General features: G+C 72.4%; 97 protein-coding genes, 1 pseudogene and 1 riboswitch (2 of these 99 cut by a window edge). Of the genes and pseudogenes, 40 read left to right on the top strand and 58 right to left on the bottom strand.

The genetic code is table 11. From position 1 onward, the window contains the following. On the top strand, positions 1 to 499 hold the 3' portion of the coding sequence (locus OG552_RS22705; protein WP_329135759.1) for an alpha/beta hydrolase. Its footprint begins 302 nt before the window's first position; only the last 499 of its 801 coding nucleotides appear in the window; its start codon lies off the left edge, out of view; the stop codon is at positions 497 to 499. A 77-nt stretch (positions 500 to 576) separates the two neighbouring features. Here the strand turns inward: OG552_RS22705 and OG552_RS22700 are convergent, their stop codons facing one another. The 13 genes from OG552_RS22700 to OG552_RS22640 all read right to left on the bottom strand — a co-directional run bounded on the left by OG552_RS22700 (position 577) and on the right by OG552_RS22640 (position 16862). Beyond that, entirely contained in the window at positions 577 to 1296 is a 720-nt protein-coding gene (locus OG552_RS22700) for a DUF4232 domain-containing protein (protein WP_329135757.1), read from the bottom strand. A 41-nt stretch (positions 1297 to 1337) separates the two neighbouring features. Then, positions 1338 to 2612, bottom strand: coding sequence for a thymidine phosphorylase (locus OG552_RS22695; RefSeq protein ID WP_329135755.1), 1275 nt, complete (start codon positions 2610 to 2612; stop codon positions 1338 to 1340). A 134-nt stretch (positions 2613 to 2746) separates the two neighbouring features. After that, positions 2747 to 3163 carry a cytidine deaminase gene (locus OG552_RS22690; protein WP_329135753.1) on the bottom strand — a complete coding sequence of 139 codons (417 nt, stop codon included), beginning with the start codon at positions 3161 to 3163 and terminating at the stop codon, positions 2747 to 2749. Then, positions 3160 to 4446: an ABC transporter permease gene (locus OG552_RS22685; RefSeq protein ID WP_329135750.1), complete on the bottom strand. Its 1287-nt coding sequence runs from the start codon at positions 4444 to 4446 to the stop codon at positions 3160 to 3162. The genes OG552_RS22690 and OG552_RS22685 overlap by 4 nt, the downstream gene beginning before the upstream one ends. Beyond that, positions 4443 to 5555: an ABC transporter permease gene (locus tag OG552_RS22680; protein WP_329135748.1), complete on the bottom strand. Its 1113-nt coding sequence runs from the start codon at positions 5553 to 5555 to the stop codon at positions 4443 to 4445. Before OG552_RS22680 ends, OG552_RS22685 begins: the two co-directional genes overlap by 4 nt. Further along, positions 5552 to 7201, bottom strand: coding sequence for an ABC transporter ATP-binding protein (locus tag OG552_RS22675; RefSeq protein ID WP_329141012.1), 1650 nt, complete (start codon positions 7199 to 7201; stop codon positions 5552 to 5554). Before OG552_RS22675 ends, OG552_RS22680 begins: the two co-directional genes overlap by 4 nt. 226 nt (positions 7202 to 7427) lie before the next feature. Beyond that, positions 7428 to 8456 (bottom strand): BMP family lipoprotein, encoded by a 1029-nt coding sequence (locus OG552_RS22670; protein WP_329135746.1) that lies wholly within the window; start codon positions 8454 to 8456, stop codon positions 7428 to 7430. Between the two features lie 210 nt (positions 8457 to 8666). Beyond that, the gene (locus OG552_RS22665) at positions 8667 to 9854 is read right to left on the bottom strand and encodes an amidohydrolase (RefSeq protein WP_329141010.1); all 1188 of its coding nucleotides are present in this window, start codon (positions 9852 to 9854) and stop codon (positions 8667 to 8669) included. 349 nt (positions 9855 to 10203) lie between these two features. Next, positions 10204 to 11676 (bottom strand): glycosyltransferase, encoded by a 1473-nt coding sequence (locus OG552_RS22660; RefSeq protein ID WP_329135744.1) that lies wholly within the window; start codon positions 11674 to 11676, stop codon positions 10204 to 10206. Positions 11677 to 11783: 107 nt separating this feature from the next. Further along, on the bottom strand, positions 11784 to 13004 hold the full coding sequence (locus tag OG552_RS22655) for a hypothetical protein (protein ID WP_329135742.1): 1221 nt from the start codon (positions 13002 to 13004) through the stop codon (positions 11784 to 11786). A gap of 146 nt (positions 13005 to 13150) precedes the next feature. Then, positions 13151 to 14113, bottom strand: coding sequence for an N-acetylneuraminate synthase family protein (locus OG552_RS22650; RefSeq protein ID WP_443071001.1), 963 nt, complete (start codon positions 14111 to 14113; stop codon positions 13151 to 13153). 63 nt (positions 14114 to 14176) lie between these two features. Continuing rightward, complete coding sequence (locus OG552_RS22645) at positions 14177 to 15445, bottom strand: acylneuraminate cytidylyltransferase (RefSeq protein ID WP_329135741.1); 1269 nt, start codon at positions 15443 to 15445, stop codon at positions 14177 to 14179. Between the two features lie 142 nt (positions 15446 to 15587). Further along, complete coding sequence (locus tag OG552_RS22640) at positions 15588 to 16862, bottom strand: DUF6716 putative glycosyltransferase (protein WP_329135738.1); 1275 nt, start codon at positions 16860 to 16862, stop codon at positions 15588 to 15590. Between the two features lie 237 nt (positions 16863 to 17099). Here OG552_RS22640 and OG552_RS22635 point away from each other — a divergent pair, with 237 nt between their 5' ends. The 4 genes from OG552_RS22635 to OG552_RS22620 all read left to right on the top strand — a co-directional run bounded on the left by OG552_RS22635 (position 17100) and on the right by OG552_RS22620 (position 21538). After that, complete coding sequence (locus tag OG552_RS22635) at positions 17100 to 18185, top strand: glycosyltransferase family 2 protein (RefSeq protein WP_329135736.1); 1086 nt, start codon at positions 17100 to 17102, stop codon at positions 18183 to 18185. Then, positions 18185 to 19549: a polysialyltransferase family glycosyltransferase gene (locus tag OG552_RS22630; protein ID WP_329135734.1), complete on the top strand. Its 1365-nt coding sequence runs from the start codon at positions 18185 to 18187 to the stop codon at positions 19547 to 19549. The genes OG552_RS22635 and OG552_RS22630 overlap by 1 nt, the downstream gene beginning before the upstream one ends. Further along, positions 19546 to 20757 carry an acyltransferase family protein gene (locus OG552_RS22625; protein WP_329135732.1) on the top strand — a complete coding sequence of 404 codons (1212 nt, stop codon included), beginning with the start codon at positions 19546 to 19548 and terminating at the stop codon, positions 20755 to 20757. Before OG552_RS22630 ends, OG552_RS22625 begins: the two co-directional genes overlap by 4 nt. Positions 20758 to 20839: 82 nt before the next feature. Further along, positions 20840 to 21538, top strand: a complete 699-nt coding sequence (locus OG552_RS22620; RefSeq protein WP_329135730.1) for a TetR/AcrR family transcriptional regulator — start codon at positions 20840 to 20842, stop codon at positions 21536 to 21538. Between the two features lie 150 nt (positions 21539 to 21688). Here the strand turns inward: OG552_RS22620 and OG552_RS22615 are convergent, their stop codons facing one another. The 3 genes from OG552_RS22615 to OG552_RS22605 all read right to left on the bottom strand — a co-directional run bounded on the left by OG552_RS22615 (position 21689) and on the right by OG552_RS22605 (position 25044). After that, positions 21689 to 23269 (bottom strand): acyl-CoA mutase large subunit family protein, encoded by a 1581-nt coding sequence (locus tag OG552_RS22615; protein ID WP_329135728.1) that lies wholly within the window; start codon positions 23267 to 23269, stop codon positions 21689 to 21691. 370 nt (positions 23270 to 23639) lie between these two features. Beyond that, positions 23640 to 24395 (bottom strand): hypothetical protein, encoded by a 756-nt coding sequence (locus OG552_RS22610; RefSeq protein ID WP_329135726.1) that lies wholly within the window; start codon positions 24393 to 24395, stop codon positions 23640 to 23642. Positions 24396 to 24426: 31 nt separating this feature from the next. Next, positions 24427 to 25044 (bottom strand): RNA polymerase sigma factor, encoded by a 618-nt coding sequence (locus OG552_RS22605; RefSeq protein ID WP_329135724.1) that lies wholly within the window; start codon positions 25042 to 25044, stop codon positions 24427 to 24429. 484 nt (positions 25045 to 25528) lie between these two features. Here OG552_RS22605 and OG552_RS22600 point away from each other — a divergent pair, with 484 nt between their 5' ends. From OG552_RS22600 to OG552_RS22580, 5 genes are read left to right on the top strand one after another with little or no spacing between them, the layout of a single operon-like run. Further along, entirely contained in the window at positions 25529 to 26098 is a 570-nt protein-coding gene (locus OG552_RS22600) for a 2-oxo-4-hydroxy-4-carboxy-5-ureidoimidazoline decarboxylase (RefSeq protein WP_329135721.1), read from the top strand. Positions 26099 to 26147: 49 nt separating this feature from the next. Continuing rightward, on the top strand, positions 26148 to 26528 hold the full coding sequence (sdhC, locus tag OG552_RS22595) for a succinate dehydrogenase, cytochrome b556 subunit (protein WP_329135719.1): 381 nt from the start codon (positions 26148 to 26150) through the stop codon (positions 26526 to 26528). Between the two features lie 7 nt (positions 26529 to 26535). After that, positions 26536 to 27018 carry a succinate dehydrogenase hydrophobic membrane anchor subunit gene (locus OG552_RS22590; protein WP_329135718.1) on the top strand — a complete coding sequence of 161 codons (483 nt, stop codon included), beginning with the start codon at positions 26536 to 26538 and terminating at the stop codon, positions 27016 to 27018. A gap of 33 nt (positions 27019 to 27051) precedes the next feature. Continuing rightward, a complete protein-coding gene (gene sdhA / locus OG552_RS22585) occupies positions 27052 to 28806 on the top strand; it encodes a succinate dehydrogenase flavoprotein subunit (RefSeq protein ID WP_329135716.1) in 1755 nt (584 codons plus the stop codon). Beyond that, entirely contained in the window at positions 28806 to 29582 is a 777-nt protein-coding gene (locus tag OG552_RS22580; protein ID WP_329135714.1) for a succinate dehydrogenase iron-sulfur subunit, read from the top strand. Before sdhA ends, OG552_RS22580 begins: the two co-directional genes overlap by 1 nt. Positions 29583 to 29675: 93 nt before the next feature. Here OG552_RS22580 and OG552_RS22575 read toward each other — a convergent pair whose 3' ends face one another. Both OG552_RS22575 and OG552_RS22570 read right to left on the bottom strand, forming a co-directional pair. Continuing rightward, a complete protein-coding gene (locus tag OG552_RS22575) occupies positions 29676 to 31160 on the bottom strand; it encodes a sensor histidine kinase (protein WP_329135712.1) in 1485 nt (494 codons plus the stop codon). Continuing rightward, on the bottom strand, positions 31157 to 31939 hold the full coding sequence (locus OG552_RS22570; protein WP_329135710.1) for a response regulator transcription factor: 783 nt from the start codon (positions 31937 to 31939) through the stop codon (positions 31157 to 31159). Before OG552_RS22570 ends, OG552_RS22575 begins: the two co-directional genes overlap by 4 nt. A gap of 163 nt (positions 31940 to 32102) precedes the next feature. Between OG552_RS22570 and OG552_RS22565 the strand changes: the two genes are divergently transcribed. The 3 genes from OG552_RS22565 to OG552_RS22555 all read left to right on the top strand — a co-directional run bounded on the left by OG552_RS22565 (position 32103) and on the right by OG552_RS22555 (position 36560). Then, complete coding sequence (locus OG552_RS22565; RefSeq protein ID WP_329141005.1) at positions 32103 to 34751, top strand: MMPL family transporter; 2649 nt, start codon at positions 32103 to 32105, stop codon at positions 34749 to 34751. A 397-nt stretch (positions 34752 to 35148) separates the two neighbouring features. Next, entirely contained in the window at positions 35149 to 35934 is a 786-nt protein-coding gene (locus tag OG552_RS22560; RefSeq protein WP_329135708.1) for a TetR/AcrR family transcriptional regulator, read from the top strand. Positions 35935 to 36194: 260 nt separating this feature from the next. Beyond that, positions 36195 to 36560 carry a hypothetical protein gene (locus OG552_RS22555; RefSeq protein ID WP_329135706.1) on the top strand — a complete coding sequence of 122 codons (366 nt, stop codon included), beginning with the start codon at positions 36195 to 36197 and terminating at the stop codon, positions 36558 to 36560. Here OG552_RS22555 and OG552_RS22550 read toward each other — a convergent pair. Further along, positions 36543 to 36854 carry an SCO4848 family membrane protein gene (locus OG552_RS22550; RefSeq protein WP_329135704.1) on the bottom strand — a complete coding sequence of 104 codons (312 nt, stop codon included), beginning with the start codon at positions 36852 to 36854 and terminating at the stop codon, positions 36543 to 36545. The genes OG552_RS22555 and OG552_RS22550 overlap by 18 nt on opposite strands. Before the next feature lie 204 nt (positions 36855 to 37058). Between OG552_RS22550 and OG552_RS22545 the strand changes: the two genes are divergently transcribed. Then, complete coding sequence (locus OG552_RS22545) at positions 37059 to 38423, top strand: D-alanyl-D-alanine carboxypeptidase family protein (RefSeq protein ID WP_443071000.1); 1365 nt, start codon at positions 37059 to 37061, stop codon at positions 38421 to 38423. Between the two features lie 262 nt (positions 38424 to 38685). Here the strand turns inward: OG552_RS22545 and OG552_RS22540 are convergent. From OG552_RS22540 to OG552_RS22525, 4 genes and pseudogenes are all read right to left on the bottom strand, one after another. Further along, a pseudogene (locus tag OG552_RS22540) lies at positions 38686 to 39342 on the bottom strand (YihY/virulence factor BrkB family protein); the annotation flags it as partial. Positions 39343 to 39449: 107 nt separating this feature from the next. After that, complete coding sequence (locus tag OG552_RS22535; RefSeq protein ID WP_329135702.1) at positions 39450 to 39968, bottom strand: GtrA family protein; 519 nt, start codon at positions 39966 to 39968, stop codon at positions 39450 to 39452. Further along, positions 39929 to 40891 (bottom strand): decaprenyl-phosphate phosphoribosyltransferase, encoded by a 963-nt coding sequence (locus OG552_RS22530; RefSeq protein ID WP_329135700.1) that lies wholly within the window; start codon positions 40889 to 40891, stop codon positions 39929 to 39931. The genes OG552_RS22535 and OG552_RS22530 overlap by 40 nt, the downstream gene beginning before the upstream one ends. Then, a complete protein-coding gene (locus tag OG552_RS22525) occupies positions 40884 to 41411 on the bottom strand; it encodes a phosphatase PAP2 family protein (protein ID WP_329135699.1) in 528 nt (175 codons plus the stop codon). The genes OG552_RS22530 and OG552_RS22525 overlap by 8 nt, the downstream gene beginning before the upstream one ends. A 218-nt stretch (positions 41412 to 41629) precedes the next feature. Between OG552_RS22525 and OG552_RS22520 the strand changes: the two genes are divergently transcribed. Together OG552_RS22520 and OG552_RS22515 are read left to right on the top strand one after the other, a co-directional pair. After that, positions 41630 to 43015, top strand: a complete 1386-nt coding sequence (locus tag OG552_RS22520) for an FAD-binding oxidoreductase (protein ID WP_329135697.1) — start codon at positions 41630 to 41632, stop codon at positions 43013 to 43015. Positions 43016 to 43133: 118 nt separating this feature from the next. Then, positions 43134 to 43889: a decaprenylphospho-beta-D-erythro-pentofuranosid-2-ulose 2-reductase gene (locus OG552_RS22515; RefSeq protein WP_329135695.1), complete on the top strand. Its 756-nt coding sequence runs from the start codon at positions 43134 to 43136 to the stop codon at positions 43887 to 43889. 84 nt (positions 43890 to 43973) lie between these two features. Here OG552_RS22515 and OG552_RS22510 read toward each other — a convergent pair whose 3' ends face one another. Continuing rightward, the gene (locus OG552_RS22510; protein WP_329135693.1) at positions 43974 to 44540 is read right to left on the bottom strand and encodes a 2'-5' RNA ligase family protein; all 567 of its coding nucleotides are present in this window, start codon (positions 44538 to 44540) and stop codon (positions 43974 to 43976) included. Positions 44541 to 44749: 209 nt separating this feature from the next. Then, complete coding sequence (gene trpS, locus OG552_RS22505; protein ID WP_329135690.1) at positions 44750 to 45775, bottom strand: tryptophan--tRNA ligase; 1026 nt, start codon at positions 45773 to 45775, stop codon at positions 44750 to 44752. A gap of 198 nt (positions 45776 to 45973) precedes the next feature. On the opposite strand from trpS, the gene rocD reads away from it, so the two are divergent. Continuing rightward, positions 45974 to 47215 carry an ornithine--oxo-acid transaminase gene (gene rocD, locus OG552_RS22500; protein ID WP_329135688.1) on the top strand — a complete coding sequence of 414 codons (1242 nt, stop codon included), beginning with the start codon at positions 45974 to 45976 and terminating at the stop codon, positions 47213 to 47215. A 109-nt stretch (positions 47216 to 47324) separates the two neighbouring features. Further along, complete coding sequence (locus OG552_RS22495; protein WP_329141001.1) at positions 47325 to 48182, top strand: hypothetical protein; 858 nt, start codon at positions 47325 to 47327, stop codon at positions 48180 to 48182. Here the strand turns inward: OG552_RS22495 and OG552_RS22490 are convergent. Beyond that, positions 48148 to 48702, bottom strand: coding sequence for a carboxymuconolactone decarboxylase family protein (locus tag OG552_RS22490; RefSeq protein ID WP_329135686.1), 555 nt, complete (start codon positions 48700 to 48702; stop codon positions 48148 to 48150). The genes OG552_RS22495 and OG552_RS22490 overlap by 35 nt on opposite strands. 49 nt (positions 48703 to 48751) lie before the next feature. On the opposite strand from OG552_RS22490, the gene pdxR reads away from it, so the two are divergent. Then, positions 48752 to 50206: a MocR-like pyridoxine biosynthesis transcription factor PdxR gene (gene pdxR, locus OG552_RS22485; RefSeq protein WP_329135684.1), complete on the top strand. Its 1455-nt coding sequence runs from the start codon at positions 48752 to 48754 to the stop codon at positions 50204 to 50206. A gap of 66 nt (positions 50207 to 50272) precedes the next feature. Here the strand turns inward: pdxR and OG552_RS22480 are convergent, their stop codons facing one another. Next, positions 50273 to 50707, bottom strand: coding sequence for an ATP-binding protein (locus tag OG552_RS22480; RefSeq protein ID WP_329135682.1), 435 nt, complete (start codon positions 50705 to 50707; stop codon positions 50273 to 50275). Positions 50708 to 50930: 223 nt separating this feature from the next. Here OG552_RS22480 and OG552_RS22475 point away from each other — a divergent pair, with 223 nt between their 5' ends. The 3 genes from OG552_RS22475 to OG552_RS22465 are packed head-to-tail and all read left to right on the top strand — an operon-like array spanning position 50931 to position 52207. Beyond that, positions 50931 to 51770, top strand: coding sequence for a helix-turn-helix domain-containing protein (locus tag OG552_RS22475; RefSeq protein ID WP_329135680.1), 840 nt, complete (start codon positions 50931 to 50933; stop codon positions 51768 to 51770). Next, complete coding sequence (locus tag OG552_RS22470) at positions 51746 to 51967, top strand: DUF397 domain-containing protein (RefSeq protein ID WP_329135678.1); 222 nt, start codon at positions 51746 to 51748, stop codon at positions 51965 to 51967. Before OG552_RS22475 ends, OG552_RS22470 begins: the two co-directional genes overlap by 25 nt. Before the next feature lie 18 nt (positions 51968 to 51985). Beyond that, positions 51986 to 52207 carry a DUF397 domain-containing protein gene (locus tag OG552_RS22465; RefSeq protein ID WP_329135676.1) on the top strand — a complete coding sequence of 74 codons (222 nt, stop codon included), beginning with the start codon at positions 51986 to 51988 and terminating at the stop codon, positions 52205 to 52207. 156 nt (positions 52208 to 52363) lie between these two features. Here OG552_RS22465 and OG552_RS22460 read toward each other — a convergent pair whose 3' ends face one another. The 7 genes from OG552_RS22460 to OG552_RS22430 all read right to left on the bottom strand — a co-directional run bounded on the left by OG552_RS22460 (position 52364) and on the right by OG552_RS22430 (position 58281). Continuing rightward, complete coding sequence (locus OG552_RS22460) at positions 52364 to 52876, bottom strand: DUF6879 family protein (protein WP_329135674.1); 513 nt, start codon at positions 52874 to 52876, stop codon at positions 52364 to 52366. Continuing rightward, positions 52854 to 53060, bottom strand: a complete 207-nt coding sequence (locus OG552_RS22455) for a hypothetical protein (protein ID WP_329141000.1) — start codon at positions 53058 to 53060, stop codon at positions 52854 to 52856. Before OG552_RS22455 ends, OG552_RS22460 begins: the two co-directional genes overlap by 23 nt. A 16-nt stretch (positions 53061 to 53076) precedes the next feature. Then, complete coding sequence (locus OG552_RS22450; RefSeq protein WP_329132414.1) at positions 53077 to 54153, bottom strand: IS630 family transposase; 1077 nt, start codon at positions 54151 to 54153, stop codon at positions 53077 to 53079. A 350-nt stretch (positions 54154 to 54503) separates the two neighbouring features. Further along, the gene (locus OG552_RS22445) at positions 54504 to 55493 is read right to left on the bottom strand and encodes a malate dehydrogenase (protein WP_329135672.1); all 990 of its coding nucleotides are present in this window, start codon (positions 55491 to 55493) and stop codon (positions 54504 to 54506) included. A gap of 426 nt (positions 55494 to 55919) precedes the next feature. Then, positions 55920 to 56777 carry a helix-turn-helix domain-containing protein gene (locus OG552_RS22440; protein WP_329135670.1) on the bottom strand — a complete coding sequence of 286 codons (858 nt, stop codon included), beginning with the start codon at positions 56775 to 56777 and terminating at the stop codon, positions 55920 to 55922. Between the two features lie 150 nt (positions 56778 to 56927). Then, positions 56928 to 57416, bottom strand: a complete 489-nt coding sequence (locus OG552_RS22435; protein WP_329135668.1) for a DUF3017 domain-containing protein — start codon at positions 57414 to 57416, stop codon at positions 56928 to 56930. Further along, a complete protein-coding gene (locus OG552_RS22430; RefSeq protein ID WP_329135664.1) occupies positions 57406 to 58281 on the bottom strand; it encodes a bifunctional methylenetetrahydrofolate dehydrogenase/methenyltetrahydrofolate cyclohydrolase in 876 nt (291 codons plus the stop codon). The genes OG552_RS22435 and OG552_RS22430 overlap by 11 nt, the downstream gene beginning before the upstream one ends. Positions 58282 to 58556: 275 nt before the next feature. Here OG552_RS22430 and OG552_RS22425 point away from each other — a divergent pair, with 275 nt between their 5' ends. Continuing rightward, complete coding sequence (locus tag OG552_RS22425) at positions 58557 to 59282, top strand: RDD family protein (protein WP_329135662.1); 726 nt, start codon at positions 58557 to 58559, stop codon at positions 59280 to 59282. A 117-nt stretch (positions 59283 to 59399) separates the two neighbouring features. Here OG552_RS22425 and purH read toward each other — a convergent pair whose 3' ends face one another. Together purH and purN are read right to left on the bottom strand one after the other, a co-directional pair. Further along, positions 59400 to 60971, bottom strand: coding sequence for a bifunctional phosphoribosylaminoimidazolecarboxamide formyltransferase/IMP cyclohydrolase (purH, locus tag OG552_RS22420; RefSeq protein WP_329135660.1), 1572 nt, complete (start codon positions 60969 to 60971; stop codon positions 59400 to 59402). After that, positions 60968 to 61600: a phosphoribosylglycinamide formyltransferase gene (purN, locus tag OG552_RS22415; RefSeq protein ID WP_329140998.1), complete on the bottom strand. Its 633-nt coding sequence runs from the start codon at positions 61598 to 61600 to the stop codon at positions 60968 to 60970. Before purN ends, purH begins: the two co-directional genes overlap by 4 nt. 379 nt (positions 61601 to 61979) lie before the next feature. Between purN and OG552_RS22410 the strand changes: the two genes are divergently transcribed. Next, positions 61980 to 62918, top strand: a complete 939-nt coding sequence (locus OG552_RS22410) for a hypothetical protein (protein ID WP_329135657.1) — start codon at positions 61980 to 61982, stop codon at positions 62916 to 62918. A gap of 101 nt (positions 62919 to 63019) precedes the next feature. Beyond that, complete coding sequence (locus tag OG552_RS22405; RefSeq protein WP_329135655.1) at positions 63020 to 63808, top strand: ferritin-like domain-containing protein; 789 nt, start codon at positions 63020 to 63022, stop codon at positions 63806 to 63808. A gap of 249 nt (positions 63809 to 64057) precedes the next feature. Here OG552_RS22405 and OG552_RS22400 read toward each other — a convergent pair whose 3' ends face one another. Further along, positions 64058 to 65644: a cell division protein PerM gene (locus OG552_RS22400; protein WP_329135653.1), complete on the bottom strand. Its 1587-nt coding sequence runs from the start codon at positions 65642 to 65644 to the stop codon at positions 64058 to 64060. A 134-nt stretch (positions 65645 to 65778) separates the two neighbouring features. Between OG552_RS22400 and OG552_RS22395 the strand changes: the two genes are divergently transcribed. Continuing rightward, on the top strand, positions 65779 to 66603 hold the full coding sequence (locus tag OG552_RS22395; RefSeq protein ID WP_329135651.1) for a hypothetical protein: 825 nt from the start codon (positions 65779 to 65781) through the stop codon (positions 66601 to 66603). Between the two features lie 168 nt (positions 66604 to 66771). On the opposite strand, the gene sucD is transcribed toward OG552_RS22395, so the two are convergent. The 5 genes from sucD to OG552_RS22370 form a co-directional block, all read right to left on the bottom strand. Continuing rightward, positions 66772 to 67656 carry a succinate--CoA ligase subunit alpha gene (gene sucD, locus OG552_RS22390; protein ID WP_329135649.1) on the bottom strand — a complete coding sequence of 295 codons (885 nt, stop codon included), beginning with the start codon at positions 67654 to 67656 and terminating at the stop codon, positions 66772 to 66774. A 21-nt stretch (positions 67657 to 67677) separates the two neighbouring features. Continuing rightward, a complete protein-coding gene (gene sucC, locus OG552_RS22385; protein ID WP_329135647.1) occupies positions 67678 to 68850 on the bottom strand; it encodes an ADP-forming succinate--CoA ligase subunit beta in 1173 nt (390 codons plus the stop codon). A gap of 273 nt (positions 68851 to 69123) precedes the next feature. After that, positions 69124 to 70332, bottom strand: coding sequence for a VWA domain-containing protein (locus tag OG552_RS22380; protein WP_329135645.1), 1209 nt, complete (start codon positions 70330 to 70332; stop codon positions 69124 to 69126). Continuing rightward, the gene (locus tag OG552_RS22375) at positions 70325 to 73135 is read right to left on the bottom strand and encodes a DUF5682 family protein (protein ID WP_329135644.1); all 2811 of its coding nucleotides are present in this window, start codon (positions 73133 to 73135) and stop codon (positions 70325 to 70327) included. The genes OG552_RS22380 and OG552_RS22375 overlap by 8 nt, the downstream gene beginning before the upstream one ends. Beyond that, the gene (locus tag OG552_RS22370; RefSeq protein WP_329135642.1) at positions 73132 to 74238 is read right to left on the bottom strand and encodes an ATP-binding protein; all 1107 of its coding nucleotides are present in this window, start codon (positions 74236 to 74238) and stop codon (positions 73132 to 73134) included. The genes OG552_RS22375 and OG552_RS22370 overlap by 4 nt, the downstream gene beginning before the upstream one ends. 140 nt (positions 74239 to 74378) lie before the next feature. Between OG552_RS22370 and OG552_RS22365 the strand changes: the two genes are divergently transcribed. Continuing rightward, entirely contained in the window at positions 74379 to 75710 is a 1332-nt protein-coding gene (locus OG552_RS22365) for an SWIM zinc finger family protein (protein WP_329135640.1), read from the top strand. A gap of 102 nt (positions 75711 to 75812) precedes the next feature. Further along, positions 75813 to 77435, top strand: a complete 1623-nt coding sequence (locus tag OG552_RS22360) for a DUF5691 domain-containing protein (protein WP_329135638.1) — start codon at positions 75813 to 75815, stop codon at positions 77433 to 77435. 316 nt (positions 77436 to 77751) lie between these two features. Here the strand turns inward: OG552_RS22360 and OG552_RS22355 are convergent, their stop codons facing one another. Then, entirely contained in the window at positions 77752 to 78162 is a 411-nt protein-coding gene (locus OG552_RS22355) for a cobalamin B12-binding domain-containing protein (RefSeq protein ID WP_329135636.1), read from the bottom strand. A 340-nt stretch (positions 78163 to 78502) separates the two neighbouring features. On the opposite strand from OG552_RS22355, the gene OG552_RS22350 reads away from it, so the two are divergent. Beyond that, positions 78503 to 79432: a lipase family alpha/beta hydrolase gene (locus OG552_RS22350; RefSeq protein ID WP_329135634.1), complete on the top strand. Its 930-nt coding sequence runs from the start codon at positions 78503 to 78505 to the stop codon at positions 79430 to 79432. A gap of 139 nt (positions 79433 to 79571) precedes the next feature. Next, a complete protein-coding gene (locus tag OG552_RS22345; RefSeq protein WP_329135632.1) occupies positions 79572 to 81077 on the top strand; it encodes a M23 family metallopeptidase in 1506 nt (501 codons plus the stop codon). A 253-nt stretch (positions 81078 to 81330) separates the two neighbouring features. Here the strand turns inward: OG552_RS22345 and pcrA are convergent, their stop codons facing one another. Then, on the bottom strand, positions 81331 to 83802 hold the full coding sequence (gene pcrA / locus OG552_RS22340) for a DNA helicase PcrA (protein ID WP_329135631.1): 2472 nt from the start codon (positions 83800 to 83802) through the stop codon (positions 81331 to 81333). A 313-nt stretch (positions 83803 to 84115) separates the two neighbouring features. Here pcrA and OG552_RS22335 point away from each other — a divergent pair, with 313 nt between their 5' ends. The 4 genes from OG552_RS22335 to OG552_RS22320 all read left to right on the top strand — a co-directional run bounded on the left by OG552_RS22335 (position 84116) and on the right by OG552_RS22320 (position 88475). After that, positions 84116 to 85255, top strand: coding sequence for a C40 family peptidase (locus OG552_RS22335; RefSeq protein WP_329135629.1), 1140 nt, complete (start codon positions 84116 to 84118; stop codon positions 85253 to 85255). 161 nt (positions 85256 to 85416) lie between these two features. After that, positions 85417 to 85570, top strand: a riboswitch (cyclic di-AMP (ydaO/yuaA leader). A 7-nt stretch (positions 85571 to 85577) separates the two neighbouring features. Continuing rightward, the gene (locus OG552_RS22330) at positions 85578 to 86642 is read left to right on the top strand and encodes a C40 family peptidase (protein ID WP_329135627.1); all 1065 of its coding nucleotides are present in this window, start codon (positions 85578 to 85580) and stop codon (positions 86640 to 86642) included. Between the two features lie 460 nt (positions 86643 to 87102). Continuing rightward, positions 87103 to 88170, top strand: coding sequence for a C40 family peptidase (locus tag OG552_RS22325; RefSeq protein WP_329135625.1), 1068 nt, complete (start codon positions 87103 to 87105; stop codon positions 88168 to 88170). A 122-nt stretch (positions 88171 to 88292) separates the two neighbouring features. Further along, positions 88293 to 88475 carry a hypothetical protein gene (locus OG552_RS22320; RefSeq protein ID WP_329135623.1) on the top strand — a complete coding sequence of 61 codons (183 nt, stop codon included), beginning with the start codon at positions 88293 to 88295 and terminating at the stop codon, positions 88473 to 88475. A gap of 27 nt (positions 88476 to 88502) precedes the next feature. On the opposite strand, the gene OG552_RS22315 is transcribed toward OG552_RS22320, so the two are convergent. Continuing rightward, positions 88503 to 89417: a transglutaminase-like domain-containing protein gene (locus OG552_RS22315; RefSeq protein WP_329135622.1), complete on the bottom strand. Its 915-nt coding sequence runs from the start codon at positions 89415 to 89417 to the stop codon at positions 88503 to 88505. A 346-nt stretch (positions 89418 to 89763) separates the two neighbouring features. Here OG552_RS22315 and OG552_RS22310 point away from each other — a divergent pair, with 346 nt between their 5' ends. Then, positions 89764 to 90075: a hypothetical protein gene (locus OG552_RS22310; protein WP_329135620.1), complete on the top strand. Its 312-nt coding sequence runs from the start codon at positions 89764 to 89766 to the stop codon at positions 90073 to 90075. Positions 90076 to 90096: 21 nt separating this feature from the next. On the opposite strand, the gene OG552_RS22305 is transcribed toward OG552_RS22310, so the two are convergent. Next, positions 90097 to 90828, bottom strand: a complete 732-nt coding sequence (locus OG552_RS22305; RefSeq protein ID WP_329135618.1) for a response regulator transcription factor — start codon at positions 90826 to 90828, stop codon at positions 90097 to 90099. Further along, complete coding sequence (locus OG552_RS22300; protein WP_329135616.1) at positions 90825 to 92135, bottom strand: ATP-binding protein; 1311 nt, start codon at positions 92133 to 92135, stop codon at positions 90825 to 90827. Before OG552_RS22300 ends, OG552_RS22305 begins: the two co-directional genes overlap by 4 nt. A gap of 164 nt (positions 92136 to 92299) precedes the next feature. Here OG552_RS22300 and OG552_RS22295 point away from each other — a divergent pair, with 164 nt between their 5' ends. Beyond that, positions 92300 to 93613 (top strand): PspC domain-containing protein, encoded by a 1314-nt coding sequence (locus OG552_RS22295; protein WP_329135614.1) that lies wholly within the window; start codon positions 92300 to 92302, stop codon positions 93611 to 93613. Then, positions 93610 to 93831: a hypothetical protein gene (locus OG552_RS22290; protein WP_329135612.1), complete on the top strand. Its 222-nt coding sequence runs from the start codon at positions 93610 to 93612 to the stop codon at positions 93829 to 93831. Before OG552_RS22295 ends, OG552_RS22290 begins: the two co-directional genes overlap by 4 nt. Here OG552_RS22290 and OG552_RS22285 read toward each other — a convergent pair. Continuing rightward, positions 93779 to 94342, bottom strand: a complete 564-nt coding sequence (locus OG552_RS22285; RefSeq protein WP_329135610.1) for a DoxX family protein — start codon at positions 94340 to 94342, stop codon at positions 93779 to 93781. The genes OG552_RS22290 and OG552_RS22285 overlap by 53 nt on opposite strands. Before the next feature lie 116 nt (positions 94343 to 94458). Next, positions 94459 to 96051 carry a glutamine-hydrolyzing GMP synthase gene (guaA, locus tag OG552_RS22280; protein ID WP_329135608.1) on the bottom strand — a complete coding sequence of 531 codons (1593 nt, stop codon included), beginning with the start codon at positions 96049 to 96051 and terminating at the stop codon, positions 94459 to 94461. A 271-nt stretch (positions 96052 to 96322) separates the two neighbouring features. Here guaA and OG552_RS22275 point away from each other — a divergent pair, with 271 nt between their 5' ends. Further along, positions 96323 to 96637 (top strand): chorismate mutase, encoded by a 315-nt coding sequence (locus OG552_RS22275; protein WP_443070998.1) that lies wholly within the window; start codon positions 96323 to 96325, stop codon positions 96635 to 96637. A 324-nt stretch (positions 96638 to 96961) separates the two neighbouring features. Here OG552_RS22275 and OG552_RS22270 read toward each other — a convergent pair whose 3' ends face one another. The 7 genes from OG552_RS22270 to OG552_RS22240 all read right to left on the bottom strand — a co-directional run bounded on the left by OG552_RS22270 (position 96962) and on the right by OG552_RS22240 (position 110299). After that, positions 96962 to 98842, bottom strand: a complete 1881-nt coding sequence (locus OG552_RS22270; protein WP_329135606.1) for a GMC family oxidoreductase — start codon at positions 98840 to 98842, stop codon at positions 96962 to 96964. A 27-nt stretch (positions 98843 to 98869) separates the two neighbouring features. After that, complete coding sequence (locus tag OG552_RS22265) at positions 98870 to 100474, bottom strand: succinic semialdehyde dehydrogenase (protein WP_329135604.1); 1605 nt, start codon at positions 100472 to 100474, stop codon at positions 98870 to 98872. Positions 100475 to 100618: 144 nt separating this feature from the next. Further along, positions 100619 to 102241 (bottom strand): serine/threonine-protein kinase, encoded by a 1623-nt coding sequence (locus OG552_RS22260; RefSeq protein ID WP_329135602.1) that lies wholly within the window; start codon positions 102239 to 102241, stop codon positions 100619 to 100621. A gap of 161 nt (positions 102242 to 102402) precedes the next feature. Beyond that, positions 102403 to 104385 (bottom strand): protein tyrosine kinase, encoded by a 1983-nt coding sequence (locus OG552_RS22255; RefSeq protein ID WP_329135600.1) that lies wholly within the window; start codon positions 104383 to 104385, stop codon positions 102403 to 102405. A 307-nt stretch (positions 104386 to 104692) separates the two neighbouring features. Beyond that, on the bottom strand, positions 104693 to 106555 hold the full coding sequence (locus OG552_RS22250) for a serine/threonine-protein kinase (protein ID WP_329135597.1): 1863 nt from the start codon (positions 106553 to 106555) through the stop codon (positions 104693 to 104695). A 166-nt stretch (positions 106556 to 106721) separates the two neighbouring features. Continuing rightward, positions 106722 to 108530, bottom strand: coding sequence for a serine/threonine-protein kinase (locus OG552_RS22245; protein WP_329135595.1), 1809 nt, complete (start codon positions 108528 to 108530; stop codon positions 106722 to 106724). 62 nt (positions 108531 to 108592) lie between these two features. After that, positions 108593 to 110299: a glycerol-3-phosphate dehydrogenase/oxidase gene (locus tag OG552_RS22240; protein WP_329135593.1), complete on the bottom strand. Its 1707-nt coding sequence runs from the start codon at positions 110297 to 110299 to the stop codon at positions 108593 to 108595. A 245-nt stretch (positions 110300 to 110544) separates the two neighbouring features. Between OG552_RS22240 and OG552_RS22235 the strand changes: the two genes are divergently transcribed. After that, entirely contained in the window at positions 110545 to 111822 is a 1278-nt protein-coding gene (locus tag OG552_RS22235; protein WP_329135591.1) for a nucleotide sugar dehydrogenase, read from the top strand. A gap of 172 nt (positions 111823 to 111994) precedes the next feature. After that, a complete protein-coding gene (locus OG552_RS22230; RefSeq protein ID WP_329135589.1) occupies positions 111995 to 112648 on the top strand; it encodes a hypothetical protein in 654 nt (217 codons plus the stop codon). Between the two features lie 93 nt (positions 112649 to 112741). On the opposite strand, the gene OG552_RS22225 is transcribed toward OG552_RS22230, so the two are convergent. Further along, the gene (locus OG552_RS22225) at positions 112742 to 113863 is read right to left on the bottom strand and encodes a GuaB3 family IMP dehydrogenase-related protein (RefSeq protein ID WP_329135587.1); all 1122 of its coding nucleotides are present in this window, start codon (positions 113861 to 113863) and stop codon (positions 112742 to 112744) included. 288 nt (positions 113864 to 114151) lie between these two features. Continuing rightward, positions 114152 to 115343, bottom strand: partial view of an IMP dehydrogenase gene (gene guaB / locus OG552_RS22220; protein WP_329135584.1) — the 3' portion only. Its footprint extends 308 nt past the window's final position; only the last 1192 of its 1500 coding nucleotides appear in the window; the start codon falls outside the window, past its right edge; its stop codon occupies positions 114152 to 114154.

Here is a 115343-nt window from a genome sequence, read left to right as displayed (position 1 = left end):
TCCGGCGGAGGACGCCGAGTGGGCGGTGGGTGAGGCGGTACGGCGCTACGGCGATGTGCCGGTCTGCCTGGTCGGCATGGACATGGGCGGCCGGGCGGCGCTCCAGGCCGCCGGGCACCCCGCGGTCACCTCCGTGGTGGCCCTCTCCCCGTGGCTGCCGGCCGACGGCGAACCCGAGCCGGTGAAACAGCTCATCGGCCGCCATGTGCTCATCGCGCACGGCACCGACGACGAGTCCACCGACCCCGAACTCTCCTACCGGCTGGCCGAACGCGCGAAGAAGGTCAACCGCGAGGTCTGCCGTTTCGAGGTCCACTCGGCCGGCCACACCCTCCACCAGCACCGCGCCGAAGTCTTCGCCCTCACCACGGACTTCGTCCTCGGCTCGCTCCTGGACCGCCCCTACGCCCGGCCCGTCGCCGACGCCCTGGCGGCGCCCCCGCCACTGGGGCTGCGTATGCCCCTGGCCGCGGGCTTCGGCCGCTCCCTGCGGTCGTAAGGGCGGTCGTAAGGCCGCGGCGGGCGTGCCGGGAGGCCGTACGGGCGTGCCGGGCCTACGGGCCGGCCTGCGGGCGGCTACCGGCCCGGGCGTCCGTCCTGGCCGGGTGCGGCGGTGGGGCGTTGCCAGGCTGTCACGTCGAGGACGCCGGTATTGCCGAGGTCGAGGTGGAGGGGGACGGTCTGCGGGGGCCGGCCGGCCGCCGGGGTCACCTCCACCGCCGCCCCGTTCTGGTTCGGGTCGTCCGACAGGGTCAGGGTGTTCCGCCAGATGAGAACGGCCGTGGCCCGCTGACCGGCCGTGAGGGTGATCCGGTGGGGTCCCGGGTCGGGCACCGCGCTGCTGCCCGGCACCGAGGGCCCGTGGTGCACCGTGACGTCGTACGGGGCGCCCTGCGCGTCCAGCACCCGCAGGAGCGGGTAGCCGTCGAGTGCGACGGACGCGGCGGCGCAGTTCGCCGCGGTGACCGTCACCGCCCGCAGTCCCATGGCGCCGTCCACCCCGCTCGCGGTGACCCGCAACCCGCCCTCGGGGCACGGCTCTTCAGGGCTGCCGGGGCGCCCGGACGCCCCAGGCGCGGGGGTCACGGAGAGCCCCGACAGCCCGGGCGCCGGTGTCACGGGGAGCTTCCCTGTGGGCAGACCGCCGTCCGGCGGCAGCGTGTCGGCGTGCACCCGGAAGTCCGGCGTGGTCCGTACCGGTGACGGTCCCGCCCCCGCGTCCGCCGCGGACTGGGTCCCGCAGCCCGCCACCAGCAGCGCAAGTCCCAGGGCCGGCAGCCCTTTCCCCGTTCTCATCCGGCGATCATCACACAGCCGGACCGGGCCCGGCGGCCGGCTCAGGCGATCCGGTCCAGCACGATCGGCCGTGAAATGGCCCCGCCCTCCGGGGAGATGACGGCCGCGCCGGCCAACGCCTCCTGCGCGTAGGCGAACTTCTCCGGGGTGTCGGTGTGCAGGGTGAGCAGGGGCTGCCCGGCGGTCACCGGGTCACCGGGCTTCGCGTGCAGTTCGACGCCCGCGCCGGCCTGGACGGCGTCCTCCTTGCGGGCCCGGCCGGCGCCGAGCCGCCAGGCGGCGACCCCGACCGCGTAGGCGTCCAGTCCGGTGAGCACCCCTGAGGAGGCCGCGGTGACGACCTGTGTCTCCCGGGCCCGTGGCAGTTCCGCGTCCGGGTCGCCGCCCTGGGCCGCGATCATCCGCCGCCACACGTCCATCGCCGAGCCGTCGGCGAGCGCCTTGGCGGGGTCGGCGTCCGGCAGGCCGGCCGCGTCCAGCATCTCGCGGGCCAGCGCCAGGGTGAGTTCGACCACGTCGGCGGGTCCGCCGCCGGCCAGCACCTCGACGGATTCCCGCACTTCGAGCGCGTTGCCCGCGGTGCGGCCGAGCGGCACCGACATGTCGGTGAGCAGGGCCACCGTCCGCACCCCGTGGTCGGTGCCGAGCCCGACCATGGTGGACGCCAACTCCCGTGCGTCGGCGAGGGACTTCATAAAGGCGCCGGAGCCCACCTTCACGTCGAGCACCAGCGAGCCGGTGCCCTCGGCGATCTTCTTGGACATAATGGAGGAGGCGATCAGCGGGATCGCCTCCACCGTCCCGGTGACATCCCGCAGCGCGTACAGCTTCTTGTCGGCGGGCGCGAGCCCGTCCCCGGCGGCGCAGATCACCGCGCCCACGTCGCCGAGCACCGCGAGCAGTTCCTCGTTGGAGAGCGAGGCCCGCCAGCCGGGGATGGACTCCAGCTTGTCGAGGGTGCCGCCGGTGTGGCCGAGGCCGCGGCCGGACAGCTGCGGCACGGCCGCACCGCAGGCGGCGACCAGCGGCGCCAGCGGCAGGGTGATCTTGTCGCCGACGCCGCCGGTCGAGTGCTTGTCGGCGGTGGGCCGGGCCAGCCCGGAGAAGTCCATCCGCTCCCCCGAGGCGATCATCGCCGCCGTCCAGCGGGCGATCTCCGCGCGGTCCATCCCGTTGAGCAGGATCGCCATCGCGAGCGCCGACATCTGCTCGTCCGCGACGGTCCCCCGGGTGTACGCGTCGATCACCCAGTCGATCTGCTCGTCGCTGAGCCGACCGCGGTCACGCTTGGTACGGATGACGGAAATGACGTCCACGACAACAACTTCCCAGCGAGTAGAACGAATGGAGTTACGCGCGCCCGGGACCAGGCCCGGCGGCCCGACCCCGGCCCCGGCCCCCGGCCCCGCCGGCCCGGACCTGGTGGGCCCGGGCCGGCGGGGCGGGCGAGCTAGCGGGTCAGGTCGGAGGGGCCGAAGGCGTCCGGGAGGACCTCGCTCATCGGGCGCACCCCCCGGACCGTGTCGACCAGCAGGGCGGGGCCGCCGTGCTCCCACAGCAGCTGGCGGCACCGCCCGCAGGGCATCAGGACGTTGCCCCGCAGGTCCGAGCAGGTGAAGGCGACCAGCCGGCCGCCCCCGGAGGCGTGCAGCGCCGAGACCAGGCCGCACTCGGCACAGAGCGACACCCCGTACGAGGCGTTCTCCACGTTGCAGCCGATGACGGTCCGGCCGTCGTCGGTGATCGCCGCCGCACCGACCGGGAACTTGGAGTACGGCACATAGGCCCGCTCCATGGCCTCCCGGGCGGCCCGGCGCAGCGCCTCCCAGTCGATGGCGGTGCCGGTTCCGGCGTCGGTGCCGGTCATCCGCCCTGCCCCTTCCGGTACGGCAGTCCGTCCGCCTTCGGCATGCGCAGCCGCTGCGCGGACAGGCCCATCACCAGCAGCGTCGCGACGTACGGCGTGGCCTGCACGACCTCGTCCGGCACCGAGTCGGTGAGCATGTACCACACGGACAGGAGCACCGCGAAGCCCAGCGCGATGACCGAGCTGATCTTCGCCCCGCGGTAGAACTTCCAGACCGCCATGGCCAGCAGCAGCAGCGCCAGCAGGAGCAGCAGGGCGTGCACCGAGGGGCCGCCGTTGCGCAGCTGCAGGCTGTCCGCGTAGCCGAAGAGCCCGGCGCCCGCGGCGAGTCCGCCGGGCCGCCAGTTGCCGAAGATCATCGCGGCCAGACCAATGTAACCCCGGCCGCCGGTCTGTCCTTCGAGATAGAAGTGGGTGCCGATCGCCAGGAACACGCCGCCGAGGCCGGCCAGCGCGCCCGAGATGATCACCGCGACGTACTTGTAGGTGTACACATTGACGCCCAACGACTCGGCCGCCACGGGGTTCTCACCGCAGGACCGCAGCCGCAGCCCGAACGGCGTACGCCACAGGATGAAGAAGGTGGCGACGAAGAGCACCAGTGCTATCAGCGTCAGCGACGAGATGTTGGTGACGAGGCCGCCGATGATCCCGGCCAGGTCGGAGACGAGGAACCAGTGGTGGCCCTCCAGCGTGGCCAGCCAGTGCGAGAGGCCGGGCACGGTGAAGTGCTTGATGTCCTTGATCGGTGGCGACTGCTTGGGCGTACCGCCCTTCTGCGCCGCCTCGCCGACGTTGAAGAGCCGCTTGGCGAGGTACGCGGCGACCCCGGTGGCGAGGATGTTCATGGCCACACCGGCGATGATGTGGTCCACGCCGAAGGTGACGGTGACGATCGCGTGCACCAGCCCGCCGAGCGCGCCGCCGATGACCCCGGCCAGCACGCCGAGCCACGGGTTGGTCTGCCAGCCCGCCCACGCGCCGAAGAAGGTACCGAGGATCATCATGCCTTCGAGGCCGATGTTGACCACGCCGGCCCGTTCCGACCAGAGGCCGGCCAGTCCGGCCAGGCCGATCGGCACCGCGCCGGAGAGCGCGCCCGCCACCTGTCCTGCGGAGGTGACGTCGTCGGCGCCGGTGATGGCCCGGACCGCCGAGACCAGGATCAGCGCGGCGGCGATGATCAGCAGGACCACCGGGTAGGTGAGCTTGAACCGGCCGCCCCGGCCACCGCTGAGGCGGGGCGCCGCGGGCGGCGGGGTCTGGGTCGCGGTGGCAGTCACGCCGTCACCTCCTGCTTGTCGTCGGAGCCGCTGGCCGCGGCGAGTTCGGCACCCACTTGACGTTGCTGCCGGGTCAGGCCGTAGCGGCGGACCAGTTCGTACGCGATGACGACCGCGAGCACGATGACGCCCTGGATGACGCCGACGATCTCCTTGTCGTACCCCTCGAACTCCAGCCCGTTGGCGGCGCGTTCCAGGAACGCCCAGAGCAGGGCGCCGACCCCGATGCCGATCGGGTTGTTCCGGCCGAGCAGGGCGACCGCGATACCGGTGAAGCCGATGCCGGTGGGGAAGTCGGTGCCGTAGTCGTGCGACTGGTTGAGCAGGGTGGGCATGCCGACCAGGCCGGCCATGGCGCCGGAGATGAGCATGCTGGTGATCACCATCCGCTTGACGTTCACCCCGCTGGCCTGGGCGGCCGGCTCGGAGCGGCCGACGGCCCGCAGGTCGAAGCCGAAGCGGGTCCGGGACAGGCCGAACCAGTACAGGAGGCCGGCCAGCACCGCGAAGACGATGAAGCCGTAGACCGGGCCGGTGGCGGTGGAGAAGTTGAAGAGGTGGCTGGAGGACGGCAGCGGCTTGGTGGACACCATGTTGGCGTCCTTGTCGAGCACGCCGAGTCTGCCGCCCTGCAGGAAGTACCCGATCACGATGCCCGCGATCGAGTTGAGCATGATCGTGGAGATGACCTCGCTGACGCCCCGGGTGACTTTGAGGACGCCGGCGATGGCGGCCCAGAGCGCGCCGACCACCATCGCGGTGACGATGATCAGGATGATCTGGATCGGGCCGGGGATCGACAGCGCGCCGCCGACGGCGGCGGCGAAGAAGGCGGCGAGGCGGTACTGGCCGTCGACGCCGATGTTGAACAGGTTCATCCGGAAGCCGACGGCGACCGCGAGGCCGGCGAGGTAGTACGTGGTGGCTTTGTTGAGGATGTAGACCTGGCTGTCGGACTTGCTGCCGTAGTCCACCATCACGTTGAAGGCGTGGAAGGGTTCCTTGCCGGTGGCCAGCAGGACGAGCGCGGTGACGATCAGCGCGCCGATGACGGCCAGCACGGGTGCGGCGATCCCGAGGATCAGCCGGTCCTTGTCGAACTTCTTCATCGGTCCTCTCCCCCGGATCCCTCGGACCCTTCCGGTGCCTCAGGTGCCTCAGGTGGCGCTCCGGCGGCTTCTGCGCCGGCCTGCCCGGTGGCGCTCTCGTCGGCCTCCAGGTGTCCGGAGGCGGCGCCGGTCATGGCCGAGCCCAGCTCCTCCGGGGTGATCGTCGCCGGGTCGGCGTCCGCGACCAGCTTGCCGCGGTACATCACCCGCAGCGTGTCCGAGAGGCCGATCAGCTCGTCCAGGTCGGCGGAGATCAGCAGCACCGCGAGACCTTCGCGCCGCGCCTCACGGATCTGGTCCCAGATCTGCGCCTGGGCGCCGACATCCACGCCCCGGGTGGGGTGCGCGGCTATCAGGAGCTTGGGCAGGTGGCTCATCTCCCGGCCGACGATCAGCTTCTGCTGGTTGCCGCCGGAGAGCGAGGCCGCGGTGACCTCGATGCCGGGGGTACGGACGTCGTACTCGGTCACGATCCGCTCGGTGTCACGGCGGGCCGCACCCGGCTCGATCAGGAAGCCGCGGCTGTTGGGGCGTTCGGTGACATGGCCGAGGATGCGGTTCTCCCACAGCGGCGCCTCCAGCAGCAGGCCGTGCCGGTGGCGGTCCTCGGGGATGTACCCGATGCCGTCCTCGCGCCGCTTGCGGGTGGGCGCGTGCGTGATGTCGCGGCCGTCGAGCGTCACCGCGCCGGCGTCCGGCACCCGCATGCCCATGATGGCCTCGACGAGTTCGGCCTGGCCGTTGCCCTCGACGCCTGCGACGCCGAGCACCTCACCCTTGTGAATGGTGAAGCCGATCTCGTCCAGCACGATCCGCTCGATGCCGTCCGGGTCGACCGCGGCCAGCCGCAGCCCCTCCACGGTCAGCATCGGCTCGGTGGTGACCGTGGACTCCCGGGTCTCCGGCGAGGGGAGTTCACTGCCGACCATCAGCTCGGCGAGCTGCTTGGTGGTGGTGTTCGCCGGGTCCACCTCGCCGACCGTCGTACCGCGCCGGATGACGGTGATCTCGTCGGCGACCGACAGCACCTCGCCGAGCTTGTGCGAGATGAAGATGACGGTCAGGCCCTCGGACTTCAGTCCGCGCAGGTTGTCGAAGAGCGCGTCGACCTCCTGCGGCACCAGGACCGCGGTGGGCTCGTCCAGGATCAGGATCCGGGCGCCGCGGTAGAGCACCTTGAGGATCTCCACCCGCTGCCGGTCGGCGACGCCGAGATCCTCGACCAGCGCGTCCGGCTTCACCCCGAGCCCGTACGCGTCGGAGATCTCGCGGATCTTGTTCCGCGCCCGGCCGCCGATCCCGAACAGCTTCTCGCTGCCGAGGACGACGTTCTCCAGCACGGTGAGGTTGTCGGCGAGCATGAAGTGCTGGTGCACCATGCCGATCCCGCGGGCGATCGCGTCGCCGGGGTCGCCGAAGCTGACCTGCTCGCCGTTGATGGCGATGGTGCCCTCGTCCGGCTTCTGCATGCCGTAGAGGATCTTCATCAGCGTGGACTTGCCGGCGCCGTTCTCGCCCACGAGGGCGTGCACGGTGCCGGCTCGCACGGTGATGTCGATGTCGTGGTTGGCGACGACGCCGGGGAAGCGCTTGGTGATCCCGCGCAGTTCGACGGACGGCGTGGGTGGACTCTTGGACGCGTTGATGGCGCACTCTCCTCGCGGGAAAGGCTCGGGCAGGCGGTGGGGGCGAACGTATCGCGTGAAGATGAAGCTACGCGCGTAGCTTGATCTTCCGGCTGGGGGTCCGGTGGGGGCACGCGGCGATCCGGTTCCGGCGTTCACAGCTGCCGGACAGGGAACGAGGCCCGGCGGGGGCGCTTCCGCAACCCCCGCCGAGCCTCATGGTCACGTATCTCTCAGACGATCGAGGTCACGGAGTGGAGCTGACCGTGATCGACTTGGAGATGATCTTCTGCTTGGCCGCGTCCAGCTGCGACTGGATATCGGTGATGAATCCGCCCGAGGTCGCCAGCGAAACACCGCCGTTGGCCAGGTCGTAGGAGTTGGTGCCGGTCTTCGGCTTGCCGTCGTGCACGGAACTGATCAGGTCGTACACCGCCACGTCGACGTTCTTGATCGCCGAGGTGAGGATGCTGTTCTTGTACTTGGCCAGTGCCGTGTCCTGGTACTGGTCGGAGTCGACACCGATCGCCCAGGCGCCGGGCTTGCCCGCCACCGCCTGGATCGAACCGTCACCGGACAGGCCGGCTGCGGTGTAGATGACGTCGATGCCGCTGTCGAGCATGCCCTGGGCCTTGCCCTGGGCCGACGTCGGGTCGGCGAAGCCCTTGGTGTCGGTCTCGTAGAGGTACTGCCGGGTGACCGTGACCGACGGCTTGGTGTCCTTGACGCCCTGCGCGAAGCCGGCGTCGAAGGTGCCGATCAGGGTGTTGTGCACACCGCCGATGAAGCCGACCTTGTCGGTCTTGGTCTTCAGGGCCGCGGCGACACCGGCGAGGTACGAGCTCTGCTCGGTGGCGAACACCATGCTGTCGACGTTCGGGGCGTCCACCACGGAGTCGACCAGACCGAAGGTGGTCTTGGGGTACTTCTTGGCGATGGCGGTGACCGCCTCGCCGTAGGTGAAGCCCACCGCGACGACGGGGTTGTAGCCGGCCGCGGCCAGCGAGTCGAGCCGCTGCTCGCGGTCGGACTCCGTCTCGCCGTTGCTGGCGGTCAGCTCCTTGGTGCCGAGCTTGAACTCTTTGTCGGCCTTGTCCATACCGCGGGCGGCGGAGTCGTTGAAGGAGTGGTCGCCACGACCGCCGACGTCGTAGGCCATCCCGACGCCCTTGTTCTTGCCACTGTCCGAGGTGGAACTGCTGCCACACGCGGTCGCGGTCAGCGCGAGGGCCGCGGAAACCACACCCGCGGCAGCGATCTTGGATACCCGGCGCAAGAGGGTCCCCTTCAGTTAAAAGCGCCCCGTCCGGCGCTGGCTAAGCCGGAGCTTAACGCGCGTAGATGTCAGGTAAAGACCGAATGAAGACCCGTTATCGGATCGACGCATTTCCGCCAGGTGAAGCCCCCGTAATGGATACTTCACCCGTTGTCAGGAGCGCAGTTCGCGGCCCGTTCCGGGCGGCCGGAACCGCGCTCCCGGCGGTCCTCAGGACAGGAGCGCCACCGCGGTGAAGAGCTCGACGCCCACCGCGATGGCACCCTCGTCCACGTCGAAGTCCCCTTGGTGCAGATCGTGCGGCGCGGTGTCGCCGACCGCCCGCACCCCGAGCCGGGCCAGGGCGCCGGGGACCTGCTCCAGGTACCAGGAGAAGTCCTCACCGCCCAGGCTCTGCTCGGTGTCCTCGATGGCCTGCGCGCCGAACCGCGCGGTCATCGCCTCCCGCAGCAGCTCCACCGAGGCCGCCTCGTTGTCCACCGGCGGCACCCCTCGCTGGTAGGTGATCTCGCACTTGGCCCGGTAGATCGCCGCGATCTGGTCGATCACCTCGTGGACCAGGTCGGGGGCGTCGCGCCAGGCGGTGGTGTCGAGGCAGCGGACGGTGCCCTCGATCTCGGCGTGCTGCGGGATAACGTTGGCGGCGTGGCCGGCCTCGATACGGCCCCACACGATGCTCAGGCCGGCGCGCGGGTCGACCCGGCGGTTGAGGGCGGCGGGCAGCTCGGTGGCGAGCTTGGCGGCGGCCATCACCAGGTCGGTGGTCAGGTGCGGGCGGGCGCTGTGGCCGCCGGGGCCGTCCAGGACGAGCTTGAGCCGGTCGGCGGCTGAGGTGATGGGGCCCTGCCGCAGGCCGATCCGGCCGACGGTCACCTTGGGGTCGCAGTGCACGGCGAAGATACGCTCCACCCCGTTGAGGACCCCGGCCTTGATGGCGTCGAGCGCGCCGCCCGGCATGATCTCCTCCGCGGCCTGGAAGACCAGGCGGACCGGACGTGTCAGCCGGCCCTGCTCGTTCAGGCCGGCCAGCACCAGGCCGGCGCCGAGCAGGATGCTGGTGTGCACGTCGTGGCCGCAGGCGTGGGAGCGGCCGTCCACGGTGGAGCGGTACGGGGCGTCCTTCTTCATGTCCGGCACCGGCAGCGCGTCCAGGTCGGCGCGGAGCGCCAGCCGCTTGCGGGCCGGGTCGTCCGGGCCGATGTCGCAGACCACGCCGGTGCCGTTCGGCAGCACCTTCGGGGCGAGGCCGGCCTGCTCCAGCCGGGCCCGTACCTTCTCGGTGGTCCTGACCTCCTGCCGCGCCAGCTCGGGGTGGCGGTGCAGGTCACGCCGGAAGGCGATCAGCTCGGCGCGCAGATCCTGCGAGAGCACGCCGGCCCGCGCGGCGGGGGCGTCCATGGGTGAGTCGTCGTTCACCTCAGTCAGCGTATGCCTCACGACCGGGCTCCTCTTCCATGCTCGGGAAAAATGTGGTGCTGCACGAGGAGAAGAAGCCGCCTGTTCGGCGCATACCGGATCATCCTCAGGGGCATGCCCACCCTTTTGGGGCCCGGGCCCACTACCCGATGTCACCCCCAACGACGCACCGCCCTGCCAGGCAACGCCGCCGGGGACGCCCACCTTAGGACCCCTGTGTTACACCTGTCCGCTTCCCCGCCGGGAACGCCGGCGCCACTTCCGGACGACGTCCTGCCGCCGGTCGGCTACCTGTGGCGGGCCGGTCCCGGGGCGCGGGCGGCGCCACCGGCTACCGGCGCGGTCCCAGCAGCCGCGCGTACAGGTCCAGCAGGGGCGTGGACTCCGTCTCCCAGGACCACTGGCGCAGCACATCGACGCGGTCGTACGCCTTGCGGTAGCGCCGCGGGTTGGTGAGGACCGCGCCCACCGCGCGGACGAAGTCGGCGGTGTCACGGGCCCGGAAGACTTCGCCGTTGCCGAGTTCGAGGGTGGCCGCGGCCATCGCGCGCACGTCGCTGACCACCACCGGCAGCCGGGCGTGCGCGTATTCGAGGTAGCGGGACGCCAGCACGGCCTGGTGGTGCGGGAGTTGGTGGACCGGCAGGACCCCGATGTCGGCCGAGGCCAGGAAGGACGGGATCTCCTCGACCGGTACGTACGGCAGGACGTGCAGCCGTGCGTGCACGCCCAGTTGGGCGGCGCGCTCGCGCAGGGCGGTCAGCTCCTCGGCGTCCGGGTCGGGGACGACGAAGGCGGCGTGCAGGTCGTAGAGCTTGGGGAGCGCCTCGATGACGGTGGCCGGGCCGCGGTCCGGGGTGACCGGCCCGGTGTGGACCAGGAGCGGGATCTCGGCGCCGAGCCGGCAGCGGTCGCGGACGCCGTGCGGGTGGTCCCGGCCGGCCGGGACCAGCGGCGGGGCGTTGCGGACCACCGCGGGGGTGGTCGACAGGCCGTGGTGCAGGGTGAGTTCGCCGGCGAGGCGGTGGCCGACGGTGACCACGCCGTCGGCCTCGCGGGCGAAGGTCCGCAGCAGCGCGTCGGCGGCGACCGTGTCCCTGCGGGTCTGCCCGGGGACCCGGGGCGGCGCGTCCCAGACCACTTCGATCCGGTGCCCGGCCGCCTCGGCCCGCAGCGCGGCCCGGACGGCCGGTGCCAGCGCGCGGTGGCCGAGCGCGTGGATGAGGTGCGGGCGGACCGCGTCGAGCACCGGCCCGTACGCGATCTCCTCGTCCAGCAGGCCCGGGTCGAGCCGCCGCCAGGCCCGGCGGCCCAGCAGCAGCCGGGCCACCTCGGTGGTGAGGTTGTCCAACCGCCCGTCCGGGCGCCTGCGGCGGCGTACCGCGGCCCGGTACTGGGCCGCCCGGGTCCTGGTCCAGCCGAACCGGATGCCGTGCCGCAGCCAGGCCAGCGCGTGTCCGGCGCGGGCGGCCACGAGCAGCGGCAAGGGCCGGTGGACGACGGCCAGTTCGGCACTGCGGGTGGTCAGCAGCGCGCGCCGGGCCGCCAGTTGGGTGGTGCGGTGGTCGTAGGCGGCCGAACTCCGGTACGCCAGCGGCCACCGCAGCCCGGGCCGCGGCCGCACCTCCCGGTGGGTGCGCAGCACATCGCGGACGGTCACCTGCCGCACCTCGACGCCCGGCAGGGCGACCGTGGCGGGCGCCCGGCCGATCAGCGTCACCCGGTAGCCGGCCGCCGTCGCGGCGCGGGCCACCCTGAGCGCACGTGAGTCGCCGTCCAGACCACCGCCCGAAACGACTGCCACGCGCACCGATCCGCGTAAACTCCCCGCCATCCCCGCACCCAACCCCATACACATGATCCAGGGATGAAGTCCGCCTTGCCTGCGGGCGAACGAGATTCGTGGGGCCCCTACGCCGGACTCGGTGAATCCGCCGCGGGCAGCCCGTGCAGATCCCGTGCGGTGTGCGTGATCCCGCTCAGGAAGGACTGCGCCCGCGGTGACGCCTGCGCGGTCAGCCACTCCTGGTCGATGTCCACCACCACCAGCCGCACTTCGGTCCCGGCCAGCGCCAGCGGCAGCGTGTGCACCACCGTGGACGGGAAGGACAGGACGGTCCGGCCGATCGGCCCGCGCCGGGCCACCAGCTCCAGCGGCAGGTCCGGACGGACGATCTCCAGACCCGTCTCGGTGGCGAGCAGGTGCAGCTTGTCCACGGCCTCCCGGCGGTGCGCGAAGTACCGCTTGGCACCGTGCTGTTCGGCCAGCGAGCGGACCACGGCCAGGTACTGCGCGGGGTCCACCACCCCGGTCTCGACCAGCGAGGTGCCGATCAGGTCGGTGCCGTCCAGGACGTGCGGCGGCCCGAACCGGCTGCGGGTCCAGGCGAAGCGGTTGGTGCGCAGTGCCATCCCGGGCGGCGGGCTGGCCGGCATCGCGCTGAAGAGCTCGATGCTGCGCCGCTTGCCGGGGGTGAGCCGGCGCCGCGCCGCCGAGGCGAACAGGCCGAACGCGGCGTCCGCCGGCGACCTGCGGTGCCCGCTGCGGTGCCAGCGCACCAGCCGGCCGCCACGGGCCAGGATTTCGGTGAACTCCATGGTGGCGGTGCCGTCGTCCACCACGGTCAGCTCCTTGGCGCGGCACAGCGGCAGCAGCACCTGCACCAGCCGGGAGAACGGGTCGCCGATCACCAGCCGGCGCACCCGCAGCAGCAGCGGCGCCAGGGTGACGGCGGTGTGCAGCAGGCCGTTGCGGCGGCCCTCACCGCCGCGGGCCTCGTACCAGCGGACGATCACGCCCTCGTCGCGGGCGAGTTCGGCCATCCGGCGCAGCTGGCCACGGCTTATCGGGTCGGCCGGGGAGAGCACCACCACGGTGAGCGGCTGCGCCGCCCGGGCGGCGTCCTTGGCGTCCTTGGCGTCCTTGGCGCTTTTGGCATCCTTGACGGCCTTGGTGGCCTTGGCGTCCTCGGTACGGCCCTCACGGGCGGCGGGGATCGGGGGTATCACCGGCGGGCGCACATGCGCCCACTCCAGGACGTTCAGCAGCTGTACGGGGGATTCGACCAGGGCGACCGGGCCGGAGCCCGCCGCCGATGACCGACCCTTGCCGAGCGCGAGTCTTGCTTTCATTGCCTCGTCCTCGTCCCTTGTGCTTGTGCCGTCCGGAGTTCCGTCCGGAATCCGGCGACGTCCTGCGGTGGTCCGGCCCGGTGACCGGAAGGACCCGGCCCGTCATCCGGAGCACCGGTCCCGCGATCCCCACCGCCCATGGCGGATCAGACCGACGCGCCCTCGGCGTTGGCGTTGGCGGCGGCCGCGGCCTCCGCGTCGGCGACCACACCGCTGACGCGGCGCAGCTTCTTCATCGGGCCCAGCTCGCCCTCGTAGACCTTCTTGACGCCGTCACCGAGCGCCGCCTCGATGATGCGGATGTCGCGGACCAGCCGGTCAAGGCCCTGCGACTCGACGGACGCGGCCTGGTCGGAGCCCCACATCGCGCGGTCGAGGGTGATGTGGCGCTCCACGAAGACCGCGCCGAGCGCGACCGCGGCGAGCGTGGTCTGCAGGCCGACCTCGTGACCGGAGTAGCCGACCGGCACGTTCGGGTACTCGGACTGCAGGGTGTTGATCATCCGCAGGTTGAGCTCTTCGTTCTTCGCCGGGTAGGTCGACGTGGCGTGGCAGAGCACGATGTTGTCGCTGCCGAGCACCTCGACCGCGTGCCGGATCTGCTTCGGCGTCGACATGCCGGTGGAGAGGATGACGGTACGGCCGGTGGCGCGCATGGCACGCAGCAGGTCGTCGTCGGTGAGGCAGGCGGAGGCGACCTTGTGCGCCGGGATGTCGAACTTCTCCAGGAACTCGACCGACGGGACGTCCCACGGGGAGGCGAACCAGTCGATGCCGCGCTTGCGGCAGTACTCGTCGATGGCGCGGTAGCCGTCCTCGTCGAACTCCACGCGGTGGCGGTAGTCGATGTACGTCATCCGGCCCCAGGGGGTGTCGCGCTCGATCTCCCACTGGTCGCGGGGGGTGCAGATCTCCGGGGTGCGCTTCTGGAACTTGACCGCGTCGCAGCCCGCGGCCACGGCCGCGTCGATCAGGGCGAACGCGTTCTCCAGGTCGCCGTTGTGGTTGATGCCGATCTCGCCGGTCACGTAGACAGGCTGACCGTTGCCGATGTGGCGGGAGCCGACGGCGCGGAGGTTGGCGGGGAGAGTTGCCGGGATAGAGGCCACGGGGGTGTTCCTTAGGTATTCAGGGGGTTCTGGACTTCGTGAAACGCCGTCAGCGTTCAGCGATCAGCGAGCGAGAGTGGGACCGAGCAGCCATGCGGCGATCTCACGGATCGCCCCATAACCGCCGTGGGCGGTGGTGACAGCACGGGCGGCGGCCCGTACCACGTCGTGCGCTCCGGCGACGGCGACGGGCCAGCCGACCAGGCCGAAGCAGCCCAGGTCGTTGACGTCGTTGCCGGCGTAGAGCACCCGCTCCGGCGCGATGCCGTTCTCCTCGCACCACTGCTTGAGCGCGAGGTCCTTGCGGTCGATGCCGTGCAGTACCGGGACCTGGAGCTTGCGGGCCCGGGCGGCGACGACCGGATTGGTCTCGGTGGACAGGATCAGTACGGGCAGGCCCGCACGGCGCAGGGCCGCGATCCCGAGTCCGTCGCCGCGGTGCACGGAGACGGTCTCGTTGCCCTCCGCATCGATCAGCACCCGGTCGTCGGTCTGGGTGCCGTCGAAGTCGATGACGACCGCGTCGATGTCGTCGCGGGTCGGGGTGGCCGCGCGCGGGTCGAGCAGCGGGGCCAGTGCGCGGGCGCGTTCGAGATCGGCGGGTTCGTCGATCTCCAGCACCCGGGCGGGGTCGGTACGGACGAGGGCGGTACGGCCGAAGAAGCGGTGGCCGGCGGTCCGGAAGCCGGCGGCGCGCATCGCGTACGCGGCTCCGGTCTCCAGCAGATCCTGGGGGCGGTCCTGGCGGCGGGGCCGGGTGGCCTTGTCGTGGTTGACGCCGAAGGCACCGCCGTCGGTTGCGGCTTCGGTGGACGTCCCGGCCGGCGCCTCGCCGGACCCGGTGATCGTACCGCCGCTCACCGCGTCGGACTCACGCCACACGAAGCCGTGGAAGGGCGCGACGGTGTGCGCGGTGTCGGCGCCGCCGTCGGTGACCGCGGCCACCACGCCGTCGATCTCCTCGCTGGTGATGAACGGGCTGGTGCACTGCACCAGGATCACCACGTCGGTGGCGGCGCCGGCCTTCTCCTCGTACGCGTCCATGGCGTGCAGCACCGCGGCCTCGCTGGTCGCGGTGTCGCCGGCGATGGCGACCGGCCGCAGCACCACCTGGGCGCCGGCGGTCCGGGCGACCTCGGCTATCGACGGGTCGTCGGTGGAGACCACCACGTCGCTGACCCGGCGGGAACAGGTGCAGGCGAGCACCGCCCGGGCCACCAGCGGAATACCGCCGACGGCCGCGAGGTTCTTGCCGGGGACGCCCTTGGACCCGCCGCGGGCGGGGATGACGGCCAGTACGCGCGGGGCGGGCGCGGCCGGTTCGCTGGTCATGGGGTGACTCCTGTCATAACGGGCACCGGCGGCTCCGGCGGTGCCTGGTCTTCGGCAGTGCAAGGGACGCCGGCAAACGCGTCGACCGCGTCCGCTGAGCGTGCCGCAGCCATCCGCCCGGCGCCCGAAGACGTGTCGTTTCTCACAGCTGTCCCCAGCGGCGGATCACCGGCGCGACCCGCTGGACGCCCTGCCGGTACGCAGTCCTCGCGGAGTTGCGCACCATGTCGTGGACGGCCTTGCGGACCGGGCCCGGCTCGCGCGGTGCGAAGCCGCCGATCGGCTCGCCCTTGGGGTCCAGGCCGTGCCGGGCAAGGACACCGGGAAGATACCCGGGAGCGGTGCGCAATGTGTAGTAGGGGGAAAGACGGGGCAGTTCCGGAGCTTCGAGCAGCGCGCCCACCCGGGCCCGCAGCGCGGCGTACGGATCGCCGCCGCCGACGCCGTGCGCGGCGGTCCACGCCCGGTCGGCCTCCGGCAGGTGGCCGTCGTCGAGTTCGTCCCACGACGCGAAGCAGCCCGAGCCGAGGAAGTGGTGGTTGCCCAGCGACTCGCGGATGCCCATGTCGGTGAGGATCGCGGTGGGGATCCGCCGGTGCAGCGACTCCAGTGCCGCGGTGGAGCTGACCGTCACCAACAGGTCGGTGCGGTCCAGCACTTCACCCATGTTCCCGTAGACCAGCTGCAGGTTCTGCGGCGGATCCAGGGAGGCAACCAGCTTCTGGTAGGGCTGCTCCTCGATGTGCGTGGTGTGCTCGCCCGGCTTGCTCCTGAGCTTGACCAGGACGTCGCGCTCGGGGTGCCGGCGGGCGTGCTCCACGGTCCGGCGCAGCACGTGCAGACGGTCCTTGCGGCTCTCGGGGACCGACGGCTGCACGGCGAAGGTGACCGTGAACCGGCGGGTGCCGTCCGGCCGGTAGGGCTCGCCGCCGAGGAACGGCAGCGCCGTCTCCACGATGGCGTCTGTGGGATGTCCCACACCCTCGTACACCTCGCGGAAGCGGCGGGCGTCGTCCGCGCTGTTCGCCAGCACCACGTCGGCGCCGGCCCGCAGCAGCAGTCCGTCGGCCAGTTTTTCGTAGACAACGCCGACGTAGCCGGTGACCACGACCGGGCGTGAGGCGTGCCCCTCCCAGGCCCGGTTGAGGCCGTGCAGCAGTGCCTGCACGGTGCCGCCGACACAGGAGATGACCACCACGTCGCAGCTGTCGGCATTGGTGCCCGCCAGGATCTCGGCGGCGGTCGCCTCGACCATCGAGTCGGCGGGGATGCCCAGTTCGGAGAGCTGGCGGGGGGTGGGGGTGGCCCGGCCGCGCAGCAGGCGAGCGTCGAGCCGGGCATCGGGGTCGATGCGGCGCGCGGTCAGCGCGCCCCACTTCCACCGGGTGTCCGAGTCGGCGATCACGGTGACCCTCATGGGGCCGGAGTTACTTCGGGGCACACCACGAGCGTAGGAAGCAGTTGGGTTCGGCGTACTAATAATCGGCCAACGCGAGGTAAACAGGGGGCCGCGACTTTGGGGGTCGTTGGACGGATCCTGACCGTTGGGCAGGTCGTCGCGACCATGCTCCGTTATAATCCCGACACCTTCCGTTCACCTAGAAGTTTCATCGGTGCCGACTCAGAGGGCATCCGGACGGTCTAATGTACGGGAGTGGTCAAGCTCTCCGTCGTCGTGCCCTTTTACAACGTCCAGCAGTACGCATCGGACACTCTGCGCAGCCTCCGGGCGAACGCCGATCCCGATTACGAGTTCGTACTCGTGGACGATGCCTCGACCGACCGTACTCCGGTGATCCTGGAGCAGGCGCTGGACTCCCTGCCGGGCGCCAGACTCGTCCGGCACGAGAAGAACGGGGGCCTGGCCACCGCGCGCAACACCGGAATCGACGCGGCACGCGGCGAGTACCTCACCTTCCTCGACGGCGACGACTGGTACGGCCCCGGCTATCTGCCGAAGCTGCTCGCCTCGATCGAGGCACTGGACACCGACTTCGTACGGGTCGACCACGTCCAGTGCACCGGCTCGGTGCGCAACATCATCCGGGTGCCGCACGGCCGCCGCGGGGTCGCTCTCAAGGCACGTGACGCGATCCTGCCCGCGGACCGCTCCACCTCGGTCGACTACCCCTACGCCTGGGCCGGCATCTACCACCGCCGCCTGGTGGACCGGGGGTTGCTGCACTTCCCGCACGGGCTGCGCACCGCCGAGGACCGGCCGTGGATCTGGCGGCTGCACCGCGAGGCGGACTCCTTCGCGGTGGCCGCCGGGCTGATGGGGATCTTCTACCGCCGCGGGGTGGCCACTTCACTCACCCAGATCGGTGACGTGCGTCAACTCGACTTCATCCGCAGCTTCGACCAGGTCATCGCCGAGACGGCCAAGGACCGCGACGCGGACCTCTTCCTGCCCAAGGCGGTCCGCACCTACTGCGCGATCATCGCCCACCACCTCAACAACATCGAGCGGTTCGAGCCGGCGGTGGCCCGGCGGCTGAAGTCGATGAGCGCCACCGCGCTGCGCCAGCTGCCGCAGGACGTGCTCACCGAAGCGCTGGACTCCATGGACCTGGAGCGCAGTTCGAAGCTGCGGCGGCTGCGCCGGCGGCCGTCCCGCGCCGAGGACCCGAACGCCGCGCCCGTCCCGCACCAGCCCTCGACGGCGCCCGCGGCGAACCGGCCGCCCGCCGAGGCCAAGGACGATCTCGACGCCCGCGACAACGAAGGGGAGGTCGCCTGATGGCCCGCACCCAGCTCTTCCTGGCCTCCACTCTCTACGGCGCCGCCACACTGGCCGCCGCTCTGGACGCCGGCTCCTTCGCCGCCGCCGACCGCCGGCTGCTGGTGGTCTGCAACAACGCGGCCATCCCGGAGATCACCCCGCCGCTCGACCAGGCCCCCGGCTTCGCCGCGCTGCGCTCCCGGTTCGACGGCCTGGTCTCCTGGAACGAGGCCATCCACCCGCTGCACCCCGGCGGCTGGGCCCCGCGCGCCGACGACACCCCCATCTGGGAGCGGTACGTCCGGATGCTGTGGGACCTCGGCGACGACGCGGTCGAACTGATCGTGGAGTCCATCCAGGTCGAGCCGGCGCTGGCGGTGGCCGCGGTCTTCCAGGGCGCGCCCATCACCGTCTACGCCGACGGCCTGATGTCGTACGGTCCGACCCGGAACAAGCTGGGCGCGCTGGTGGACACCCGGATCGACCGGCTGCTCCACCTCGACCTGGTGCCGGGGCTGCGCCCGATGCTGCTCAGCGAGCACGGCGTGGAGTCCGAGGTGGTGCCCTCCGCGGAGTTCACCAAGGTGCTCGCCGAGGTCGCCGAGGCGTCGATGGACGCCGGCCGGGACGACCTGAACGGTGTCCCCGAGGGCGCCGCGCTGCTGCTCGGGCAGTACCTGTCGGCGCTGGGTCTGATCAGCGCCGCCGAGGAGGAGAAGCTCCACCTGTCGATGGTGCGGGGCGCCGCCGCGCTCGGCCACCGGCAGATCGTCTTCAAGCCGCACCCGACGGCCCCGGCCGAGTGGACGGAACCGCTCAAGGCCGAGGCCGAGCGGCTCGGTGCCACCTTCACGGTGCTCAACTCCCCGGTGCTCGCCGAGGTCGTCTACCAAAAGGCCCGTCCCGCGCTGGTCGTCGGCTGCTTCTCCACCGCGCTGCTGACCGCCTCGGTCCTCTACGGCATCCCGGTCGCCCGCACCGGCACCAAGCTCCTGCTGGACCGGCTGACGCCGTATCAGAACAGCAACCGGATCCCGGTCACCATCGTGCACGCGATGCTCCCGGACCTGGCGGACACCAAGGCGGTCAAGGCCTGGCAGCCGCCGTCCCCGCAGCGAGTGGCGGCCGAACTGACGCCGCTGCTGCACGCGGTGGGCTACTGCATGCAGGCGCAGGCCTATCCGCAGTTGCGCGAAGAGGCCGTAGCCTGGCTGACGCATCATCTGAACGACGACACCTGGCCGTACTTCAAGCGCCGCCGTCTCACCTCCCTCGGACTGCCCGGAGTGGTCCCGGCCCGGCTGGCGTTCGTACCGCGCAACCGAACCGTCCGCCGGGTGGCCCGCCGCGCCCGCGCCCTCAAGAAAGCCACCTCACGATGAGTCTGCAACTCCCCGAGGCAGCCGAAGGATCCGTCAGAGCGGGCGGTTCGACGACCACCGCGGAACCGCTGCCGACGGCGGCACCCGAGAAGGCGGCCTCCGAGAAGGTGACCCCCGGCATACCCGGGTCCGCCAAGGGCGGCGGCCGGGCCAGGGGACGGCTGCGCGCACTTGACGGACTACGGCTGATAGCCGCGCTGATGGTCTGCGCCTACCACTACGCCGGGCGCGGCGGGGACATATCCACGGCTTGGGGCCGCTCCCCGAGCCATGTCTTCCCCCACCTGGCCGGACCGTTCTCCTACGGACCGCTGGGCGTTGAGATCTTCTTCATCATCAGTGGCTTCGTGATCTGCATGAGCGGCTGGGGCCGCAGCGTCAAGGACTTCGCGATCTCCCGGATCACCCGGCTCTACCCGGCGTACTGGGCGGCGCTGATCATCATCACGGTGGCCTTCGCGATCGTCGGCCTCAAGCGGGTCCCGAACACCGATCTGCTGGTCAACTTCACCATGCTGCAGATGCCGGCCGGGGCACAGCGGGTGCTCGGCGTCTGCTGGACGCTCTGGGCCGAGATGCGGTTCTACCTCCTCTTCGCGCTGTGCGTGGTGTGGCCGGGCGCCACCCGCAAGCGCGTCCTGGTCTTCTGCTCGGTGTGGACGGTGCTGGCGCTGTACGCCCAGGCCACCGACGAGAGCTTCCTGAAGTTCGCCCTGATGCCCGAGTACGCGCCGTTCTTCGTCGCCGGCATGGGCATGTACCTCATCTACCGGTTCGGCCACGACGCCCTGTCCTGGGGCGTGGTGCTGGTCGGCTTCCTGCTCGGACAGCGCGAAGAGGTCAAGGGCCTGGTGGCACCGGCCAACATGGATGTCTTCCACCACCGTTCCGAGCTGATGGTGATCGTCGTGCTGGCGCTGGGCTTCCTCGCGGTCATCGCGGTGACGCTGGTGCCCCCGATCGCCAACCTCAACTGGCGCTGGCTGACCACCGCGGGCGCCCTGACGTACCCCTTCTACCTGGTGCACGAGCACCTGGGCTGGGTCGTCATCGGCAAGCTGGTGCAGCACACCAGCCTGCCGCCCACCGTGATCTTCGGGACGACGGTGGTCTTCATGCTCCTGCTCGCCTACGCGCTGCACCGCGTGGTGGAGAAGCCGCTGGCCCCGCTGATCAAGCGGGTGCTCAGCAAGCCCGTCGCGGCCTGAGCGGGCGGACCGAACCCGTCCTGCGTCAGCGGCGGGCGGTGGCCGGACCGGCCGCCGCCCGCCGCTGTTCTACGATGGCCGGGTGAGCGACACCACCCGCGGCACCGTGCGTACGCCCCTTCGTGAGCCGACCCGGGCGCAGGAGATCCTCGCCCTGGGGCTGCGCGACGAGAAGCGGCGGCGCACCCGGCGGCACATCGCCGAGGTCGCCACCGGGCTCTTCCTGGAGCGGGGCTTCGGCCGGGTGACGATCGCCGAGGTGGCGCGTACCGCCGAGGTGTCGGTGAACAGCGTCTACACCTACTTCCCCTCCAAGGAAGACCTGGTCTGCTACCCGGAGCAGGCGTCGGCCCAGCGCATGGTGCAGATGGTCGCCGCCCGGCCGGCCGGGCGGCCGGCCGCCGCCGCGGTCTTCGCCGCGCTGCGCGGCGAACTGCGGCACGGCGAACGGATGGTGGGTCTCACCCTGGGTTACGGCCGCTTCCTGGACATGGTCCGCGGGGAGGCCGCCCTGGCGGCCCGGCTGGACGCCATACGGCACGAGATGGTGGCCGAACTGGCCGCCGCCCTCGCTGCCGAGACCGCCGCCGCCCCGGACGACCCGCTGCCCCGGCTGGTCGCCGCCCAGCTCGGCTGGGTCCAGGAGGAGCTCTTCCGGGAGATCGGCGAGCGCACCCGGGCCGGCCGCCCGCCCGCCGCCGTCGCCCAGGCCGCGCTGGCGCTGCTGGACGCGCTGGAGGGACTGCTCGGCGAGCGGGTGCTCACATACGCGACCCGCTGAACTCAGGCCCCCAACAGCCCACGGACACCGGCCGGCTGACACCTGGTCAGCGCAGTCCCGGCCGGGGCCGCCCGGCCCTGGTCACCTGACCGGCGCGGCTCAGAGAGGCGCCGCCCGTCCGGGTCGCGGCCCGCATCCGCCCGGGCCGGGTCAGAACGCGTCGGTGGGGACGTAGGTGCCCCACACCTCCCGCAGCGCGTTGCAGACCTCGCCGACGGTGGCGCGGGCGCGCAGCGCGTCCTTCATCGGGTAGAGCACGTTGTCGGTACCCTCGGCCGCCTTCTGCAGCGCGGTCAGCGCCTCGTCCACCGCCCGCTGGTCGCGGGAGGCCCGCAGCGCGGCCAGCCGCTCGGCCTGCTGGGCCTCGATCGCCGGGTCCACCCGCAGCGGCTCGTACGGCTCCTCCTCGTCCAGCTTGAAGCGGTTGACGCCGACCACGACCCGCTCGGCCGCGTCGGTCTCCAGCGCGATGCGGTACGCGTTCCGCTCGATCTCGCCCTTCTGGAAACCGTGCTCGATCGCCTCGACCGCGCCCCCCAACTCCTCGACCTTCGCCATCAGTTCGAGCGCCGCGGCCTCGACGTCGTCGGTCATCCGCTCCACCACGTACGACCCGGCGAACGGGTCGACGGTGGCGGTGACATCGGTCTCGTAGGCGAGCACCTGCTGGGTACGCAGCGCCAGCCGGGCCGACTTGTCGGTGGGCAGCGCGATGGCCTCGTCGAAGGAGTTGGTGTGCAGCGACTGCGTGCCGCCGAGCACCGCGGCCAGCCCCTGGACCGCGACCCGGACCAGATTGACCTCGGGCTGCTGCGCGGTGAGCTGCACACCCGCGGTCTGCGTGTGGAAGCGCAGCATCTGCGACTTGGGGTTCTTCGCGCCGAACTCCTCGCGCATCACCTTGGCCCAGATCCGGCGGGCGGCGCGGAACTTGGCGACCTCCTCCAGGATCGTGGTCCGCGCCACGAAGAAGAACGACAACCTTGGCGCGAAATCGTCCACGTCCATGCCGGCGTCGATGGCGGTCCGCACGTACTGGATGCCGTCGGCGAGCGTGAAGGCGATCTCCTGCGCCGGCGAGGCCCCCGCCTCTGCCATGTGGTAGCCGGAGATCGAGATGGTGTTCCACTTCGGGATCTCCGCCCGGCAGTACGCGAAGATGTCCGCGATCAGCCGCAGCGACGGCTTGGGCGGGAAGATGTAGGTGCCGCGGGCGATGTACTCCTTGAGCACGTCGTTCTGGATGGTGCCGGTCAACTGCCCAGCCGAGACGCCCTGTTCCTCACCGACCAGTTGGTAGAGCAGCAGCAGGAGCGCGGCGGGCGCGTTGATCGTCATCGAGGTGGAGACCTTGTCCAGCGGGATCCCGCCGAAGAGCACCCGCATGTCGTCGATCGAGTCGATCGCCACCCCGACCTTGCCGACCTCGCCGGCCGCGATCGGCGCGTCGGAGTCGTGCCCCATCTGGGTCGGCAGGTCGAAGGCCACCGACAGCCCCATGGTGCCGTTGGCGATCAGCTGTTTGTAGCGCGCGTTGGACTCGGTCGCGGTGCCGAAGCCGGCGTACTGCCGCATCGTCCACGGCCGCCCGGTGTACATCGACGGGTAGACGCCCCGGGTGAACGGGTACGCGCCGGGTTCTCCCAGCCGCTCCTGCGGGTCCCAGCCCGCCAGGGCCTCGGGTCCGTACACCGGCTCGATCGGCAGACCGGATTCCGACTCGCGCGTCATCGTTAACGCCTCCGCTGAAGAACTGGCTGGAAGAACTGAGGGGTGAATACGGGGAGAAAGTGGCAGGGGGTCAGACACGGACTGTAGTGGGGGCCGTGCATGCGGTGCAGCGGACAGGGCTGGGACCTTCCTCACAGTCCTACCCGATCGGGCCCGGTGTCCTGCCGGAGGCGCGGGTGCAACCGCGGGGCGTGGCCTCGGCGTCCTGAGTTCGACAGGGGATGCACAGCGGGGGTGGGCGAGCGCGGCCGGGCAGGGGGAATGCACCCGGCCGCGCTCTGTACGCGGACCCCGATACGGGGAGAATCGGGGTCCACCGAACCGATGACCAGTCGGTTCACTTGCTACAGCGCATCACCGGCCGGAAGTGTCACCTGTGGGTGCCGCGACTGCCGGTACGTCCGCCGAGGCGCGGTTTGTTCTTGGCGGTGCCGTGGTGGCGGCCGGGGGTACGGGGGCGCCGCGGCGCCGTGCCCTCGGGGTCACCCGCGGAGCTCGTGGCGCTGCCGGACGTGGCGCCGCTCCGGCCGGCTTTTCCGGCTTTTCCCGCTTTTCCGGCGCCGCCGGCGCGCCCGTGCGCGGGGTGCGGAGGGTGCTCGGTGTACGGAGGGCGTGGGGCGCGCGGGGTGTGCGGGCGGACCACCCGGCCCCGGTGCGCCGGCGCTTGCGGCCCGGTGGCCACCGACGGCCGCAGCGGGTTCGACAGGTCCGACGGATTGGGCGGGCCGGACGGGCTCGGCGGCCCGGAGGGGACGGCCCCGGCAGGACCGCTGTCCGGGGCGACCGCGGCCGGCGGCCGGCTCACCGGGCCGCTGCCGGAGCCCGCGCCGGGCAGCAGGGTGCGCCCCGTTCCCGTGGTGACCGCGACCGCCACCCCGCCGAGCGCGACCACCGAGGCCATCGCCGCCGCGACCACCCGCAGTGCCCGCCCGGCCCGCACCGCCGGCCGCGCCGGAGTCCGGGCGGCCCGGAAAGCGGCCAGCGCGGCCTCTTCCCGCGCCGGGTCCAGGGCCGCGGGCACTCCGCCGGCGGTCGCCAGCAGCCGGCCCAGCCGCGCGGCGGCCACCGCCTCGGCGACCGCGTCGGCGACCTCGTCGGCCACCTCAGTCCGTCCGTCGTCGTTCATGTCGCGTCCGTATCACTTCCTCATCACTTCCTCACAGCGCCTTGGACGCAGAAAACGTCACATCGGCGGGGCGCCCGTCCTCCTCGAACTCCAGGATTTCGGCCAGCCGGCGCAGGCCCCGATGGGTCGCCATCCGCACCGATCCGGCGCGTTTGCCCAGGACCCGGGCGGCGCTGGTGGAGTCGAGCCCCATCACCACCCGCAGCAGCACCGCCTCGGCCTGCTCGCGCGGCAGCGCCGCTATCGCGGCGAGCGCCCGGTCGGTGGCCACCGCGTCGAGCGCCTCACCGGCGGTGTCGGCGCGGTCCGGCAGCTGGACGAGTTCGTCCACGCCGGCCCCGGCGACCGGCCTGCGGCTGCGCGCGCGGATGTGGTCGAGTGCCCGGTTCCGGGCGATCCGGGCCGCCCAGCCGCGGACGGAGCCCCCGTCACCGCGGAAATTGGGCAGGTCACGGGCGATCTGCAGCCAGGCTTCCGAGGCGACGTCCTCCGCGTCCGCCGGTCCCACCAGGCTGCGGACGTACTGCAGCAGCTGCGGCTGCACAGCGCGGTAGACGACACGGAAGGCGGTCTCGTCACCGCCCTGCGCCGCACTCACCGCGGCATCCAGATCCACGTCAGGCCCCACCCCCTCGAACACCGTCCCCATCCTGCCTCATGAGGGCCGGTGACACTTTTGGAGTCGGTGACGCCGTACAAGTGGCGGCCGGGGACGCTCCTGTGGGGGGAGGCGGCCCCCGGCCGTCGTCATACCCCCGCATATCCGCCCGTTCTCCGCATGTCTACGTGGACGGCCCGGCTGCGGGCGCGGAGGCACGGCCCCGCCGTCAACCCGGGTCCGGACTTTTCCCGTACGGGTGAACCTTCCGGTCCAACGGCCGGGAGTGCCGGGCCCGCCCGTAGAGTTGTGCGTGCCTCCGCCGTAGTGGCCCCACGCGCCGGGCACTTGTTCACCCCCGCTTCACCCCCGCACCGCCGTCACACCCTCTCCACCCCTTACAACCTCGCTGCCTTTTCCCGCTGCCTCCACTTGTCCACCGTGCGCGTCCCCGCACGGTCCCCCACTCAGGAGCCCGCCGCTGTCCAGCGACACGCCCCCCGAGGGGCTGGCCCTGCTCAACCACGCCCCCTCCGTGGTCGCCGAAGCGGCCCTGCGCGACTGCTGCGGTTCCCACCGCTGGGCCCGCCGCGTGGCCGCCCACCGGCCGTACCCCACGCTGGAGTCGCTGCTGGCCGCGGCCGACGAAGCCGCGTACGACCTGACCTCGGGCGATCTCGCCGAGGCACTGGCCATGGAGACCACCACCGCGCTCCCCGACCGGGGCAATCTCGCCGCGCACACCGCACTGCGGGCCGCGCACGCCGCGTATGAGGCGAAGTTCGGCCACTCCTTTGTGATCGACCTCTCCGCGGTCGGACCCGGCGAGGCGCTGGACCTCACACTGGCGATGCTCCGCGAGCGCCTCGCGCACGACGAGGACGAGGAGTCGGTGGCCACCGCGGAGCAGTTGCGCCGGATCTGCCGTGCCCGGCTGATACAGCTCGCGCTGGGCCCGCCGCGCGACCCGCGGACGGCGCCGCCCCGGGCCGCGGGTTCACCCGACCGTGCGGGATCGCTCACACCTGGACCACCCCGCGGGACGGAGCCGACAGCGCGTCGCTACGATGGCCGGGGCCGGTGGACCGTACCCGGCCGGGCGTGACCGACACCGAAGCCGGCAGCCCCCGCACCGCTCCCGGAGGGTTTTTTCCGTGCCGGCTGGAACGCTCTACCGCGGCCGGGAAGGCATGTGGTCCTGGGTGGCTCATCGAGTCACCGGCGTCCTCATCTTCTTCTTCCTGTTCGTGCATGTCCTCGACACCGCCCTCGTGCGGGTCTCCCCCGAGGATTACGACAAGGTCGTCGCGACCTACAAGACCCCCGTTGTCAGCCTGCTGGAGTACGGCCTCGTCGCCGCGATCCTCTTCCACGCGCTGAACGGCCTGCGCATCATCGCGGTCGACTACTGGACACAGGGCCCGCGCTACCAGAAGCAGATGTTCTGGACCGTGATGGGCCTGTGGATCCTGCTGATGATCGGCGCGATCTACCCGGTCCTCGGCCACGCCGCTCGAGTTCTGTTCGGGAGCTGAACGACACATGGCCACTGAAGTCACCCCCACGGACGACGTGGAGCTGACCGCCTCCAGCGTCTCGTACAGCCCCGACAACCCGGCGCCGGTGATCGAGCCGCCGCGGGCCAGGACCAGGCGCACCCCGCGCAGCACCCGCACCAACTTCGAGCTGTACGGCTGGCTCTTCATGCGGCTGTCCGGTGTGGTGCTCGTCGTGCTGGTCCTCGGCCACCTGCTGATCCAGCTGGTGCTCGACGGCGGCGTCACCAAGGTCGGCTTCGCGTTCGTCGCCGGCCGCTGGGCCTCGCCGTTCTGGCAGTACTGGGACCTGGCCATGCTCTGGCTGGCCATGCTGCACGGCGGCAACGGCCTGCGGACCGTGATCAACGACTACGCCGAGCAGGCCAACACCCGCATCTGGCTCAAGACGCTGCTGTTCACAGCGGTGACCTTCACCATCGTGCTCGGCTCGCTGGTGATCTTCACCTTCGACCCGAACATCCGCTAAGCGCAGCCAGGGCTGGAACAGGGAAGCGACCCCATGCAGATCCACAAGTACGACACCGTCATCGTCGGCGCGGGCGGCGCCGGTATGCGCGCGGCCATCGAGTCCACCAAGCGCAGCCGGACCGCCGTCCTGACCAAGCTCTACCCGACCCGCTCCCACACCGGCGCCGCCCAGGGCGGCATGGCCGCCGCCCTCGCGAACGTCGAGGAGGACAACTGGGAGTGGCACACCTTCGACACGATCAAGGGCGGTGACTACCTGGTCGACCAGGACGCCGCCGAGATCCTGGCGAAGGAGGCCATCGACGCGGTCCTCGACCTGGAGAAGATGGGCCTGCCGTTCAACCGGACGCCCGAGGGCCGGATCGACCAGCGGCGCTTCGGCGGCCACACCCGCAACCACGGCGAGGCCGCGGTCCGCCGGGCCTGCTACGCCGCGGACCGCACCGGCCACATGATCCTCCAGACGCTCTACCAGAACTGCGTCAAGGAGGGCGTCGAGTTCTTCAACGAGTTCTACGTCCTCGACCAGTTGCTCACCGAGGTCGACGGCGTGCAGCGGTCGGCCGGTGTGGTGGCGTACGAACTGGCCACCGGCGAGATCCACGTCTTCCAGGCGAAGGCGGTGATCTACGCGTCCGGCGGCACCGGCAAGTTCTTCAAGGTGACCTCGAACGCGCACACCCTGACCGGTGACGGCCAGGCCGCGGTCTACCGGCGCGGACTGCCGCTGGAGGACATGGAGTTCTTCCAGTTCCACCCGACGGGCATCTGGCGGATGGGCATCCTGCTCACCGAGGGTGCGCGCGGTGAGGGCGGCATCCTGCGCAACAAGGACGGCGAGCGCTTCATGGAGAAGTACGCGCCGGTCATGAAGGACCTCGCCTCGCGTGACGTGGTGTCCCGGGCGATCTACACCGAGATCCGGGAGGGCCGCGGCTGCGGCCCCGACGGCGACCACGTCTACCTGGACCTCACCCACCTGCCGCCGGAGCAGCTGGACGCCAAGCTGCCGGACATCACCGAGTTCGCCCGGACGTACCTCGGCATCGAGCCGTACACCGACCCGATCCCGATCCAGCCGACCGCGCACTACGCGATGGGCGGCATCCCGACCAACGTCCAGGGCGAGGTGCTCGCCGACAACACCACGGTGGTGCCCGGCCTGTACGCGGCCGGCGAGGTCGCCTGCGTGTCGGTGCACGGCGCGAACCGGCTCGGCACCAACTCGCTGCTGGACATCAATGTCTTCGGCCGCCGCTCCGGCATCGCCGCCGCGGAGTACGCGCACGCCAACGACTACGTGCCGCTGCCGGAGGACCCGGCCGCGCTCGTGGTGGCCCAGGTCGAGCGGCTGCGGAACTCCACCGGCAACGAGCGGGTGCACGACATCCGCCGTGAGCTGCAGGAGTGCATGGACGCCAATGTGATGGTGTTCCGCACCGAGCAGACCATCAAGACCGCGGTGGAGAAGATCGGCGAGCTGCGCGACCGCTACCTGCGGGTGTCGATCCAGGACAAGGGCAGGCGCTTCAACACCGACCTGCTGGAGGCGATCGAGCTGGGCAACCTGCTCGACCTCGCCGAGGTGATGGCGGTCTCCGCGCTGGCCCGCAAGGAGTCCCGCGGCGGCCACTACCGCGAGGACTTCCCCAACCGCGACGACGTGAACTTCATGCGGCACACGATGGCCTACCGCGAGGTGGACGCGAGCGGCGCCGAGTCGATCCGTCTCGACTACAAGCCGGTCGTGCAGACCCGCTACCAGCCGATGGAGCGTAAGTACTGATGAGCACCCCGACGCTCGACCACCCGAACTCAAGCGCGCTGGACGCCGCGGAGACCTCGGAGTCGCACCTGATCACCGTCACCCTGCGGGTCCGCCGGTTCAACCCGGAGGTCTCCGACCAGGTGGAGTGGGTCGACTACCAGTTCCCGATCGACCCGAAGGAGCGGGTGCTCGACGCCCTCCACAAGGTCAAGTGGGAGATCGACGGCACGCTGACCTTCCGCCGCTCGTGCGCGCACGGCGTCTGCGGGTCGGACGCGATGCGGATCAACGGCAAGAACCGGCTGGCCTGCAAGACGCTGATCAAGGACATCAACCCGGAGAAGCCGATCACGATCGAGCCCATCAAGGGGCTCACCGTGCTGAAGGACCTCGTGGTCGACATGGACCCGTTCTTCCAGGCGTACCGCGATGTGATGCCCTTCCTGATCACCAAGGGCAACGAGCCGACCCGGGAGCGCCTGCAGTCCGCGGAGGACCGCGAGCGCTTCGACGACACCACGAAGTGCATCCTCTGCGCGGCGTGCACGTCGTCCTGCCCGGTCTTCTGGAACGACGGTCAGTACTTCGGCCCGGCCGCGATCGTCAACGCCCACCGCTTCATCTTCGACTCCCGCGACGAGGGCGGTGAGCAGCGGCTGGAGATCCTGAACGACAAGGACGGTGTCTGGCGCTGCCGCACCACCTTCAACTGCACCGACGCGTGCCCCCGCGGCATCGAAGTCACCAAGGCGATCCAGGAAGTCAAGCGCGCCCTGATCACCCGCCGCTTCTGACCCCTCCCGCTCCCCCGGGCCCCGCCTCCCCCCGAGGGAGCGGGGCCCGGCCGCGTGCCGGCTCGGCTTCCCCGGAGGCCGTACGAAGCAGGTCTAAGCCACTGACAGCGGGGATTTGGCAGCGGGCAGGGTAACCCGTACCGTCAGTCCCGCCCCCGGCGCCGTGTGCAGGGCGACCGTGCCGTGGTGGGCGTGTACCAGCGCTTGGACGATGGACATGCCCAGGCCCGCGCCGCCGGTCTCCCGGGCCCGCTCGGGGTCGGCCCGGAAAAAGCGGTCGAAGGCGCGGGCCGCGTCCTGCTCGCTGAGCCCGGGCCCGGAATCGCTGACCCGCAGCCGGAGTTCGGCCCCGCCGTGGTTCTCGACGGCCACGGTCACCCGGGAGTCCGCCGGGGTGTGCACCCGTACGTTCGCCAGCAGATTGCCCACCACCTGCCGCAGCCCCGCCTCGTCACCGAGCGCCTCGGGCAGGTCGTCGGGCAGGTCGAGCACGACCGGCCGCTGCGGCTGCTGGGCGGCGAGGTCGGCCACCGCGTCCTGCACGACGCACCTCAGGTCCACCGGGCGGAAGGTGAGCCCGGGCCGGTCCTCCAGCCGTGCCAGCGCGAGGAGTTCGTCCACCAGGATGCTCATCCGCAGCGTCTCCGCGGAGACCCGCCGCAGTGCCCGGTCCTTCTCCTCCGCGTCCAGCATGCCCTTCTCGTACAGCTGGAGATAGCCGCGCACCGACGCCAGCGGGGTGCGCAGTTCGTGCGAGGCGTCGGCGAGGAACTGCCGCAGCTGCGTCCCGGCGCGTTCGCTCGCGGTCAGCGCCGCCTCGATCTGCTGGAGCATGGAGTTGAGCGCGGTGCTCAGCTGCTCGACCTCGCTGGAGCCGTGCCGGGCGGTGCCGATCCGGCGGGACAGATCGCCCTCCGAGATCGCCGAGGCGGTCGCCACCATGTCCTCCAGCGGGCTCAGCCTGCGCCGGGCGGCGGTGAGCGACCCGGTGGCCAGCAGCGCCAGCAGCACCACGCCGACCGTCGCCTCCACGATCAGCAGCTTGCCGATCGCGTGCTTGACCCCGTTCAGCCGCATGCCCCTGACCACGATGGTGCCGTCCGGCAGCCGGGTGGCCACCACCCGGTACTCCGTCGTGCCGGACTTCACGGTGGCCGGGTCCCCGCTGCGGGCCAGCCGCGCCGGGTCCGGCAGCGCGGCGGCCATCTGCTGCTGCTCGGCGCTGACCGGGGTGCTGCCGTCCTGGCAGACCGTGGCGGCCTTCCCGTGCCGGTCCAGCACGATGAGCAGGTCCTGCTGGAACGCCACCGCGACCGCCGACGCGCCCTTGCCGCGCTGCAACAGCCCGGCGAGCTGGCAGAGCTGCCGCAGACTCCCCTCGGTGAGCGAGGTCGACGCGAGCGTCGCCCGGGACGACTTCAGTGACCCGTCCATCTGCCCGACCAGCACCATGGAGGTGGCGGTGATGCTGGCCACCGCCGCCAGCAGCAGTCCCACCGCGAGGAACAGCACGTTGGCGATGGTGAACCGGCCGCGCAGGGACTGCGGCCGGGGCCAGAATCCGCACCTCTTCGTCACCGCCCACCCCCCGGCCCGTCCACCGCGGGCCCGTCCGCCGCGGGCCCGTCCACCGCGGGTCCGGCGGCCACCAGCCCGTACCCGATCCCCCGCCGGGTCTCGATCAGCGGCGGCCCGAACCGGTCCAGCTTCCGCCGCAGATAGGAGATGTACGTCTCCACCACGGTGGAGGACACCGCGGTGTCGTACTGCCAGACGTGCTGGAGCAGTTGCTCCTTGGTGAGGATGCGGCCGGCGTGCCGCAGCAGATGCCGCAGCAGGTTGTACTCGGTGGGCGTCAGGTCCACCGGACGCCCTGCCCGCCGGACGGTGTACGTGGCCTCGTCCATCTCCAGGTCGCCGTGGCGCAGCACCCGCCCGGCCACCGGGTCCGCCCGGCGCCGGGTGCGGCGCAGCACCGCGTGCACCCGGGCCACCACCTCGTCCACCCCGAACGGCTTGGTGATGTAGTCGTCGCCGCCCAGCGCGAGCCCGGCCACCACATCGCGGGGCGCGTCCCTGGCGGTGACGAAGATGATGCCGAGGCAGTCCTCCCCGTCCTCCGCGGCCCGCTCCTCGCGCAGCGTTCTGCACACCTCCCAGCCGTTGCCGTCCGGGAGCATCACGTCCAGCAGCACCAGGTCCGGGCGGTGTTCGCGGGCGGCGGCTATCGCCGCCCGGCCGGTGGCGACGCTGTGCACGGTGAAGCCGTTGTACTTGAGGGTGATCCGCAGGACGTCGGCGATACCCGGTTCGTCCTCGACGATCAGCACGGTGGCGAGCGCGGGGTCGGCGTTCATGCCGACCAGTATCCGTACTCCCTCCGCCCCCGGGGGCCGGCCCGAACCTTGGAGTTCCTTGAGAGAAAGCGGAACGGCTTGGTGACCGGTGGGGCGGCCACGGACGCTGAACTCACTCGTTGACCAACGTACCGACGACAGGAGAGTGAAGAGCGTGGCCGCTGTGGCGCGATGGTGCTTCCGGCACAAATGGACGGTGGTCCTGGTCTGGCTGGCCGCCCTGCTGGTGGTCGGCGGGGCCGGACGGGCACTCGGCGACAGTTACTCCAACGCCTTCTCGCTCAAGGGCACCGAGTCGGCGAAGGTGCTCGACCTGATGGACAAGGTGCTCCCGGAGCAGTCCGGCGAGGGCGACACCGTGGTCTGGCACGTCGACTCCGGCTCGGTGCGCGACGCCTCGGTACGGCAGCGGATCGACCCGGTGCTGGCGGAGATCGGCAGGCAGAAGGACGTCGGCAAGGTCGGCAGCCCTTACGACGCGGCGGGCGCCGCGCAGGTCAGCAAGGACGGGCGCACCGCGTACGCGACCGTCACGTACACCAGGCTCGGCAACGACATGTCCGACGACCAGGCCCAATTGCTGATCGACACCGCGCACCAGGCCAGAACGAAGGGCCTGGCGGTCGAGGTCGGCGGCAACAAGCCGGCCCAGGCCGAGGCGCCGCTGCCCGGGCTGGCCGAGGGCGTCGGGATCGCGGCCGCGGCCGTGGTGCTCTTCCTGGCGCTCGGCTCGCTCTTCGGGATGCTGCTGCCGATCGTCACCGCGCTCTTCGGCATCGGCATCTCGTCGTCGGCGATCATCCTGCTCAGCCACGGCATGGATGTGGCGGACTTCTCCCCGCAGTTGGCCACCCTGGTCGGACTCGGGGTCGGTATCGACTACGCGCTGTTCATCGTGACCCGGCACCGCAAGGGCATCCTGCGCGGGCGCAGCCCCGAGGAGTCGGCGGTCACCGCGCTCAACACCTCGGGCCGGGCGGTGCTCTTCGCCGGCGGCACGGTGTGCATCGCGCTGCTGGGCATGTTCACGCTGCGGCTGACCTTCCTCAACGGTGTGGCGGTGGCCGCCGCGCTGACCGTGGTGATCACCGTCGCCGCCGCCGTCACCCTGCTGCCCGCGCTGCTGGGTGTGCTCGGCATGCGGGTGCTCAGCCGGCGGCAGCGGCGCCGGCTGGCGGCCGACGGGCCGGAGCTGACGGCCGCGACCGGCACGGCGGCCCGCTGGTCGTCCTTCCTGCAGCGGCACCCGCGTTGGCCTGCCGTGGTCGCGGTGGCGGTGATGGCGACGCTGGCGATCCCGGCGCTGTCGCTGCGCCTGGGCTCCTCCGACCAGGGCAACAACCCGACCACGACCACCACCCGCAAGGCGTACGACATGCTCGCCGGGGGCTTCGGGCCGGGCTTCAACGGCCCGCTGACCATCCTCGCCGAGGTGCCCACGCAGGCCGACCGGACGGCGCTGAACGGCCTGGTCACCAGGCTGCGTGCCACCGACGGGATCGCGTACGCGGCGGCCGTGCCGATGAAACCGGGCGACACGGTCGCGCTGGTCCAGGCGGTGCCGACCACCTCCCCGCAGGACAAGGCCACCTCCGATCTGATCGACCATCTGCGGGACGACGTGGTGCCGGCCGCAGAACGCGGCAGCACCATGCGGGCGTACGTCGGCGGGCAGACCGCGATCTTCCGGGACTTCTCGACCGTCCTCTTCGGCAAGCTGCCGCTCTTCATCGCGGTGATCATCGTGCTCGGCTTCGTGCTGCTGCTGGTGGCGTTCCGCAGTCTGCTGGTGCCGCTGACCGCGGCGGTGATGAACCTGGTCGCGGCGGCGGCGTCCTTCGGTGTGCTGGTGGCCTGCTTCCAGTGGGGCTGGGGCGGCGCCATCGCCGGGCGGGAGGGGCCGATCGACGCGTTCCTGCCGGTGATCATGCTCTCGCTCCTCTTCGGGCTCTCCATGGACTACCAGGTCTTCCTGGTCAGCCGGATGCACGAGGAGTGGGTGCACAGCCGGGACAACGCCCGGGCGGTACGGGTCGGGCTGGCCGAGACCAGCCGGGTGATCAACTCGGCCGCGGTCATCATGATCTGCGTCTTCGCCGCCTTCGTGCTCAGCGGCCAGCGGGTGCTGGCGATGTTCGGCCTCGGCCTCGCCGGGGCGGTCGCGCTGGACGCGTTCATCCTGCGTACGGTGCTGGTCCCGTCGCTGATGCACCTGTTCGGCGCCGCGAACTGGTGGCTGCCCGGCTGGCTCGACCGGCGGCTGCCGCACCTGGCGGTGGAGGCGGCCGAGCCGGAGGAGGACGCGGGCGGGGCGGTGGGGGACGCGGGCCCGGTCGGGCCGGCCGGCGGCGCGCCGGCGGGGCCTTCGGTACGCGGCCGGGTGACCGGCGCCGCCGGGCTGCCGGTGCCCCGCTCCGAGCTCACGCTGATCGGCTCGGACGGCCGCCAGGTGGGCCGGGCCAGGGCGGCGGAGGACGGTACGTACCAGCTGCCGACGCCGGGTCAGGGCTCGTACGTGCTGGTCGCCAACGCCGACGGGCACCACCCGCAGACGGCCAGCGTGCTCACCGCGGACCGGCCGGTGGACCTCGATCTGCGGCTGGCCGGCACCGGCACCCTCACGGGCACGGTCCGCCACCCGGACGGCGGGCCGGCCGCGGACGCCGAGGTCGTCCTGCAGGACGCGGAGGGCCGGCAGGTGGCGGCGGTACGGACCGGGCCGGACGGCGGGTACGCCTTCGGGAACCTCTACCCGGGCCGCTACACGCTGCTGGCGTCCGGGCTGCCGCCTGCCACGGCGGAGGTGGACTGACCCCCCGTCAAATCGACCGACCCCCCGTCGGCCGCTTCCTCCCAACTCCCCCTACCGGGCCCGGTTCCGTTCCCCCGACGGAGCCGGGCCCTTTTCCCGATCCGACGTTGAACATGTTCAAAAAGAGGACTACAGTCATGCCGTCAGCAAGTTTGAACACGTTCAGAATTCTCTCGGAGGGGGTGGGACGCGTCATGAACATGAACGTCGTCGCCTATGTGGTCTACCTGGCGGTGAGCGTCGGCCAACCCGGAGCCACCGGACCGCACCTCCGCACCGGCGGGCCGGACCCGCCGCCCGGTGACCGGCGGGCCCCTGATCCGGCCCCGGGCCGGGGCCGTGAGGGGTCCGGACGACTGCACCGACGGTTGTCCACCGGCCGACTAGGCTCAGCCGGGTGGAGGACAAGCACAGCCGCACTGCCGCCGAACCGCCCGCCGTCGAGGCCGAGGAGCTGCCCGGGGGGCGGGCCCGGCCCAAGACGGGCAAGAGCGAGCAGACCCGGGCGGTGATCCTGGAGACCGCGATGCGGCTCTTCCAGGAGCGCGGCTACGACAAGACCACCATGCGGGCCATCGCCCAGGAGGCCGGGGTCTCGGTCGGCAACGCCTACTACTACTTCGAGTCGAAGGAATTCCTGATCCAGGGGTTCTACGACCTGGTGACGCACGACCACGCCCGTGACGCGACGTCCCGCATGGAGGGGGTGCGGGACTTCGCCGAACGGCTGGACATCGCGCTGGCCTCCTGGCTGGACTGCGCGGCCGGCTACCACGAGTTCGCGGCGCAGTTCTTCCGTACGGCGGCGGACCCGGGCAGCTCGCTGAGCCCGTTCTCCAACGAGTCGCACCCGGCCAGGGCCACGGCGGTCGACCTCTTCCGCGAGGTGCTCACCGGGTCCGACCTGGCGCCCAAGCTCGACACGGAACTCGCGGAGCTGCTCCCGGATCTGCTCTGGCTGCACCTGATGATCGTCGTCCTCTACTGGGTCTTCGACCGCACCCCGGACACCGCCCGCACCCGGGAGTTCGTCCGCCGCTCCACTCCGCTGGTGGCGCGCCTGATCGCCCTGTCCCGCTACCGCGTCTTCCGCCCTCTCGTCCGTGACGCCAAGGGACTGATCCAGGACTTCATCCTCCCCACCATCGGCCGCACCCCCCTCCCCAAGTCCTCAGGCGCGTAGCGAGGGCACCGTAGGGGGACGGCCCAGCCCGAACGGCCCCCTCCGCCCGGTGGCACAGCGCCGCGACATCGTGGCTGGTCGCGCAGTTCCCCGCGCCCCTCAAAACCCGCACCCCGTCCCACACGCAAGGCAACCCACCGCCCCGACAGGGGCGCGAGGAACTGCGCGCGCAACCAACCACCCACCCCCAGCCCGACCACAACCCCAAGAACCCACCCCCCTTCGCCCGGTAACCCGCGGGCACCTGCGGGGGGCTTCCGGTGATCGACAACTACGCGACCGCGCCGGAGAACAGCTGGCCGGAGGGTGACACCGTCGACCTGCCGCTGACCTCCTGCACGCCGGCCGGGCCGGCCGCCTGGCGGCTCGGTGGCGCGGGCTTCACCGGTTACGCCGAGCGGCGCGGCGGCGTCCTGCTCCGGCTCTCGCTGACCGAGGACGATCCCCCGCCCACCACGGACCCCACCGGCGACCTGCCGCCCAGCGCGGACGCCACCGACGTACCGCCCACCACCGACCCCAGCCGGGACCTGGCGGCGGTTGCCCGCACGCTGCACCCGCTGGGCGACCACGAGCTGTGGCCCCGGCTCGACAACGGCTTCAGCGCGTCATGGCTGCTGACCTGACCCCACGGGCTGCTCCTGCTGCGGCGCCTGGACCGGGGCGGGCGCGTCCGCCGCGCGCCGGAGCGCCCGCAGCCCCTTGACGCCGAGCACGCCGATCGCCGTCCCGAGCACCGTGGACACGATCGCGAGCGTGAGGTGGATCCAGAAGTACGCGGTCGGCGACGCGTGGTCACCGTGGTGGAAGGCCAGCCCGCTCGTGTCGTGCCAGAGGTTCTTCACGAACGTGGTCCACACGATCCACGACCAGACCCCGAACGCGACCAGGAACCACGACACCCGACGGCTGAGCTTCATACGCCCCAGTATGCGATGCCCGCCCCCGCCGGCCCGACGGGGGTGCCGCCGGGCCGTGCCGCCCCCGCCGGGGCCGCACGGGACGCCCCCCCGCGGCGGCAGCCGCGGACAGGACAGGACATACGCGGGCACGTGGCACTTCTCACCCCGCTCCGGGCTCCCCCGGTGGGTCAGGTGGGCGCGCTGGGGCGGTACGTTCGGCGGGTGCTTTCCACCACGACCGCTCCGCGCCGTACCGCCCTGGCCGTGTCCGTGATCGCCGCGCTGCTCGGCGGAACGGTCTTCGCCGGCACCGCCGCCGCGGCACCGAAGCCCACACCGACCCCCACGCCCCCCGCGCAGTTGTCGAAAGTCGGTGGTGACCGGCTCGGGGTGCCCGGCACCCAGGTGAATCTGGCGCCGGGCACCCCGGCGCTGCCCGCCAAGCTGACCGCGAAGTCGTGGATCGTGGCCGACGCCGAGACCGGCTCGGTGCTCGCCGAGCACAACGCGCACTGGCAGCTGGCGCCGGCCAGCACGCTGAAGATGCTCTTCGCCGACACCGTGCTGCCGAAGTTCCCCAAGACCGAGACGCACAAGGTCGCCCCTTCGGACCTCCAGGGGATGGGCGCGGGCAGCAGCCTGGTCGGCATCAAGGAGAACCTCAGCTACACCGTGCGGGACCTGTGGCTCGGCGTCTTCCTGCGTTCCGGCAACGACGCCGTGCACGTCCTGTCCGCGATGAACGGCGGCGTGCCGCGGACCGTCGCCGACATGAACGCCGAAGCCCATGAGCTGCAGGCCGACGACACCCATGTGGTCACACCCGACGGCTACGACATGCCCGGCCAGGTCAGCAGCGCCTACGACCTGACGCTCTTCGCCCGCGAGGGCCTGCAGAACGCGGACTTCCGCGAGTACTGCTCGACGGTGAACGCCCAGTTCCCCGGCGACTACAAGAAGGACAAGAAGGGCAAGCCGACCAAGGTCCGCGAGTCCTTCGCCATAGGGAACACCAACCGGCTGCTCAGCGGGGACTACGACCTGGACCGCTACCCCGGGATAGCGGGGGTGAAGAACGGCGACACCACCAACGCCGGTGCCACCTTCACCGGGGTCGCCCAGCGCAACGGCCGCACCCTGCTGGTCACCGTGATGACCCCGTCGGCCAAGGTGCACGACGAGGTCTACCGGGAGGCCGCGTCCCTGCTGGACTGGGGGTTCAAGGCGGGCCCGGCCGTCCAGCCGGTCGGCACGCTGGTGCCGCCGCTGAGCAAGGTGCCGCACACCGCGGCCCCGAAGCCGTCGGGCTCCCCGCAGCAGCACAACGCGGCGACCGCGTCAGCCAGCGCCTCGACGTCCTCCTCGCGGGGGATGTGGATCGCGGTGGGCATCGCGGCGGCCACCGTGCTGGTGCTCGCACTGGTGATCATCGTCGTGCGGCGCCGCCGCCCGCTTCCGTCGGAGGTCGGTGGTCCGGATGGTCCGGGTGGCCGGCAGCGTGCCGGGAGCCCTGGAGGTCCGGACGGTCCTGGCGGTGCGCCCCGGAGTCGGCGGTGGGGCCCGCGGGGACGCCGAAGGGCCCGCTGACCTCCCGCGCCGGGGTCCCGACGTCCTCCCGCTCGTCCCGCCCGTCCCGCTCCGTCCGGTCCTGGTGGTCCGTCCGGTCCTGCTGACCGGACGGACCGGGCTGCCCGGCCGCACCGGCGGCCGCCTTCCCGTCCCCGGCCCGCTCCTCCCCGGCCGGCTCGTCCCCCGCCCGCTCCTCCCCGGCCCGCGGCGCGTGAATCGGCGTCGCCGTCCAGGCCGAGCAGTAGAGCAGCAGTTTCGCCATGAAGTTGATCCACAGCAGCAGCGCCACCGGCGTGCCGAAGGCACCGTAGACGTTCTTGCCCGCCACCCCCTGCAGATAGCTGCTGAGCAGGATCTTCAACAGCTCGAAGCCGACCGCGCCGATCAGCGCCGCCAGCGCGACCGAGCGGCGCGGCGGCTCCACACCCGGCAGCAGCGTCAGCAGGTAGACCAGGATCAGGAAGTCCGCGACGACCGCGAGGCAGAAGCCGACCACGGTGAGCAGCACCGGGCCGGGGCCGCTGTGGGCGATGCCCAGCCGGTCGACGCCCCAGGTGACGGCTGCGGTGGCGAAGCCGGAGGCGGCGAGCGAGACCAGGGCGGCGGCGCCCAGTCCCAGCAGGATGCCGGCGTCCAGCAGCTTCGCCTTCACCGGGTTCTGCTTGTCGTTGTCCCTCCCCCACACCGCGCGCAGGCAGTCCCGCAGCGAACCGACCCAGCCGATACCGGTGAAGATCAGCGCGGCGCCCGCGATCACCCCGATGGTGCCGGCGTTGGCGACCAGGCCGTTGATGTCGAGCTGGTCGGCGATACCGGGGATCTGCTCGGTGATCTTGTGCTCCAGCGTGTCCAGCTGGTGCTGGGAGAGCAGCGCGGCGCCGATCGCGGCGACCACCGCGAGCAGCGGGAACAGGGCGAGGAAACTGGTGAAGGTCATGGCAGCCGCGAGCCGGGTCCAGTGCACCTCCTGCAGGTGGTCGAAGGCCCGGTAGGCATGCGTGCGCAGCAGCCGCGCGACGCGCGGACCGATCCAGGGCAGCCGGGTCAACCAGTCCATGTCGGACCATTACCCCCCTGTGTCCTGGGCACTCTCGCCGCCCCCCGGCCGGCTCGCCCGGTCCCGAAGACCAGCGTCCGTGTCCCCCAGAACCGCAGCGCGGTGGCCAGGGCCATCCCCACCCCGAGCCCGGAGACGAGGTCGTCGCGCGGCGCGGTGAGCCCGAGCAGGTAGTGCGAGCACCCCAGGCAGAGCAGTTGGACCAGGGCGCCGGCGATGTTCACCGCGAAGAAGACCCCGTACCGGCGGGCCCGGCCGGCCGCCGGGGCGCGTCCGCGGTAGGTGCCGAGCGCGTTGCCGAGGTAGGCGACCGTGCAGCCGGCCAGGAAGGAGAGCGCCTTCGCGGTGAGCGGGCCGAGGCCGCCCGGGCCGCGGAGCCAGATGAACAGTCCCAGGTCGGCGGCGTAGGCGGCGCCTCCGGCCAGGGCGAACCCGATCAGCTCGGGCAGCGGCAGCCGGCCGGCTCTCACTGGTTGACCACGGCCAGGACGTACAGCACGCCCCATCCCAGCGCGATGAGCAGCAGCGCCCGGTCCCGCAGCACCACGTCCTCGGGCGCCCCGGCAGAACCGGCGTCGGCGAAGACCGCGTACCGCAGCACCGACAGGATGAACGGGATCATCGACAACTGCCGCCAGGGCAGCAGTCCGTGCGGCCGGCCACCGGTCTCCATCGCCCACAGGCAGTACGCCAGCACCGCGACGCCCGCCGCGAGCTGCCAGACGAAGCGCAGATAGCCGGTGGTGTACGAGCCGAGCAGGGCGCGGGTGGCGCCGACGTCCTGCCGGGCGGAGACCAGTACCAGTTCCGAGTAGCGCTTGGCGGCGACCATGAAGAGCGCGCCGAAGCCGGAGGTGATCAGGAACCACCGGGAGAGCTGGATGTCGAGGGCGACCCCGCCGGCCATCGCCCGCATCAGGAAGCCGGTGGTGACGATCACCAGGTCCACCACCAGGATGTGCTTCAGCCAGACGCAGTAGGCGAGTTGCATGAGCACGTAACCGGCCAGCAGGGCGGCGGTGTCCGGGTTGCAGGCCATCGCGGCGGTGGCGAAGGCGGCGACCGCGAGCGCCGCCCCCGCGGTGTAGGCGGCGGCGACCGGCACCAGGCCGCTGGCCACCGGGCGCAGGCACTTCACCGGGTGTGCCCGGTCGGCCTCGGCGTCCCGGGCGTCGTTGATCAGGTAGACGGACGCGGCGCACGCGGTGAAGAGCACCAGCACCACCGCGAGCCGTACCACCTCGGCGCCGGTGAGCAGCCGGGCGGCGGCGAAGGGCGCGGCGAGCACCAGGCCGTTCTTCATCCACTGCCGGGGTCGGGCGGTACGCAGCAGCCCGGCGGCGAGGGCGAGCGCGGAGCCGGCCGGCCTGCGGACCAGGCCGGCCGCGCGCCCGCTCTCGTCGATGAGCGCTGCGGTGGGTTCAGTCATCGCGCACCCCCGCGAGTGACCAGCCGCGGCCCAGCCGGGCCATCACCCCGCCGAGCAGCGCGCCGCAGACGACGTCGGTGGGGTAGTGGACGCCCACCACCAGCCGGGACACGCACATCGCGGCGGCCATCGGCGGGACCGGGCCGCCCGGCAGCAGCGCGCCGAAGGCGAAGGCGGCGGCGGTCGCGGAGGCGGCGTGCGAGCTGGGGAAGCTGTGCCGTCCTGCGGTGCTCACCAGGGGAACCACCGGCGGCCGGGGACGGCGGACCACCCGTTTGACCACCATGGACGTGGCGTGCGAGGCGGCGACCAGGGCGGTGGCCCGCATCCAGGCGCGGCGCCTGACCGGGTCGGCGCCCGCGCCGGCCAGCCCCGCGGCCAGCCACACAGCGCCGTGTTCCCCCGCCCAGGACAGCGCCCGGGCCGCGCCGGCGACATAGGGGTCGGCGCCGCAGCGGCGCAGCGCGGTGAGCAGGTGGTGGTCCGCGCGCCAGGCGACGGCGGAGTCGGGGTAACGCACCGCGGTTCTCCCTCGGGGTGCTGGGACGGTCGGTCTGCCCAGCCGAACCGGAATGCTTTGCATACGGACATACCGGTCACACCGGACGAGGGAGCCTTACCGTGCGAGCACCCGCCTCACGCCCCGCCGTTCGCCCTTTCCGGTGAGAAAAGCCGCATAAGACTCATTCTCGGCAATTCTCTGCATAAGACCCGCCTATCGGCTATACCGTCACCGCTATGCCCGCTTCCCCCGCCCCGACTGCCGCCGCATCGGGCACCGCCGCCTCCGTCACTGGCTGGGGCCGTACCGCCCCCACCACCGCGCGGCTGCTGCGCCCGCGGTCGTACGAGGAGGCCGCCGCGGCGATCCGTGCGTGCGACGGCCGCGGCGCCATCGCCCGCGGGCTCGGCCGGGCCTACGGCGACGCGGCGCAGAACGCGGGAGGCGCGGTCCTCGACATGACGGGCCTGGACCGCATCCACGAGATCGACGCGGTGAACGGCCTGGTGGTGTGCGACGCGGGGGTGTCGCTGCACCGGCTGATGGAGGTGCTGCTGCCGCTGGGCTGGTTCGTACCGGTCACCCCCGGCACCCGCTATGTGACCGTCGGGGGGGCCATCGGCGCCGACATCCACGGCAAGAACCACCACGTCTCCGGGTCCTTCTCCCGCCATGTGCGGGCGATCGAACTCCTCACCGGTGACGGCCGCACCCACCTGGTCACCCCGGAGGACGAGCCCGAGCTCTTCTGGGCCACGGCCGGCGGCATGGGGCTCACCGGGGTGGTGCTCGCCGCCACCGTCCAGCTGCTGCCGGTGGAGACCTCGCTGATGAGCGTGGACACCGAACGGGCCACCGATCTGGACGACCTGATGGCCCGGCTCACCACCGGCGACCACCGCTACCGCTACTCGGTGGCCTGGATCGATCTGCTGGCCCGCGGCGCCGGGACCGGCCGGGCGGTGCTCACCCGCGGCGAGCACGCCCCGCTGGACGCGCTGCCCGCCCGGGCCCGCCGCGCCCCGCTCGCCTTCCGGCCCGGCCGGCTGCCGGCCGCGCCCCGCTTCCTGCCGGACGGGCTGCTCGGGCGCACCACGGTCGGCCTCTTCAACGAACTCTGGTACCGCAAGGCACCCCGCGAGCGCCGCGGGCAGCTGCAGAAGCTGGCCACGTTCTTCCATCCGCTGGACGGACTGCCGGAGTGGAACCGCATCTACGGGCGCAGCGGCTTCGTCCAGTACCAGTTCGTGGTCGGTTACGGCCAGGAGGACGCCCTGCGCCGGATCGTCCGGAAGCTCAGCACCCGGGGCTGTCCGTCGTTCCTCGCGGTGCTCAAGCGGTTCGGGGACGGCGACCGCGGGTGGCTCTCCTTCCCGCTGCCCGGGTGGACGCTGGCGCTGGACATCCCGGCGTCGCTCTCCGGGCTCGGGGCGCTGCTGGACGAGCTGGACGACGAGGTGGCCGGGGCAGGCGGGCGGGTCTACCTCGCCAAGGACTCCCGGCTGCGGCCGGAGATGCTGGCCCGGATGTACCCGCGGCTCGACGACTTCCGCGAGCTGCGGGCCCGCCACGACCCGCGGGGCGCGATCACCTCGGACCTGGCCCGGCGGCTCGGGCTCTGACCCGGCCCCGCGCACCGGCCGGTCCAGCGGTTCACGCCCGACGAGTTCCAACGAGTTCCAACCAGCCCGACGAGGACCAACGAGTCCTACGAGTTCCTACGAGCGAGGGAGTACGCACGTGAAGGACGCATTCGGGGCACCGCAGTCGCTGCTGCTGCTCGGCGGGACCTCGGAGATCGGTCTTGCGACAGCCCGGCGGATGATCGGGCGGCGCACCCGTACGGTGTGGCTGGCAGGCCGGCCCTCACCGGGGCTGGACGCGGCGGCGGCGGAACTGCGCACGCTCGGCGCGCAGACGCATGTCGTGCCCTTCGACGCGCTCGCCCCCGGGTCCCACGAGGAGGTTCTCGGCAAGGTCTTCGCCGAGGGGGACGTGGACGCGGTGGTCCTGGCGTTCGGGGTGCTCGGGGACCAGGCGCGCGACGAGCAGGAGCCGGTGGCCGCGGCCCGGATCGCACAGGTCAACTACGCGGGGGCGGTGTCGGCGGCGCTGGTGTGCGGCGCGGCGCTCCAGCTCCAGGGGCACGGGTCGCTGGTCGTGCTCTCGTCGGTGGCCGGCGAGCGGGCCCGCCGCTCGAACTTCATCTACGGCAGCAGCAAGGCGGGGCTCGACGCCTTCGCCCAGGGTCTCGGCGACGCGCTGCGCCCGGCCGGCGTGCAGGTGCTGGTGGTCCGGCCCGGCTTCGTGCACACGAAGATGACGGCCGGCCTTCCGGAGACGCCGCTGGCGACCACGCCGGACGCGGTCGCCGAGGCGATCGAGTCCGGGCTCCGCCGCCGGGCCGACACCATCTGGGTCCCCGGGCTGCTGCGCCCGGTGATGAGCGCGCTGCGGCACCTTCCCCGGGCGGTCTTCCGCCGCCTGCCGCTGTAGCCGCCCGCCGTCCCGGCGGATCGCCCCACCGCCCCGGCTGACCCGCCCGCCCCGGCACCCCGCGGGCGGGGCCCCGGGGAGGGTTCAGATACGCGTGGGGGTCCGGGCGCCCTGCTGCTGGGGCAGGGACGGCGGGCAGCCGAACGGGAAGTCCTGGATCTTGCGCCAGACCCCGTCCTCGCCCTGGACGTAGAGGGCGAACCCGGCCGCCGTCCAGCCCGCCGTGAAGCCGGCCAACTCCGCCTGCGCCCGGTCGAGTCCCGCCTCGGGAATGCCGTGCGCGACCGTCACATGCGGGTGGTAGGGAAACTGGAGCTCCCGGGCCAGCGGCCCCGTCCGTACCCGCTCCTGGAGCTCGGCGCAGGCCCCGCCGCCGTCCGCCACGCGGACGTACACCACCGGCGAGAGCGGCCGGAAGGTGTCCGTCCCCTCCAGCCGCATCACGAAGGGCCGCCCGGCGAGCGCCACCTGCGCCAGGTGCTGCCGGACCACCGGCAGTTCAGCGGGTGCCACCTCGGTGGGCGGCAGCAGCGTCACATGGGTGGGGATCGCGCACGCCGCCGGGTCCCCGAACGAGGCCCGCCGGTCCTGCAGCAACCGCCCGTACGGCTCCGGGACAGCGATGGAGACGCCGATCATGGTGGTACCCACGTCGCTTCCCACTGCGTTTCACCCCTTTCCCCACGTCGGTGACAAACTCGGGCAACCCGTGTCTCAGTGTCGCGCGGAGAAGCGCGCGCCGGACAGCGAGCTGTGTCACAACTCCCGGCACGCGCCACTCCTCCCCGGCGGGCCCCCGGCCCGCACGGGCCTCCCCCCGTCTCAGGGCCGGTCTCCCGGCCCTCCCCCGGCGGCGAACCTCAGTGCTTCGCCGGTACGAACCCGATCCGGTCGTACGCCGCCGCCAGCGTCTCCGCGGCGACCGCCCGCGCCTTCTCGGCCCCCTTGGCCATCGCCGCGTCCAGGGTCTCCGGATCCCCCAGATACTCCTGCGTACGCTCCCGGAACGGTGTGACCCACGCCACGAAGATCTCCGCGACGTCCGTCTTCAGCGCACCGTAGCCCTTGCCCGCGTAACGCTCCTCCAGTTCGGCGATTCCGGTGCCGGTCAGCGCCGAGTGGATGGTCAGCAGATTGCTGACGCCCGGCTTCTCCTTCTCGTCGAACCTGATCACCGTCTCGGTGTCCGTCACCGCGCTGCGGAACTTCTTCGCCGACACCGACGGCTCGTCCAGCAGGTTGATCAGGCCCTTGGCGGAGGCCGCCGACTTGCTCATCTTGGCGGTCGGGTCCTGCAGGTCGTAGATCTTCGCGACCTCCCGCACGATGTGCGGCTGCGGGAGGGTGAAGGTCGGCCCGAAGCGGCCGTTGAACCGCTCCGCGAGATCCCGGGTCAGCTCGATGTGCTGCCGCTGGTCCTCACCGACCGGCACCGCGTCGGCCTGGTAGAGCAGGATGTCCGCGACCTGGAGGATCGGGTACGTGAACAGGCCGACGGTGGCCCGGTCGGCGCCCTGCCTGGCGGCCTTGTCCTTGAACTGGGTCATCCGGGACGCCTCGCCGAAGCCGGTGATGCAGTTCATCACCCAGCCGAGCTGCGCGTGCTCGGGCACATGGCTCTGGATGAAGAGCGTGCACCGCTCCGGGTCGAGCCCGGCGGCCAGCAGCTGCGCCGCCGCCAGCCGGGTGTTGGCCCGCAGCTCCGCCGGGTCCTGCGGCACGGTGATCGCGTGCAGGTCGACCACCACGTAGAACGCGTCGTGGGTCTCCTGCAACGCCACGTACTGGCGGATCGCACCGAGGTAGTTGCCCAGGTGGAAGGAGCCGGCGGTGGGCTGGATGCCGGAGAGGGCGCGCGGACGCCCAGGGATGCGTTCAGAGGCCATACGTCCATTCTCTCAGGTCGGTCCCGCCCGCCCACACCCCTGTTGACGGATTCCCGTGTGCCGCCGTATCTGCGACGCGCGGCGGGGTTCGCCGTAAAGTTCACGCCACGGCCGGGGAGCGACGATAGAAAGGGGCACCAACCCCGCCCCGCTCCGGGCCCGGCCCGTCTCCTGACGCACAACGAACGGAGTACGCACGTGACCACCCTCTCCGGCGCGGCCGCCCGTGCCACCGCCACCGACCGCGAGATCGCGGCGGCCGAGGCGCACAGCGCGCACAACTACCATCCCCTGCCGGTCGTCGTGGCGTCCGCCGAAGGCGCCTGGGTGACGGACGTCGAGGGGCGCCGCTACCTCGACATGCTGGCCGGGTACTCGGCGCTCAACTTCGGGCACGGCAATCCGCGGCTGATCGCCGCCGCCAAGGCCCAGCTGGACCGGGTGACGCTCACCTCGCGTGCCTTCCACCACGACCGCTTCGCCCGGTTCTGCACGGAGCTCGCGGAGCTGTGCGGCATGGAGACGGTCCTGCCGATGAACACCGGGGCCGAAGCGGTGGAGACGGCGGTCAAGACCGCCCGCAAGTGGGGCTACCAGGTCAAGGGCGTGCCCGACGGCAAGGCGAAGATCGTCGTCGCGGCCGGCAACTTCCACGGGCGCACCACCACCATCGTCAGCTTCTCCACCGACCCCGAGGCGCGCGCCGATTTCGGCCCCTACACGCCCGGCTTCACCGTCGTGCCGTACGGGGACCTCGCGGCGCTGGAGGCCGCGGTGGACGAGTTCACCGTCGCGGTGCTGCTCGAACCGATCCAGGGCGAGGCGGGAGTGCTCGTACCCCCGGACGGTTACCTCGCCGGGGTGCGGCGGGTCACCGCGGAGCGCGGGGTGCTCTTCGTCGCCGACGAGATCCAGTCCGGGCTGGGGCGGACCGGCACCACGTTCGCGTGCGAGCACGAGGGCGTGGTGCCGGACATGTACGTGCTCGGCAAGGCGCTGGGCGGCGGCGTCGTCCCCGTCTCCGCGGTCGTCTCCTCGCGTGCCGTCCTCGGGGTCTTCCGGCCGGGGGAGCACGGCTCCACCTTCGGCGGCAATCCGCTGGCCTGCGCGGTGGGCCTTGAGGTGCTGGCGATGCTGCGGACCGGTGAGTACCAGGAGCGGGCCACCACCCTGGGCGCCCGCCTCCACGCCGAGCTGCGCGAACTCCTCGGCGACGGCACGGGCCCGCTCACCGCGGTGCGCGGCCGGGGCCTGTGGGCGGGCATCGACGTCGCCCCCTCCCTCGGCACCGGCCGCGCGCTGTCCGAACGCCTCCTCACCCGCGGTCTCCTCGTCAAGGACACCCACGGCTCCACGCTCCGCCTCGCCCCGCCGCTGGTCATCACCGAGGAGGACCTGGACTGGGGCCTGGCCCGGCTCAGGTCGGTGCTGAGCAGCTAGAACCCGGGTCCCGGCCCCGCCGGTGATCACGGTCCGGGGTGGGGGACCGCGGGAGGGGGACGGCGGGAGGGGGAGCGCTGACGCCTACAGTCGGGCCGTGCTTACGGGAATGCTGGCCGCGCTCGGGGCGGCCGTCTGTTTCGGGGTCGCGTCGGTGCTGCAGGCCGCGGGGGCGCGGGCCGCCGAGCCGGGGACCGGTTCCGGGGTGGACGCGCGCCTGCTCGCCCGCGCCCTCGGGCAGTGGAAGTACCTCGCCGGTCTCGGCCTCGACACCGGCGGCTTCGTCCTCGAACTGATCGCCCTGCGGTCGCTGCCGATCTACACCGTCGGCGCCGCCCTCGCCGCGAGCCTCGCGGTCACCGCCGTCGCCGCGAGCCGCGTGCTCGGCACGCGGCTCGCCGGCCGTGAGTGGACCGCCGTCGCCACCGTCTGCGGCGGCCTCGCCCTGCTGGGCCTGGCCTCCGGCACCGAGGGCGACGGCACCGGCGGCGCCGCCCTGCGCTGGGGCACCCTCGCCGCGGCCGCCGCGATCCCCGCGGTGGGCGCCGCCGCCGGGCGCCTCCCCGGAAAGTCCAGGGCCGCCGCCCTCGGCCTCGGCGCCGGCTTCGGCTTCGGCGTGGTCGAGGTGGCGGTCCGCCTCATCGGCACGCTCCGCCCGGCGGCGCTGTTCACGAACCCGGCCACGTACGCCGTCGTGCTCGGCGGCGCCGCCGCCTTCCTGCTGCTGACCTCCGCCCTGCAGCGCGGCTCGGTCACCGCGGCCACCGCGGGCATGGTGATCGGCGAGACGGTGGGGCCCGCGCTGGTCGGGGTGCTGGCGCTGGGCGACCGGACCCGGGACGGGTGGGCGCCGGCCGCGGTGGCGGGCTTCGTACTGGCCGTGCTCGGCGCCCTCGCCCTGGCCCGGTTCGGCGAACCCGCCCCGGCGCCCGTTACGCCCGGGTCGCCGGTGACATCCGCGAGGTGACGCCGATCCGGTTCCAGGCGTTGATCGTCACGCACATCGCGATGAGCCGCGGCAGCTCGTCCGCGTCGAAGAGCGCCGCCGCCTCGTCGTAGACCTCGTCGGGCACGCCGTGCGGGCCGAGCTGGGTGACCGCCTCCGCCAGGGCGAGCGCCGCCCGCTGCCGGGCGGTGAAGAACGGGGTCTCGCGCCACACCGGCACCCCGTGGAGCTGCTGCTCGGTCAGCCCGGCGCGGCGCGCGTCCGCGGAGTGCTTGTCGACGCAGTAGGCGCAGCCGTTGAGCTGCGAGGAGCGGACCCGGACGAGTTCGCTCACCACGGGGTCGAGGCCGCGGGCCGCGGCCTTGTCCAGGGCGAACATCGCCTGGTAGAAGTCGCCCGCGTTGTCCATCAGGTCGATCCGCCGGGCGGGCGGCGCGACGGTCTCATCAGCGGGGTGGGTCGTCCCGGTCGGGTCGGTGGTCTCGGTGGCTTTGCTCGGCGCGGTGGTCTCGGTGGGCGCGGCGGTCTCGGTCGTCGTCATATGTCCACGCTAGTCAGCAAGTGGCTCTCCCCCGTGGTCCACTTGCCCCATGAACGACTGGGCCACTTCCGCCGCCGGAACCCCCGACCGCACCGCCGGCCACGACCTGCTGCTCGACCTCGCCGGCACCCGTTCCCGCGCCGCCCTGGAGACGGCCCTGCGGGAGGCCGTACGCGACGGCCGCCTCACCCCGGGCACCCGGCTGCCGTCCAGCCGGGTCCTGGCCCACGACCTCGGCCTGGCCCGCAACACGGTCGCCGACGCGTACGGCCAGCTCGTCGCCGAGGGCTGGCTGACCGCGCGTCAGGGCTCTGGCACGACGGTCGCGCCGCGCCCGGAGGCACCGCCCGCCGCCCACCGGCGGCCCGGGGCGCCGCACGTGCCGCCGGCCGTGGGCCCCGATCTCGTACCGGATCCGACCGGCCTGCCGTACTCGCTGTGGCCCGGCTCCCCCGACCTGTCCGCCTTCCCCCGCACCGCCTGGTCGGCCGCGGCCCGCCGGGCGCTGACCGCGGCCCCCAGCGAGGCGTTCGGCTACTCCGACCCGCGGGGCCGCCCCGAACTGCGCACCGCCCTTGCCGCCTATCTCGCCCGGGTCCGCGGGGTGCGCGCGGACCCCGAACACCTGGTGATCTGCACCGGATACGTACAGGCCGTGGGGATCCTGGCCCGGGTGCTGTACGGCCGCGGCGCCCGCCGGATCGGCGTGGAGACGCTGGGTTTCCCGGACACCGGCACCCTGCTGCGGACGGCCGGGCTGCGGACCGTGCCGCTGCCGCTGGACGAGGACGGCGCCCGGCTCACCGACCTCGGGCCCGGCCTGGACGCGCTGCTGCTCACCCCGGCTCACCAGTTCCCGACCGGGGTACAACTCTCCCCGCAGCGGCGGACCGCCGTCGCCACATGGGCGCGGACCACCGGCGGGCTGGTGATCGAGGACGACTACGACGGGGAGTTCCGCTACGACCGGCAGCCGGTGGGAGCGCTGCAGGGACTCGCGCCCGGCCATGTGGTCTACGCCGGGACCGCAAGCAAGAGCCTGGCGCCGGGGCTGCGGCTGGCCTGGATCACCGTGCCGCCGGAGCTGCTGCGGGCGGTGGTCCGGGAGAAGCGGCTGGCCGACCACCACACGCCGGTCATCGACCAGTTGACGCTCGCGGAGTTCCTGACCTCGGGGGCATACGACCGGCACGTGCGGCGGATGCGGCTGCGTTACCGCGGGCGCCGCGACCGTCTGGTGGCCGCGCTGGCCGAGCGCGCCCCCCGCGTCCGCGTCTCGGGCATCGCGGCCGGCCTGCACGCGGTCCTCGAACTGCCCCCGGAGGCGCCCGGACTGCCCACCCTCCTGTCCCGCGCCCGCGACCGCGGCCTCGCCGTCTCCACCCTCACCACCTTCGGTGCTCCGCCCACCGCACCACCCGCCCTGGTGATCGGCTACGGCTCCCCGCCGGAACACGCTTTCGCCCGCGCGCTGGACCTCCTCTGCGATCTCCTGGCCTCCTGACCCCGGGCGGCTCCGCGCGGGGTCAGGGCGTCGTGCCGGGTCCGAGCGTCGTGCCGGGTCCGGGACTCAGGCCGGGTCCGGGCCGACGCGGGCCCAGATGAACTTCCCGGCCGCGGCGGCGCCTTCACGCGGGGCCCGGGAGCGGACCCCCCACCGCCCCTGGGTGAGGGTGTCCACCAGGGTCAGGCCGCGCCCGCTCTCGTCGTGCGGTCCTGCCTCCCGCACGGCGGGGACCCGGGAGTCCGCGTCGTGGATCTCGATGTCGAGGCCGCCCTCGGCGGTCTGCTGGTACCGGGTCTCGATCAGCCGGCCGGGGACATCCGCGTGCTGTAAGGCGTTGGTCACCAGTTCGGAGACGACCAGCTCGGCGGCATCGGTGAGCTTGCCGAGATCCCACCGGTCGAGCACACCCCGGAGGTGCTGCCGGGCGTCACGTACCGATCGGGGGTCCATCGGCCAACTGCGGACCACCATCGGGGCGGCCGGGGGTGCTTGCTTCATGGGTGGCTCGTTCCGTGATCGCATTCTGAGCTTTTGGAGACAAGGGTGGGGTCATTGCTCCTACGATCAACAGGGGTGAGCCATTGCCGTCCAAACGGGCAATTGAACCGGGTGCCCGGCGGTGGCGTCGCCGTGGAACGCACCGGTGGGCGCGCCCAACCGCCCCTGGTGACCAGGCGGTTGCCCGGCGGTCGGACAACGGGAGAAGGGTGCGGGTGTTCGCATGAGCGGAAGTGATGACGACGAGGTCTCGGCACGGGTGGTGCTGCGCACCGAGCTGACACGGCAGCGGGAGCGAGCGGGTTGGACGCTGGCGGAGCTCTCCGAGCGGACCAAGTACGACGGCTCGTACCTGCAACGCCTGGAAAAAGGCGACCGTTTCGGCTCCCTCGACGCGGTCGGCGTCCTCGACCGGGTGTACGGGACGGGTGAACTCCTCAGCCGCCTCTGGCGATTGGCCAAACGCGAGGCGGGCCAGAGCCGTTACCAGGGCTTCGCGGACCTGGAGGCCGAGGCGACGGGTATCCACGAGTTCAGCGTCAGCACCGTCCCGGGGCTGCTGCAGACGAAGAGGTACGCCGAGGAGTTGCTGCGGGCGGACGCTCCCGACAGTGAGGAACTACTGGTCGAGCAGGTGCTGGGCCGTGTCAATCGACAGCACCGTCTCACCGGGCCGAAGCCCTTGCACTACCGGGGCCTGCTGGACGAGTCGGTGATCCGGCGTCCGGCACAGGATCCGGATGTGTGGGCGGAACAGCTTGGGCGACTGATCCAAGCGACACAGCAACCGAACATCTCGCTTCAAGTCGTGCCCTTCCGAGCCGGCCTACACAACCTCCTGGGGAGTTCTCTCCAGTTCCTGTGGCTGCCGAGCGGGCGGATGGTCGCCTACGTGGAGAGCACCTGGAGCGGTCAACTCGTGGAGGAAACTGAGGAGGTGGAGCACCTCCGGTTGTCCTACGATCGACTCAGAGACTCTGCCTTGTCCGCGTCCGGGTCTCTCGAACTGCTGCGAACCGCGCTGGAGGACCACACGTCATGCACAGCCCCAGACCAGACCTGAGCGCTGCCGAGTGGCGCAAGTCCTCGTACAGCGGTAACGCGCAGGCCGACAGCTGTGTCGAGGTCGCCGACGGGTTCCCCGGCATTGTCCCGGTCCGCGACTCCAAAGACCCCCATGGCCCCGCCCTCATCTTCCCCGCACCCAGCTGGTCCGCCTTCATCAACGAGGTGAAAGCCGACCGCCTCCCCACCGCCTGACCACCCGAGGGATACAGAATGTCCAACCCGAGATTCGACCTGAGCGACGCCGTATGGCGGAAGTCGTCCTACAGCGGTGGCGCGGACCCGGACAGCTGTGTCGAGGTCGCCGACGGGTTCCCCGGCATCGTCCCGGTCCGCGACTCCAAAGACCCCCACGGCCCCGCCCTCATCTTCCCCGCACCCAGCTGGTCCGCCTTCATCAACGAGGTGAAAGCCGACCGCCTCCCCATCATCTGACCGAACAAAAAACCAAACGAGGGCCCCGCGGTCCGTGGGGCGGATCCTTGGGGTCCTCGCAAAGCCTGATGGCCTATGTGTGTTCCGAGCGCCTTACGGGCTTCTTGGACGCTCGATGACGGCGATGTCATGTCGTTGCGGCGGCGCTCTGAACCGTCAGGTCAGCTCGAACTCGGCGTGTGGCGTCGCCCGCTTCCACACAGCCTCGAAAGCGGACTCGCAGAGCTTCGCCACTTCCGGGTCCTCGGTGCTCTCCATCGCCGTGCTCTCACCCTCCCCGTCGAAGTGGTTGACGAGCACGAGGCTGGAGTCGAACAGCCAGAAGTCGTTACCGGGAAGGGCGAGGGACGTTGCGTCGCGCCGCGCGAGCCAGCGCACGGCTTCACCGGCAGCGATGTTCAGCCCGTCCGTCACGTCGTACTCGAAGCGGATGTACTCGCTGACCGGTGTCGAAACGACACGGGCACGGCGGACTTCAACACCCCGCGAGACGGCCTCTGTCACGAGGCTCAGCCAGTCCCCCCAGCGCTCAGCCGGGTCGACAGCCTTGCCGGCCTTCCAGTCGATGAACGAGGGGTCCGACTTCATGTAGGCGTCGCGCATCTCCAGATGGACAGCCGTCCTCCGGCAGTCGCGGAAGAGCTCCTCAAACGTCGGGGTCCTCGTCATCTTTCTTCACCTCCGGGCCGGCATCTTTGGCACCCTGATCCATCTCCAGAAAGAACTGCACCATGTGCCGGGGGATCTCCACGACCGACTCATGGCCGGGGACGTCCATCTGAACAAGGCGCTCGACGTCCTCCACCTTCCATCCCTGCACGAGGTAGCTGTCCTTCTCCTCGTCCAGGTAGATGGTGGGAGAGTTACCGCTAGTGTCGCGTGAATGAAGTCCTTGGACGTTTAGGTGTGGCGTGTTCGAGGATTTCGTCGGCGGTTTTGGTCCATGCGAAGGGCTGACAGCGGTCGTTGTAGGCGTCGATGTAGCGGCGGATGGCGTCGGTGAGGTCGGGGACGGAAGTGAAGGTGCCGCGGCGTATGGCCTGGCGGGTGATGATGCCGAAGAAGATCTCCACCAGGTTCAGCCACGAGCAGGAGGTGGGGGTGAAGTGCAGGGTGATCCGGGGGTTCTTCGCCAGCCAGGCCTTCACGCGGGGGTGCTTGTGGGTGGCGTAGTTGTCGGCGACCACGTGCAGTTTCACCCTCGGGTGGGCTTTGGCGACCTGCTTGAGGAAGCGGAGGAACTCGTCGTTGCGGTGCCGGTCGTAACAGGCGTCCGCGGTGATCTTCCCGGTGGCGACCTCCAGGGCCGCGAACAGCGTGGTGGTGCCGTGGCGGACGTAGTCGTGGGTGCGGCGCTCGGCCAGCCCTGGCCGCACCGGCAGCATCGGCGCTGTCCGGTCCAGCGCCTGGATCTGCGATTTCTCATCGACGCAGACCACCACCGCTTTCTCCGGCGGGGCCAGATACAGCCCCACCACATCGCGGACCTTCGCCTCGAGTTCCGGGTCGGTGGAGAACTTGAACGTCTCGCTCCGCCAGGGCTGGATCTTCCACTTCCGCCACACCTTGGCCACCGCGACGTTGGACAGACCCAGTTCGGCGCCGAGCAGCCGGGACGACCAGTGGGTCACGCCGAGCCGGTCCGGCGGACCCTCCAGGGTCCGCACCACCACTTCGGCCTCGTCCACCGTGCCGGGCCGGCCCGACCGCGGCCGGTCCTCCAGCCCGGCAAGGCCGGCCGAACGGTACCGGCCCCGCCAGGTGACGACCGTCTGCCGGGACAGCTCCAACCGCCGCGCGATCTCGGTGTTCGAGGCGCCCTCCGCGGCAAGGAGCACGATCCGGGCCCGCGTCACCAGCCCCGACGGGGACGACGGCGAGCGGACCCACGAACGCAAGACCTCACGGTCCGCATTGGCGACGGCCAACGGCAGGGCGACAGGCATACGCCATTCAACCGCACTTCCAGCCACCGTCCAAGGACTTCATTCACGCGACACTAGGACTCTCCGGGTCCTTGCCGAGCTTACGCAGGGACATGACGCCCTCCTCGTGTGCCGGTAGCGAACTCTGTGCCACAGCTTGACCGCGACCGTGCCGTGGAGCGAGGAACTTGCCGGAACTTGCCACGGCTTCGGGGCCGGCCGTGGATCAGGGGCAGGTTGCTCCTGCGCTGACCCGTGCCTTCAACGCCCCGGAAAACACGATCCCCGCGACTCCCTGAACTCCAGGATGTCGCGGGGATCGGTGGAACCCGCCTGGTGGACGGCGGGGCCCTTTCCGTTTGGGCGGGGGGTCAGATCAGGCCGAGGGCGCGGACGGCCTCGCGCTCGTCCTCGAGTTCCTTGACGGACGCGTCGATCCGCGCCCGCGAGAACTCGTTGATCTCCAGGCCCTGGACGATCTCGTAGGACCCGTCCTTCGTGGTGACCGGGAAGGAGGAGATCAGGCCGGCCGGGACGCCGTAGGAGCCGTCGGAGACGATGCCCATGGAGGTCCAGTCGCCGTCCGCGGTGCCGTTGACCCAGGTGTGGACGTGGTCGAGGGCGGCGGACGCGGCCGACGCGGCCGAGGAGGCGCCGCGGGCCTCGATGATCGCCGCGCCGCGCTTCGCCACGGTCGGGATGAAGGTGTCGGCCAGCCACTGCTCGTCGTTGACGACCTCGGCCGCGTTCTTGCCGGCCACCTCCGCGTGGAAGATGTCCGGGTACTGGGTGGCGGAGTGGTTGCCCCAGATGGTGAGCCGCTTGATGTCGGTGACGGCCGCGCCGGTCTTCTTCGCGAGCTGCGCGATCGCCCGGTTGTGGTCGAGGCGGGTCATCGCGGTGAAGCGGTCCGCGGGGACGTCGGGGGCGGCGGCCTTCGCGATCAGCGCGTTGGTGTTCGCCGGGTTGCCGACCACCAGCACCTTGATGTCGTCGGCCGCGTTGTCGTTGATCGCCTTGCCCTGCGGCTTGAAGATGCCGCCGTTCGCCGAGAGGAGGTCACCACGCTCCATGCCGGCGGTGCGCGGGCGCGCGCCGACCAGGAGGGCCACGTTGGCGCCGTCGAAGGCGGCGTTCGGGTCGTCGGTGATGTCGATGCCCCGCAGCAGCGGGAACGCGGCGTCGTCGAGTTCCATGGCGGTGCCCTCGGCGGCCTTGAGGCCCTGCGGGATCTCCAGCAGCCGGAGGTTCACCGGCACGTCCGCGCCGAGCAGGTGGCCCGAGGCGATACGGAAGAGGAGGGCGTAGCCGATCTGGCCGGCCGCTCCGGTGACGGTGACGTTGACGGGAGTGCGAGTCATGCCTTCTCCTGGCCTTTTCCTGCTGCGGGTAACTGGTCGCCCCGGCAGTGACCCAGGCGGCCCCTAACGTGGTTCTCTCGGCGTCAAGAGAGCCATCCGTCAGGTTATCGCGCGCGGCCGCCCCCGTTCCCGCCCGGCGGTGTGGCAACGGTCACCGCTGCCCCACGGGCGGCGGCAGCGGCACGCTCTCGGCAGCCGCCGCGGCCGGCGAAGCCCCTCGGCCACGGCCGGCAACCGACCCCCCACAGCCGCCGGCAAGCGTCAGCGGCAGCCTCCCAGCGGGCGCGGCCGAGGGAGACTGCCGCGGCGGCCGGCGACCTCCACCCGCACCTCCACCCGCACCGGCACACGCACCGGCACCCGCACCGGCACACGCACCGGCACCCGCCAGGCCGCAGGAACGATTCCGCTTGACCGGCGGAGCCATCAGATGCACAGGCCCAGCAGTTCGATCAGGCAGTTCCTGGTCGGGGTCGGGGTGGGTGCCGCCGTGGTCGGCGAAGGGGTGGCCGGCGTGCTGCCGGGCGGAGCCGAGGGCGCGCCCGGCCCGCCGGTGGCGGACGGTGAGGGCGCGGCGCTGCCGGGGCCCGCGGCCGGCCCCGTGCTGCTCCCGCCGGGCGGGCGCGTGGCCGGTGGCGAGGCGGTGCCCATCGCGGACGGCTGGTCGCCGGCCGCCGGTCCCGTACGCGCGTCGCCGGCGGACGCCCCCGGGGAAGCAGGACCACCGGACGCGCCCGGCCTGCCGGAAGCCGGCCCGGGTGACCCGTCAGGCGCCCTGGACCCGCCCGGCGCCACCCCGGACGTGGCGACCGGTCCGCTCGGCGTCGGCTCGGCGTTCCCCGCCGGGGACCGCCCACCCGGGCTCGATCCGGCGGTCAGCATCACCGCGACCAGCGCGACGGCCGCCAGCACACCGGCGGTCACCAGGAGCAGCAACCGGCGTCTGCGACCGGGCAGACCCTCTTCCGCGCCCAGCGGGTCGAGCGGGTCCGGGTACGGCAGCGGTTTCCCGCGCCCCCGCTCCCCGGCGGTCTCCGCGAGCCGCCACAGCGCGCGGACCCGGTCGTAATCGGCACCGCTGGCCTGGGCCAGCACCTCCACCGCGTCCAGCGGCGGCAACTGCCGCCCGGACAGGACGCGTTGCCAGGTCTCCACGGACTGCGCGGTCTTCGCGGCGAGCCCCGGCACGGTCAGCCCGCTGCGGTCCTTCATCCGCCGTACCTGCGTGACGAACCGCCGCATGTCCAGCGGGATGCGGTCCGCCAACGGCTCCCATTGCCCCACGCCGCACCCCTCACGTCCTTCGACACCACTTCCGGGGCAACGTTAGAACGCCAGTGCCCTGCCCGGAGGACTTTCCGGGCAGGGCACCACAGACCACGTGCGAGGTGATAAAGGACCACCGGAGAACGCGCCCCCCGACGGAAGACCCCGCTACCGCACCGAGAAGTGGATGATGTCCTCCAGGAACGGGACCCGGATCAGCGGATCGGGCTGCGCCATCAGCGCCAGCAGGACGATCGCCAGGCCCAGCACGCCGTACGTGAGCACGTCGGTGAACCGGCTGCGGACCGCCAGCATCCCGACCTTCGCCAGACCCCAGCGCAGCCCCGCGCCGGCCAGCAGCGAGGCGCCGATCACCAGGGTGCCGGGCCGGAAGGAGCCGGTGGCGGTGATGATCAGACCGATCGCCACGCCGAGCACGACCAGCAGGATCGGCCACTGCCTGGCCGGCCCGGGCGCGTCGTCGCCGCCCGCAGGACCCGCGCCCTCGGGGCGCGGCGTGCTGGTGGTGACCGCCGGACGCCCGCCCGGCTGACGCGGGTCACGGGCGTGCCGCCACGCCGGCTCGGGCGACCGCCAGGCCGGTTCCTCCGCGGGGGACGACGACGTCGGGTCGGCCCCGGCTGCCTCAGCCGACATGGACGACCCCCTCGCCGGTCAGCCGCTCGGCCGCCTCCACCACGTTCAGCAGCAGCATCGCCCGGGTCATCGGCCCGACACCGCCCGGGTTGGGCGACAGCCAGGCCGCCACCTCGGCCACCCCGGGATGGACGTCGCCGACGATCTTGCCGTTCTCGTCCCGGCTGACGCCGACATCGAGGACGGCCGCGCCCGGCTTGACGTCCTCCGGCTTGACGATGTGCGGCACGCCCGCCGCGGCCACGATGATGTCCGCCTGCTTCAACAGCCCCGACAGATCCCGGGTGCCGGTGTGGCAGAGCGTCACCGTGGCGTTCTCCGACTTGCGGGTGAGCAGCAGGCCGATCGACCGCCCGACCGTGACGCCGCGCCCGACCACCACCACATGGGCGCCGGCCACGGCCACGCCGTGGCGCCGCAGCAGCTCCACGATGCCGTTGGGCGTGCAGGGCAGCGGCGCGCGCTCGTTGAGCACCAGCCGGCCCAGGTTCATCGGGTGCAGTCCGTCGGCGTCCTTGGCCGGCTCGATCAGCTCCAGTACCCGGTTGGTGTCGATGCCCTTGGGCAGCGGCAGCTGGACGATGTAGCCGGTGCACTCCGGGTTCTCGTTCAGCTCGCGGACCACCGCCTCGATCTCCGCCTGGGAGGCGGTGTCCGGCAGTTCGCGCTGGATGGAGGCGATGCCCACCTGGGCGCAGTCGCGGTGCTTGCCCGCGACGTACCACTTGCTGCCCGGGTCGTCGCCGACCAGCAGGGTGCCGAGGCCCGGGGTGATGCCGCGGGCCCTGAGAGCCACGACCCGGGCGATCAGTTCTGACTTGATCGCGGCCGATGTGGCCTTGCCATCGAGAATCTGGGCGGTCATGCGTCCATCTTCGCGGATCGGGCCCGCGCCGGACCAATCCGCCCGGCCAGTGCGCCCGGCCGGTGCACCCGCCGCCCGACCGATCCGCCCGGGCCGGTCCGCCCGCCGCCCGACCGGACCGGACGGCTCCGCGTACAGGGCACCTTTGACCCTTGCGCCCGCCCGGTCCTGGGCCGGACGATGTCCCGCGTCCCCTGATGTCTCCGCTCGTCCGACCAGGCCCGTTACGTCCGCGTACGCACCTGTCCGTCCCGTCCCCGCGAAGGAAACAGCCCGTGAGCCAGCCACCCGGTCCTCCGAACCCCTACGGCGACCAGCCGCCACCGCAGCAGCCGTACGGCTATCCGCAGCAGCCCCCGTACCCGCAGGGGCCGGGACCGTACGGACAGCAGCCGCCGCAGCAGCCGTACGGCTATCCGCAGGGCGGCTTCCCGCAGCAGGCCGGTTATCCGCAGGCGGCCGGGTACGGCGGTTACGGATACGGTCAGGCGCCGGGCGGACCGCTGCCCGGGATGCCGCCGCTGGCGAGCTGGGGCGCCCGGCTGGGCGCGTTGCTGCTCGACGGGCTGATCGTGATGCTGATTCCCGGCGGCCTGCTGTCGGCCGGCTACATCCAGTGGGTCTCCAAGCTGGTGGACAGCGTCGACCAGTGCGACAAGCTCGGCATATCCAGCGAGAACTGCCCGACCCCGCACCCGTCCGGCGGTTCGCTGACGCTGATCGGGATCGGCGCCGTGCTGAGCCTGATCGCCGGCCTCTGGCTCGCCTACCGCGAGGGCAAGACCGGGCAGACCCCCGGCAAGCGCATCGCCGGCATCCGGCTGCTCAAGGAGTACGACGGCTCGGCCCTGGGCTTCGGCCTCGCCTTCGGCCGCCGGCTGCTGCACGTCCTGGACTCGATGGCCTGCTACCTCGGCTGGCTGTGGCCGCTGTGGGACGCCAAGCACCAGACCTTCGCCGACAAGATCGTCAAGAGCGTGGTCGTCAAGGACCAGACCTGACCGCTGCGCCGGCGTGGCGTACGAAGGCCGGGCTCCCGCTTCCGGGGGCCCGGCCTTCACGCGTCCCTACGGCGCTCGGTCCGGCGTCCGTGAGGTGTCCGTCCGGCGCCCGTGCGGTCAGTGGAAGAAGTGCCGCGTGCCGGTGAAGTACATCGTCACGCCGGCCTTCCGCGCCGCCTCGACGACCGCCTCGTCACGGATCGAACCGCCCGGCTGGGCAACGGCCCTGACCCCCGCGGCGGTCAGCACCTCCAGCCCGTCGGGGAAGGGGAAGAACGCGTCGGAGGCCGCGTACGACCCCGCCGCCCGCTCGGCACCCGCCCGCTCCACCGCGAGCTTCGCCGAGTCCACCCGGTTGACCTGGCCCATGCCGACGCCGACCGTGGCGCCGTCCTTCGCCAGCAGGATCGCGTTGGACTTCACCGCGCGGCAGGCCCGCCAGGCGAAGGCGAGGTCGGCCAGTCCGGCGGCGGGCAGCGCCTCGCCGGTGGCGAGCGTCCAGGTCGCCGGGTCGTCGCCCTCGGCCTGCAGCCGGTCCTTGACCTGGACCAGCGCGCCGCCCTCGATCGGCCGGTACTCGGTGGTGCTCGCGGGCGCGTCCGGGCAGACCAGCACCCGGATGTTCTTCTTGCGGGCCAGCACCTCGACGGCGCCGTCCTCGTAACCGGGGGCGACGATCACCTCGGTGAAGATCTCCGCGACCTGCTCGGCCATCGCCACCGACACCGGACGGTTCACCGCGATGACCCCGCCGAACGCGGAGAGCGGGTCACAGGCGTGCGCCTTGCGGTGTGCCTCGGCCACATCGGCGCCGACCGCGATCCCGCACGGGTTGGCGTGCTTGATGATCGCCACGCACGTCTCGTCGTGGTCGTACGCGGCCCGGCGGGCGGCCTCGGTGTCGACGTAGTTGTTGTACGACATCTCCTTGCCGTGCACCTGCTCCGCGCCGGCCAGCCCGGTGCCGGTGCCGTCGGTGTAGATCGCCGCGCCCTGGTGCGGGTTCTCGCCGTAGCGCAGGGTGTTCTGCCGGGTGTACGTCACGCCGGCGAAGTCCGGGAAGGCGCTCTCACCGTCGGCCGCGTAGCCGCCTGCGAACCAGGAGGCCACCGTCACGTCGTAGGCGGCGGTGTGCTGGAACGCCTCGGCCGCCAGCCGCTTGCGGGTGGCCAGGTCGAAGCCGCCGTCCTTGACCGCGGCGAGCACGTCCGGGTAGCGGGCCGGGCTGGTGACGATCGCCACCGAGGGGTGGTTCTTGGCGGCGGCGCGGACCATCGAGGGGCCGCCGATGTCGATCTGCTCCACGCACTCGTCGTCGCTGGCGCCCGAGGCGACCGTCTCGCGGAACGGGTAGAGGTTGCAGACGACCAGCTCGAACGGCCGGATGTCCAGCTCCTCCAGCTGCCGCCGGTGGTCCTCCAGACGCAGGTCGGCGAGGATGCCGGCGTGCACCCGCGGGTGCAGCGTCTTGACCCGGCCGTCCAGGCACTCAGGGAAGCCGGTCAGCTCCTCGACCTTGGTGACGGGCACGCCCGCGGCGGCGATCCGCCCGGCGGTCGATCCGGTGGAGACCAGCTCCACGCCGGCCTCGTGCAGGCCGCGGGCCAGCTCCTCCAGACCGGTCTTGTCGTAGACGCTGACCAGCGCGCGCCGGATGGGACGCTTGCCGTGGGTGTCTTCGGCGCTCATGCCGGGATCCGTACCTTTCGTCCTTCGATGCGGTAGCCGTCGCGCGACAGCCGCCCAACTACGTCGACGAGCAGTCCTCGCTCGACGTCCTTGATGCGCTCGTGGAGCGCTTCCTCCGTGTCGTCCGGCCGGATCTCCACCACGCCCTGGGCGATGACCGGTCCGGTGTCCACGCCGTCGTCGACGAAGTGGACGGTGCACCCGGTCACCTTCGCGCCGTAGGCGAGCGCGTCACGCACGCCGTGCGCACCGGGGAAACTCGGCAGCAGCGCGGGGTGGGTGTTGATGAACCGCCCGCCGAACCTGGCCAGGAACTCCCGGCCGACGATCTTCATGAAGCCCGCCGAGACCACCAGATCGGGGTCGAAGGCCGCGGTGGCCTCGGCCAGCGCGAGGTCCCAGGCGGCCCGGTCTTCGTGGTCCTTGACGCGCACCACGAAGGTGGGCAGCCCGGCGGCTTCGGCCCTGCCGAGACCGGCGATGCCGTCGCGGTCGGCGCCGACCGCGACGATCGTGGCACCGTAGGAGGGGTCGGCGCCGATGGCGTCGAGCAGGGCCTGCAGATTCGTACCGGAACCGGAGACGAGGACGACGAGGCGAGCGGGAGTACGGGCGGCCACGGGCGGGATTCTCTCGGTTTCTGGGACTCTGGGGCGCGGGGACAACGGCGGGCGGGCGGATCGTGACATCAATCTGCGGGCCGCGGGGAGGCGCTACGAGAACGCGGATCGGTTACGGCTCGGCTCGGGTCTGGCTGGCGTGCGCTTCGTGTGCGATCGTTTTCGGAGGATCGTACGAGGCGGGGGCCGCTCGGATTCCGGGGAACCCTACGAGACCGCCGACCGTCAGCAACGATACCGGCACTCCGGACGGCCCCCGCGGGACGGGGGAGCGCGCGGGCGGTAGCGTCTGCCAGAAGACCAGTGCCCTGTGCACCGGTCGGGCAGGCCGGTACGGAGCGAACAGCAGGCGACAACCGGGTACATCAGAGGAGTCGAGCCCAAGGGGATGGCGCATCACATCATGAGCAGCGGCCGTATTCACATCGTGCTGCGCGCGCCCGAGGGCGATCAGCGGGACAACCCGTTCGCGCCGCCGCCCGCGGGGGCGCCGGACCGTCCGTGGCAGCCGCGCGGGCCGGAGGACTCCGGTTCCGGCGACCAGGGTGGCCGGCAACAGGGGCAGGACGGCCAGGGTCAGGGGCAGGGTCACGGTCAAGGTCACGGCGGTCAGGACGGCCAGGGTGGTCAAGGTCACGGCCAGGAGGGTCAGGGCGGCCACGGCGGCCACGGCCCCGACGTGCACAGCGGCCACGACCACAGCCAGGCGCCCTGGGCGCACGGCGGCCCCCCGGACCCCAACAACCCGCCGCCCCCGCCGCCCTCCTGGGGCAGCCAGTGGAGCAACCGGCAGCCGCAGTCCGGGCGTCCCGACCCCTTCGCCCGCCGCCCGGAGCAGGGCCCGACCGGACCCCAGGGCACCGGACCGAAGTTCGACCCCACCGACCCGGCGCACCGGCGGTCCCGCTACGCGCTGATCTGCGGCGGCTGGGGCCTGATCTTCGGACTGGTCGGCTGGACCCCGGTGGCGCTGCTGCTCGGGGCGCTGGCCCTCTACTGGGGGATCAGCGCGCTGCGGATGTCCCCCGAGGACCGGGCCAAGGCCCGCGCGGCCACCGCGTCGGCGCTGGCCGACGCCGCCCAGAGCCCGCGTCCGGCGCCACCGGCCCCGGGGCCCGACGCCCAGCGGTCGTTCCTCACCGCGGCCTGGGCCGGGATCATCACCAGCGCGGTGGCACTGGCGATCGTCGCTTCCACGTACGCCTTCCAGCTGGCCTACCGGGACTACTACACCTGCCGGTCGGACGCGCTGACCTCACCGGCCGCGCACGCCTGCCAGAAACTGCTGCCGAGCCCGCTCCGGGACCTCCCCGCCTTCCACAACTGAGCGCTGCGCGGGGCTCCCGGGTTGCGAGCTGCTCCGGGTCGGTTTTGACTCGTGATCGCACACAGTGTGCGTACGGTCACCGGCGGAAGGGAGCACACGCGATGCTGTCGGCGCGCGGTCTGTTCACGGAGATCCTGGAGAACGACGACTCCTTCGCGCTCTTCTGCTCCATCGCGGCGAGCGGGGAGACACAGGGCGGCTGGGAGAACGGCCGGATCGCGGCGCTGGTGCCCGCGTCCCAGCGGGAGATGGCGCCGAAGATCGCCCGGCACGGGGCGGACGAGGACAAGCACGGGCGGATCTTCATGGCCCTGCTCCGCAAGCGCGGCCTCGAACCGGTGCCGGTGCCGACGGACACGGACTACACGATGCTGCTGGAGCGGGCCGGGATCGGGCTCACGCACACGCGGCTCCGCGCCGACCAGGCGCTCAGCGAGGACGACGTCGTCACGTATCTCGCGCACAGCCGGGTCACCGAGCAGCGGGCGTCGGAGCAGATGCGGCTGCTTCTCAAGCACTTCGCGGACCACCCCGACATCGGGCGGGCGGTCCGGGCGATCTCCCGCGACGAGGACAACCACCTCGCGTACTGCCACGAGGAGCTGCTCCGCCTGGCCCGGGCCGGCCACGGCCGCGCGATCCACGCCACGCTGCGGGCCTGCGCGCTGGCGGAGATCCGCATCTACCGCGAGGTCAGCATCGCCGTGATGGCCCACATGGCCCGCGTCCTCGGCTGGCCCGCCTGGAAGTCCGCGGTCATCCGCTCCGCCATCCGCGCGACCTACGCCTACGAGCGGGCGATCGGCCACCACCGCATGACGACCCTCACCCTCCCCACCCACAACCTCAACGCCCTCGGCACCCCCACCCCCGCCCCCGCCACCCCCTGACCCACCCGCCAGAGGCGCGCCCCGAAGGGGCGCGAAGAACTGCGCGCCCAGCCACAACGCACCCGCACATGCCCACCCCCCGGCAAGGGGGCGCCCCGAAGGGGCGCTGGGGGTCCCCCCGGACGAAGTCTGGGGGCGGAACTGCGCGCCCAGCCACAGCGGAACCCGCAGATACCTACCCCCCCGGCAGGGGGCGCCCCGAAGGGGCGCGAGGAACTGCGCGACAAGCCACAACGCACCCGCAGACCGTCACCCACCAGCCGGGGCACCCCCTCCCGCATCCGGCCCCTCCGCAGGAGCCGGCGGGAACGGCGGAAGCGGCGGCAGCGCCGGCCCAGCCGGCCACGGCAGAGGGTCGGTGAGCGGCGGCAACGGATGCAAGGGCACGTCATCCGGCTCCGCACGGAGACCCCCCTCCGTACGGACACCCCCCTCCGATCGCACCGTCACCCGGCGACCGCGCCGGAGGCGAAACCGCGCCAGGCGAGCCCACCACTCACGCTCGGAACGCGCGAGCGAAACGCGAACCGCCGGAGCGAGCCGAACCGCCGGCGCGAGCGAACCCGCCAGCGCGAGCGAACCCGCAACGCCAAGCACCCACACGGCCGCCGCCGCCCCGGCCACCCACCAGACCGGCCCGAAAGACGCCAGCCGGGAAACCCCGAGCGCCCCACCGGACCACGCGGCGAGCGTCGCGAAGGCCACCCCCGTGAAGAGCGCCGCCATCCCGGCCACCCGAACCGTACGCACCACCCCCCACCCGAGCCGCCCCAGCCGCCACCCCACCAGGCACGCCGCAGCGAACGGCACCGCAAGGGTCACCCACCCGGCCCATCCCCCCGCCCCCTCCCCCGCCCGCGGCAGCGCCGAAAGCAGCGGGAACTGCGGCAGCACCCCGTACCCCGACGCCCCCCACGGCGCCACCACACTGCCCGCCCCCACGGAAAACCCCGCCCCGAGCGCGTAACTCGCCCCCCACACCGCCAGGTTCGGCACCAGCGCCATCGCGATCAGCAACACCGCCACCTGCCCCGCGAAGGGCCCGCTGAGCTGCGTGTACGCCCGCCCGGAGAAGCCTGAGTGCCACGCCAGCGACACCCCGCCGACCAGTGCCCCGCCGCCGACCAGCACCCCCACCGCGACCCCAGCGGCCCGCAGCGCGGCCACCGCCTCGACCACGTACCGCCGCTCCACCCGCGGCACCCGCACCCACCCGGCGAGCGCGGGCCGCCCGCACCCCGTCCACGCGCCGCACCCGGCCGCGCCGGCCGCGAAGAGCGGGACGTACAGCGCGGTCGGCAGCGCGACGCGCACCGCGCCGCCCACCGCGTAGGAGACCGCCGGCACGGCCACCGAGACGTATCCCGCCAGTGCCCACCCGGCCAGCACCGCCGCCTCCCTGACCACTTCCGGCCTCGCCCCCGCTCCCGCCCTGGCCACCGCCGACGAAAGCGCGGAGGAGACCGCTGACGACGTCCCCCGGTACAGCAGCCACGCCGGCAGCGCGCTGAGCAGCAGCGGTGTCAGCGCGACCGGGGCGGGGTCGCCGGAGAGCGTGTCGGTCCTGACGAGTTCCGCACCCTGCGCGAGCAGCCACAGGCCCGCGCCCACGTGCAGCGCCCCGGTCAGCCCGCTGTCGGGGTAGGGCGACGCGATCCACAGCAGCAGGACGACCGCGGTCGGCACGGCGAGCCCGAGGACCGCCGCGGCCGCTCCCCCGGCGGCGGCCGTCACCCGCGCGGTGGAGCGGCGCGAGTGGGCGCCGGGGCGTTCGGTGGCGGGGCCGGGGACCTGAGCGGGGTCGGTGAGGTGCGTCACGCCGACCCATGCTGTCAAGAACACCTGATACGTCCCGGTAACAAGCGAAAGACCGTCGTGTCGCGCAATATGTGCGCTATGTGTCTTTTTCCCGGACCAGGGGGCGCCCGGCGGTACGAGGCCCGCCGGCCGACGTCGACGGCGGCCCTCCGGTGACCGCCCGCAAGGCACCCGCCGAGGCCGCGCCCGCGGGACCCGCGTCGGCTTCGGGGCGGGCCGGCGGCGCTGCCGGAAAGGCAGCCGGCGCGTCCGTTTCCGGGCGGGAGCGGCCCGCGTGGACCGCGGAGGCCGCTTTTGACCTGCTGTACGTGCGGTCGGCGGGGCCGTTGCGGCGGCAGATCGAGCTGCTCACCGGGGACCCCGGCTTCGCCCGCCACGCCGTCGCTCACGCCTTCGACCTGGCGTGGCAGCGGTGGCCCGAAGTGGCGCGGGACAGTGACCCGGTGGGCTGGGTGCGGGCCGTGGCGCACGCGTTCGCGCTCGCGCCCTGGCATCGGTGGACGCCGGGGCCGCGCCCCCGGCCCCGCACCCCGCAGGACCCGCTGGAGGCGGCACTGCTCGACCTGCCACCGGTCCGCCGCCGGGCCGTACTGCTCCACGACGGCCTCGGCCTCCCGCTGCCGCAGACCGCCGCCGAGGTCGAGGCCGGCACCCTGTCGGCCGCCGGACGGGTCGCCCTGGCCCGGGAGGCGCTCACCGAGGCCGTACCGGAACTGGCCGACGGCGTACCGGCCCGGCTCAGCGCCCTCCTGGAACCCGCGGCCGAGCCCCCGGACGCACCCGGGGACGCACCCGGGGACATCCGCGACGCCAGCGAACGCGGGGTACGGCGCCGTACGGTCGGCGCCTTCGCGCTGACCGGGCTGATCGCGGTCCTCACCACGCTGGCCGTCGCGCTCGGCCCCGCGCACGGGATCCACCCGCACGACCCCGGCCCGGACGTACCGCCCGCCGCCAAGCCGGTCCGCGACCGCTGACCGCCGCCGGTGACCGACCCCGCGGGGCCCAGCGAAAAGGCCCGGCGAAAGGCGCGGCACGGGCACGGCGAAAGGGCGGCGAAAGGCGCGGCACAGGCACGGCGAAAAGGCGCGCGCCCGCTCCCCCGGAGGGAACGGGCCCGCGCCTTGTCAGCCGGTGGCCTCGCGTCAGCCCGCGAGGATCGCCCGCGCGAGGCGCGCCGTCTCGGACGGCGTCTTGCCGACCTTGACGCCCGCCGCCTCCAGGGCCTCCTTCTTCGCCTGGGCGGTGCCGGAGGAGCCGGAGACGATGGCGCCCGCGTGGCCCATCGTCTTGCCCTCGGGCGCGGTGAAGCCCGCCACGTAACCGACGACCGGCTTCGTCACGTTCTTCTCGATGAAGGCCGCGGCCCGCTCCTCCGCGTCGCCGCCGATCTCACCGATCATCACGATCAGGTCGGTGTCAGGGTCCGCCTCGAACGCGGCCAGCGCGTCGATGTGGGTGGTGCCGATGATCGGGTCACCGCCGATGCCGACCGCCGAGGAGAAGCCGATGTCCCGCAGCTCGTACATCATCTGGTACGTCAGCGTGCCGGACTTCGACACCAGGCCGATCCGGCCCGGCTTGGTGATGTCACCGGGGATGATGCCCGCGTTGGACTGACCGGGCGTGATCAGGCCGGGGCAGTTCGGGCCGATGATCCGGGTCTTGTTCCCCTTGGCCTGGGCGAGCGCCCAGAACGCGGCGGTGTCGTGGACGGCGACGCCCTCGGTGATGACGACCGCGAGCGGGATCTCGGCCTCGATGGCCTCGACCACCGCGTCCTTGGTGAACTTCTCCGGGACGAAGATCACGGTCACGTCCGCGCCGGTGGCCTCGATGGCCTCCTGCACGGAGCCGAAGACCGGTACGTCACCCTGCTCGAAGGTGACCGTGGTGCCGGCCTTGCGCGGGTTGACGCCGCCGACGATGTTGGTGCCGTCGGCGAGCATCAGGGTGGTGTGCTTCAGGCCGGTGGCGCCGGTCATGCCCTGGACGATGACCTTGCTGTCCTTGGTCAGGAAGATAGCCATGGTTGTCTCTGTCCTCTTCCCTTACTTCGCAGCCAGCTCGGCGGCCTTGTCGGCCGCGCCGTCCATGGTGTCCACGCGCTGCACCAGCGGGTGGTTGGCGTCGGACAGGATCTTGCGACCCAGCTCCGCGTTGTTGCCGTCGAGCCGCACGACCAGCGGCTTGCTGACCTCTTCGCCCTTGGAGGCGAGCAGTGCCAGCGCCTGCACGATGCCGTTGGCGACCTCGTCACAGGCGGTGATGCCGCCGAAGACGTTGACGAACACGGACTTGACATCCGGGTCGCCCAGGATGATCTCCAGGCCGTTCGCCATCACCTCGGCGGACGCTCCGCCGCCGATGTCGAGGAAGTTGGCGGGCTTGACCCCGCCGTGCGCCTCACCTGCGTACGCGACGACGTCCAGGGTGCTCATCACGAGACCCGCGCCGTTGCCGATGATGCCGACCTCGCCGTCGAGCTTGACGTAGTTGAGGCCCTTGGCCTTGGCCTTCGCCTCCAGCGGGTTCGCGGCGGCCTTGTCCTCCAGCGCCTCGTGCCCGGGCTGCCGGAAGGCGGCGTTCTCGTCCAGCGAGACCTTGCCGTCGAGCGCGACGATCTTGCCCTCGCCGGTCTTGACCAGCGGGTTGACCTCGACCAGCAGGGCGTCTTCCTTGACGAAGACGGTCCACAGCTGCTGCAGCACATCGGCGACCTGGTCGGCGATGTCGGCCGGGAACTTCGCCGCGGCGACGATCTCGGCGGCCTTCTCGGGGGTCACGCCCTCCAGCGCGTCGACCGGGACCTTGGCGAGCGCGTCGGGGTTCTCCTCGGCGACGATCTCGATCTCCACGCCGCCCTCGACCGAGGCCATCGCGAGGAAGGTCCGGTTGGTGCGGTCGAGCAGGAAGGAGACGTAGTACTCCTCCTTGATGTCCGCGGTCTCCGCGAGCATCACCTTGTGGACCGTGTGGCCCTTGATGTCCATGCCGAGGATGGCGTCGGCCTTGGCCACCGCGTCGGCCGGGTCGGCGGCGAGCTTCACACCGCCGGCCTTGCCACGGCCACCCACCTTGACCTGCGCCTTGACGACCGCACGGCCGCCGAGTCGCTCCGCCACGGCGCGCGCCGCCTCAGGCGTCTCGATGACTTCACCGGCCAGCACCGGTACACCGTGCTTGGCGAAGAGATCCCTCGCCTGGTACTCGAACAGGTCCACGCGCGTCCGTCTCCCTTTTCCCTGGATTTCCCGAGAATGCGGTGTCGCGCCGGCTGCTGCCGCCCGAAGTACGGCGCTGCCTGCACGGGTCCGACTCGAAATGTGACTGATCTGCCTGGGCGTGCCGCTACGGGCAGGGCGACTGCACTGTCACAGGGAAGCGCACACGGTGACCGAGTACGCGGCATGTCCGCATTGCAGGTTATCGCCGCGCACGGTGGGGGCCTAAATCGCAGCTCACATGTGCGCGGTGAGAACGGTCACAGCGGCGGCTCACTTCTCGGGCACCGGCAGCGGGCGCTTTTCTATCGCGGCGGCCATCACCTCGGGAAAGAGGTCGGGCGTGCAGGCGAAGGCGGGAGCGTCGAGGGCGGCGAGCGCGGCGGCGTGCTCATGGTCGTACGCCGGCGCACCCTCGTCGGACAGCGCGAGCAGTGCCACGAACTGCACGCCGGACGCCTTCATCGCGGCCACCCGCTTGAGCATCTCGTCGCGGATCCCGCCCTCGTAGAGGTCGCTGATCAGGACGACCACGGTGTCCGCCGGGCGGGTGATGAGCGACTGGCAGTAGGCCAGTGCGCGGTTGATGTCGGTGCCGCCGCCGAGCTGGGTGCCGAACAGCACGTCGACCGGGTCGTCCAGCTGCTCGGTGAGGTCCACCACGGCGGTGTCGAAGACGACCAGCTTGGTGGCGATGGACCGCATCGAGGCGAGCACGGCGCCGAAGACGGAGGCGTAGACGACCGAGGCGGCCATCGAGCCCGACTGGTCGATGCAGAGCACGACGTCCTTCTTCACCGCGCGGTCGGCCCGGCCGTAGCCGATCAGCCGCTCGGGCACGATCGTGCCGTGCTCGGGCAGGTAGTGCTTGAGGTTGGCGTGGATGGTGCGGTTCCAGTCGATGTCGCGGTGGCGCGGGCGGTTGACCTTCGCGGAACGGTCCAGGGCGCCGGTCAGGGTGGCCCGCGTCTTCGTGGCGAGGCGCTTCTCCAGGTCGTCCACCACCTTGCGGACCACGGCCCGCGCGGTCTCCTTGGTGGTCTCGGGCATCGCCTTGTTGAGCGACAGCAGGGTGCCGACGAGGTGGACGTCGGCCTCGACCGCCTCCAGCATCTCCGGCTCCAGCAGCAGCGCGGACAGGCCGAGCCGGTCGATGGCGTCGCGCTGCATGACCTGGACGACGGAACTGGGGAAGTACGTGCGGATGTCGCCGAGCCAGCGGGCGACCTGCGGGGCGGAGCCGCCGAGGCCGGCCGAGCGCTCGCTGCCGCGTGAGCCGCCGGCACCGCCGCCACCTCCGTAGACCGCGGTGAGGGTGCGGTCCATCGCCGCGTCCCTGCCCGCGAGTTCGCACCCGGTGCCGTCGGCGGGGCCGCCGCCGAGGACCAGCCGCCAGCGGCGCAGGCGCTCGTCGGCGTCAGCACGTACGGGGGTCGTGGGTCCGGGTGCGGGTGTGGGTGCGGTGGGTGTGCTCTCAGGCATCGTGGCGCTCCCCCAAGTGGTGGGCCGGGTGGGCCGGGTGGGCCGGGTCGCGTACTGCGCGGCCGGGTCCGGAGATCCGGTCACGGCCGGGGTACGGGCCGGGATGCGGACCGGGATGCGGACCGCGATCCAGGTCCCGATCAAGGTCGGGATCAAGGTCGGGAGCGTCGGGATCCAGGTCGAGATCGCTCAGGTCGCTGGTCGTGGTGGCGCCGAGCAGCAGCCGGACCGTACGCAGCGCGGCTCGCGCGCGGGGCTGGTCGATGCCGGCGCCGAAGCCGGGCAGGCCCGCTTCCGCGGTGGTGTCCCGGCGCCGGCCGGCCGCGGTCGGACCGCGCCGCACCAGCTCGCCGACCGACCGCCGCACGCCGGGCTCGAACTCCGCGAACGTCCGCCGCAGCAACGGCAGTACGTCCGTGAACGCCTCCCCCGGCACCCCCGCGAGCCAGCCGTCCACCAGCCCGAGGAGCCGTTCGTCGTGCACCAGCAGCATCCCGCCGCCGGCCAGGAACCCCTCGACCCAGCCGGCCGCCTCCAGCGGTCCGGTCCCCGGCGACAGCGCCAGCCCCATCAGCCGCGCCACCTCCTCCGCCGCGAGCCGCCCGTCGTCCAGCAGCAGCCGCGCGGCGGCGCCCCGCAACAGCCCGGGTATCGCCCCGTCCCGCTCCGCCAGCGCCCGCAGCATCCCGGCCCACCGCTCCCGCAGATCATCCGGCTGCCCTCCGGTGGCACCCCCCGGGTCCACCGCCCCACGGGCATCCCCGGGAACAGAAGCCGCGACCGTGCCCCCCGCGCCAGCCGCGCCTGCCCCGGCCGGCTGCCCGGCCACGGGCGAGGGGCCACCCGCCAGCGCGCCGGCGGCCGAAGGCCCGTCCTCGTCAGCGATCGGCACCGCCTCGGGGCGCCCGGCGCCGCCTGCCCCGGCCGACCGGCCGGCCACGAGTGACGGGTCACCCACCACCGGGCCGGCATCCGCAGGCCGGGGCGGAGGCGGGAGGAGGGCTATCGCGCGGTGGACCGCGTCCAGGTGGGTGCGCAGGGCCGCCGCACCGTCCGCGTCGAGGCCGACGCAGGCCGGGGGGAAGCCGACGCAGATACGGCGGGCCAGGCCCTCGGCGACGCGGGCGAGGGCTGCGGAGTCGGTACCGCGGACATCGCCGTAACGGACCGCGCGGACCAGCGCGGGAAGAGCCGCGGCGAGGTGGGAGACGTCCGCGTCGAGGGCGGCGCGGTCGGCGAGCACCCGCATGACGATCGGCAGCGCGTCGGAGAGCGCGGCCAGCAGGCACCGCTCGGCGACCGCCGTGACCTCGGCGAGCGCAGACGCGTGGACGGCCTGGTCCTCGGCGCGGGCGGTGGCCGCCGCTTCCACCGTGGTGCCCCAGATGCCTGCCTCGGCGACCCGGATCGCCAGCTCCGGCTCCCAGCGCAGCCGCCAGGTCTCCCGGAACGTGCCCTTTCCGTCGCGGCCCGCGGCCGGCTCGCCCCAGTCGATGCCGAGCAGCCGCAGCCGGTGCAGCAGCCGGCTGCGCGCGGCATCGGTGTCCTTGCGCAGGTCGAGCTCCAGTTCGCGCTCCAGCGCCTCCGGCTTCAGCCGCAGCCTGCGCTGCTCGCGGGCCAGATCCCGGGCGAGCGGCACCGCGGGTGCTTCCGGCGGCACTTCGCCCAGCACGTCCCCGACGACGAGCCGGTCCTGGATCAGCGCCAGCGGTACGTCCGAGCCGTCGCACATCACGGCCCTGACGGCGTCGGTGGTCTCACCGAGCCCGGCCAGCGGACGGCCGCGCATCACCGCGAGGGTGTCGGCCAGCCGGACCGCCTCGATGACGTGCGCCGAGGACACCGGGAAGTCCTCCTCCCGGAGCAGCCCGGCGACCTTCGTCATCCACCGGGTGACCGGTCGGTCCGGCGCGGCGAACAGGTGCCCGTACCAGCCCGGCGAATCGATCCCCGCCCCATAACCGCTGGCCCGCGCCAGCCGCCGGTGGGTCCACGGCACCCAGGTCGTCTCGACCTTCGCCTTCGGCAGCCCCTTGAGCAGCTGCCGGTCGGCTGCGGCCGTCGTCCTCACCCCGAGCGCGGGCACGTGCCAGGCCCCGCACACCACCGCGGTCCGCCCGTGCGCCCGCCGGGCCTCCCTCATGCGCAGCCGCATATGGGCCTCCCGCAACGGGTCCTGGCTGTGCCCGCCGTCCCCGTACCTCTCCCGGATCGCGGCCATCGCCTCGGCGAGCGCTTCGAACGGTGCCAGCGCGTCGGCGTCCTCCCCCTGGTGCTCGACGGCGTCCTCCCACCACCGCTCCGGGTCGTCGTACCCAGCGGTTTCGGCGAGCACGGCCAGCGGGTCCACCCGAACCGCCGCCGCGGCCTCGTCCGGCTCGTCCGCCTCCTCCGCCTCGCCCGGCGCGTCCGCTTCGTCCGGGCCGCCCGGTGCGTCCGCCTCCTCCGCGACCGCGCGCATGGCCAGGGTGTTGGCGGCCGGCAGATCGATGAACCGCACCTCGACCCCGGCCTTCGCCGCCCACCGCATCGCCACCCACTCCGGCGAGAACTCCGCGAACGGCCAGAAGCCGGCCCGCGCCGGATCGTCCGTCACATGGGCGAGCAGGGCCACCGGCGGCCGCATCGCGGGGTCGGCGGCGAGCGCGGTCAGCGCGTCGGCCTCCGGCGGCCCCTCGATCAGCACCACCTCCGGCCGGTACGCCTCCAGGGCCGCGCCGACCGCCCGCGCCGAGCCGGGGCCGTGGTGCCGCACCCCGAGCAGCACCAGGCCGGCCGCTTCCTCCGTCGTGGGCGTGCTCATACGGACACCTCGCGGCAGGCGCGGTAGAAGTCCTTCCAGCCGTCCCGCTCGCGGACGACCGTCTCCAGATACTCCTGCCAGATGAGGCGGTCCGCGGCCGGGTCGCGGACCACCGCGCCGAGGATGCCGGCCGCCACATCGCCCGCGCGCAGCACGCCGTCCCCGAAGTGGGCGGCCAGCGCCAGGCCGTTGGTGACGACCGAGATCGCCTCGGCGGTGGAGAGCGTGCCCGACGGCGACTTGAGCTTGGTGCGGCCGTCCTCCGTGGTGCCGGAGCGCAGTTCGCGGAAGACGGTGACGACCCGGCGGATCTCGTCGGCGCCGCGCGGCGCCGCGGGCAGGTCGAGGCCATGGCCGAGCTGGTCGACCCGGCGGGAGACGATGTCCACCTCGTCCTGCGCGGTGGCGGGCAGCGGCAGCACCACCGTGTTGAAGCGGCGGCGCAGCGCGCTCGACAGGTCGTTCACCCCGCGGTCGCGGTCGTTGGCGGTCGCGATCAGGTTGAAGCCGCGCACCGCCTGGGTCTCGGTGCCCAACTCCGGTATCGGCAGCGTCTTCTCGGACAGGATGGTGATCAGCGAGTCCTGCACGTCGGCCGGGATGCGCGTCAGCTCCTCCACGCGCGCGATCCGCCCCTCCGCCATCGCCCGCATGACCGGGCTGTGCACGAGCGCGGCCCGGCTCGGTCCGTTGGTGAGCAGCTGCGCGTAGTTCCACCCGTACCGGATCGCCTCCTCCGGGGTGCCGGCCGTGCCCTGCACCAGCAGGGTCGAGTCGCCGCTGATCGCCGCGGCCAGGTGCTCGGAGACCCAGGTCTTGGCGGTGCCGGGCACGCCGAGCAGCAGCAGCGCCCGGTCGGTGGCCAGCGTGGTGACCGCGACCTCCACGATGCGGCGCGGGCCGACGTACTTCGGAGTGATCACGGTGCCGTCCGGGAGCGCGCCGCCGAGCAGATACGTGGCCACCGCCCACGGCGACAGGTTCCAGCGGGCCGGGCGCGGCCGGTCGTCCGCCGCGGCCAGCGCGGCGAGCTCGTCCGCGAAGGCTTCCTCGGCGTGCGGACGCAGTGCCTGCTCGGCCGGTGCGGCCGTCGTTCCGGTCATGGACTTCCCCCCACTCGCGATGCCGGACCCCCTCGGTCCGTGCTGCTCTCCACCTTGCACCCGACCACTGACAATCGGTCACCCAGCGCTATTTCGGCAGGTCAGAGTGATTGTCAGTGGTGGGTCCTACCGTCGATGGCATGGAGACGGAAGCACGGTGGACAGCGGATCAGGTGCTCGCGCTCGCACCTGACGCCGCATCACGCAAGGCGGGCGCGCGGCTTGCCACGCCCGCGCCGTGGACCGGCGCGGGGACGGCGGGGACAGCGGTGTGGGGGCTGTGCAAGGGCAGCGGCAGCAAGCCGTACCAGACGGCGGTGGACGTGCACGGTCCGGCGTTCCGCTGCACGTGCCCGAGCCGGAAGTTCCCCTGCAAGCACGCGCTGGGGCTGCTGCTGCTCTGGGCGGAGGGCGCGGACGGGCCGGTCGCCGCCGCCGCGGAGCCGGACTGGGTGGAGCAGTGGACGTCCGCACGGCGGAAGAAGACGCAGGAGGCGCAGGCGGCGCCGGCGAGGGCGGCCGGTCCCGCCGATCCGGACGCGGCCAGGAAACGGGCCGACCGCCGGGCGGTGCGGGTGGAGGGCGGCGCCGCGGAGTTGGAGCAGCGGCTGACGGATCTGCTGCGCGGTGGGCTCGCCGGGGCGGACCGCGGCAGTTATCAGCAGTGGGACGAGATCGCGGCCCGCATGGTGGACGCGCAGGCACCCGGTCTGGCCCTGCGGGTGCGGGAGTTGGGTTCGGTGCCGGCCACCGGGGGCGACTGGCCGTCGCGCATGCTGGAGGAGACGGCGCTGCTGCATCTGCTGGCCCGCGGTTTCCTCGGCCGTGAGGGGCTGCCGGGTCCGCTCGCCGAGACGGTGCGGGCCAGAATCGGCTTCACCGTCGACTCCGCGGAGCTGCTGGCGGGTCCGACCGTGCGCGGCGAGTGGCTGGTCCTGGCTCAGTACGACTCGGCGGACGAGCGGCTGACCACCCGCCGGATCTGGCTGTACGACGAGGGGGCGGCCCGGTTCGCGCTGCTGCTCTCCTTCGGCGCGGCCGGCCGGGCACCCGAACTCACCTTGCCGGTCGGCGCGTTGATCGAGGCGGAGCTGGCCTATCACCCTTCCGCCCTTCCCCTGCGTGCGGCTCTCGGCCCGCACCGGGCCCTGACGGCCCGTCCGGACACCGCCCCGCGCGGGACGGCGATCGGCCCGGCGCTCGCCTCGTACGGCACGGCTGTCGCCGACGACCCCTGGCTCGACAACTGGCCGGTCCTGCTCTCCGACGTCGTTCCGCTGCCCGGACCGGACCGGTGGCAGCTGGCCGACGCGTCCACCGACGACGCCCTGCCCATCACCACCCCGGCCCCCTGGCGGCTGGCCGCCCTCTCCGGCGGCCACCCCCTCACGGTCTTCGCCGAACTCGGCCCGTCCGGCCTGCGCCCGCTGGCCGCCTGGCCCCCGGACGCGCCCGAGCCCATAGCCGTCTGAGCCCGTCCGGGCGGGGGGCGACCCGGCCCGCGCACGCGCGCGGCGGGAGACAGGACGGCGCGGACCGGCCGCGGTGAGCGCACCACATCACGAGGGGGAGACATGAGGGGGAGAACGGAGACCATGGACATCACCTGGGACGACCTGGTGGGCAGCGCCCTGCTGGGGACGGAGCGGCGGCGCCCGGCGGGCGTGGTCGGCGACGCGGAGGAGGCAGCCGCCGGGCTGCTGGACGCCGCGGCGGGCGGAGTGCTGCGGCGGCGGGCCGGTGCACTGCCCGGATCCGCCGGCGAGCGCCCCGCGCCCGCCCCGGAGGACCGGCGCCCCGGGCTGCCGGAAGCGGCCCGCAGCCGCCTGGCGCAACTGCTGGCGGACCGGACAGGGGACGGCGGCCGGGGACGGCGGGGCGCCGCCCCGAATCTGGCCGAACTGCTGCCGCAGTGGCTCTCGGTGGCGCGGAAGGAGGGGTATCGGGCCCCGCCGGCCCTGCTCCCCGCGCTGCTCGACGCGGCCAGGGCCAGGACCGACCTGCGGCCCGACGCCCTCGCGCTGGCCGGACCGCGCGGACTGTGGCTGGCCGCGCTGAATCCGGACTGGAAGTTCGCGCTGCGCGCCGGCCATCCAGGGGCGGCGACCGGCGATCCGGAGAACGCCCAGGAGACGCGGCGCCTATGGGAGGAAGGGCTGTTCGCCGAGCGGGTGGCGCTGCTGACCCGGCTGCGTCTCACCGACCCGGCCGCCGCGCTCGCCCTGCTCGCCGCCACCTGGCGCGGCGAACGCGCCGAGGACAGGCTGATGTTCCTCGACTCGCTGCGTACCGGCCTGTCCGCCGCGGACGAGCCCTTCCTGGAGGAAGCCCTCGCCGACCGCAGCCGCAACGTCCGGGCGACGGCCGCGGAGTTGCTCTCCGCGCTGCCGGGTTCCGCGCTGGCCGGGCGGATGGCGGCCCGGGCCCGCAGCTGCGTGTCGCTGTCCGGCGACAGCATCACGGTGGAAGCGCCGTACGCATGCGATCCGGCGATGGAACGGGACGGGGTGGCGCCCAAGCCGCCGAGCGGACGGGGTGAAAGAGCCTGGTGGCTCGGGCAGTTGGTGGACGCGGCACCGTTGGCGACGTGGCCGGCCCGGCTCGGTGGCCGCACCCCGCAGGAGATCGTCGCCCTGCCGGTGCTGGACGAGTGGCAGCCCGATCTGCACGCGGCCTGGTGCCGGGCCGCGGTCCGGCAGCGGGACGCCGACTGGGCCCGGGCGCTGCTGGGTCCGCCGCCCGCGCCCACCGCCCCGGTCGTGGCGGTCGGTGACCCGGCGAAGCTGCTGTCCATCCTGCCGAAGGCCGAACGCGCCGCGTGGGTCGCCGACTTCATCGAGGCGCACGGCCTGTCGGAGGCGTTCCAGATGCTCGGGGTGTGCGCTGTGCCGTGGGCGCCGGAGCTGGGCCGGGCGGTGGTGGACGCGCTCGACATCGCGCGGGACGCGGGGAGTTACCCGTGGAGTTTCAGCGGCGTGATGGGCCTGGCCGAGCGCTGCCTCGACCCGGGCGCGGCCGAACAGGTCGCGGTGCTCAGCGCCGCCGCGGAGGAGTTGCCGGACGGCGCGCCCGGAGCGGCGGTCTACTGGTCGGAGGCGTTCCAGCGGCTCACCGGCACCTTGCGGCTGCGGGCGGTGATGCTGGCGGAGCTGCGCGGCATCCCGGGAACGCGCACCCCGGAAGGAGCCGCGCCATGACGAGCCGGGCACCCGCCGACCGGCCGAATCCCCGCCACCCCGGCGACCCGGTCCGCTTGCGCGACGCGTGGCCAGGCAGCAGCCCAGCCCTTTCACGCCGCGCAGACCCCCGGGCAGCTCAAACCGCCCCCATCAGCCCAACGCGTGCGGCTCCGGCCGGTGGTCCGGGCACGGCACCAACAGCCCCCGTCCGCCGGTGACAGAGTGCGGCGCCATCTCAGGGAACTCAGCCGCCCCCGCCTGTTCAGGCGGTCGGACCACGCGAGCGGTCCCACCCACCCGCTCAAACCGCCATCCGCTCAAACCGCCACGCGGCTCACGCCGCGGTCTGGTGGATGTTCTCGTTCACCCAGTCGACCACGGCACCGGTCGTCGTGCCAGGTGTGAAGATCGCGGCCACCCCGAGCGCCTTGAGCGGCGGGATGTCGGCCTCCGGGATGATGCCGCCGCCGAAGACCTTGATGTCGGCCGCGTCGCGCTCCTTGAGCAGCTCCAGCACCTTGGCGAAGAGCGTCATGTGCGCCCCCGAGAGGATGGACAGGCCGATCACATCGGCGTCCTCCTGGATCGCGGTGTCGACCACCTGTTCGGGCGTCTGGTGCAGGCCGGTGTAGATGACCTCCATGCCGGCGTCCCGCAGCGCCCTCGCGATGACCTTGGCCCCGCGATCGTGGCCGTCGAGCCCCGGCTTGGCGACCACCACGCGGATCGGTCCGGACACTCCCATCACTGCCTCCAAGGCATACGGCTCACGGGCTGGGGACCGCGGCGCCAAGGGGCGTACCACGGTGTGAACGAACGTTATCGCCCGTAACGGGGAGCCGACAGTTTTACCAGCGCATCGGAGGGGGAAATCACATACTGAGAGATGGGACAGAACGGAACAGCCAGGACGATCCGGACGAGGGACACGCCCGGACGTCCAGAGCTTCTCAAGGAGCCGCCGACAGGACGCCGCGCCACCGCGCCCGCAGCCGCAGGGCGCGGCGGTGCGGCCTCCCCTCCGGCTCCCGCTGAAGGCGCCGCAGGATCGATGACGACCTGCGGCCCGCCACGGGAGGTGGGCCATGACCGTCAAGCCGTCCGAGGCCGATCCGGGAGCAGATCCCGGCAATCAAGGCCGGCCGGGTGACGAGCCCGGCCATCAGGGCCTCTGGCACCACGGCGCCGACCTGGCCCGGGTGACCGCCATTGACCTTGCCGTTCTCGCCGGCCACCTGCTGCTCTACCCGACCGGGATCCTGCCCGAGCGCGTCCCCGGCTCGCCCGCCCCGGCGGACGAGCACAACGAGCGCGACGGGCACGACGGGCACGACGAGCACGACGAGGACACCCGGGAGAGCCCGCCGAAGGCGCTGCCCAAGGGCAGGGCCCACCCCCCGGTGCTGCTGCTGCACGGCTTCGTGGACAACCGCTCCGCCTTCGCCCTGCTGCGCCGCTCACTGCTGCGCAACGGCTGGACCCGGGTCCAGGCCCTCAACTACTCCCCGCTGACCAGCGACATCCGCACCGCCGCCGAGGCCCTCGGGCCTCATATCGAACAGATTTGCGAACAGTCGGGCCACCGGCGGGTCGACATCGTGGCGCACAGCCTCGGCGGCCTGGTCGCCCGTTACTACGTGCAGCGACTCGGCGGTGACGCCCGGGTGCGGACCCTGATCACACTGGGCACCCCGCACACCGGCACCAAGGCGATCCCGGCGCTGGCCCCGCACCCGCTGGCCCGGCAGATGCGGCCGGGTTCCGAGGTGCTGACCGAGCTGGCCGCACCGGCGAAGGGCTGCCGGACCCGGTTCGTCGCCTTCTGGAGCGACCTCGACCAGCTGATGATCCCGGTGGAGGCGGCGCGTATCGAACACCCCGATCTGCGCACCGAGAACATCCAGGTGCGCGGAATCGGACATCTGTCGCTGCCGGTGCACGGCTCAGTGGCCGCTGAGGTGCGGGAGGTGCTCTCCAAAGCGGGCCCGATGCGGCACGCGGCGGACGCCGCCTAACGGATCCATAACGGTCGAATATCAACCGAACACCGGGCAAGCCGGGCGCCAGGTTTCGGCGGGAGATTGTGGCGCCCCCGTACGGGCAGCTACAGTCGCCGCTAATTCTCCTGCTGCCGAGGCGAAAGAGAAGTTGGCGGTGACCGAAAGTCCCCTGTCGGGGTACTCCCCCGACAACTACGACGCTTACGGGTACGACGCTTATTCCACCGGCGCCTACCAGACCGTCGGCACCGCATTCGCCGAAGACGCGACGGGCACCTACGGGTACATCCCGCAGCAGCCCGGCTCTCCGGTCCCGCCCGAGCAGCAGTACCAGACGTACGACCAGACCCAGACCCAGACGACCTACGGGTACGGGTACGGGAGTTACGACGCCGGCTACGACCAGACGGGCACGTACGCCGCCTACGACCCCTACGCGTACGGCGACGCCACGGCGACCGCGCCGGCCGGCGCGGCCACGTACTACGACACGGGGTCGTACGACACCAGCGCGCTCTGGCAGCCCGAGCAGCAGACGCAGCCGAACCAGCAGCCGGCCCAACCCACCGCGCAGCCGGCGGAGTCGGCGCAGTCGTACCCGCAGACCGACTGGGACTCCGGCGCCTACCCCGCTTACGGGTACGGCTACGGCTACGACTCCAGCGGCGACACCGGCGTCTACGAGCAGGTGCCGACCGCCTACGGATACGCCTCGCTCCACGAGGAGCCGGCCCCGGCCGCGCCCGGCAGCGACTACGCACCGGACGCCGAGCCGTCGCCCGTCCGCGAGCTGGCGGACCAACTCGTCGAGGACGTGGACCTGTTCACCGCCGAGTTCGCATCGGTCGGTGCCGACGCGGAGCCGGAGCGGCACGACTACGCGGCCGACGGCGACGAGGGTTTCGGACCTGACGAGCCGGCCGCCCGCAGCAGGCGCCGCAAGCCGGCGAAGCGTTCGGCGCTGCTCAGTGTGGCGGTGCCGTCGGTCGCGGTGATGGGGGTGGCCGCGGTCGGTGCGGCGGCGGTGGCCGGGGTCGGCATGGCCCAGGACGCTCCCAAGGCCCAGGCGGACGGCCAGAGTCAGGACACCGCGGCCAACGTGCCCACCACGCAGCTCGACCGGCAGCTCGCCGGAGTCAGCCGGGACGCGAGCGACTTCGCGGACCGCGCCAGCAGGACGCAGGAGCGGATCGACCTCAAGGACCGTCAGGCGGCGGCGAAGAAGGCCGCCGCGGCGGCCGCCGCCCGCAAGGAGGCGCTGCGGCCGAAGTTCCTGCTGCCGGTGAAGCAGAAGGGGCTGAGCGCGTACTTCGGGCAGGCGGGCGTCAACTGGATGGCGCTGCACACCGGGATCGACTTCCCGGTGCAGGTCGGCACGCCGGTGATGGCCGCGACGGACGGCACGGTCCGCACGCAGTGGAACAGCTCCTACGGCAACATGGCGATCGTGACCGCGGCCGACGGGACGGAGACGTGGTACTGCCACTTGAGCAGTACGAAGATCCGTTCCGGCAAGGTGAAGGCGGGTGACGTCATCGCGTACTCGGGCAACACGGGCAATACGACCGGGCCGCACCTGCACTTCGAGGTCCGGCCGGGTGGGGGGTCTCCTATTGACCCGCTGCCGTGGCTTCTGGCGCATGGGTTGGACCCACGCTGAGCGTTGCACTGGGCTGAGCGGGTGCCTCCGGCGGTGGGCGCGGGCGGTGCCTGTGCCGTGGGCTCGCGCCCCAGGCGGTCCTGCCCCGTCCTGCTGGTGACTCGGCGCTGCGCCGTCGTGGCTTGTCGCGCAGTTCCCCGCGCCCCTTCGGGGCCCGAATCCGTCCGCCGCCACACGTCCGCCGGTGGGGGGTTGCTCGCGCAGTTCCGCCCCCAGACTTCGTCCGGGGGGACCCCCAGCGCCCCTTCGGGGGCTAGAGCTTTTGGACGGGGGCGTAGCGGAGGAGGAGTTGTTTGGGGCGGTCGTCGCCGAAGTCGATCGTCGCTTTTTCGTCGCCGGGGCGGCCGGTGACCGCGATGACCGTGCCGAGGCCGAACTGGTCGTGGGTGACGCGGTCGCCGACCGCGAGGGAGACGACGGGGCGGTTGCCCGAGGCGCGGCGGGTGGCGAAGCCGCTGGTGGCGCTGCCGCGGGCGGACAGCGTGGAGGAGAGCGACGCCGCCGCCTTCGAGCCGGCGCTCGGGCCCGCTCCGCCGGCCGAGGCCCCCGCCGACGAACCCGTCCGCTTCCACTCGATCAGGCTCGCCGGAATCTCCTCAAGGAACCGCGAAGGCGGGTTGTACGAGGGCTGCCCCCACGCGCTGCGCATCATCGCGCGGGTCAGATAGAGCCGTTCGCGGGCGCGGGTGATGCCCACGTACGCCAGGCGCCGCTCCTCCTCCAACTCCTTGACCTGCCCCAGCGCCCGCATGTGCGGGAAGACGCCGTCCTCCATGCCGGTGAGGAACACCACAGGGAACTCAAGGCCCTTGGCGGTGTGCAGGGTCATCAGCGTGATGACGCCGCCGGATTCGGCGTCGTCGTCCGGGATCTGGTCGGAGTCGGCGACCAGCGCCACCCGTTCCAGGAACTCGGCCAGCGTGCCGGGCTCGTCCTCCGCCCGCTCCTGCTCGAACTCCAGCGCGACGGCGGCGAGTTCCTGCAGGTTCTCGACGCGGGTCTCGTCCTGCGGGTCGGTGGACGCCTGCAGTTCGGCGAGATACCCCGTGCGTTCGAGCACCGCTTCCAGGACGACGGCGGGCCCGGCGCCGGACTCCACGATCGTCCGCAGCTCGTCCATCAGCGTGTTGAACCGCTTCACCGCGTTCGCCGAGCGCGCCGCCATGCCGTACGCGTCGTCCACCCGGCGCAGCGCCTGCGGGAAGGAGATGCGCTCGCGCAGCGCGAGGGCGTCGATCATCGCTTCGGCGCGGTCGCCGATGCCGCGCTTGGGCACGTTGAGGATCCGGCGCAGCGGAACGGCGTCCTCGGGGTTGGCGAGCACCCGCAGGTACGCCAGGACGTCCCGGACCTCGCGGCGCTCGTAGAAGCGGACGCCGCCGACGACCTTGTACGGCAGGCCGACCCGGATGAAGACCTCTTCGAAGACACGGGACTGCGCGTTGGTGCGGTAGAAGACCGCGACGTCACCGGGACGGGCGTCGCCGGCGTCGGTGAGCCGGTCGATCTCGTCGGCGATGTACTGCGCCTCGTCGTGCTCCTGGTCGGCGACGTAGCCGACGATGACCGGGCCGTCACCCGACTCGGTCCACAGGTTCTTCGCCCGGCGGCTCGCGTTGCGCTCGATGACGGCGTTGGCGGCCGAGAGGATGGTCTGGGTGGAGCGGTAGTTCTGTTCCAGCAGGATGGTGCGGGCCTGCGGGTAGTCCTCCTCGAACTGGAGGATGTTGCGGATGGTCGCGCCGCGGAAGGCGTAGATCGACTGGTCCGCGTCACCGACCACGCACAGCTCGGCGGCCTCGTCACCGGTGCCGACCAGCTCGCGGACGAGGGTGTACTGGGCGTGGTTGGTGTCCTGGTACTCGTCCACCAGGACATGGCGGAAGCGCCGCCGGTAGTGCTCGGCGACGTCCGGGAACGCCTGGAGCAGGTTGACCGTGGTCATGATGATGTCGTCGAAGTCCAGCGCGTTGGCCTCGCGCAGCCGGGCCTGGTACATCGCGTACGCCTCGGCGAGCTTCTTCTCGAAGGGGTTCTCCGCCTGTCCGGCGAAGGTCTCCTCGTCGATCAGCTCGTTCTTGAGGTTGGAGATCTTGGCGCTGAACGACTTCGGCGGGAACTGCTTGGGGTCCAGGTCCAGATCCCGGCAGACGAGCGCCATCAGCCGCTTGGAGTCGGCGGCGTCGTAGATCGAGAAGGACGAGGTGAAGCCGAGCACCTTGGACTCGCGGCGCAGGATGCGGACGCACGCGCTGTGGAAGGTGGAGACCCACATGGCGTTGGCGCGCGGGCCGACCAGCTGCTCGACGCGCTCCTTCATCTCGCCGGCGGCCTTGTTGGTGAAGGTGATCGCCAGGATCGCGCCGGGGTGGACGTGCCGGGCGCCGAGCAGATAGGCGATCCGGTGGGTGAGCACCCGGGTCTTGCCGGAGCCGGCGCCGGCCACGATGAGCAGGGGTCCGCCGGCGTGCTCGACCGCGGCGCGCTGCTGCTCATTGAGCCCTTCGAGCAGCTGCGCGGGGTCGGTGGCGGGGCGGGCGGCGCCGTCGCGGTAGTGGGCGTCACGCGGCGGCGGCCCGTCGAAACGGTCGCCGAACAGGTCGTGCGGTACGTCCTCGGCGCCGGGCCCGTCGTCCGGCTCCGGCGGCTCGGGGGCCGCGGCGTCGGCGGGGCCGTGGGCGGCTTCGAGACCGGCCAGGAAATTGTCGTCAAAGAGGCTGCTCATCGCCTACCGAGTCTAGGCGCCCGCACCGACACTCTTCCCCGGTTCGGCAGGAGCCGCTCGCCGGGGCCCGGCGCACCCCCGGCCGCTCCCCCGGCCACGCCACCGGCCGCTCCCCCGGCCACGCCACCGGCTCCCCCGGCCGCTCCCCCGGCCACGCCACCGGCGTAGCCCCGGCAGCACGCTCCGTGACGATATGGCCCCTTCGGCAAAACATTACGAAAAGGTATCGGGCCTATCGGACACCCCCCTTCCCAGCGCCCCCGCGCTTTGGCTACGGTGCCGCACCAGGCAGAGCGTCCCGAAGGAGCCCGCCATGGCCACACACCGTAAGGCGCGTACCGCGCTCCTGAGCGCCCCCGGCCCGCGTGCCGCGGTGGGCATCACGACCGCGGCGCTCGCCACCGTGACCCTGATGACCGAGAGCGCGAGCGCGACGCCGGCGCCCGGCAAGCCCGCGCAGCCGTCGATCAGCGAGGTCAAGGCGAAGGTCGACTCGCTGATGCACCAGGCCGAGGTCGCCACCGAGAAGTACAACGGCGCCAAGGAGAAGCGGGACCAGCAGAACGCCACCGTCAACAAGCTGCTGGCCCAGGTCGCCCGGAAGACGGAGACCCTCAACGAGTCGCGCCGGGTGCTCGGGACGTACGCGGCGGCGCAGTACCGCGGCGGCGACACCACGACCACCCGCTACCTGACGGCGCCCGACCCGCAGGCGCTGGTGGACCAGGTGCACCTGACCAAGGTGATGGCCGACCGGCAGAAGTCGGCGATGCAGTCCTTCCGGACGCAGCAGGCGGCGGCGACCAAGCAGCGGGTCGAGGCGGCCAAGAGCCTGCAGACGCTCACCACCCGCCAGACGGAACTGAAGACGGCGAAGGCGGACGTACAGAGCAAGCTCAGCCAGGCGCAGCACCTGCTCAACACCCTCACCGCGCAGGAGAAGGCGCGGCTGGCGGCGCTCCAGGCCAAGCAGGAGGCGGAGGCCAAGAAGAAGGCCGCGGCGCTCGCGGCGGCGGAGAAGGCGAAGGCCGCCAAGGCGGCGGAGCTGGCGAAGACCACGGCGGGCTCGAAGGGCGCCGACGCGCCGACGACGCCGGCCAACTCCTCCATAGCCGACCAGGCCATCGCCTTCGCGCAGAAGCAGCTCGGCAAGCCGTACGTGTGGGGCGCGACCGGGCCGGACTCCTTCGACTGCTCGGGGCTGACGCAGGCGGCGTACAAGGCGGCCGGCATCACCTTGCCGCGGACCACCTACGACCAGGTGAACGTCGGCACCCGGATCTCCGAGGCGGATCTCAAGCCGGGCGACCTGATCTTCTTCTACAGCGACGTCAGCCACGTCGGGCTCTACATCGGCGGCGGCAACATGATCCACGCGCCGCACACCGGCACGGTCGTCAAGATAGCGCCGATCACCGAAATGCCCTTCTACGGAGCCGTTCGCCCGTATTGATCCGTGGCGGTCCGTGGCCATCCGCACCAAGTCCAGCACAACCGGTAAGATCACAAAGCGATTTCGGTCACATTGCGATCCAAACTTCCCAACTCGTGCAGAAGTTGACTACGGTAGCCCGCTAGATGGTCGGTTCTCCGTCCGGTGCGATTGCCGGCAACCCACCACCTCCGCTCAATCCGGCCCCGGCCGGAGCCGGGGACCCACCCAGCACTTCGGGGTGAATCGGGACAGATACCGCAAGGTGTCAGGACCGTAGGGCGACTTCCCGCCCGAACCCGTCAGCTAACCCGGTCGGCGGTTCACGGAAGGAGTCGCCTTCGTGGCGTCGCACCGCAAGCCGCGTACCTCCATGCTCGCCACGACCGCCCCCCGTGCGGCGGTCGGCGTCACCGCGGCGGCCCTGGCATCGGTCACCCTGCTCAGCGAGAGCGCGAGCGCCACCCCGGCGCCGGCCAAGCCCTCCATCAGTGAGGTCAAGAAGCAGGTCGACAGCCTCAACCAGCAGGCGGAGGTCGCGACGCAGCAGTACGACCAGGCCAAGGAGAAGACCGACACCCAGCGGGCCACGGCCAACCAGCTGCTCGCCCAGGTCGCGCAGAAGACCGAGAAGATGAACGAGACGCGCCGCGTCCTGGGCCAGTTCGCCAGCGCCCAGTACCGCAACGGCGGTATCGGCGCGACCACCCAGCTGATGCTCTCGGACAGCCCCGACGCCTTCCTTGAGCAGAACCACATGATGGACCGGCTCTCCGCCACCCAGGAGGAGGCGCTGCAGACCTTCAAGGTGCAGCAGGAGCAGGCGTCCATACAGCGGGCCCAGGCCAGCGCCAGCCTCAGCGCGCTGACCACCGCGCAGAACAAGCTGGCCACCGAGAAGAAGAACGTCTCCGCGAAGCTCGCCGCGGCCCAGAAGCTGCTCAACACGCTCAACGCCGAGCAGCGCGCGAAGCTCGCCGCGATGAGCCGGCCGCCGGCCGCCTCGACGAGTGCGAAGTCCTCCGGCGGTTCGGCCCCCACGTACACCGGCCCCGCCACCGGGCGGGCCGCCGCCGCGATCCAGTTCGCCATGGCGCAGCGCGGCAAGCCGTACGCCTCCGGTGCCACCGGTCCCAGCTCGTACGACTGCTCCGGGCTCACCCAGGCCGCCTACCGCGCGGCGGGCATCACCATCGGCCGCACCACCTGGGACCAGGTCAAGGACGGCACGGCGGTCTCCGAGTCGCAGCTGCGGCCGGGCGACCTGGTCTTCTTCTACTCCGGCATCAGCCACGTCGGCATCTACATCGGCAACGGCCAGGTCGTGCACGCCCCGCACACCGGAGCGGTCGTCGAGGTCGCCCCGATGAGCTGGATGCCCTTCGCGGCAGCGCGCCGTATCGCCTGACCTCCTTTGGGCCGGCGCCGGGGCGGCGCCGGGGCGGTCCGTCCGCTGTCTTCCTGTCCGGCTGCCGGTTTCCGGCCGCCGGACACTCTCCGTCCGCCTGCCGCAGCGCCCGAGCCCTCTGCCCGCGGCGTGCGACCCGGCTGCCGTAGCACCCGAGCCGCGACCGCGCGGCCGAACCGGCGCTTCGGTCGGCGCGCGGGCCGATCCGGGCGGGTCACCCGTCGAACGGCGGTCGGTTCCGGTCGCCGGCGGGCGAAAGGGGGCAGTGCCGGTCTCTGTGCCCTGGCCTCCCCCGCACCGGGTTTAGCGTCGCATCGCAGGCGACCGACCCCACCGCCGTCCATCCGTACGGCGGCCCGGTCGCCTCCGCCGAAGGCCCGGCGGTGGCCCGCTCCCCCGTGCGGGCGCCGCCGGGCCGCCGACAGGGCCCTTCAAGCCCCCGGAAGGAGTGACGGCCGCCATGGCCTCACACAGTCGCGACCCGCACTTACGCATGTCCCGCTCGCTCGTCTCCCGCGCCGCCTGCACGCTGGCCATCGCCTCGGCCGCCTCGGCCGCGCTCTTCGGGGAGACCGCCCAGGCGGACCCGGCGCCCACCACGCAGGAGGTCAAGGCCCAGGTCGACGCGCTCTACCACGAGGCCGAGCAGGCGACCGAGCAGTACAACGGCGCGAAGGAGCAGGCGGACACCGCCAGGGCGGCGGTGGACGACCTCCAGGACGAGCTGGCGCGCAAGACCGCGAAGCTGAACGCGACCCGGGACACCGTCGGGGCACTGGCCGCGGCGCAGTACCGAAGCGGCGGCATCGACCCCGCTCTGCAGCTGGCGCTGAACGCCACTCCCGACACCTATCTCGACCGGGCCGCCACGCTCGACCGGCTGGGCGCACGGGTCACCACCGCGCTGACGCAACTCACCGGCCAGCAAAGGGACATCGAGCACACCAGGGCCGAGGCGGCCGGCCGGCTCAGCACCCTGCGCAGCGCCCAGGACCGGCTCGCCGCCCGCAAGCAGACCGTCCGGGCCAAGCTCAGCCGGGCGCAGGAGCTGCTGGCCCGCCTCACCGCGGCCGAGCGGGCGAGGATCGAGGCCACGGACGCCGGCGCCGCCCCGGGGGCATCCACCCGCGGCACCGTCCGCCCGCCGCTGACGGCCGGCGCCGCCGCCGCGCCCGCCTCCGCCCGCGCCGCCCAGGCGGTCGCCTTCGCGTACCGCTCCCTCGGCCTGCCCTACGTCTGGGGCGCCACCGGCCCCAACTCCTTCGACTGCTCGGGCCTCACCCAGGCGTCGTGGCGGTCGGCGGGGGTCTCCCTGCCGCGCACCACCTACGCCCAGGTCAATGCCGGCGCCCGCGTCTCCCTGTCCCAACTCCGGCCGGGCGACCTGGTCTTCTTCTACTCCGGCCTCAGCCATGTCGGCATCTACATCGGCAACGGCCGGATGATCCACGCCCCGCACCCCGGCGCCCCGGTCCGTATCGCCCCCATCTCCGAAATGCCCTTCGCCGCCGCAGTCCGCCCCGCCTAGCGCGGCGACGGCGTCTCTCCGGGCCCGCGTTTGCTCAGGTTTCGCTCAGAAGAGGTGTACGCGGGACCCGGGCAGCGCACCATACGGGCAGGAAATCCGTTACGGACCACGGGGGTTCAGCCATGAAGAAGCTGCTCGGCCGCACCATCACCTTCGCCAGGGACACCCTGTCGGGGCGGCGGCGCCTGGCGAAGTACACCCACCCGGACGCCCACCGCGGCGGCCGGTTCAACCCGGACGCGGCGATCGTCGACCACTACCGCCCGTCGCCGCCGATTCCCCCGATCGGCGGCCCCGGCTTCTGACCGGCCCCCAGCGGCCCGGGGATTGCTTCAGCGCAAGGTGACCTCGCGGGGGCCGTTGAAGGGGGTCAGGGAGAGGACGGTCGGTGGCGTGCGCAGGGCGTCGTGTTCGGCGAAGAGCCGGCGGGCCTGCTCGTGGGCGACCTGGTCGCCGCCGGTGACCAGGGCGACCCGGTCGAAGAGTTCGCGGTCCTGCTCCGTGGGCTCCTCGCCGGGGCCCGGGCCCCCGCCCCAGATGTCCCACTGCAGCGTCTCGACCTTGTTGAGCGCCGACAGGTCCAGCCGGACGCTCCCCATCACGAAGAACTCGCCCACCATCGAGCCGTCCTCGAAGGGCAGGCCGAAGGTCTCCGGGTCCGCCGTCCCGGCCCGGATCGCCTGCCACGCGGAGCCGGCCACGAGGAAGCGGTCCCGGGGGACGTCCATCGGGTCGAAGTCGACACCGGGAAACCGGTCGGCGAACTCCGCGGTGCCCAACTGGGCGTCGGCCAGCAGCCAGCCGCGCGTGTCGTCCCAGTATTCGGTGACCACATGGTCGAAGTGGAATCCGTCCATCCCCCAGTAATCGGCGAACCCGCACCGCATCCTGGCCGGAATTCCGGCATGCCGCAGCATCGATACGTGCAGCAGCGCGAAATCCCGGCAGATCCCGACGAATTGATCGGCATAGGCCCGCCGCCGCACCAGCGGCGCGTCGTCGCGTGCCACGATCAGCCGCAGGATGTCGTCCACGTACCGGGTCTCGGCGTCGTCGTGCAGCCGGTCGACCGGGTGCGTGATGTCCAGCAGCCGCTCCTCCACCCGGTGGACCGTCAGACCCCGTACCACCCGCGCCAACTCCCGCACATCAGTGGGCAGTCCGTCATAGAGACCGGCCATCTCACCCGGGTCGGACGCGACACTCTGCGCGGTGTGGAAAGCCGCGATCTCCGGCGTCATGGTCATGCGATTCCCCCGTCACGGACACGGCCGCCGGCTCGACCGGCGGCCCGACGCGTCTCACCGTGCCAAATTCCGCCGGGAATTGTCCACCCTCGCTCCCGGCCTTTCCCGCGGAATACGCAACTCCGCAACTCCGCGGCCCCGAAGGCCGGCTGGAAAGACTTGACGCGGACCCGCGAACCGACGGCCCGCCCCGACGCAACCCGCAGCGGACGCGTGCCCGACGCCGGCGGGTCAGGTCACGGTTCGGGTGAGGGGGCGGCGGAAGGCGGGGGGAGCGGCGTAGGGTCGGCTGTCGTTCGGGGAAGGCAGAAGGAATAGGGAAGCGGTAACCGACAGGAGGTCGGAGATGCAAGCCCTGACGGCCAGTTGGGCGGCGTGGGTGACGGCGTACGAGCAGCACTGCAAGGCGCTGCCGGGGCCCGCCCACACCGAGTGTCCGAACTGCGGCGCGGACGAGCTGCGTCTGCTGTTCACTGGCCGGCCCGAGCAGCGGACCGGATACGCGGCGTTCTGGTGCGGGGACTGCCTGGTGGGCATCCACCTGGGGCACGCCGCCGTGCCGGAAGGCGCGCGGATGGAGTCGCTGGACACCCCCGTCGAGCAGCGGGCGGTCCGCGTCCCCAACTACACGATGCTGTGGCCCGACGAGGAGCAGTAGCCGCCCGGCAGGACCCGCCGCTCAGACCAGGCGGCGGGCCGTCGCCCAGCGGGTGAGCTCGTGCCGGTTGGAGAGCTGCAGCTTCCGCAGCACCGCCGACACATGGGACTCGACCGTCTTGACCGAGATGAACAGCTGCTTGGCGATCTCCTTGTACGCGTAACCACGGGCGATCAGCCGCAGCACCTCGCGCTCGCGCTGGGTCAGCCGGTCCAGGTCCTCGTCCACCGGGGGCGCGTCGGTCGACGCGAAGGCGTCCAGCACGAATCCGGCCAGCCGGGGGGAGAAGACCGCGTCGCCGTCCCGTACCCGGAAGATCGAACTGACCAGGTCGGGCCCGGTGATGGTCTTGGTGACATAGCCCCGGGCACCCCCGCGGATGACGCCGATCACGTCCTCGGCCGCGTCGGAGACCGACAGGGCCAGGAACCGCACCGGGTTCTCCGGGTCCGCCATCAAGGCCGCCGACCGCCGCAGCACCTCCACCCCGCCACCGCCGGGCAGATGCACGTCGAGCAGGACGACCTCCGGCCGGGTGGCCGCGACCACCGACACCGCCTGGTCCACGTCGGCCGCCTCGCCGACGACCTCCACCCCGGTCTCCGCGGTCGCGCCGATCTCCGCCTGGACCCCGGTACGGAACATGCGGTGGTCGTCCACCAGCACCACCCGCACCCGCCGCCCGGCGTCCTCGGCTCCCCCGTCCCGCGCGGCGTCGCCGCCCGCGGAAGGCGTGTCAGAAACAGCACTCATGCCGCCGCCACCCTCTCCATCTCCAGCTCCACTTCCGTCCCCCCGCCCGGCGCGGGCCGCAGCCTCGCCAGCCCACCGTTGCGCTGCATCCGCCCGATGATCGACTCCCGTACGCCCATCCGGTCGCCGGGCACCGCGTCGAGGTCGAATCCGGGCCCGTGGTCGCGTACGGACACGAAGACCCGTTGCTTCTCGACCTCCGCGTAGACCTGGACCGCGCCGTCCCCACCGTACTTGGCCGCGTTCACCATGGCTTCGCGCGCGGCCTGCATCTGCGCCACCAGCCGCTCGTCGAGCGGGCAGTCACCGACGCAGACCACCTCGACCGGGACCCCGTGCGCGTCCTCCACCTCGGCGGCGGCCGCCCGTACCGCGTCGGCGAGCGTGGTCGGCTCGTCGTCACGGCCGGTGCCCTCCGGGCGGTAGAGCCAGGCCCGCAGTTCGCGTTCCTGGGCACGGGCCAGCCGGGCCACCTCGCGGGGGTCCTCGGCGTGCCGCTGGATCAGGGTCAGCGTGTGCAGCACCGAGTCGTGCACATGGGCGGCGACCTCGGCCCGCTCCTGGGCCCGTATCCGCATCAGGCGCTCGGCGGACAGGTCCTGGGTGATCCGTACCAGGTACGGGCCGGCGATCAGCGCCACCCCGACCAGGACGGCGAGCGCGGCCTGCAGGATGCCGCCGAGGTGGCTGCCGGAGCCACGCACCACGATGAAGCCGGTGACGCCGGCGATGACCAGCCCCACCCCGGCCGCCGCCCGGGCCAGCGGCCAGAACCGCTTGCCGTGGCTCATCTCCACCCAGCGGGCCCTGCGCGCGTTGTCGGCCTGCCGCCAGACCAGCGCGACGCCGAGCGCGATCACCAGCAGCGGCCAGACCGCCCGGTTCGCGGCACCGAGGTTGAGGTTGTCCACCAGGATGCCGGTGCCGGCCGCGAGGCCGATCAGCGCGATGATCTGGCCCTTGTCCGGGCGCTTGCCGGCCAGCCAGGAACGGGCGTCGCGGGGCTCCTTGGCCTCCGCGACGCCGCCGACCCCGAGCGGTACGAAGAACCAGAAGACCGCGTAGAGCAGCAGCCCGATGCCGTTGAAGAGCGCCACGACCAGGAAGAAGACCCGCACCCACAGCACCGGCAGGCCCAGGTGCCCGGCGAGCCCGCGGGCCACCCCGCCGACCATCCGGCCCTCGGAGCTGCGGTAGAGCTTGCGCGCACCGGCTTCCCCGGGGTCGGGCGCGGACAGGAAGGACGCCCCCGTGGGCCCCGGGGGCGCACCGGTACGCGCGCCGGTGGGCGGGCTGCTCGCTGACATACCCCGATCGTCACACAGTGGCCGCACCATGGGTATCAGGGTTCTCCCCCCGGATTCCGGCCGCACCGCCCGGAAAGCCCCGGCAGCCCCCAGGGGACGGATCAGGGACGTACCAGGGTCGGGCCGGGTGCCGGTGGCGGCGCGGCTCCGCCACCATAGGTGCCATGACGGACCAGCCCGCACCCCCGGAAGAGCCCGGGGCTGCCCCGGAGTCCGCGGCAGCCCCGGGCTCCGCCGAGACACCGGGCTCCGCGGAGACGCCGGAATCCCCGGGTTCCCCGGAGAAGCGCAGGCTCGCCAGAGGCCGCGACGAGCAGAAGATCTTCGCCGGTGTGTGCGCGGGCGCGGGCCGCTACTTCGGCGTGGACCCGGTCATCTTCCGCATCGTGCTGGTCGTCCTCTCGCTGACCGGCGGCATCGGTCTGATCATCTACGGCATGGGCTGGCTGGTCATCCCGCAGGAGGGCGACTCCGAGAGCGAGGCGCACCGGCTGCTCTCCGGCCGGATCGAGGGGGCCCCGCTGACCGCCGTACTGATGGCGCTGGTCGGCTGCGGCCTGTACGCCTCGATGATCGGCAACGGCGCCAACCAGGCGTTCTCCCTGCTGCTGATCGCCGCGACGGCCGGCGCCGTCTACTGGTCGCAGCAGCGCGGCCGGGTCCCGGAGGCGGTCTCGCCGGAGATGGCGAGCGCGGTGGCCGACGCGCCCCCGGCCGTACAGGCGCCGCCCGGACCGGGCGGTTCGCCCTCCTGGTGGCGGGAGCCGCTGGCGAAGGAGGGCTACCTGTGGGGGCCGGACGACGGGCCATACGGCGCGGAGGACAAGGCGGCCTGGCGGCTGCGGAAGAAGTCGGTCCGCCGGGAGAAGGGCTCGCGCTGGTTCGGCTTCGGCGTGTGGCTGCTGGCGCTGGCCGCGGGGGCCGTCGGTGTCGGGGTCTCCTGGCCGTACCAGCCGTACGGCACCAGCGTGGAGATCGGTCTCGCCTCGGCGCTGGGCGTCTACGCCTTCGGTTTCCTGCTGGCGAGCTTCGCCGGGCGTCCCCGCTTCGGCATGGTCTTCTGGTCGCTGCTGCTCACCGGCGGTCTGATCACCTCGGCGGCGCTGCCCGACCAGGGGCACGGCGTCACCTGGCGCCCGCTGACCGCAGGCACCGTACAGCGGACCTACGACCGGGACGCCGGCGTCGGCACGCTGGACCTGCGCTCGCTGGCGCTGGACGGCGGCACGGTCTCGGTCCGCCTGAACGTGGGCGCCGGGCAGGCCGTGGTCCGGCTGCCCCGGGGCGCCACCGTGCACCTCGACTACACGATGGGCCTGGGCGAGGTCGTCCTGCCCGGAAGGACCAACGACGGAGTGGACGTCAAGACCCACCAGCGCGGACAGGCGGAGTACGCCCCGCCACCCGGCCGGCTCTCCACCGGTACCGTCGACCTCCAGGTCCGGGTGGGCGTCGGCCGGCTGAAGGTGGTCCGGTGAGACGGCACCGCTTCGAACCCGCCGCCCTGGTGATGGGCCTGGTCCTGCTCACCATCACCACGGCGTTCGTGCTGGACGCCTGCGGGGTCTGGGACCTGTCCGACCCGGACGCCTCGGCCCAGCTGGCGGGCAGCGGATTCGTCGCCGTGCTGCTGACCGCGATCGTCACGCAGGGTGTTCGGAGCGTACGGGGTCGATCGGCCCGGAAACGCCCGTAGCCGGGCCGTCCACCGTGGTGCTGCCCACCGGCCGCGCCGCCCCTGCCGCCGTGCGGCGCTGCTTGAGGAGCGCGTCGAGCGACAGGTAGGGCGTGCCGGCCAGCACCAGCGGCAGCCAGCCCATCAGATACATCAGGTCGTTGCCGTAGTAGTACGGCGTGGTGGGCCAGCTGACCGTCAGCCACAGGCTGAGCGAGATCAGCGCCCCGCCGAGCGCCGCCACCCGGCCGAGCAGCCCGAACAGGGTGCCGAGGCCGACCGCCAGCTCACCGATCGCTATGGCGTACCCGAAACCGTGCGGCGCCTTGAGCGCCAGGTCGACCATCCCCGGGATCGCCGCGCCGCCCTTGGCGCCGTGCAGGATCTGCAGCAGCGAGCCGTTGGCCGAGTCGGTGAAGAAGGTGTCGCTGGTGAGCTTGTCGATCCCGGCGTACGTGAAGGTGACCCCGAGGAAAATCCGCAACGGCAGCAGTGCGTAGCGACGAGCGGTTTCCCGCCACACCTCAAGCATCGTCTCCCGCCTCTCCCGCCGTCCGCGCCGCCGGGTGGCAGCGATGGTTCCGGACGGCCGCGTTCATCGGGCTATACGTACACCTGCGGGCTGTGGTTCAACGCAGAAGCGGCGGGTTACTCCCACTCGATGGTGCCCGGCGGCTTGCTGGTGACGTCCAGCACGACCCGGTTGACGTCCTTGACCTCGTTGGTGATCCGGGTGGAGATCTTGGCGAGTACGTCGTAGGGGAGCCGGGACCAGTCGGCGGTCATGGCGTCCTCGGAGGAGACCGGACGCAGCACGACCGGGTGGCCGTAGGTGCGGCCGTCGCCCTGGACACCGACCGAGCGGACGTCGGCGAGCAGCACCACCGGGCACTGCCAGATCTCCCGGTCGAGGCCGGCCGCGGTGAGTTCCTCGCGGGCGATGGCGTCGGCCTCCCGCAGCAGGTCGAGCCGTTCGCGGGTGACCTCGCCGACGATCCGGATGCCGAGGCCGGGGCCGGGGAACGGCTGCCGCTGGACGATCTCGTCGGGCAGGCCGAGTTCCTGTCCGACCATCCGGACCTCGTCCTTGAAGAGCTTGCGCAGCGGTTCGACCAGCTGGAACTGCAGGTCCTCGGGGAGCCCGCCGACGTTGTGGTGCGACTTGATGTTGGCGGTGCCGGTGCCGCCGCCGGACTCCACCACGTCGGGGTAGAGGGTGCCCTGCACCAGGAACTCCACCGGGTGGTCGCCCGGTGCCTCGGCCACGATCTCGGCCTGCGCCTGCTCGAAGACCCGGATGAACTCCCGGCCGATGATCTTCCGCTTCTGCTCCGGGTCGGAGACACCCGCCAGCGCGGCCAGGAACCGCTCGGAGGCGTCGACGACCTTCAGCTGGACGCCGGTGGCGGCCACGAAGTCCTTCTCGACCTGCTCGGTCTCGCCCTTGCGCATCAGCCCGTGGTCGACGTACACGCAGGTCAGCTGCGACCCGATGGCCTTTTGCACCAGGGCGGCGGCGACCGCGGAGTCCACCCCGCCGGACAGCCCGCAGATCGCCCGGCTGCTGCCGACCTGCTCGCGGATGAGCGCGATCTGCTCGTCCACCACATTGCTGGTGGTCCACTCCGGCGAGATGCCGGCGCCGCGGTAGAGGAAGTGCTCCAGGATCTGCTGGCCGTGCGTGGTGTGCAGCACCTCGGGGTGGTACTGGACGCCGTAGAGCCGCAGCGCGTCGTTCTCGAAGGCGGCGACCGGGACCACGTCGGTGGACGCGGTGACGGTGAAGCCCTCGGGCGCCGCCGAGCAGGCGTCGCCGTGCGACATCCACACCGACTGGTCGGCCGGGGTGCCCTCGAAGAGCGTCGAGCCGGGCTTGGAGACGGCGAGTGCGGTACGGCCGTACTCGCGGGCGCCGGTGTTGTCGACGGTGCCGCCGAGGGTGGTGGCCATCAACTGGAAGCCGTAGCACATGCCGAAGACCGGCACCCCGGCCTCGAAGAGCTCGCGGTCGAGGCTCGGCGCGCCCTCGGCGTAGACCGACGAGGGGCCGCCGGAGAGGATGATCGCCTTGGGCTGCTTGGCGAGCATCTGCGCGACCGGCATGGTCGAGGGCACGATCTCGCTGTACACCCGGGCCTCGCGGACGCGGCGGGCGATGAGCTGGGCGTATTGCGCGCCGAAGTCGACCACGAGGACGACGTCCGGGGTGTGGTCGGGAGCGGGCGGGGTCGCTGATGCCACGGGCGGCCTTCCGGCGGTTGCTGCGAGGGGTCCCCGCCGAGTCTACCGGGGGGCCGGGGGGCTCCTTGCCCGCGGACGGGGGCGGTGGTCCATACTGGGTGCCATGCAGACGCACAGCTTCGCGTTTACCTATGGCACCGGCCGGTCCGGCTGCCATGGTCGCGTCGCGTGAACTGCTGACAAGCGACTTACCAGGCGCCCCGGGCCACTCGGCCCGGGGCGCCTGTCGCGTCCGCGGGACCCGGGGGCCCACGACCTTCCAGGAGCAGACGTGACCGAGATCGCACCCGCGACGCAGACCTCACCCACAACCGGTGCGGCCGGTACGCCCGCCGTACCCGCCGACGTGCTCATCGCCGAGAGGCGGCAGCGTATCGACGACCTCGACGCCCGGATCATCGCGCTGGTCGGTGAGCGGATGGCCGTCTCCGCCGAGATCCAGACCGCCCGGATCGGCGCCGGCGGGCGGCGGGTGGCGCTGACCCGCGAGATGGAGGTGCTGCGCACCTACGGCGAGGCGCTCGGCAGCAAGCCCGGCACCGCGCTGGCCATGACGCTGCTGGAACTGTGCCGGGGCCGGGTGTGAAAGTCGGACCGGCGAAACCCGTTCAGGGGGATCACCCGAACGGCACGTGACCGCCGCGCGCCCCCTTCGTTGGAGGGAGTGTCCGTGCCAGCCAGGGGCGGTCATCCAACACCACGCGTGGAACAGGACACCGCCCAGACGCAGCTGGGCGGGGTGCAGCCGGTGCGATGAGGCGGATGCAGTCGTGCACCCGCCGTGGGACCTCGCAGCGGTGATCAGTGGCCGGTCGGCAGGGGACAGCAGCCCGGTCACGACTCAAAGAGGCGGTCGGCTCCCAGGGACGCCCGGGACCGGCCGCTCTGCGGTGCACACCATACCGCTTTTTCAGGACGTTCCGGACTCCGGCGAGGACCCGGCGCCCGCAGGTCCGGGCGACCCCGATCCCGTACCTCCCGGCACCCCTCCCGGCACCACCGGAACCGGCAGCAGGGGCAGCCGCAGCGCCCCGAAAGCGTCCTCAGGCACCACCGGGGAGACCGGCCGGACGGCGGCGATCCTGCGGTAGGGGGCGCCCTGCTCCGGCCGCGGATCCGCCTCCCCCTTGTTCGGCCAGAGCGACATCGCGCGCTCGGCCTGCGCGGTGATCGTCAGCGACGGATTGACCCCGAGATTCGCCGACACCGCGGCGCCGTCCACCACGTGGATCCCCGGGTGCCCCCAGAGCCGGTGGTAGGGGTCGATGACGCCGTGCTCGGCGTCCTCCCCGATCGGGCAGCCGCCCAGGAAGTGCGCGGTCATCGGCCGCTGCGTCGCCTCCCCCACATTGCTGCCCGCGAAGCCGCCGATCTCGGCGGCGATCAGCCGGGCCGCCGCCGCACCCTCCGGGATGTGCACCGGATTCGGCGCACCGTGCCCCTGCCGTGCGGTGAGCAGCCCCTTCCCCGGACCTTTCGGTTTCCGGTACGTGGTCAGGGAGTTGTCGCTGGTCTGCATGACCAGGCCGATAATGGTCCGCTCCGACCACCGGTGGTTGGAGAGCGAACGCAGCGTCAGCAGCGGGTGGCGCAGGCTGTTGCCGGCGAACTCCAGCCAGCGCGGCACCCGGCCGCGGTACGGCGCCGCGAGCATCGACAGGCTGCCCATCGCATTGGAGCCGCGGCCGTAGCGGACCGGTTCGATGTGGGTGTGGTCGTTGGGGTGCACCGAGGAGGTGATGGCCACCCCGCGGGTGAAGTCCAGCGGCCGGTCCGGGTGTTGCCTGCGGTAGCGGCGCGCTGTGGTCTGCGCGCCCACCAGGGCCTCGGAGTTGGTCCGGGTCAGTTCGCCGAGCCGCGCGGAGATTCCCGGCAGCCGGCCGGTGTCGCGCATCGCGTGCAGCAGGGTCTGCGTGCCGTAGGTGCCGGCCGCGACGACCACCTGCCGGGCCCGCAGCACCTGCCTCCTGCCCTTCTTGCGGTGGTCGGTGGGGACGGTGGTGACGCGGTAGCCGCCCTCGGCCTCCTCGCTGAGGCCGATCACCGTGGTCATCGGGTGGACCACGGCGCCGGCCCGCTCCGCCAGGTGCAGGTAGTTCTCGTTGAGGGTGTTCTTCGCGCCGTGCCGGCAGCCGGTCATGCACTCCCCGCACTCGGTGCACGCGGTGCGGGCCGGGCCCGTACCCCCGAAGTACGGGTCGGGGACCTCCTCGCCGGGCCGCACCTTCGGCCCGCCCCCGGCGTCCTCGCCGTCGCCGAAGAAGACTCCGACCGGGGCGAGGTGGAAGGTGTCGCCGACGCCCATCTCCTCGGCGGCGGCCCGCAGATGGACGTCGGAGGGGGTCGTGGTGGGGTTGAGCCGCACGCCGAGCATCCGGGTGGCCTGGTCGTAGTACGGCGCCAACTCCTGCTGCCAGTCGGTGATGTGGCCCCACTGGCGGTCCTGGAAGAAGGCGGCGGGCGGCACATACAGGGTGTTGGCGTAGTTCAGCGACCCGCCGCCGACGCCCGCGCCGGCCAGCACCAGGACATTGCCGAGGACATGGATGCGCTGGATGCCGTAGAACCCCAGGGCGGGCGCCCAGAGGTAGTTGCGGGCGTCCCAGGAGTTCCTGGGCAGTTCGTCGCGGCGGAAGCGGCGGCCGGCCTCCAGGACACCGACGCGGTAGCCCTTCTCGGTCAGCCGCAGCGCGGAGACCGCGCCGCCGAAGCCGGAGCCGACGACGAGGACGTCGTAGTCGTAGTGCGGTGCCTGCCGGGCCTGCCGGGTCTGCTGTCCCTGCCGTGCCACTGGGTCCTCCGGGGGTCGGGCGGGGCGTCAGCGCACCCGCAGCGTCTTCAGGGCCCGCAGCGAGTAATTGAGGAATACCGCGTACTTCTCGTCGTCCATGCCGAGGAAGGGCGCCATCGGCATCACCCGCTGGGTGGCGACGGTCTGCGCCTCGGTGTACTTGAGGATGCCTTCGGAGCCGTGCCGGCGGCCGAGTCCGGAGTCCTTCATGCCGCCCATCGGCGCGCGGACGCTGCCGTAGGCGGACGCGTAGGCCTCGTTGACGTTGACGGTGCCGCAGCGCAGCTCTGCCGCGATCCGCAGGCCGCGCCGTACGTCCTTGGTCCACACGCTCGCGTTGAGGCCGTAGTCGGTGGCGTTGGCCCGCTCGACGGCTTCCGCCTCGTCCCGGAACCGGTAGACCGACACCACCGGGCCGAAGGTCTCCTCGGTGCAGACCGCCATCGGGGGCTCGACGCCTTCGAGGACGGTGGGTTCGTAGACGTAAGGGCCGATCTCCGGGCGCGGCCGGCCGCCGGTGAGCACCCGGGCGCCCTTCTCGCGGGCCTCGTCCACATGGCGGGTGACGGTCGCCAACTGCCGCTCGCCGACGAGTGATCCCATGCCGGCGCCGTAGGCGAGCGCGGTACCGAGGCTGAGCGCCTTGGTGCGGGCCACGAACTTCTCGGTGAAAGCGTCGGCGACCGTCTCGTCCACGAACAACCGCTCGACGGAGATGCACAGTTGGCCGGCCGAGGCGAAGCAGGCGCGGACCGCGCCGTCGGCGGCCTTGTCGAGGTCGGCGTCGCGGAGCACCAACAGCGGGTTCTTGCCGCCGAGTTCGAGGGAGGCGCCGATCAGCCGGGCGGCGGCGCGCTGGGCGACGTCGCGGCCGGTGCGGGTGGAGCCGGTGAAGGAGACGTAGTCGGCGTGCTCGACCAGCGCCGGGCCGACCACCGGTCCTTCGCCGATCACGATCTGCCAGAGGTCTTCCGGCAGTCCGGCCTCGATCAGCTGCCTGCGGGCCCACAGGGCGGTGAGCGCGGTCTCGGTGTCGGGCTTCATCACCACCGCGTTGCCGGCCGCGAAGGCGGGCAGCGCGTCACCGACGGAGAGCTCCAGCGGGTAGTTCCAGGGCGCGATCTGCCCGACCACCCCGCGCGGCCGGCGCAGTTCCACGGTCCTGGTGAAGACCGGGATCGCGCCGACGCGGTGCTTCGGCCTGAGGTAGGAGGCCGCCTTGAGGCCGTAGTGCCGGGCCGTCGCCGCGACGACCTGCACCTCTTCGTGGGCGTGCAGCCGGGTCTTGCCGGTCTCCACCTGGTTGAGGTCGAGCACCTCGGCCTGGCGGGCGAGCAGCAGGTCGTGGAAGCGCAGCAGGACGGCGCCGCGCCGGCGCGGGGCGGTGGCGGCCCACTCCCGCTGGGCGGCCCGGGCCCGGTCGAACGCCTCGGCGACCTCCGCCGGGCTCGTCTCGGGCAGGTCGGCCAGCTTCTCGCCGGTCAGCGGGGTGTGACTGGCGGTGGTGCCGCTCCCGATGACGCCCCGGGTCAGCCGGGCCACCAGATCGGGGGTGACGACGTCCTGCGGGCCGCGGGCGGTGCCGGGCGCGGCCGGGTTTCCGTCGGCGGGGGGCTTCGGCGAATCCGTCATGCCGGTGAGGTTACGACTGCCGGGCGCGCGTGGATACCCGTGAGTAGCTCTTTTTTCGGTGATCGGCGCAACCACGCCAGCGTTCGGTGGCGCTGTTCGCATTGCGCAGGTCGGCCTGGCGTAACCGGCGGTACGGCGGGCGGGTCAGGGTGTCCGGAAGGTGGCCCGGGCGGTGTCGAAGGTGTGCCGCTCCTCCTCCACCCGGGAGAGCGGGGCGGACAGCCAGATGTCGTACATCCGGCCGCCCTCGGTCCAGCACAGGTCGAAGGTCCGCCGGGCGCCGCGGCCGTCGCCGAAGCCGTCGTAGGTGAACTGCCAGAGCACGGCGGGCTGTCCGTGCTGGACGGTGCGGGTGATCACGCCGTCCCGGTAGCCCTGGTAGACCTTCGGGCCTGCCGCGTCCTGCGCGCGCATCACCTCGTAGGCATTGCCGGGGGGCTGCTCGCGTTCGCCGAAGCGGAAGCTGTGGTCGGCCGACCAGTAGTACGTCCGCGGCGGCTGCGGGTCGCGCGCGTAGCCCTCCGGGAGGACGACGGAGAAGCCGAGCGGATCGGTGATCCGCTGGAAGCCGGCGGGATACGGGGCGGGGGTGGTGGGGGTCGTGGGCGGGGTGGTGGGCGTCCGGGCGGCCGGGACCGGCGCCGTGGTGACCGTCCGCGGGGTCGTGACCGCGGCGGTGGCGCCTGCGTCGTGCTCCCCCCGGGTGACGACGACGGCCGCGGTGGCGCCGGACACCACCGCGAGCACGGCCACCGCGAGGGCGGCGACGGCGACGCGGCCCCGCTTGCGGGCAGGGGGCACGGCGGGCACCGGCGGTTCGGGGGCGGGGGAAAAAGGCGGGGCCGGAGCCTGGGCCCCGGCCTGGGCCGGCAACAGGGGCCCGGTCGGCAGGGGTGGGGTCGGCGGCTCGGTCCCGCGCTCCGCATAGGCCGTCAGGACCGTCCGCACCTCGGCGGCGGCCATCCGGCGGGCCGGGTCGCGCTCCAGCAGGCCCCTGACCACCGGCATCAGCGGGCCGACGGAGGCCGGCGGGGTGATGTCGCCGAGGGCGACCGCGTGCACGATCTCGCCGATCGACTCCCGGTGGAACGGGGAGTGCCCGTCCACGGCTGCGCAGAGCAGCGCGCCCAGCGACCACAGGTCGGACTCCGGGCCGGCCGCCCGGCCCGACATCCGCTCCGGCGCGGTGTATTCGGGCGAGCCGACGAAGGAGCCGGTCTCGGAGATGGTGTTGCTGCCCGGCACCCGGGCGATACCGAAGTCGGTGAGTACGACGCGGCCGCCGGCCTGTTCGATGAGGACGTTGGCGGGTTTCACGTCGCGGTGCTGGATCCCGTGGTGGTGCGCGGCCTCCAGCGCGCCCGCGACGGCGGCGCCGATCCTGGCGGCCTCGCGGGGCGCCAGCGGGCCGTCCTCGGCGAGGAGGTCGGCCAGCGACCGGCCGTCGACCAGTTCCATCACGATCCACGGGCGGCCGTCCTGCTCCACGACGTCGTGCACGACCACGACGTGCGGGTGCCGGACGCGGGCGACGCTCCGCGCCTCGCGCAGGGCCCGGTCGCGCTGCTTGTCGGCGTCGGCCTCGGTGAGGCCGGCGTCCGGCAAGTGCATCTCCTTGACGGCTACCTGACGGTGCAACAGCTCATCGGCGGCCCGCCACACGGTGCCCATCCCGCCCCGCCCGAGCCGCCCGCCGATCCGGTACCGCCCGGCGATCACATCCCCCGGCGCCCGAGCGGCCGTGGTCTCTCCCCCGTAACCTGCCATCCCCCCATCATGACCCTTGCGAAGGGCCCCCAACGCGGAACGACAACCAACAAGGGGCGCTGGGGGCACCCCCGGACGGAGTCTGGGGGCGGAACTGCGCGACCAGTCACGACGAAACCCGCACCCGACCGCCGGGCGGCGGAAACCGGTTGCCGCCAACGTCAGTTGGCCTCGTACGTTTCGACCGCCTTGTCGAACGCCCGCTGGACCGCAGCGCGTTGCCCGTCAGGCCCGGCGATCAGGATGACGTGGTAGTGCCCGTCGATCTGAATCGCCAGGTTCCGGGCGTACACGCTCTGCTGGTTGGCGTCGCGCCACGTGTACTCCCCCTCGGCGGCAGGATGCCCCCGCACGGTGAGCGCCTGGAGCCCGGCCGCCGAGGACCACGACGACGCCCGGAAATCGGCGAGTTCCCGCTCGACCAGCTGGTACGCGAGCGGATCGCTGCTGTCCCCGGTCGCCTTGTCCCGCCCCGGCACCACCGTGAGCGTGATGTCGCTGCCGGTGTACCGCACCTCGCCCTGGGCATTCCTCCCGGTCCGCAGCCACCCCGTGTGCACCGCGACCGTGAAGCCCGCCGCGTCCGTACGCAGCGCGAAGTCGGAGCCGAGGTCCGGCGGCGCGGCCGGCGGCGCAACCGGCGGCGTCGTCGGCGCGGCCGGCGCCTTCGTGCTCGGCTTGCCCGACGGCTTCGCACCGGTGGCCTTCGGCGTGGGCGGCTTCGTCGTGCGGTCGTCGTTCTTGCCGCCGCCGGCGCCCGGCATCTGCGCGGGCACCGGGCGGTCCCCGTTGGTGTCCGCGGACTCCTTGCGGTTCGGCATGACGAGCACCGCGTAGAGCACCACGGCCGCCAGCACCACCAGCACCGCCACCAGCAGGCGCGCCCCGAGCCGGCGGGGCTGCGCGGCGGCGCCGCCTGGCTTGCGGGAGACCACCTGCTCCTGGTGGTACTGCTCCTGCCGCATCTCGCTGCGCCGGGCACTCTCCCGCTTGGCCTTGACCGCCTTGGCCTGCTTGCCCCGGGCGTGCCTGCGGTGCTGCAGCGCCGAGGGATCGGCCGCCGCGCGGTTCCGCCGCCGCCGTACCAGCTCGCCCTTGCGCCGCTTTATCGGCAGCTTCGTCGGATCGGTGGGCACCTGGACCGTGTCGACGCCCAGCTCGGGTTCGGGCGCGGAGCGGATCAGCGACCGCAGCCAGCCCCCCAACTCCTCCGCCTCGGGCCGCTCTTCGGGGTCCGGCCGGAGCAGCGACTCCACGATCGGCCGCAGCGGACCGCACTCCTCGGCGAAGGCGGGCGGCTCGGCGCAGACCAGCTGGACGAGTTCGGCGGCGCTGTCCTCGGGATACGGCGGGTGGCCCTGGACGCTGCGGAAGAGCAGCGAGCCGAGCGCCCACAGGTCGGCGGCCGGGCCGACCGGCGGGGAGAGCCGCCAGTTCTCGTGTACCTCGTGCGCCTGTTCCGGCGCCCAGCGCTCGGTGACCGCGCCGACGACGGTGATCCGGTTCTGCCGGGCCCGCTCCTGCTCCAGCGAGGACTCGGGGCCGTGCCGGCCGGTTTCCGCGCCGCCGGCCAGCACCTGCTCGGGCAGCGGGTCGTAACCGCACAGCGCCTCCTGGGCGGCGCCGGCCGCCAGGCCGCCGAGCATCGCCCGGCCGTCGTCGCAGAGCAGCACCGTGCTGACGGTGACATTGCGGTGGGTCCAGCCGTTGGCGTGCAGGGCGCGCAGCGCGGTGAGGACGTCGGAGGCGACCTCGGCGGCACGGTAGGCGTCCAGCGGGCGTTCGGCGAGATACGCGGCCAGCGGCCGGGCGGACACCAGTTCGCTCGCGATCCACAGGCTGCCGTCCTCGACGAAGATGTCGAAGACCTGCACCAGCCGCGGGTGGTCGGGTATGGCGGCGGCGGCCCTGGCCGCGTCGAGCGCGCGGCGGGCGCTGTCGCCGAGACCTTCGCCGTCCCCCGAGTAGCCTTCCTCGCCCGGGAGTTCGGCGATGACCACGTCCGGCAGCAAGACCTGCTGGACGAGCACTTCCTGCCCGCTGTACGTGTCGAACGCGCGGGTGTCGGTGAGTTCGAACTCGTCGGCCGGCGGCCTGGGCAGCCGGTAGCGCTCGGCGAGCACCCGCCCTGCGTATTCGTCCACGGTGCCCCCCTCTCGGCCCCGGTCCAACTCCTGCGCCACCTTGCACCATACGGTCCGATCCGATCCATCCCGGTCCCAAGCGACCCGGATGCGGATGCGGACAGTCCTCAACTACTCACCATACGTGCCGTACGGCATTCCTTCGGCCGCTTTCCGGGTTGCGCGTCCTGTCCCGGTTTCGGGGCGCCCGGAGCGAACCGAGTACCTGCTTACCCTTCCGCCGCCCGTTGTACTCGCGTTGTGCTTCCGTGCGCCGGGCCGTTCGGACAACCGCCGTGCGCACAGGGGGATTCCGGTCCGGCCGGCTTCAGTCCGCCTGCTGGAACGAACTGAAGAAGGCGTTGCGCATCTGCACCGAGGCCGCGCTGTTCCAGTCGTCCGCCGGGATCGAGATCAAGATCGCGTAGGCGTGGCTGCCGTCGGTGACGAACCCGCGGTTGAGGACGTGCATCTTCTGTCCGCCCTCGGTGCGGTAGAACTCCCAGTCGGCCGCGGTCCGGTAGTTCCGGTAGTCGATCGACTTGATGACGATCCGCTGGTAGTCGTCGCTGTTGGCCTTCACCCCGGCTTCGTTGCCGCGCCAGGTGGCCGCCGCGTCCTTGCCCGGGTGGGAGGAGAAGTCCACCTGGACCCGCGGGTATCCGCCGTGGGCGCTGTATATGGCGCCGGCGCCGCCCAGCGAGGTGCCGGTCTGGTGCCAGCCGGGCGGCATCGCCATCGTGAAGTGGAACCTGGCGTTGGTGGCGGTGGTGTAGCCGCTGGGCAGCCCGGACCCGCCGCCCGTGCCGCTGTCCCCGTCGTCGTCGCCCTTGCTCGCGTCGTCACCGGACGGCGTCGCCGAAGTGGCGGGTGCGGACGGCGGGTTCGCACCGGAGGCGGAACTGGCCGGCGCGGACGGGGTGTACGAGGGAGCGCCGGTGGTGTGCGTAACCGACGGCGCGGCACCGTTCTTGCCGGCGTTCTTGCTGTCGCCGCCACCGCCACCGGAGTTGGCGACGACGATGCCTATCACCGTGCCCAGCAGCGCGATCACCAGCGCGCCGGCCACGATCATCAAGGTGCGCTTCGGCACCACGTCGGTGATCGGCGCCCGGGCCGGCGGCGCGGGCGTGTTCGCGGGCGTGCCGGGTTCGGGCGCTGGCCGGGGCTTGGCGGCGGCCTTGCGGACCGAGCGCAGCGCGTCGCGCATCCGGGCCTGGTCGGCGGCGGCCTCCAGGGTGGACGCGGGCGCGTCGGTCGGGGTGGGCTGCGGGTCGACCGGCAGGACGACGGTACGGGCGTCACCGGTGGGCGCGGGCGGCGCGACCGGGCGGTCGGGGGCGGTGGCGACGGCGGTCAGCATGGCCCGGGCGGCGGGCTCGGTCAGCCGCCGCTCGGGGTCCTTGACCAGCAGGCCCCTGATCACCTCGGCGAGCGGTCCGGCGTTGTGCATCTCCCCGATCGGCTCGGTCATCACCGCGGTGAGGGTGGCGATGGCCGACCCCTTGTCGTAGGGCGGGTGCCCCTCGACCGAGGCGTAGAGCAGCGCGCCGAGCGACCACAGGTCGGCCGGCGGTCCCGGCTTCTGGCCGCGGGCGCGCTCCGGCGAGATGTACGAGGGGGCGCCGACGAGCATGCCGGTGGAGGTCACCGAGGGGTCGCCGTCGATCTGCGCGATACCGAAGTCGCCGAGCACCACCCGGCCGCCGGAACCGTCGGGGCCGGCGCCGCCGTCGGCGATCATGACGTTCGACGGCTTCACGTCGCGGTGCAGGATGCCTTCGGCGTGCGCGGCCTTGAGGACGTCGAGCAGGACCAGGCCGATTTCCGCCGCGCGCTTGGGGGTGAGCGGTCCGTCCTCGCGGATGGCGTCGGAGAGCGATCTGCCCTCGACGAGTTCCATCACGATCCAGGGCCGGTCGTCCTCCTTCACCACGTCGAAGACGGTGATGGCCCCGCTGTTGCGGATCCGGGCGGTGGCCTTGGCCTCGCGCAGCGTCCGGGTGACCAGCCGGCGCTTCTCCTCGTCGTCCACGTCGCCGGGGAAGCGCAGTTCCTTCACCGCGACGCTGCGGCCGAGCGTCTCGTCGACGGCGCGCCAGACCGTGCCCATGCCGCCCTTGCCGAGCACGGCGCCGAGACGGTACCGGTCCGCGAGCAGACGTCCGTCGGTACCTTCGACCTCGCTCATGGGTTCCCTCTGCTGTGCCGGCGTTGTCAGGCGGTTGGTCAGGCGGTTGGTCAGGCTTGTCGCATGGCGTATACCCCGGTGTACCGGGCGACATGGCGGTGCGGTGCGGTGCGGGTGCGAGAGGCCATCATCCCCGACCGGGGGACGTGGAAGCCAACCCGACCTATCAGCCGGATTGCCGGAAACCGGCCGTCGCGGTGTCGAACACCTCGCGGCGCTCGTCCCATTGTGCATCCGGAGCGGAGAGATAGACGGCGTACTCGGTGCCACCGGGCTTGCCGAACCCCAGATCGATGGCCCGGAAGGTGCGTGCCGTGCCCTGGAAGGTGAACTCCCAGATGGCCGCCGGCTCGCCGAACTGCGTTGTCTCGTCGAGCCGTTCGCGGTGGTAGCCGTCGACGTTCGCCGCTGTCTCGGGCTCCAGGTCCCTGAAGTGGCGGATCGGGCTGTTGCTGCCGTGGTCGAGCGCGCTGATCTTGAGGTCGACCTTCTTCGTCGGGTCGATGAAGTCCACCTGTTCGCCGTCGTTGCTCGACTGCTGGGTCCAGCCGTCCGGCACGGGGACGGAGTAGCCGCGGCTCTCGTCGCTGAACAGGTGGTAGCCGTCAGGCACCGGCGGGGGCGCCGGGGTGGTGCTGGGGACCGATGTGGGCGGGGCGGTGGTGGGCGGGGCGGTGGTGGTGACGACCGGGTCAGGTCCGTTCACCGCGTCGTCGCCGGTGTGCCCGCTCCGGAAGCGGTGCACCGCGACGAGCGCGCCGGCCGCGACCACGGCGACCGCCACCACCGCGGCGATCCAGGGCCCGGCGCCACGGTGCCGGCGCCGGGTGGGCGCGGAGTACGGCGGCTGCTGCCCGGGCTGGGGGGTGCTGGGGTCGCCCTGCTGGTACGGGAGCGGGGCGTACGACCCCGGCGGATACGAGCCATAAGAGCCCGATCCGTACCCGCCGCCCTGCGCGTACGGGCTCTGCGTAGGGGGCGGCAGCGGTCCTGGGGGCGGCGCTCCCGGGGGCGTCCCGGCCGGCGGTATCGCGCCCGGCGGGCGGACCGCGGTGGCGGTCGGGAGGTCCGGGGCCCGCTGCTCGAACCGGCCGACCAGTGCGGTGTCCTGCTCTGCCGCCGGTATCCGCAGCAGCCGTTCCGCGTCCTCCAGCGACAGCCGCTCGGCCGGCTCCTTGGCCAGCAGCCCGGCGATCACCTCGGTGAGCGCGCCCGCGTCGGCGGTCGGCACCGGTTCCTCGGCGATGGCGTACGCGGTCTCGATCGCGGTCGGCCGGCGGAACGGCGACCTGCCCTCGACGGCCTGGAAGAGGGTGGCGCCGAGCGCCCACAGGTCGGCCTCCGGGCCGGGCATCGCGCCGCGTATCCGCTCCGGGGACAGGAAGTCGATGGAGCCGATGAGTTCACCGGTGCGGGTCAGCGTGGAGGTGCCGGACGCCTGGGCGATGCCGAAGTCAGTGAGCACCACCCGTCCCCCGTGGCCTTCGGCGGGAGAGGTGCCTCCGGCCCCGCCTGCCCCGCCCAACAGGACGTTGCCCGGCTTCACATCGCGGTGCAGCACCCCGGCCCGGTGCGCGGCCCGCAGCGCGGCGACCATGCCGCGGCCGATCCGCGCCGCCTCCTCGACCGGCAACGGGCCCCGCTGCTGCAGGAGTTCACCGAGCGTCACGGACGGCACGTACTCCATGACGATGGAGGGCAGTCCGGCGTCGTCCACCACGTCGTGCACGACGATCACATTGGGGTGGCTGATCCGCGCGGCGGCGCGGGCCTCGCGGCGGGTGCGTTCGAAGAGGGTGGCGAGTTCGTCGTCGTCCATGTGCGGCTGCGGCGGGTGAAGCTTCTTCACCGCGACCTGACGGCCGAGGAGTTCGTCCTCGGCGCGCCAGACCGTCCCCATGCCACCGCGGCCGATCCGCTCCAGCAGCCGGTAACGGCCCGCCACCAATCGGCCCTCGTCGACCTGTCCGACCATCTCGCGCCCTTCCGCCCGTGACCCCCGTCCGCGCGTCGCGCTCGCGCCCAGACTCCTCCCGTCTACAGGGGAACGATATCCGGCGCGCCGAGCCGTGCGGCATCCGCGGTCTGATCGTCGGGCTGGAGTTGCGACTCGCGCTCGGCTTCGACCCGCTTCTCGTAGTACTCCACTTCCTTGTCGATCTGCGCCTGGTCCCAGCCCAGCACCGGTGCCATCAGCTCAGCGGCGTCGCGGGCGCTGCGGGTGCCGCGGTCGAAGGTCTCGATGGAGATGCGGGTCCTGCGGGTGAGCACGTCCTCCAGGTGCCGGGCGCCTTCGGCCCGGGCGGCGTAGACCACCTCGGCCCGCAGATAGTCGTCCGCGGCGGCCAGCGGGGCACCGAGCGACGCGTCCTGCTCGATGAGCGCCAGCACCTCGTCGGCGAGCGAGCCGTACCGGTTGAGCAGGTGCTCCACCCGTGCGACGTGCACCCCGGTGCGGGCGGCGATCCTGGCCCGGGCGTTCCACAGCGCCTGGTAGCCCTCGGCGCCGGCCAGCGGTACGTCCTCGGTGCAGCAGTCGGCGACCCGGCGGTCCAGGCCGTGCACCGCCTCGTCCACCGCGTCCTTGGCCATCACCCGGTAGGTCGTGTACTTGCCGCCGGCCACCACCACCAGGCCGGGCGCCGGGTGGGCGACGGTGTGCTCGCGGGAGAGCTTGCTGGTGGCGTCGGACTCACCGGCCAGCAGCGGGCGCAGACCGGCGTAGACACCCTGGACGTCGTCCCGGGTGAGCGGGGTGTTGAGCACCGAGTTGACGTGTTCCAGCAGGTAGTCGATGTCGGCGGTGGACGCGGCCGGGTGCGACTTGTCCAGCATCCAGTCGGTGTCGGTGGTGCCGATGATCCAGTGCCGGCCCCACGGGATGACGAAGAGCACGCTCTTCTCGGTACGCAGGATGAGCCCGGAGTTCGAGTGGATCCGGTCCTTCGGCACGACCAGGTGGATGCCCTTGGAGGCGCGGACGTGGAACTGGCCGCGCTCGCCGATGAGGGCCTGGGTGTCGTCGGTCCACACCCCGGTGGCGTTGACCACCTGCCGGGCCCTGACCTCGTACTCCCCGCCCGCCTCGCCGTCGCGCACCCGGGCGCCGACGACCCGCTCGCCCTCCCGGAGGAAGCCGACGACCTTGGCGTGGTTGGCGGCCAGCGCCCCGTAGGAGGCGGCGGTGCGCACCAGCGTCACCACCAGGCGCGCGTCGTCCACCTGGGCGTCGTAGTACTGCAGCGCGCCGACCAGCGCGTCCTTGCGCAGCGCGGGGGCGACCCGCAGGGCGTGCTTACGGGTCAGGTGACGGTGTACGGGCAGGCCGCGCCCGTGACCGGAGGAGATGGACATGGCGTCGTACAGCGCCACACCGGAACCTGCGTAGATCCGCTCCCACCCCTTGTGCTGCAGCGGATACAGGAACGGCACCGGCTTGACCAGATGCGGGGCCAGCTTCTCCAGCAGCAGCCCGCGTTCCTTCAGCGCCTCGCGGACCAGCGCGAAGTCCAGCATCTCCAGATACCGCAGGCCGCCGTGGATCAGTTTGCTGGAGCGGCTCGATGTGCCCGAGGCCCAGTCATGGGCCTCGACTATGCCGACGGACAGGCCGCGGGTCGCCGCGTCGAGAGCGGAGCCGGCGCCCACCACGCCGCCGCCGACCACCAGAATGTCCAACTCCTGCTCGGCCATCTTCGCCAGCGCCTCGGCTCGCGCCTCGGGGCCGAGAGTCGTGTCACGCATCCGTGCCTCCGTACCTGCCGCCCGCCGCCGGATTCACCGGCGGCGGGCTGGTTGCTTGTCGAGTCCGGCCTGTGGATCTCTTCCGATAGTGACGGGCCTGCCCGGGAGCGGCCACCTTGAAGCGTCCGGGTCGGTGCGGCGCGCCGCGTGGTCATATCAGTGATTTGTCTGGTTAGCCTGTTTTACAGCTGTTCGAGAGACCGCCCTCGTGCGGCCACTCATCCATTCGTGGAGGACCGGAGCCCATGGCAGCAGACCTCGCAGTCCTCGGCCTCGGCCACACCGGACTACCGCTCGCCCAGGCGGCCACCGCCGCCGGAGTGAACACCATCGGTTACGACCCGGATCCGGCCCTGGTGGCCGAGATCAACGCCGGCCGGGTGCCGCCCGGCACCCTCGCCGCCGCCGAGTTGCGGCGGCTGCTGGCCGTGGGTTTCCGGGCCACCGCCGACCCCGCCGCGCTCGGCAGGGTCAGGACCGCTGTCATCTGCGCCCCCACGCCGCTCGGCGCGGACCACGCCCTCGATCTGACCGAGGTGGCCGCCGCCGCCCGGGCGCTGGCCGCGCACCTGCGACCGCACACCACCGTGGTCCTGGAATCAGCCGTCTACCCGGGAACCACCGAGGGATTCCTCCGCCCGCTGCTGGAGGCCCACGGCCTGCGGGCCGGCCGCGACTTCCACCTGGCGTACTCCCCCAGCCGGCTCGACCCCGGCAGCCGCGACTTCCACCACGCCAACACTCCCAAGGTGGTCGGCGGCTGCACCCCCGCCTGCACCGAGGCCGCCGCCGCCTTCTACGGCCGCTTCTCCGAGCGGGTGGTGCGCGCCCGGGGCCTGCGCGAGGCCGAGGCGGTCAAGCTGCTGGAGACCAACTACCGGCACGTCAACATCGCCTTCGTCAACGAGATGGCGGTCTACTGCCACGACCTCGGCGTCGACCTCTGGGACGTCATCCGGTGCGCCGAGACCAAGCCGTACGGCTTCCAGGCCTTCCGCCCGGGACCCGGCGTCGGCGGCCCGTCGCCGGCCCTCGACCCCAACGCCGCCCCCGCCTTCACCGCCGGCCTCGCCACCCACCCGCGGCTGCCCGGCCACCCGCTGCGGATGGTCGAACTCGCCCAGGAGGTCAACGGCCGGATGCCGCGCTACGTCGTCCAGCGCGCCGCCAGCCTGCTCAACGAGCAGGGCAAGTCGCTGCGCGGCGCCCGCGTGCTGCTGCTCGGCGTCACCTACAAGGCCGACCTCGCGGACCAGGAGGGCGCCCCCGCCAAGGAGATCGGCTCCCGGCTGATCGAACTCGGCGCGCAACTCGCCTACCACGACCCGTACGTCCCGCAGTGGCGTGTCCTGGACCGGCCGGTCCCCCGCGCCGACTCGCTCTGGGAGGCCGCCGCCGAGGCCGATCTGACGCTCCTTCTGCAGCACCACCGCACCTACGACTTGCAGGGCCTGGCGGTCAAGGCCCAGCTCATGCTGGACACCCGGGGGGCGACGCCGGCCGGGGCGGCGGCCCGGCTGTAGTCCGCGCCGGCGGCGGAACGCGGTCCTGGTCCCGTAACGACCGCAAGAACCCTCTTGTCCGATTGTCGTATCCCCCTGCTAGATTTCGGCGTCACTTTCGCCGCACACCGCGTAGACCGCGCACACCGCGCACACCGCGTACGCCGTGCACACAGCATTCGGGGGACCCTTCATGAGCGCTGACTTCCCGCCACCGCAGGCGCCGCTGCCGGGCGGCGGCAATCCGTACGCCCAGCAGCCGCAGAGCCCGTACGGCCCGCCGCCGCAGGGCGCGCCGGCCCAGGGCGGCCCGGCCCCTTACGGCGCCCCGCCGCAGGGCGTGCCCTTCGGCTACCCGCGGCAGCCCGGGGCCGCCCCGGGGAATCCGTTCGACCCGGCCGCGTACCCGCCGCCGAACGCGTACGCGCAGCCGTCCGCGCCCGCCGCGGCCAACCCCTCGCTGGGCATCCTGGCGGGCATCGTCACCGCGGTCGTCGTCGCCATCGCCTACGGCTGGATCATCGGCCTCACCAAGCACGAGATCGGATACGCGGCGGTCGGCGTCGGCTTCGCCGTCGGCGCGGTGGTCGGGAAGGTCGGCGGACGCAGCCGCACCCTGCCGTTCGCCGGCCTCGTGCTGGCCCTGGCCGGCGTCTTCCTCGGCCAGTTCCTCGGCGAGGCGATCATCGGTGCCCACGCCAACGACCTGTCGGTGACCACCGCGCTGACCGACTACACCCACGAGGTCTTCCTGGGCTGGAAGGAAGACTTCGACGTCATGTCGTTCGTCTTCATGGCGATCGCCGGACTGGTGGGCTTCCAGACCCCCCGCCGGATGAACGGCTGACCGCCCGGTCCTCACCCTGGGGATCATGGGGCAGGCCCCGTACCGCGATCGCGGTACGGGGCCTGCCGGCGTTCTGGCGGCGAAGGGCCGGGCTCAGCGGTGGTGGGTGGGCGAGACCGTGACCTCGACCCGCTGGAACTCCTTGAGGTCGGAGTAGCCGGTGGTGGCCATCGAACGCCGCAGCGCCCCGAAGAAGTTCATCGATCCGTCGGGCGCGTGCGACGGGCCGAGCAGGATCTCCTCGGTGGTCCCCGCGGTGCCCAGATTCATCCGCTTGCCGCGCGGCAGCTCGGTGTTGACCGCCTCCATGCCCCAGTGGAAGCCGCGGCCGGGCGCGTCGGTCGCGCGGGCCAGCGGGGAGCCCATCATCACCGCGTCCGCGCCGCAGGCCACCGCCTTGGGCAGGTCACCGCTGGCGCCGAAGCCGCCGTCGGCGATGACGTGGACATAGCGGCCACCGGACTCGTCCATGTAGTCGCGGCGGGCCGCGGCCACGTCGGCGACCGCGGTCGCCATCGGGACCTGGATGCCCAGCACGTTACGGGTGGTGTGCGCGGCGCCGCCGCCGAAGCCGACCAGGACGCCCGCGGCGCCGGTCCGCATCAGGTGCAGGGCCGCGGTGTACGTGGCGCAGCCGCCGACGATCACCGGCACGTCCAGCTCGTAGATGAACTGCTTGAGGTTCAGCGGTTCGTGCGAGCCGGAGACGTGCTCGGCGGAGACCGTGGTGCCGCGGATCACGAAGAGGTCCACGCCCGCGTCCACCACGGCCTTGGAGAACTGGGCGGTGCGCTGCGGCGACAGGGCCGCCGCGGTGACCACGCCCGCGTCCCGCACCTCCTTGATCCGCTGCCCGATCAGCTCCTCGCGGATCGGGGCGGCGTAGATCTCCTGCAGCCGGGAGGTGGCACGGTGGTCGTCCAGCTCGGCGATCTCGGCGAGCAGCGGCTCGGGGTCGTCGTACCGCGTCCACAGCCCTTCGAGGTTCAGCACCCCGAGGCCGCCGAGGTTCCCGATCCGGATCGCCGTCTCGGGCGACACCACGGAGTCCATCGGCGCGGCGAGGAACGGCAGTTCGAAGCGGTAGGCGTCGATCTGCCAGGCGATCGAGACCTCCTTGGGGTCCCGGGTGCGCCGGCTCGGCACCACGGCGATGTCGTCGAACGAGTACGCCCTGCGGCCTCGCTTGCCCCGCCCGATCTCGATCTCTGTCACAACCCGTGCCTCTCGTCTTCTGACCTTGCGGGCATCAGTATCCCGCAGGACCGCCCGGGTAGCCCCCCCGGCCGGTTCCCGGACCGTCCCGCCCGTCGTGGCTCGTCGCGCAGTTCCTCCCCCAGACTTCGTCCGGGGGTGCCCCCAGCGCCCCTGTCGGGGCGCCTTCCCCCGCTCCGAGGGAGACCATTGCCCCAAAGGGGCGCGAGGAACTGCGCGACAAGCTGTATACGGCGGAAGGTCCGGCGACGGCCTCAGGGGGGCAGGGCCTGCGGCCCCCCCGGTCACTCACCCGTGATAGTTCGGCGCTTCCACCGTCATCTGCACATCGTGCGGGTGGGACTCCTTGAGTCCCGCCGCGGTGATCCGGACGAACCGCCCCTTCGTCTCCATCTCCGAGATGGTCGCCGCGCCCACATATCCCATGGTCTGGCGGAGGCCGCCCACGAGCTGGTGGAGGACCGCGGAGAGCGGGCCACGGTAGGGGACCTGCCCCTCGATGCCCTCGGGGACGAGCTTGTCGTCGGAGGAGACCTCACCCTGGAAGTAGCGGTCCTTGGAGTACGAGCGCCCCTGCCCGCGGGACTGCATCGCGCCGAGCGAGCCCATGCCGCGGTAGGACTTGAACTGCTTGCCGTTGATGAAGAGCAGCTCGCCCGGGGACTCCTCGCAGCCGGCCAGCAGGCTGCCGAGCATCACACTGCTCGCGCCGGCCGCCAGCGCCTTGCCGATGTCGCCGCTGTACTGCAGGCCGCCGTCGCCGATCACCGGCACCCCCGCGTCGATGCAGACCTGCGCCGCGTCGTAGATCGCGGTGACCTGCGGGACGCCGATGCCGGCCACCACCCGGGTGGTACAGATCGAGCCGGGGCCGACGCCGACCTTCACGCCGTCCACGCCCGCATCGAGCAGCGCCATGGCGCCGTCCCGGGTGGCGATGTTGCCGCCGACGACGTCCACCGGGACCGCCGACTTGATCTTCGCCATCCAGTCCAGTGCGTTGCGGTTGTGGCCGTGCGAGGTGTCCACGACCAGGAAGTCCACCCCGGCGGAGACCAGCGCCTGGGCGCGGTCCAGCGCTTCGGGGCTGGCGCCGACCGCGGCGCCGACCAGCAGCCGGCCCTCGGCGTCCTTGGCCGCCTGCGGATACTGCTCGGCCTTGACGAAGTCCTTGACGGTGATCAGACCGCGCAGCCGGCCGTCGGCGTCCACCAGCGGCAGCTTCTCGATCTTGTGCCGGCGCAGCAGCGCCATGGCGTCCACCCCGGAGATGCCCACCTTGCCGGTGACCAGCGGCATCGGGGTCATGACCTCGCGCACCTGGCGGTTGCGGTCGTTCTCGAAGGCCATGTCGCGGTTGGTGACGATGCCGAGCAGCTTGCCGGCCTCGTCGGTGACCGGTACGCCGCTGATCCGGAACCGGGCGCAGAGCGCGTCGGCCTCGCCGAGGGTGGCGTCCGGGCGGACCGTGATCGGGTCG

Source organism: Streptomyces sp. NBC_01476, from assembly GCF_036227265.1.
Lineage (GTDB): Bacteria > Actinomycetota > Actinomycetes > Streptomycetales > Streptomycetaceae > Actinacidiphila.
The sequence above is the reverse complement of the archived record's forward strand: the minus strand, read 5'-3'. Positions and strand labels throughout refer to the sequence as shown.

What these genes read in the sequence shown, in the direction of transcription:
- OG552_RS22700 (WP_329135757.1), bottom strand. Translation starts at nt 1,296, where the DNA reads ATGAGAACGGGGAAAGGGCTGCCGGCCCTGGGACTTGCGCTGCTGGTG.
- OG552_RS22690 (WP_329135753.1), bottom strand. Translation starts at nt 3,163, where the DNA reads ATGACCGGCACCGACGCCGGAACCGGCACCGCCATCGACTGGGAGGCG.
- OG552_RS22680 (WP_329135748.1), bottom strand. Translation starts at nt 5,555, where the DNA reads ATGAAGAAGTTCGACAAGGACCGGCTGATCCTCGGGATCGCCGCACCC.
- OG552_RS22665 (WP_329141010.1), bottom strand. Translation starts at nt 9,854, where the DNA reads ATGGACGCCCCCGCCGCGCGGGCCGGCGTGCTCTCGCAGGATCTGCGC.
- OG552_RS22655 (WP_329135742.1), bottom strand. Translation starts at nt 13,004, where the DNA reads ATGAAAGCAAGACTCGCGCTCGGCAAGGGTCGGTCATCGGCGGCGGGC.
- OG552_RS22645 (WP_329135741.1), bottom strand. Translation starts at nt 15,445, where the DNA reads ATGACCAGCGAACCGGCCGCGCCCGCCCCGCGCGTACTGGCCGTCATC.
- OG552_RS22640 (WP_329135738.1), bottom strand. Translation starts at nt 16,862, where the DNA reads ATGAGGGTCACCGTGATCGCCGACTCGGACACCCGGTGGAAGTGGGGC.
- OG552_RS22630 (WP_329135734.1), top strand. Translation starts at nt 18,185, where the DNA reads ATGGCCCGCACCCAGCTCTTCCTGGCCTCCACTCTCTACGGCGCCGCC.
- OG552_RS22625 (WP_329135732.1), top strand. Translation starts at nt 19,546, where the DNA reads ATGAGTCTGCAACTCCCCGAGGCAGCCGAAGGATCCGTCAGAGCGGGC.
- OG552_RS22615 (WP_329135728.1), bottom strand. Translation starts at nt 23,269, where the DNA reads ATGACGCGCGAGTCGGAATCCGGTCTGCCGATCGAGCCGGTGTACGGA.
- OG552_RS22610 (WP_329135726.1), bottom strand. Translation starts at nt 24,395, where the DNA reads ATGAACGACGACGGACGGACTGAGGTGGCCGACGAGGTCGCCGACGCG.
- OG552_RS22605 (WP_329135724.1), bottom strand. Translation starts at nt 25,044, where the DNA reads ATGGGGACGGTGTTCGAGGGGGTGGGGCCTGACGTGGATCTGGATGCC.
- OG552_RS22590 (WP_329135718.1), top strand. Translation starts at nt 26,536, where the DNA reads ATGGCCACTGAAGTCACCCCCACGGACGACGTGGAGCTGACCGCCTCC.
- sdhA (WP_329135716.1), top strand. Translation starts at nt 27,052, where the DNA reads ATGCAGATCCACAAGTACGACACCGTCATCGTCGGCGCGGGCGGCGCC.
- OG552_RS22580 (WP_329135714.1), top strand. Translation starts at nt 28,806, where the DNA reads ATGAGCACCCCGACGCTCGACCACCCGAACTCAAGCGCGCTGGACGCC.
- OG552_RS22570 (WP_329135710.1), bottom strand. Translation starts at nt 31,939, where the DNA reads ATGAACGCCGACCCCGCGCTCGCCACCGTGCTGATCGTCGAGGACGAA.
- OG552_RS22550 (WP_329135704.1), bottom strand. Translation starts at nt 36,854, where the DNA reads ATGAAGCTCAGCCGTCGGGTGTCGTGGTTCCTGGTCGCGTTCGGGGTC.
- OG552_RS22535 (WP_329135702.1), bottom strand. Translation starts at nt 39,968, where the DNA reads ATGGGGCGTGCTGTACGTCCTGGCCGTGGTCAACCAGTGAGAGCCGGC.
- OG552_RS22530 (WP_329135700.1), bottom strand. Translation starts at nt 40,891, where the DNA reads ATGACTGAACCCACCGCAGCGCTCATCGACGAGAGCGGGCGCGCGGCC.
- OG552_RS22520 (WP_329135697.1), top strand. Translation starts at nt 41,630, where the DNA reads ATGCCCGCTTCCCCCGCCCCGACTGCCGCCGCATCGGGCACCGCCGCC.
- trpS (WP_329135690.1), bottom strand. Translation starts at nt 45,775, where the DNA reads ATGGCCTCTGAACGCATCCCTGGGCGTCCGCGCGCCCTCTCCGGCATC.
- OG552_RS22495 (WP_329141001.1), top strand. Translation starts at nt 47,325, where the DNA reads ATGCTGGCCGCGCTCGGGGCGGCCGTCTGTTTCGGGGTCGCGTCGGTG.
- OG552_RS22490 (WP_329135686.1), bottom strand. Translation starts at nt 48,702, where the DNA reads ATGACGACGACCGAGACCGCCGCGCCCACCGAGACCACCGCGCCGAGC.
- pdxR (WP_329135684.1), top strand. Translation starts at nt 48,752, where the DNA reads ATGAACGACTGGGCCACTTCCGCCGCCGGAACCCCCGACCGCACCGCC.
- OG552_RS22480 (WP_329135682.1), bottom strand. Translation starts at nt 50,707, where the DNA reads ATGAAGCAAGCACCCCCGGCCGCCCCGATGGTGGTCCGCAGTTGGCCG.
- OG552_RS22475 (WP_329135680.1), top strand. Translation starts at nt 50,931, where the DNA reads ATGAGCGGAAGTGATGACGACGAGGTCTCGGCACGGGTGGTGCTGCGC.
- OG552_RS22470 (WP_329135678.1), top strand. Translation starts at nt 51,746, where the DNA reads ATGCACAGCCCCAGACCAGACCTGAGCGCTGCCGAGTGGCGCAAGTCC.
- OG552_RS22465 (WP_329135676.1), top strand. Translation starts at nt 51,986, where the DNA reads ATGTCCAACCCGAGATTCGACCTGAGCGACGCCGTATGGCGGAAGTCG.
- OG552_RS22460 (WP_329135674.1), bottom strand. Translation starts at nt 52,876, where the DNA reads ATGACGAGGACCCCGACGTTTGAGGAGCTCTTCCGCGACTGCCGGAGG.
- OG552_RS22450 (WP_329132414.1), bottom strand. Translation starts at nt 54,153, where the DNA reads ATGCCTGTCGCCCTGCCGTTGGCCGTCGCCAATGCGGACCGTGAGGTC.
- OG552_RS22445 (WP_329135672.1), bottom strand. Translation starts at nt 55,493, where the DNA reads ATGACTCGCACTCCCGTCAACGTCACCGTCACCGGAGCGGCCGGCCAG.
- OG552_RS22435 (WP_329135668.1), bottom strand. Translation starts at nt 57,416, where the DNA reads ATGTCGGCTGAGGCAGCCGGGGCCGACCCGACGTCGTCGTCCCCCGCG.
- OG552_RS22430 (WP_329135664.1), bottom strand. Translation starts at nt 58,281, where the DNA reads ATGACCGCCCAGATTCTCGATGGCAAGGCCACATCGGCCGCGATCAAG.
- purH (WP_329135660.1), bottom strand. Translation starts at nt 60,971, where the DNA reads ATGAGCGCCGAAGACACCCACGGCAAGCGTCCCATCCGGCGCGCGCTG.
- OG552_RS22410 (WP_329135657.1), top strand. Translation starts at nt 61,980, where the DNA reads ATGGCGCATCACATCATGAGCAGCGGCCGTATTCACATCGTGCTGCGC.
- OG552_RS22405 (WP_329135655.1), top strand. Translation starts at nt 63,020, where the DNA reads ATGCTGTCGGCGCGCGGTCTGTTCACGGAGATCCTGGAGAACGACGAC.
- sucD (WP_329135649.1), bottom strand. Translation starts at nt 67,656, where the DNA reads ATGGCTATCTTCCTGACCAAGGACAGCAAGGTCATCGTCCAGGGCATG.
- OG552_RS22380 (WP_329135645.1), bottom strand. Translation starts at nt 70,332, where the DNA reads ATGCCTGAGAGCACACCCACCGCACCCACACCCGCACCCGGACCCACG.
- OG552_RS22375 (WP_329135644.1), bottom strand. Translation starts at nt 73,135, where the DNA reads ATGAGCACGCCCACGACGGAGGAAGCGGCCGGCCTGGTGCTGCTCGGG.
- OG552_RS22370 (WP_329135642.1), bottom strand. Translation starts at nt 74,238, where the DNA reads ATGACCGGAACGACGGCCGCACCGGCCGAGCAGGCACTGCGTCCGCAC.
- OG552_RS22365 (WP_329135640.1), top strand. Translation starts at nt 74,379, where the DNA reads ATGGAGACGGAAGCACGGTGGACAGCGGATCAGGTGCTCGCGCTCGCA.
- OG552_RS22360 (WP_329135638.1), top strand. Translation starts at nt 75,813, where the DNA reads ATGAGGGGGAGAACGGAGACCATGGACATCACCTGGGACGACCTGGTG.
- OG552_RS22355 (WP_329135636.1), bottom strand. Translation starts at nt 78,162, where the DNA reads ATGGGAGTGTCCGGACCGATCCGCGTGGTGGTCGCCAAGCCGGGGCTC.
- OG552_RS22350 (WP_329135634.1), top strand. Translation starts at nt 78,503, where the DNA reads ATGACCGTCAAGCCGTCCGAGGCCGATCCGGGAGCAGATCCCGGCAAT.
- pcrA (WP_329135631.1), bottom strand. Translation starts at nt 83,802, where the DNA reads ATGAGCAGCCTCTTTGACGACAATTTCCTGGCCGGTCTCGAAGCCGCC.
- OG552_RS22335 (WP_329135629.1), top strand. Translation starts at nt 84,116, where the DNA reads ATGGCCACACACCGTAAGGCGCGTACCGCGCTCCTGAGCGCCCCCGGC.
- OG552_RS22325 (WP_329135625.1), top strand. Translation starts at nt 87,103, where the DNA reads ATGGCCTCACACAGTCGCGACCCGCACTTACGCATGTCCCGCTCGCTC.
- OG552_RS22320 (WP_329135623.1), top strand. Translation starts at nt 88,293, where the DNA reads ATGAAGAAGCTGCTCGGCCGCACCATCACCTTCGCCAGGGACACCCTG.
- OG552_RS22315 (WP_329135622.1), bottom strand. Translation starts at nt 89,417, where the DNA reads ATGACCATGACGCCGGAGATCGCGGCTTTCCACACCGCGCAGAGTGTC.
- OG552_RS22310 (WP_329135620.1), top strand. Translation starts at nt 89,764, where the DNA reads ATGCAAGCCCTGACGGCCAGTTGGGCGGCGTGGGTGACGGCGTACGAG.
- OG552_RS22305 (WP_329135618.1), bottom strand. Translation starts at nt 90,828, where the DNA reads ATGAGTGCTGTTTCTGACACGCCTTCCGCGGGCGGCGACGCCGCGCGG.
- OG552_RS22300 (WP_329135616.1), bottom strand. Translation starts at nt 92,135, where the DNA reads ATGTCAGCGAGCAGCCCGCCCACCGGCGCGCGTACCGGTGCGCCCCCG.
- OG552_RS22295 (WP_329135614.1), top strand. Translation starts at nt 92,300, where the DNA reads ATGACGGACCAGCCCGCACCCCCGGAAGAGCCCGGGGCTGCCCCGGAG.
- OG552_RS22285 (WP_329135610.1), bottom strand. Translation starts at nt 94,342, where the DNA reads ATGCTTGAGGTGTGGCGGGAAACCGCTCGTCGCTACGCACTGCTGCCG.
- OG552_RS22265 (WP_329135604.1), bottom strand. Translation starts at nt 100,474, where the DNA reads ATGACGGATTCGCCGAAGCCCCCCGCCGACGGAAACCCGGCCGCGCCC.
- OG552_RS22260 (WP_329135602.1), bottom strand. Translation starts at nt 102,241, where the DNA reads ATGGCAGGTTACGGGGGAGAGACCACGGCCGCTCGGGCGCCGGGGGAT.
- OG552_RS22250 (WP_329135597.1), bottom strand. Translation starts at nt 106,555, where the DNA reads ATGAGCGAGGTCGAAGGTACCGACGGACGTCTGCTCGCGGACCGGTAC.
- OG552_RS22245 (WP_329135595.1), bottom strand. Translation starts at nt 108,530, where the DNA reads ATGGTCGGACAGGTCGACGAGGGCCGATTGGTGGCGGGCCGTTACCGG.
- OG552_RS22240 (WP_329135593.1), bottom strand. Translation starts at nt 110,299, where the DNA reads ATGCGTGACACGACTCTCGGCCCCGAGGCGCGAGCCGAGGCGCTGGCG.
- OG552_RS22235 (WP_329135591.1), top strand. Translation starts at nt 110,545, where the DNA reads ATGGCAGCAGACCTCGCAGTCCTCGGCCTCGGCCACACCGGACTACCG.
- OG552_RS22230 (WP_329135589.1), top strand. Translation starts at nt 111,995, where the DNA reads ATGAGCGCTGACTTCCCGCCACCGCAGGCGCCGCTGCCGGGCGGCGGC.